Origin of the sequence: Leptolyngbya sp. FACHB-671 (assembly GCF_014695745.1) — a bacterium.
Classification (GTDB): domain Bacteria; phylum Cyanobacteriota; class Cyanobacteriia; order Elainellales; family Elainellaceae; genus JAAUTN01.
Genome location: NZ_JACJOV010000157.1, coordinates 115,344 through 203,415, shown reverse-complemented (window position 1 = coordinate 203,415; position 88,072 = coordinate 115,344). Strand labels below are relative to the sequence as shown.

Sequence of the window (88,072 nt, the reverse complement as noted above, 5' to 3'; positions counted from 1 at the left end):
AGATGGCGATCATCTGGTGAGCAAAACAGCCATGACTCGGGTTGAAGGAGAAAATAGTCGATTACGGCACCATCTGGCGCGGCTGCACCGCAAAACCTTCTGCTATTCCAAGTCCATTGAGATGCTTCAGGCATCGATTCGCTTGTTAATTTACTACTTGAAGCATCGACAAGTGCCTACTTTGAAATGATCATTCACCCATTGTGCAACGCCCTCACCACCGCCCTATTCAACCGCTGCAAAGCCAAAATTTTTAGTTGGTAATATTGCCTCTGAGATTTCTCATTCAGCGCTTCATCGGGAAACAATTCACAGCGGTAGACTTTACAAATGTTTTGGACACGGGCATAGTAATTCACAGCGTAGCCTTCATTTCCAAAGACTTTGGTTTGATAAAACGCTAACCACTCCGGTGCCCAGTGTTGCTTCAAAAACTTCTCGACGCTCTCGACAAGAATGCGATACCAGTGCTTTCACAGGCGATCTTCATATCCTGCACGTTATTGAGGATTGCAACCAGCACCTCACCCCGTCGTGTTGTCATGTTTTGCTGTGAATCAAATTCTTGAATCAACGTCTGACTTATGGGCAGGTTGGCAGGGCAACCTACAGCTAGAGTTTGCCCTGCGTGAGGGTACTACTCAACTCAGTCGTGCCTTTGCTCAAGCCCCGCTCAAAGTGCAGCGACCGTTCTACCCAGAAGGTTCTGAGGTTTGCCATAGCGTAATTTTGCATACGGCTGGCGGCATTGTGGGAAGCGATCGCCTCTCTCTCAATGTTTCCCTGCATCCCCAAGCCCATGCACTAATCACAACTGCATCCGCTGCCAAGGTGTATCGGAGTAAGGGTGTGGAAGCAAAACAATCGACTCACCTCAAAGTTTCTGCTGGAGCCTGTCTGGAATGGTTGCCACAGGAGACGATTGTGTTTGATGGCGCAAACTATCGTCAGAATTTGCGAGTTGACTTAGCCGAAGATTCGCTATGGCTGGGTTGGGAAATTACTCGACTGGGACGCAGTGCCAGAGGTGAAAAGTTTGCTAGTGGCGAATGGCGAGCGCACACCGAAGTTTGGCAAAATGACCAACTCCTGTGGGTAGACCCTCAATGGCTACAGGGAGGCTCCGAAATGCTGACTAGCCTGCACGGATTAAACAATTATCCGGTGGTTGCTAGCTTTGCTTTGGTAGGGCGATCGCTCCCCAATGAAGTGATAGAAAAAGCTCGACAGCTTTGGGCGGAACGGAAAGTAGGGAAGGGCGATCGCCCAGGTGAGGCTGGCGTGACTCGTTTGATGTCAGGGATGCTCTGCCGTTATCGCGGTTGCTCAAGCCTGGAAGCTCGACGCTGGTTTACCGAAGTGTGGCATCTGATGCGGCTCGCTTGCTTGAATCGCCCCAGTTGCAACTCAAGGGTTTGGCCATCATGAACTTTGGTCATTGAGGAAACCTTCTTGAACTAAAAACTCTTGGGCAACCTCAGCAGGTTCACGCCCATTTCCATCTACCTCATTGTTTAACCGACGCATGGTTTCATCCGTAAGTTTGGGAGCCAGAGCATTGAGGGCATCCTGAATTTCTGGATTTGCGTCTAGCGCTGCCTGCCGCACCACAGGAGCAACCTGATAGGGCGGGAATAAGCCTTTATCATCTTCCAGGACAACCAGATTGTAAGCGCTGATTTGTCCATCGGTTCCAAATGCCTCGACTACATCGGCCTCGCCTCTGACGAGTGCTTCATATCTCAGCCCTGCGTCCACTGGAATCAATTGCTTAAAGTCAAATTCTCCATACACCCGTTTCAGCCCAGGTAGACCGTCTTCCCGCTCTTGAAACTCAGGCGTTGTCACAATCGTAAGCTGCTCAGCTTGACCTACCAGATCAGAAATCGTGCGAATGCCATACTGCTCGGCTTTCTCCTGAGTCATGGCAAGAGCTTGGGTGTTGTTCATGGGAGCTGGGTCTAGCCAGACTAAATCAAACTGTTCCTTGTATTCCGATGAAACGGTGTCAAAGACCTGCTGGCGATCGCTAATCACAGGCAACTTCAAAACAGTCAGCAGCGCAGTACCCGTATATTCAGGGTAAAGGTCAATCTCGTCGTTGATGATCGCGGACTGGGCGACGGGCGTACCACCCAAATTGAATTTTCGTTCTACTTGAAGACCGCTGTCTTCTAGCACCAACGCATACATTTCACCCAGAATGAATTCCTCTGTAAAATCTTTAGACCCCACTCGCACAGGAGCAGCGCTATTGTCCCCAGTTCCACCAGAATTACAAGCTACTGCGATCGCCGTCGTCAGGACAACGATGAGAAGAAATGTCAACAAACGACGGACTATTTTCATAGAATGGCCCTCATGCACCAATTACTCATAAATTACTACAAGACTAAAGCATGTTTTAGAGCAGGTTGAAAGGGTTGGGCTGTTACGTATACTTCGCGAACTGAAAATCAACTTCTAAAATAGACCGTAGAGCAATCTCAGGAATGGGTGATCAATTAGGAACGAGTCATGATGAAAGTAATAGGTTCTCAGATTTATCAATATGTCAAATTGGTTGTAGTGTGTTGGATGGCGATTGCTACCGTCATTGTGCTAACAACTGTAAGTGCAGAGGCCGCTTCAACGCCTGAAGTGATGTCTGAAGCTATGCCCGAAATTGTGGTCTATCGCGATCCATCCTGTAGCTGCTGTGGAGGATGGATGGAACATTTGGAGGCTCAAGGTTTTCAGGCTACCAATATGCCTACGCCCGAAGTTGATGCTCTCAAACAGCAATACGGAATTCCAGATGACTTAACCTCTTGCCATACTGCAATCATTGGTGGATATGTGGTCGAAGGACACGTCCCGGCTGAAGACATTAAACGACTGCTAGCGGAACGTCCTAATGTTGTAGGGATTGCTGTTCCAGGAATGCCAGTCGGAACACCAGGTATGGAATCTGGAGATGAGCGAGAATCTTTCAGCGTGTTTTCGTTTGACGAGCAAGGAAACACAGAAGTTTTTAATCATTACTCATTTTAAGCATCGGACTTTTTGACAAAAAAGGTGAGGGTAAAACCCTCACCTTTTTTGTCACAATTTAAATCGCTGACTTCATACGTTGCTTAGAAACTGTCTTACACAGCACTCTGCACGTTTACCTTAAAGGCAAAGTCATTGAAGTCCTGATCGCCTCCGCCCAACTTATCCTCAAAGACAAGGGTATTGTCGTTGAGCAGTTTGACGTGATCCTTCTTGTCAGGGTTAGCTACTCCAAAGGCAAAGAAAGCATTGAGCGGTCCACTGTTTTCTAAGTTGCTGGGGTTCTGGCTGAGGAACTCATCTGCCGTGCCGTTGGAGATAATGTATGGTGCCAAGAGCGCACCTGTCTCCAAGGAAGTTGCAAGTTCTCCTGTAGCTCGGTCGAGTTCTACATCCGTTAACCGTTGTTTGAGTGCTGCCTCTGCGTAACCTGATTCTCCTGGGCGGATCAACTGGTCAGTGTCTGAATCAAGCACTGCCCCTGATTCATCTGCCACAACGTATAGCCCAACTGAGTTGCTGTAGGCTGCGTTGCTAGTAACCTCATCAAATGTTGCTGCAACTTCAGAGTTCAATTCACCGTCGCCATTGAAATCAATGTTACGCAAATCAATTAGTTTGGTTTGCGTAAATAGACTGGGCTCAGGCCCAACAGGGGATGGAGTTTCAGGCGATGGGGTTTCAGGCAATGGCTGGCTGGGCGACGGAGTCGTCGGCGGAGTCGTCGGCGACGGAGTCGTCGGCAGCGGAGTTTCTGGCAATGGGTCTTCGGTGACTGTAATTTTGACCGTTCCAGAAACACTTTCGCCATTCCGACTTAACCGATAGGTAAAACTATCTTCGCCTATGGCATCGGCTTCAGGGGTGTACCGGATAAAGTCATCTGTTAGGTTGTTGAGCGTACCGTTGTTGTCAAGTGTGACATTCCCCTTAGTGGGGCGATCGCCAATGGAAAGGGTAAAGTCACCTGCTACCTGGTCGTTGGCAAGCACATCAATTTTGACTTCGGTGTTCGCCTTCGTTGTAATGGTATCTGCTTCAGCAACAAGAGGGTCAGGCGTGCTCGTATCGGGAGGGGTAGGAGAACCACTGTCCGGTGGTGTAGTGTCTGGTGGTGTAGGAGAACCACTGTCTGGTGGTGTAGGAGTTTCACCGCCATTATTAGGAGGCGTAGGAGTGCCACTGTCTGGTGGTGTGGGAGGCTCACTAGGAAGGGAAGGCTCCTCTCTGGGCGGAATTGTCGTTTGAGTTTTTACCTCATAGGCTCCAACGTCTGGTCTGCTGTCCCGTGTAACTCCTCTCTGATCAGTTGTAGTTGCACCGTTGGTCGTGCCTGAATTGATAGCTGGGCTATCCTGCAAAAGCTGACGCACATAGTCATTGCCGACCTTTAACAAGTCACCCAGATTCACATCATCTACATAACGACTGTTTTGCGTGACTTTGGGTCCTCTGCCATCCACAATGGTTTCAACAATGTTGCCACCGCCATCGCGCAGGGTGAAATTGGAGTGCCCTTGTTTAGTCGATTGTGCAACGTTCCCTGCCAAGAGGGTGTTAGTCAAGGTGACATCATCACTGTTGCTACCGCCCGTCCAGATTGCGCCTGCATCCCTTCCAGCAAAGTTGTCAGCAATCGTAGAGTTAACGATTTTGATAGGTTTACCGTCCCTGGTATTCAGGAACATGGCACCGCCCGCATCTTCCAGGGCTTTGTTACCAGAAATGGTGGAGTTGGTAATGGTGACACCAGAGGTATTGTTGTTCACCCACAATCCACCACCTTGGACTGGAGAGGTGTTATTTGCGATAGTCGTGTCGACGATCGTGAGTTTACTGCCAGCGAACTCAATGCCACCGCCGCGTCCGAGGTTATTTGAACCACCTCTAGTGACGGAGTTGCCCAAAATGCTGCTGTCTTTGACAATTACTTCGTCTCCGGTGTAAGTCCACAGGTACAGCGCTCCTCCCCCTGCTGTGGCTTTGTTGCCCTCAAATTGGCTGGACTCAATCAGGATCTTGCCACCCACAGTATCTCGTTCGTCGCCATTGGCACCATCGGTGAAGAGGGCTCCTCCTTCGCGAGTACTGGTGTTGTTCTTGAAAACTGAGTTCTTGATGGTAACAGGTCCGAGCAGATTGTAAACAGCTCCACCGTTCACCCCTCTGTTGTTGGTGAAGGTGCTGTTTTCAATCACGAGTTTGCCTGTGCCTGCCGCTCCGCCTGCACCGTAGGTGGCGATCGCCCCAGCACTAAAGCCATCGTTTGAGAGGGTGCCGTCGTTACTATCAAAAGTGCTGCCTCGCACTGTCAATCCGCCGCCGTAACCGACGCGAATTGCACCACCACGACTCGCCTTGTTGTTGGTAAATTTACTGTTTTCTACAGTCAATGTGCTGTAGTCACGCACCTGAATTGCGCCACCTTCACCCGCACTTCCTACACCTATGGTTTTTCCACTGGTGAAATTCAAATTCTTGATATTGACATTTAGAAATTTCTCGACAACGAGGATACGGGTGGAGTTATTACCACTAACGGTTAAGTTAGGCGCTTCTGAACCATCAATGGAGATTCCCTTGTTAACTGTAAGCTGTCCGCCGGTTAGCGTAATTTTTTGGTTAGCAAGGTTGGATGAAAACTTGACAGTGTCTCCCGACTGGGCATTGGCAATTGCTTCTCTCAGTGAACCAGTTCCGCTGTCTGCGGTGGTTGTAACCGTGATAATAGCCATGAATTATCCTTTGAGTGAACGTCAGTCGGCAGAGCACCCAAGCTATCTTCTTAGACATTTCGTACAACAATAAAGTTCCCTTAAAGGCAGCAATTCTCACACTTCAGGTAGAAGAAAATTAGATAAAGGCGAACTAGAAGCCTTTCCGTTGTTCAAGCCTCGGATTCATTAATCTCCGGATTTCATTAATTTGAGCGATGCGAGCTACTTTACAATCATCACTTACAAAAACGCAATTTCCTGTATCTTTACCAGAAATTCTAATCAGTCGTTAAAGAAAAACCGTTGTCCTTTGAGTGACTTTTGAAAAGTACAGAACTCATGCAGACATAATGCAAAACTGATATCGATTTAACCAGGCTTCGCGACACATCAACTTCTGTAAGGGCTCATTGCGATGAGTCCTTACCCGCATCTGCAACCTCTAAGAATCAAGTTGGTATGACACAAACTCCACGTTATCTCGGGCATAAGCCGTGGATGACGTGAACGAATGCGTAAGTCCTTCAAGAGTAAATATTTATCGTTTTGCAGTCGTTTCTTTAGGCTGAGCGGGCTACTTCCGCTGCGTCATCATCGTCGGTTTTTGTGAAGTTCACTACGAATGACTTATCAACCTGCGTCCCTTTAGCGTCAGTGCGGCGCAAGGTAATTGCATGATCAACATCGGATTCAATTTGAACTAGGGCAGAGTCGTAAATTCTCAACTCATTTCCTTTCAATAGAAAATATCCTTCAGCGTTATCAAGCAGCGCGTAAGTGTAGGAATTGTTAGTTTCAGGGTCTTCATTAGGCAAAGTGGCAATTAGAGTGCTGGGGGCTTCGGCTTGATTTGAACTTTGCTTTTGGGATTGAATAAACCCGGGCGGTGGGGGAGGGGGGGCGATCGCCTTATTTCGTCTACGCTCTGACGGCTGACCGCCTAGTGGATGCGGCAAGTCACTAAATAGCCCTCTAACTGGCTCAACGACCCCTCCATCTGCCCAAACCGGGGTTAGTTCCTGGTTGGATAGCCTGGGACTCTCATAAGCCAGCTTTTCCAACAAGGAAAAAATGGGAGGGTTGCTCATCCTGCTAGGAGGGTTTGAGTCTGTTTGAAGGTTTTCAGTCTCTTGTGAAGGGCTGTCTCCCTCCCTTGAAAAGTAAAGAGGGGAGTCATGCTGGCTCACCAAACTCTGCTTTTCTTGCTTAGAAGAATTAGAAATCGCGGCACCAAATCCATCGGAATCATCTGAACTCTGCCCATAGTCTAAAGCAGAGGCAAACTCACCCATTGTGGTTTGTGGTCCAAACGTGGGAAGCTGAATGTCTTGCGGTTCAGTATCGTCAGTGCCCCATGTAAGACCCAATTTACTGATGATGTTGTCTTTGAAGATAAATAGCATTCCTCCAATGTAAAAAATTGCCCAAGCACCTATCCAGAAGTAGAAGGGGATACCGCTGGGTGAGGTATCAAAGACAAATTCGGGAGATTGTTGGGATTCGCGATCGGCAGATGACTGCTCTAAGTCAGCGTCTTCTACTTGATCCGTATCTTCTGTGGGTGGAATCTGACCTTCTTCGGAAGTGGAGGCATTGGCTGCCGTTTCTCCTGCTGTGCTTGCAGTCTCCATACGCTCTGATTCTGCCGTTTGAGCTGCTCGATCGGGGGATGGAGATTCTGTTATCGTTGCAGGGGCTGAGCCTGATGCGTCGCCTGAACCCAGTCTCGCCGTTAGTCGGTTAGGCTGCGTTGAAGGAGTGGTAGAGGCTGCTGAAACCTGCAACCTACCCCAAGTGACCGGGCCGGCTATGCCATCGACCGTTAACCCTTCTGCTTGTTGAAATTCGGTGACAGCAGCCAAGGTTAGTTGACCGTAGATGCCATCTATGGCACCCGTGTAGTGTCCGAGCTGCTGCAATCTTTCCTGGAGCCGACTTACGGCTTCACCCCGACTACTCAACCTCAATGAACCAGGCAACTCAACGGAAGTCGAGTTAGCTGAAGAGGACTGGTTAGACTGAGGAGAATTCGTTGCGGTCGATGGTTTTGTAAAGGTCTCAGGCAGGATGAAGGGTTCAGGAGGCGCGATCGCTCCCTCAGTCACAACAGTTTGAGCGGTAGTTTGAACTGCGGCTACAGGCTGAGAAGCAGTAGTTATAAAAGCCGGAATCACCTCTGGGGCACTAACAGAATGAGTGCAATCGATCGCACTCTCTAACCGCCCGGATCGCTGCGGCTGAACAGAAGCCTCAACCGTAGAGCAGTCCAACATAGCCGGATGGGCAAAACTGTCAGGGCTGTCAGCGCAAGTAACACAAGTCAGCAGCAGCAAAATTGATGGGTCAGACATAGGAGGGGGTGCCGTTCGGCTATTGCACGGTTAGCTGAAACGATGTGGCTTCAACAGCGTTAAGTGAACGGTAGTCCCCTGAAGCGAGCTAGCAGTTCGCTAGCTCTGTCCTGTCAACTATAGCAAGTTAGTAGCAATCGCATTTCTTTTTAAGATGCCTTGCCCAACAGCAGTCAGTATAGCCCAACACATCCCTTTTGTCGTATAACAGAATTTCCTTACCCCTCATTCCTCGTCTCCCAAATCGGCAATTTTGGTCGCCAACGGTACTCGTTCAGGTTAACTTTACCTTCAGAGCTAAACAGGATACCTTCTTGCTCCAAGAGCGATCGCTGCAAATAGTCTGTTCCGTAGCGTAGAGGTGACTCTGACACCTCACCTTTTGCATTAATCACTCGATGCCAGGGAACATCTGATAGCTGCATATCTACTCGATAGAGTGCATAGCCAACTAACCGTGCCTGTCCAGGTAGATCTGCCAAATCTGCTATTTGCCCATACGTAGCTACCCGCCCTTTGGGAATGAGACGGACTACTTGATAAATCACGTCATAGCTCGTTTTTGTCTTAGCCATTCAAACACTGGTTCCCAAACAAGGGTAGAAATGCTCTGAATTCAAGAATATGTCTGAAAAGGAGCAAATGCCTCTATCAGGGTATAACGTCCAGCAAATATCCCCTGGAATCCAATCAGAATTATTGCTCAAATGCCTCCCCTCAAACCCTTCTAGACGACAGATTGGACTCTTCAAAGCTCCTCCAAATCTAGGCAGATATTAACCAATATCAAACGACCAGTAGCCCAAATATATTGAGCTCGACTTTAACGGCTAGCTATAAGATTAACAACCGCTGCATTTAGCAGCATTACAAGCTTTCAGAATGTTTGGAGTGATCTCGTTTGGGGTGAGATTTAGTGCTGCTTTTGACGAAAAGTGTATGTTCTTGGGAAAAAACTCAAAAATACCGATATAAAAGACTAAAAAGCGATCGCTTTAAGAGTACTTGTGCCATACAATTGCAAATAAGAGGATTTCAACCTTCACACATGCGCTTCTGTAGAAAACAGGTGTCGAATGGGTTGAGACCATCCATTCTTTACCTAGCGTTGATGTTCAACATTTGAATAAAAGGAATTCCCTACTGTGCAAGACTCTCAACCTTCCAGCAAAGCATCTGACCCGATTCTTTCCAAATTGATTGAGGCCGATTCTGAACTCACGCAGCAAGAAGCTGAACTACTCGCCCGGCTAGAAACAATTCAGGAAAAAAGGAAGGGACTGAAAACAGTCATCGGCATGTTTTCGCTGGGGGGGGCATCGACTTCTGATTTGTTGCAACAGCTAGGTGAGACTCTGCCTAACAGCAAAACTAATGGTACTGCTTCCAAAATCTCAGGTGAAGCGCCAACCAATGGAACAGCGGCGATCGCAGAAAGCAAAACAGAGATTCCACCTGCTGAAAACACCTCTCAAACACCTAAAAAATCTAGGGGTAAGACACCTCGAAAAACTACCTCTGCTCCCAAAGAGCCTGCTCCCAAAAGAAAGGGTGAAAGAGTTAGCAAGGTGACGAAACCAGCCCGTAGGTCATTAGGCTGGCAGCAGTATATTCGAGATGAGTTTGGGAAGAGTTCCCTCGCCGAAGCAATTCCTCAAGTGCTAGGACGTAAGCCGGGCGGGGTACTTGAAACTGGTGAAATCATTGATGCTATCTTTGTCGTTGATATTCCTAAGGAAGCCCGGAGTACAGTTCGTGAGCGGGTTTCAAACATCCTTTCTGCTGGCTTAAAGGTCAACAAATGGTATCGCGGCAAGACAGGTTGCTATAGCCTCTCAAAATCAGCCGCCGAAGCTAGTCTTACCTCATAGTTGAGAGTATTCAGATTTTTGTGTAAGTGCGGGCAGAATGCCCGCACTTACACAAAAATCAAATCAGTCCCCATAGTTCAGCTAAGCGGATGGACAAAATAAAAATTGGGGTAGCGCTCTGAAGGGCGCTACCCCAATTTTTATCAGAGATATTCAATGAATGTTGAATACCCAACCTGCTAGGCTGTCTAGTGACAACTTAAACTTGCAAGGGGTTTGGTGATGTTAGTCGCACAAGAAATTTGCTGGATCTAGAACTCAAGCCACTTCCAAAGCATCCATTTCTGGAGTTTGAGGTGAAGCAGTAGTATTACCGATGACAAACAACGGCTCTAACTGAGAAACGCTATAGTTAAGTAAGGTAAAAAGATACTTCAGTTGAGCCTAAACAAATGGTGTTATTTGGATTTGGTAAAAAGCTAACTTTGCCAACGCCCGATGAGGCGTTGCCCGGAAGAGCAGAAGCTATTTCCGTGCCCTCACAGCACTATGTTAACGGCAATCCTTTAAAGCCTCCCTTTCCACACGGAATGGAAATGGCGATATTTGGTATGGGATGTTTTTGGGGAGCAGAGCGCAAATTTTGGCAGCAAAAAGGGGTGTTTACCACTGCCGTGGGTTACGCCGCTGGCATTACACGCAACCCCACTTATCACGAAGTTTGCACCGGCAAAACAGGGCATAACGAGGTCGTATTTGTCGTGTTTGACCCCAATGTAGTCAGCTTTGAAACCCTGTTAAAGATCTTTTGGGAGAGCCACAACCCCACCCAGGGAATGCGTCAGGGCAACGACACTGGAACTCAATATCGCTCTGGCATCTATGTCTATTCAGAGGCGCAAAAGCAGCTCGCGGAAGCTTCTCGTGATGCCTACCAGCAAGCGTTGAACGCAGCAAATTATGGCGAGATTACGACTGAGATTCTAGATGCACCTGAGTTTTATTATGCGGAAGACTACCATCAGCAGTATCTTGCTAAGAATCCTAACGGGTATTGTGGGTTAGGTGGCACTTCGGTTGCCTGCCCGATTGGGGTAGTCAGTGCCAGCTAAGCTTTAACCTCTAGTATTTCAGAAGAGTTGTAATGATTCTGGAGCATAAAACTGCTCCAGATTTTTTTATGGCTTTGTGGAAGAAACCTACCACACGATGGGGAATTGATGCGCTATCAGCAGTGGTGGAAGGCGATCGCAGCAACCGTTCAATCTGATAGTGGCCGTTCAGATCATTTGCCGATTGTCGCCAGATTCCAGTTGCGTTAAATCAATTTGTACTGACTTAGGGATTTAAGATCTGCGGCTTCTGAAGAAGCCGCAGATCTGAGCGTTCATCTCGTTAAGTCTCCCCAATGATCCCTGTCGCAAACCTCAAATTTACGCTAGCTTCGGTTACAGGGATGTCATTGTATCGAAGTCACCTGAGAGGTAAGCCGCATGGACACCAACCCACAGCAAACGGTTCAACCCATTCCCCCAGATCACGAGACGAACAGCGAAACGCCAGAAATTGGGGGCGGCTTATCGGTAATTCAATATTGGGCGGAACATACGCTTTCACCAGAAGGGGCAAAACTATGGCAAACCCTGTTGCACAAAAGCGCCTGTCTGTCGTGTTCTTGGGGCACGGGCGGGCAGAAAGGTGGTTTCACCAATGAGACGGGCGAAAAGCTCCAGCGCTGCATGAAAAGTGTAGAAGCCATTTCGGCTGAAATTCAGCCTGGAATTTCCAGTCACTTTTTTGAGCAGTACTCAATTGAGCAGCTTCAGCAGTTGACTTCTCTGGAAGCAGATCGATTGGGGCGGCTCAGCTTTCCGGTGATTTTAAGGGCGGGTAAATCGCACTATGAGCGGATCACCTGGGAGGGGGTTTATCAGATTGCAGAGGCAGGGTTTCGCCAACCGCCAGAACGAGTCGCTTCCTATAGTTCTGGGCGGTCTTCTAATGAGGCGGCTTATCTACTGCAATTGTTGATGCGATCGCTCGGCTCCAACAATTTGGCGGACTGTTCTGACCTGTGCCACGCGCCTTCCACCTTTGGGTTAAAGCAGATGTTTGGCACCAGCACTTCAATGGTCAGCCTGGAGAATTTGAAGCAGGCAGATTGTGTGGTGCTAGTGGGTTCCAACTGCTCATACAATCACCCCCGGTTGATGAACGAGTTGATTAAACTGCGCGATCGCGGTGGCAAAATAATCGTGATCAATCCCGTCATGGAGATTGGTTTAGTTAAATTTGGCTCTCCTGCTTTTCCGCTGAAATCATTAATTACAGGTTCCGAGATCTCTTCTCTGTATCTACAACCGATTCCCGGTAGTGATGTAGCGCTATTTGTCGGCATTCAGAAAGCGCTGATTGAAAAAGGGTTGATTCATCAGGACTTCCTTCAAGCACACACTGAAGGCTGGCAAGCAGTTGTTGAACAGGCACAAACTACATCCTGGGAAGCTATCACTCAAACCTGTGGAGTATCTCAAGCTGAAATTGAAGCCACTGCTACCCTGATTGGTACCTCCAAGCAAGTCGTGTTTGCCTGGGCAATGGGTATCACTCAACACCAAAATGGCGTAGACAACGTTTATAGCGTTTCTAATACTGCTTTGCTGACGGGCAATGTGGGCAAAGTTGGAGCAGGTTTAATGCCTGTTAGAGGGCACTCCAACGTTCAAGGCTTTGGCTCAATGGGAGTGACGATAAGGCTCAAGAAGGAAATTCAGCAGGCGTTAGAGAAGTTGTTGGGGCGATCGCTCAGTCGAGTTCAAGGATATGACACTCGCGCCCTGATCGAGGCAGCAGACGTAGGCAATGTAGATACACTGATTTGTCTGGGCGGCAACCTCTACGCTGCAAACCCTGATTTGACCCAAGCAAAACGGGCGCTGAGTCAGGTTGACACGATCATTTATCTTGCCACAAAACCAAACCTAGGACATTTTCACGGATTGGCAAAGCAAAACACAATCATTCTGCCGGTGCTGAACCGCTTTGAGAATCCTCACAAAACAACAGTTGAGTCAGGCAACAACTTTGTACGGCTCAACGATGAAGGTAAAACTCACCTCAAAGATGCCGACCTGATTGCCGAAGTAGAATTTTTGACGGAACTGGCACATCGACTTCAGGGTGACTTTCCGGTAGATTGGCGCAAACTCCAGGACACAAAATATGTGCGGCAACTGATTGCCCAAACCATTCCAGGGTTTGAAAAGATGGCAACTATTGATGAGACACAGGAGGAATTTACCATTAGCGGACGGATTTTCACAGAACCGAAGTTCTCCACGCCATCTGGAAAAGCTTCGATGTTTGTGACTCCTTTGCCTGAGTTGGCTCTGCCAAAGTCTACAGATTTTGGAGTGTCAGAGTCTACTCCTGCGATCGTTGTGGCGTTGATGACAGGACGCAGCTACTCTCAACACAACACAGTGGTTTACAAGATTGCCGACAAATATCGAGGAATGCCTCACCGTAACTGCATTCTAATGAATCGGCATGATGCAGAAAGTATCGGTTTAGAGGAACATCAGCATGTCACCGTGCAAGCAGATGCCGGAAAACTAACCGATGTGGAAGTAATCTACGGCGCAGTGCGACAGGGTGCAGCGCTGATGTTTTACCCAGAAGTGAACGTGATTTTCAAGGCACAAATTGAAGAGCGATCGGGCACTCCAGCCTTTAAGCGAGTGCCCGCTGTCGTCTATGCACAGGCTACTACGGGCGACTCTCAACCAGCATGACGGGAATTGAACTGGTTTCTACAACAGCTTGGGAAACGGAGCCTACGAGGACTTTTTCCCAGGGTTGATGTCCTCGTTTGCCCATGATGATTTCTGTCGCCTTGTAGTCCTGAGCAACTTGAATGATCTGCTCTGGAACAGAACCCGTTGTCGTCACAAACCGATAGCGAATATCTGCAAGCAACTGCTGGGTTTGTGCCTGCAATTGCTTTACATTTTGCGGTTGTGAAACGTTAATGACGTGCAAAACAAGCACCTCTGCATCACTGTGCCGAGCCAATTCTGCGGCTTTGGATAGAACTTTGCTTGTCAGGGAAGAGGTATCGATCGCCACTAACAATCGAGGGCGCTGAACAAGGCTCACCTTAGCCGGATCAACTTCTCCCCGCTCCAACAGCTTTGGCGCAAAGGTAGGAATTGCCCAGGCTCCGAGTGGGGCGGTTATCAGGATGGAGAGAGCGGCGATCGCCAAAATTACCTCTCCTCCTTCAATTCCCTGTGCCAGCGGAATTGCACCAATTGCTGCTTGCACAGTTGCCTTAGCGGAGTTTCCAGGAAGTAGAAACAGACGTTCCTGCCAGTTCCAGTTGCTTCCGAGCGTTGAAAGATACCAGCCAATGCTACGCCCAACAAGAGTACCGATCGCCAAAATCAACAAACCGGGCAGCAAAACATTTCCTAAAACCTGTAGCTGAATGCTGGCTCCCATGAGGACGAATAAGAAGATTTCGGCGATCGCCCACAATCCATCAAATCCACCTCGGAGCCGTCTAGCTAACGGGGCATCCAGTTCAATCAAAAAGAATCCCAGTGACATCGTCGCGAGATAGCCCGAAAAATAAGGAAATGCCGTAGCTGCAATCACCAAAAATAGAGCAAGCCCAGCCGCAAGCAAAACGTCTTGAACTGCCGTCTGAGTCCAGTTTTGCTGAGTTAGCAGGGAAACTAACAGTCGTGCCGCAAGGTATCCCGCCAGAACTCCTAAAGCGATTTGCAGAATGACTTGAAAGGGTAACAGTTGCAGTGCCGTCAGGGTAAATCCGCCTGGTAGCGTGATGGTTTCAGTTGCTCCCTGTCCCAAAAAATTGAGCAGCAGGCTAAAAATCAGCAGCAGCAGCACATCAGATAGAGCGCTTCCGGTCAAAATTGCATCAGGAATGCCTTTAGTGACACCCCAGCCTGCGCTCTTGAGTCGCAACATTCCTGGCACAATTACAGCGGGAGATTCTGCTCCAATTACGCAGCCCAACAGTAAACCGGTAGGAAAGTCAAAGTTAAATAAGAAGATAGCCGTGAAGGCGATCGCCACCGCCTCAAATGTTGCCGGTAGAAAACCCAACCGCAGGGCAACGGTGCTTTGTTGCACCAGTTTTTCTCGATCTAAGCCCAATCCTGCTTTCATTAAAATCACCATGACGGCGATCGTTCTCAGGCTGTCCGCTGATGCCAAAACATCTAGGCTGAGCACATCGCCAACTTGCGGTCCCAGCACAACACCCACCAAAATCATGCCAACCAGGGGCGGGCCGCCTAAACGCCGGACAATCTGTCCGACAAAAAAACCCATCAACAAAATCCAAAGAATGCTGCTTAACATCTCGCTCCTTTCAAGCTGCTGGGTGAAGAGTAAGCCGCTAACGGAGGAGAAATTTCGAGTCAAGCTTTTTGACACTTTCCTACCCTTCCGTCGCAACTCGGAAAAGTAGGAGTCATCAGCCCCCTGTGAAAGAGGCGGTTAAGGCGAACTCCATCGCCTAAGGTTAAAAACCTGGCTATAACAATACCATCATGAGGCAATTCTTGCTTCGTTCCCAAGTTCTACTTAAGGATGCTTGTAGTGAGGCTCGGACTTGGAGTTGCAGGAGGCAGATCTCTGGATTAGCACAACCAGGTAGAGCCTAGTAATGAGAAGATTAATAACCCCGTGGAATTTGTTATGGACTCAGGACTTTCTGTAGCAAAAGCTACAGAAAAGATTTAAAGTTATAGGGGTGGAGGTTGCGTTTATTTATTCAGACACGCATTGAACGGAAATGGCTAATGTATTTCGGGTTGAGGATTCGGAGATATTAGCTAGGCATCGAGCAAACATTAATGCTTCCCTAGCTCACCGTTTGGCAGTAGCCAGAGCTACTCAAAATCAGCAATTAGTGGCTTCGCTGGAGCGAGAGCAGCGACAGTTTGGAGTTGAGCGAGGTCGTGTAAACGGAGCTCCGTCTCTAATTCAGTGGTTGAGCCAGAAGTGGAATGAGTTGATGGAGGCGATCGCCAAAAGCTCCCAGCTTTCAGTCGAGCGAATTAGTGCAGACGGAGCCATCTTTTGGTATGCCTACGATCCAGAGACGGGCAAAGCGCTCTATGCCGAGTCGGAGTCAGAAGTGCTGGACTGGATTGAGCAGAACAATTTGGGACGCTAAAGAATAACGCTCTCAACAAAGCATGTAGCGCCACAAGGGAATGGGCGATCGCGTCTCAGATCGCCCATCTTATATTTCTAGTCTGGAGTTTTACTGGTTTAAACAAACTCCGCGACACATCAATTTCTGTAAGGGCGCACTGCGGTGCGCCCTTACCCACATCTGCAATGTCTTCAAATCAAATTGATATCAGGTATGCCAGCAGTTCCGATAAGCTGATACACTTGCTCAACCACTTGCTGCTAGGGCGATCGCAAAGTCCTATCTTAAACTTCTTCGGTCATCCACTGAACCAGCTGAAGTACAACTCCGTTTGGATCTGTAACCTGAAAGAACCGTTCGCCCCAAGGTTCAGTTTCGATTGGCGTTGTAATCGTTACACCTTCAGCTTTTAGCCGAGCATATTCACGATCAATATCGTTCACTACAAAAGCAACGAGCAACCCATCTGCATGATGTCCACGCATATGAGTTGGCTTAAAACTCTCTAATCCAGTTCGGAGGAAGATCAGGTTAAACCCAACGTCTGGACGGGAAAGCGACACAAACCCGTCAGCAGACATATCTTCGTTAAAACCGAAGTGCTGTTTAACAAAGGCAGCAGACGCTTTAACATCATCAACATTGAGTGAAATCGCTGAAGCCGTAATCTGCATACATTCTCCTCAAAGCGCTAGTCTGATGAATTAGGACTATCATTGTGGCGCATCAGCGATGGAAAAGGATTGTAAAAAACTGACCTCAAGTCGGCAACAGGATGTGGCAAGGATGAAAGCTTCGCTGCGTTAAATACTCAGTGGGTGTGCAATGAGCAAATGCCCGAAAATCGTGAATAAAATGTGCCTGATCAAAGTAGCCGCAGGTAAATGCAATCTCCATCCAATCAACTTGCTTTTTACCTTTTAGCAGGTGGAGAACTTGCTGCAAGCGCTGCACCCGACAATACCGTTTAGGAGTTAATCCGACCTGATCGCGAAAGAGTTGGTTGAAGTGGCGATCGCTAAACCCGATTTGCTGCGTTACAGTTCTGACGGGGGAAATGGGCGATCGCTTGAACTCCCGTAAAGCAAAATCCACAGCAGGGCACCGTTCAGGTGACTGCACCATTGTTAGGAGAAACTGTTCCAGAACCAGGAAACGAGTTGATAACGTAGGTGTCTCCAATAGTTTTTCTCGCAATTCTGTGGCACGCCCCTGCCACAGTTCCTCTAGCGAGATAATTTGATTGTGCAACTCCCCAGCCGGAAGCTTAAAGAATGCAGCATTGCCACCAGGCTTAAAGTGTACTCCCATCGCCGCAACTCGCCAATCGTTGTTGATAATGAAGCCTTTAGAGTGAGCACCACAAATCCGTGTACCGCTTGTGCTGCCACACTCCGCTCGACGGTGGGAGTCAAAAAGCGGAATCTTGTCTTCATGCAGATTGATCACCAGTTCCATTGAGCCAATCGGCAGGAGGCGCGATTGTGTTTCTGATGGGCTTTCTCCTGCCCGAAACCACAGAAACTCGACAAACTGTGAGAGAAGAGGTTCCTTTAGAGTTGCGCCACAGGACAATTTGGGCTGATAGGTCTGGTAAATCATACCTGCACTCAATTTACGCCTTCTAAAGGTTTCTAAATATCCTTGGGGTTACCCCTGTGGATTTGCGAAAAAGAGTAGTGAGATGGCTTTGGTTCTTGAAACCACACAGAAGAGCAACGTCGGCGATCGCCAGTTCTTTCTGCTGAAGCAACTGTTTTGCTCGTTCAATTCGCTGCTGCAACACAAACTGGTAGGGTGAGACACCCATTGATTGCTTAAACAATCGACAAAAATAATACTGGCTCATTCCAGTCAATTCAGCCAAATCTACCAGCTTAATGTCCTGATCGAGGTAAGTTTGAACATACTCCAAAACCTGACTCAATTTGCGTTGTGGCAATCCATCTTCATAGGCAGTGAGAGTTGATTGCACCGTTGAATACCGTTTGAGCAAGTGGACAGCAAGAGCTGTCCCCATCGCTTCACCATATAACCGCCCTGATGGGCAACCTGTTTCAAGCTCTGTTTTTAGAGCAAAGAGAATTTCTCGAATTAAAGGATCTTTTTGCCCTCGGTGCATCATCAGTTCTACCCGATCGGCATTCACCGACTCCTGAATAGTCTGAGCAACAAATTCTGGCTCCAAGGTCAAAGAGAGCACTTCCATTTCATCTTCCCAACGGATAGCGTGAAGATGCTGAAAGGGCGTGATACAAACATTTCCCGGCAACAACTGTTGACAATTAAATTTGCCATTGGCTTTTAATTCAACCTTTCTAGGTGTTTTCAGTTGCAGCGTGAGATGATGCCTGACTGCACAAACATCTGAAATATCCAGGGGCGGGAACTTAAGGTGCTCCAGCAAAATTCCATCCCACGCAGCCGTTCCACTCGACAGCAGGACAAATTCAGCAGGATGCTCAGCATCAGGTTTAACTTTAGCTTGACCACCAATTTCTCTCTGATGCAGAGACATAGTACTTTTTCTCCAAGCTAGAACACGCAGATTGTTATGGAGCAGATTAGACCAGCGATTATGGCAGCTAAAGGATTTTGAGAGAATTCAGCAAGAATTTGAAAAGAACGCAAAATTCTGGAAGAAGTGTACCGCCAAATCCATCACGATGGAAGCGACCCAAAACGGAATACAGCCGTTATGCCAAAAATTGTTCGATTGTTTGCCGTATTGCAGAAAGGGTTAAAGGCGCAGGGTTAGTGTCTTTTCACTCGACCCAATTGTAGGAGCACATCAGCCCATGAAATCCAATCAACAAAACAGCAAAACTATCACCGCCGTTTCCTAAGGTGCGCCCCCTCCTTTAACCCATTGACCTGGAGAATTCTATGATCAAGTTTGTATACTGCATTCGTAAACGGGCTGGCTTGAGTGATGAAGAATTTCATACCTTCTGGCGAGATGTCCACGGTCCGTTTATTCGCAGTCTCGCTCAAACCTTGCAAGCAAAGAAGTACATTCAAAGCCACACGCTCAATACTCCCATTAATGCAGAGATCGCCAAGTCTCGCGGTCTGAATACGGCTATCTACGACGGCGTTACTGAGATTTGGTGGGAGAGTATGGACGATTTTTTAGCAGCAGTAAGTACTCCTGAGGGTCAAGCAGCAGCACAACAGTACATCACAGATCCGACCGTGGGTGAGGTGAATTTTGTTGACTTCTCCCAATCTTGCGCGTTTCTCACCGAAGAACATACTGTCTTTGACTTCTCCTAAAAATGTACCTCTGTGTGAAGCTCCAGACTTAGAAGCGATGCAGGCGATCGCCGCTTAGTTCCCAACGGCAAGCAGGTGTCTTAACATGTGAGATCCTGCCATTGAAACCACACCCCGGTTTAGCAGCGCTGTTTGCTAAACCGTAATTCCATCATTTGGAAACTCCACAGTGAACTTCTGATTGCACCAGACGATGCAATTGTTGGATACGATCAATCAGGGCCGCTTGCTAAACCAAACCAGCCTTCACCGATTGTTCGTCGTCTGTAGCAGTCCCTGTTCAGGAAGACCCATGCAAATTACCCACTATCTTCACGCAGCTATTCTAGTTTCTGACTTGGAGAAAGCCGAACACTTCTATGGCAACGTGTTGGGACTACCCAAGGTCGATCGCCAGCTTAAATATCCTGGAGCCTGGTATCAGGTAAGTAATACGCAAATTCACCTGATCGTCGATTCAACCTTTTCTAACGGTCTCCACAATGCCGAGAAATGGGGGCGCAACCACCACGTTGCCCTTGCAGTCGATGACCTACAGGCTGCTAAGGAGCATCTCAAAGCTTGTGGACTGGATGTACAAACGAGCGCATCGGGTCGGGCTGCATTATTTACTCACGATCCAGATGGCAATGTGATTGAGCTTACTGAGGCGAAATAGGTGTGGGCTTTTAAGGGCGATCGAAGGCACTGAGGGTAAACCCGGAACTACTAGCTCAGTGATTTCTTTCTATACATCAAGAAATCGGGGGATATCCTGCTTTGTAAGATACCCCCCGATTTTTAACTATTGAATTGGTTGAAGATCTAAAAGCAGAATTTTAAGAGCGAGATATTACTCCACCAAGGCGCGGGTGTTAAACAGAGCGTAAGTTGTCCCAACCATCATTACTGTCAGCACTGCAATTGAAATCATGAGAGGCACCCGAAGTTATCTAAGCTCATAGTTCACACGATTAGCTCTCAGGCTCTCAGATTCCTTGCTTAATTCCCTACGCTATATTGCTGAACCAGAGTAATTCTGAGGGTTCTATCTGTCTAACTTTCCATCCTAAGACGTGGAGAGTCCTGCAATTATTTCGTTACAATTATTCATAAGTAAACAATTGTTTTTTAATTTAGCGGTATCCCATGGCTGCACCTTTAGCTGCCCCTTTCACGAAACTGGCCTATCAGACGTTTCAGCAAGGCAAAAGTTACTTTGGGCTGGCTCACAAGACTCTTAGTAGTCAGCTGTTGAGCTTAATCGCTCCACCTCGCGATCGCCAACCTAGCCCGCTTTCGGCTGACCTGCTACTCAAAATCCAACGGCGACTCAACCAGTTACTCGAAACAGACTGGCAAGATGCGGAGCAAGGCATCTATCCTGAAAGTTTGCTGTTTGACAACCCCTGGGAAGATTTCTTCCGTTACTATCCTGCCCTCTGCCTGGATATGCCTCAGATTTGGGAGCGGGCCAACCAAAAACGTCATCAAGACTTTTCGACTCAAGTTAAAACCGAGGGTTATCCCAGCTATTACCTGCAAAACTTCCATCACCAGACAGATGGTTACTTGAGCGACATGTCTGCAAATTTGTATGACTTGCAGGTTGAGATCTTGTTCAACGGCTCTGCCGATGCAATGCGACGGCGGATTTTGGCTCCGCTCAAGCGGGGATTGGAGCAGTTTACCCAAACTCCACCTCACCAAATTCGGGTGTTAGATGTAGCTTGCGGGACTGGGCGTACATTGCGGCTGATTCGCGGCATGTTGCCCGATGCGTCTTTGTTTGGCACCGATCTGTCACCTGCCTATTTGCGTAAAGCCAATCAGCTTTTGTCCCAGAATCCTGGAGAGCTACCTCAATTGCTTCAGGCAAACGCTGAAGAGCTGCCTTACCTGAACAATTATTTCCACGCAGTAACCTCTGTTTTCCTGTTCCATGAGTTGCCGCCTGTAGTTCGTCAACGGGTAATTGAGCAGGCTTTTCGAGTCGTGCAACCTGGTGGTGTGTTTGTCATTTGTGACTCGATTCAGGTCAGTGATTCACCTGATTTAATGTCACTCATGGAAGGATTTCCGGACATGTTCCATGAACCTTACTATCGTCATTACACCACTGATGACATGGTTGGACGGTTGGAGCAGGTAGGATTTGTAGGCATTACCAGTGAAGTTCACTTCATGAGTAAATACTGGATTGCTCATAAGCCAGCTTCCTAAGGGCTGTGTCTTTCCCTAAGTTGTCCCTATGCAACTTCGACGAAGATAAGCCCACATGAGGAGCGTGAGCCGAGTTCATGCTTCTCATGTAGACCATTGGAAAAAACGTCCCAAGCGTTTTTCACTACAGTTAGAGCAGGAATGAGGCATTCTTCCTAAGGGAAAACGTAAAAAAATCCGCAGAGCTAAGGCTGATAGAGCTGACAAAGGCTAGAGTTGGGATGGGTGCAGTCGATGCAAGGTTGCATTGACCTGAGCCTTTTTTAGTTTTTCAGCTTAGCTATTGGTACAAGGGAAACGCTGATTATGACAACTTACAGACCTCCCGAATCTGACACCGACCAGAGTCTTGTTAGCGAAGATCTGGTGACAGCTAATCATCTAGAGGTAATTGAGACCGTTATCTCTAGCTTGCAAGAAGACCAGAGTGCAATGGTGAGTCAGAGTGAACAGGGTCATCTGTGGAAGTTTCAGTATGGAACCGTTGAAGTATTTGTGCAGTTGACTGGGTTAACGGACGAAGATACTTTTACGGTTTGGGCGACGGTGTTAAAACTGCCTGCAAAAAATGAAGCGCAGTTGATGCAAAAGCTATTGAAGATGAATTGGTCGGATACCTTTGAGGCTCGTTTTAGCATTTTCGGTGACCAGGTGGTGGTGAATTCTACCCGGACGGTGGCTGAATTGTCGCCCGGCGAGGTGTCTCGGAATATTACGGTGGTAGCGACTGTTGCTAACGATAATGATGAGGCGCTTGTAGCTGAGTTTGGCGGTTAATGGCGATCGCCCCCCATTGGCGGTTGATCCCGCCACTTGAGGCACCCGGAAAAATTCAGATGGCGATCGATCGATGGCTGCTGAGACAGCATCAGCTAGGGCTGCATCCACCCACGCTGAGGTTTTATACCTGGCTACCTGCGGCGATTTCGCTGGGCTATCATCAGCAGCGCTATCCTGATCACTGGGAACAGTTGCATTGGCGGGACAAACCAATCGACCTGGTGCGTCGTCCTACGGGTGGGCGAGCAGTTTTGCACCAGGGCGATTTGACCTATGCAGTGATTGTTTCGGGCATTGCGGGTAGCCGAATTCAGGTTTACCAGGAAATTTGCCAATTTTTAATTCAGGGCTGGCGATCGCTTGGTGTAGAACTTCATTTTGGCAAAGCTGGACGTGGCTACATTCACAACCCCAACTGCTTTGGCACCGCTACCGGAGCCGACTTGGTTCTACCCGATGGGAAAAAGCTAATTGGTAGCGCTCAGCTTCACCGCAACGGAGCTACCCTTCAGCATGGCTCGATTCGCCTAAACCCTGATCCAGGTTTGTTTAAGCAAGTTTTTGAAGTTGAGGAGGCGATCGCTTCTCTCCCTTACTCAAAAGAAGCCATTATCGAAGCATTGACGGATTCAGCTCAGCAGTGCTTCAACATTCACCTCACTCCACAGCCCCTCTCACAGAAGGAATGGCAGGAGATCTCAGCTGAACTGTAAGCTTGCTTATTTCCCCAAGCTTGGCAACCAGCAAGCAACTAGCCCCCAACTCCTAACCCCTTCACTCAACTGCAGCTTTGGCGATCGCCTGAAGCTGCAACCCTGGTGGGTAAGCTCCTTCTTCCTTGATCCGGCGAATGATTGCCTCAGAAATTGGCACGTTGAGTCTGTCAGCAACCGCTCGAACGACATCTCCCCGGTCGATCACGCCAGCAACGGAGTCTGCGGGAGAAAGCACCGTAATTTGACGAAGAGATTGAGTTTCCAAGGTATCAATCACTTGTGTCAAAGGAGTTGTCTCCTGCACCGTTGGAATTGCAGTTAAGGGATGCACGACGCTGTGTAAGGGTTGAGTTTCCCATTGGACACGCTCAACTGAACGCAAATCCCCAATGGAAACCATGCCCCGATAGCGGCCATCTGAGGCGGCATAGTAGACGATTAGGTCTGATTCTTCGTGCAAATATTTGTCTGCAAACTGGCGAATCGTCATGGCTGCGTCCGCTACGCGAAACTCACGGGTCATGGCAGTTACTGCGGTGAGGCTAACCAACGCTTCCTGCAAATCAACCACGCGACCGTAAGCACGAGCATTGCGAACTCCAAACCAACCCAACAGCGCTAGCCACAGCAAATCAAGTCGTCTGTAGCTTAGGTAAGCCGTAATGCCGAAAATGACCGCTGCCCAACCCAACGCTTGCCCGGTTCTGGCAGACCAGCGAACGCCTTTGTGGCGGCTTCCGGTCAGCTTCCAAACGGCTGCTTTGAGAACTTGCCCCCCATCTAGAGGCAAGCCTGGAATCATGTTAAACAGCGCTAGAACCAGGTTAATACCTGCCAAATCAGACAAAACGGCAGCAAACGGATCACTCAGTGGAGCAAGTTGACTGATCAGTGTCAACAGTAAGAAGATTGCAAAACTAACAGATGGTCCAGCGATCGCCACCTGAAAAGCCTGCCCCGGTGTCTTTGACTCCTGATCGATAGAGGCAATTCCACCAAACAGAAACAGGGTAATGGAGTTGACGATAATGCCTTGCGATCGCGCTACCAAACTATGTCCCAATTCATGCAGCAGCACCGACCCAAACAGCAATAATGCCATGATTAATCCGACAATCCAGGTTGCTGTTGGGCTAAGTTCGCCTCCTTGCAGCGACGAACCGTAAAAGAACGTCACCAGCGCCAGGATGAAGAACCATGACGAGTCAATTAGCAGCGGGATGCCAAATACAGAGCCAATTTGCCAACCTGTTCTCATGCCACCTTCCTGACTCTGCCTACGGTGCCCATAGCGACGCACAATTTAAGGCACCAGGTTCAGGTAGACAGTACTAAACCTTCGCCTGGGTCGCACCTTTCCTCAATCTTACTGAAAACAGGTCTGACGCAGCCGAGAGCAAAAATTGGCGATCGCTCCAAATAAACAAGTAGGGGCAGTTCGCGAACTGCCCCTACAGGGATTTGTGGTTTATCCAAGTGGAAATTGCTGTAAGTCGCAAACGCTAGAGCAAACCTGCGTTGCTTAATCCTAAAATGGCTCCAGCTCCCAAAATATGACCAAAGCTGGCAGTTGCTAACAGTTCAGGAATGCCAAAGCCAGTAAACATAGCAGGCACTTCAACTGGAAGTGAAGGTCCAACGCCACGCTTTTGAATCGCGTAGTAGCCAATGGCGATCGCCAGCAGATTGCAAACAATCATGACAACAGCCGTGCTAGTCGACCAGGGCGAGGTAGAAGCAACAGTCGTGAGTAAAGTAGAGTAAATCAAAACAAATCTCCTGTATTGCGTGTGTCGAACAAATTTTTAGAAGCAAAAGCTTTCGTCAGAAAAGCAATAGGATTATAAAAATCTGCTGGACTACAATTTACGCTTTGTTTTAAGAGTTAACAGTCGGCGCTTAATTTGACACAAAAGTACGTAATTTTAAGAATATGAGGATCAAAATCTGCGGCATCACCAAGCCAGACCAGGGAAAAGCGATTGCCCAAATGGGGGCAACCGCACTTGGCTTTATGTGTGTGCCCCAATCTCCCCGCTACATTTCGCCTGAGCAAATTCGGCTGATAGTCGATCATCTGCCCGTCCACCCCCTGACTGGAGCATTAATTGATCGGGTTGGAGTGTTTGCGAATGCGACGTTGGTAGAAATTTGTCAGGTGGTGGCGATCGCCAATCTCAATGCGGTTCAGCTTCACGGCAGCGAGTCACCTGAGTTTTGCCAGCAGCTTCGAGCCGCCTTACCAGAAATTGAAATTCTTAAAGCTCTCCGAGTTCGCAGTTCAGAGACTCTGGCTGAAGCAAACGCTTACACGGACAGTATTGATGCGCTATTGCTCGACGCATACCACCCCAAACTGCTCGGTGGTACCGGAAAAACCTTAGATTGGTCGAGCTTGCAAAACTTCCGCCCAAATTGCTCTTGGCTTTTGGCAGGCGGACTTACCCCCAGCAATGTGCGAGAGGCTCTCAACCAGGTTTTTCCTGACGGTATTGACCTTTCTAGCGGGGTGGAGCATCTGCCGGGTGACAAAGACTTAGCCAAAGTTGCCCAATTGTTCGAGCAACTCAAACTGCACCATGTTGCTAAACTCCAATCCCTAGCCTCCAGCCCCTAGTTTCTCAGGCTCCAACACCATCTCATCTACCTCCGATTCCTCCAGCTCCTTCGCCTCCTCCAAGCGCTGCCAAACCGTTTGAAGCAGAGAATCTAGTCCAATCCGGGCGACGGCTGAAATTTTGAATACAGTTGTTTGGCTCAGTTCTTCGAGTTCAGTGGCGATCGCTTCCAAATCCTGCATTCCTGGCGTAACCGCGTCAATTTTGTTGAGTGCCAAAATTTGTGGGCGATCGGCTAAGCCCCGTCCGTATGCTTGAAGCTCTGCCTGGATTGTTTGATAAGCGCCGATCGGATCTTCGGACGTTGCGTCAATCAGGTGCAGCAAAACACGAGTTCGCTCAATGTGTCGGAGGAAATCGTGCCCCAAACCAGTACCTAGATGTGCGCCCTCAATCAACCCCGGAATATCTGCAAAGACAGTACCATCTCCGGTCGGCTTCCGAACCACACCCAAATTTGGCACCAGCGTTGTGAAAGGATAGTCGGCAATTTTAGGACGGGCTGCTGACAAGGCAGAAATCAGCGTCGATTTTCCGGCATTGGGCAGTCCAATGATCCCGACTTCTGCCAGCAATTTTAGCTCTAGGCGAATCAACCGAGTTTCTCCTGGCAATCCTGGCAGCGCATGTTCTGGCGCTCGGTTACGATTGCTAAGAAAGTGCTTATTCCCCAGTCCACCTTTACCGCCTTTAGCAACATAAAGCGTTTGCCCAGGAGTAGTCAGATCCCCCAAAATTTCGTCTGTTTCTACGTCATACACAACCGTGCCGCAAGGCACTTCAATCAGGCGATCGCTCCCTGCCCCGCCTGTCATATTCTTAGGTCCGCCCCGTTCTCCATCCTCTGCCTTAAACCGATGGGCGTATCTGAAGTCCAACAGCGTTTGCAAATGCTCAACCGCCTGGAGAATCACTGAACCGCCATTGCCGCCATTCCCACCAGCAGGGCCACCAGCAGGCACATACTTCTCTCGACGGAAAGCGACTATTCCATCGCCGCCATCGCCCGCCTGAACCTCAATCTCCGCCTGATCAATAAATTGCATAACAATAACGTCTAACCAAAATGTCTAGCCAATCGCCCTTTCCTCAATCATAGGCAATCCCAACCACTCCCCAACCCCAATCCGTAACCTCTCAGTCCCAACTCCTCATTCCTCCAACCCCTACTTTGCAATTTCTGCTTCTTCCCAGGGAAAACTATTCACGGTTGGAGAAACCTGATGAATCGTCTGGGCGATCGCTCTCCAAAAGGGGCGATCGCCTACGCCCTACAATAAGCTCATGCGTCGAAAACTGCCTCGCTGGTTAACTTACCTCCTGAGTGCCGGATTGGCGCTCCTGGTCGTCACCCGTCCTGCAATTCCTCAAGCCATCTCCGCACCTTCCAGTGAAATTCGGGGCGTGTGGCTAACCAACGTTGCCAGCGGCGTGCTGTTTTTACCCCAAGGCGTGAGTCGAGCCGTCAATCAGCTTGCCCAGCTTAACTTCAACACGCTCTACCCAGTCGTCTGGAATCGCGGCTACACCACCTATCCCAGTTCCGTCACTCAGGCTGCCACTGGTGAAACTCAGCTTCCCCTGCTGCACTCAACGCGAATTGGACGCAGTTTACTGGCAACGTTTATCCAGCAGGGGCACCAGCGAAACCTGCGCGTTATTCCCTGGTTTGAATATGGGTTCATGGCTCCCAGGCGCTCATCTCTGGTAAAACGTCATCCTGAGTGGCTGACCCAATATAGGGATGGGAGCCAGGTCTTGAAAGCAGGCACCGCAGAATTGGGTTTACCCGACACCCCTGAGACGCTCTGGCAGTCTCGTCGTTCTAGACTACGCCAACTGGTGCGGCAACAGTCCAGCCATCAGTTAGTTTGGCTTAACCCACTCCATCCCCAGGTTCAGGAATTTTTGCTGGACCTGATTTTGGAAGTGGTGACCCGCTATGACGTAGACGGAATTCAGCTAGACGACCACTTTAGCTTGCCGGTTGAGCTAGGGTACGACCCCTTCACAGCCCAGCTTTACCGTCAGGAACACCAGGGCAACTCTCCTCCTGACGATCCTTTAGACGAAGAGTGGATGCGCTGGCGGGCTAACAAGCTAGGTGACTTTATGCGACGAATCTTTTTGGCAGTCAAAATTGCTAAGCCAAACTGCTTGATTTCACTCTCACCTAACTCACCCGGATTTGCCTATCGACACTATCTACAGGATTGGCAAACCTGGGTCAGACAGGGCTGGCTGGGAGAAGTGATCGTACAAACCTACCGAAATGACCTTGATCGCTTCGTTGCAGAACTAGAGCAGCCTGCAATGCGAGAAATGCATCAACTTGTGCCAATGGGAATTGGCATCTTAACAGGCACCTGGAATAATCCGATCGCGATCGCCCAAATTCAGCAGCAGGTTGAGGCGGTACGCGATCTGGGATTTGACGGCATTTCTTTCTTCTACTGGGAAAGCCTCTGGGGTTACATCACACCAGAACCACCTAGAGAGCGGCGAAAGGGATTCCAGTCTCTCTTTCTGCCAACCGCTTAGGTTGAGAGCTACAAATCTTAAACTTCGCCTCTGAGCCAGCTTTTGTCAGTCATCGCACCTTTAAGGTTTTGCAAAACATCGAAAAACCATCCCATCAACCTATTGGCAGAAGAAACAATTAGCGCTAAGAATAGCATTCATGTAGCAATTTCCGGCGGGCTGTGGCTCACACTCACAATTTACCTATCAGAAGTTGCTTCGTTCTCTTTCGACTTGAAACCGCTGATTGAACTGGCAATATCTACCAAATTTTTTCAGGCGATCGCTTTTAGGGTGTGGTTACCCCTACATCGAAGGAATTCACGTAGACAAGAAGTGGGTGGAAACTGGTACAAGTAATGCTGCGATCGCCGCAGCATTCGCTAAAATCTATATCCAAACATTCGACCCACTTTTAACAAGCGTAGAACTGTAAGTAGTGAGCGCTTATTTGCAAAGAATCCTGAATCTCTGTCCTCTATTCTTGTTTTATCGCAGACTATACTCTTCACCACCTGATTGAAATATTTCTCTAATGACTGCTGCTCCAATTCCACGACAGCCATCTCAACCTTCTGAACGCTCTGGCGGCACTGCTTCGCCAGACATTACGCCTGTTTTTGCGTTGAAAGAACTGGTGGCTCGCTTGCATCGGGAGCAAAACAAGATTCAGGATTTGCTCAGTTCTTTAGGATTTGCGCTACGTAGCTTCAACAATCTCAATCAGTTTTTAGAACTCACACCCCTGATTGCTAGCCGTGTCACCGATGCTGATGGGGGCGCTCTGGTGCTGTTCAAGCCCAATGGTCAAATGCGCTTGGAGCGGTTGCACTGTCAAGATACAAACCAGTGCCAGGATATTCGTAAGGCGTTAGAGGCAGCTACTCGTCAAATGACCGCTTCTGCACCTACGTCTGGAAAAACAGTTGCTCCGGCTCAAAGTCTAACGACTGCTTTAGATCATCAAGTCAGTCAATCTCTTGGCGCAAACGTGCAGCTTTTTGGTACGGCAATTCTAGTCAAGAACGCCGAACGAGGCAGGCTGTATGTATTCAGTCGAGATTCAGAATATAGCTGGACGGAGACGCGCCAGAAGCTAGTCCGGCTGGTGGCTGACCAGACTGCCGTGGCGATCGAGAACGATGAACTGACTGTAGAACTACGGAAGAAAGAACGCCTGGATCGCGAGTTAGAAATTGGCGCAGAGATTCAGCTTCAGCTTCTGCCTCGGAGTTGTCCTAACATTGAGGGAATCGAGCTAGCAGCACGATGCCAAACGGCCAGTCGGGTCGGTGGTGACTACTACGACTTCATCCCAACGAACTACGACCAGATCCGTCCTCGCAAGACCGGGCGCAACGAAGCAGGACGATGGAGCCTGACAATTGGCGATGTCATGGGTAAGGGAGTTCCCGCAGGGTTGATCATGACTATGCTGCGGGGAATGTTGCGGGCTGAAGTGCTAAATGGTCACTCTCCTGCCCAGATTCTTCAGCACTTAAACCACGTGATGTATAGCGATTTAGAAAATTCAAATCGCTTCGTCACTCTGTTTTACTCGGAATATGATGTCACGACCCGAACTCTGTTTTACAGCAACGCGGCCCACAATCCGCCTTTGCTCTGGCAAGCAGCGACAGGCTCTATTAAGCAGTTAGACACGTTGGGAATGCTGATTGGGCTGGATATGGATACGCAATATCACGATGCTCAGGTGCAGCTTCATCCAGGGGACACCATTATTTACTACACGGATGGATTTACGGATGCAGCCAATCAGGGCGGCGATCGCTTTGATGAGGAGAATCTAACCCGTGTGTTTGACTGGGCTTGCCAAAATCACTATACGCCCCAGCAAATTCAAGATCATTTATTTGAGCAAGTGCAGCAGTTCGTGGGGGCAGACCACCGAACTGATGATGACATGACGCTGATCGTGATGCAGATTAAGCCCGATGGGGCGATCGCCAACTAGCCAAAGCAGTATCTTGAAGCTATATTTCTCCAGATTAAGCAGATTTAATTGAACTTGAGGCTTTACAACGGCTAAAAATCTGCGACGCTTATTGATGAGCAACTTTTGCTGCATCAATACAAGTTCTGTGTGAGGTTAGAGGGAGAATGTTACTAGTTCATTTAGCGCAGGATGCAACGACCTGGTTGGCTAGCGTGAGCGATTGGAGTGAGGTCTGGCAGGGCTACTGGCAGTCTCCAATTGACTGGAGCTTATTGGCTCAGCAGTTTGAAACGGACGTGTTTGCTGATTTTCGCAGTGCTTTCAACAACTTTATTGAATCTGGACAGGCTTGGGCGCTGGTCATTGGGCTAGTTCTGGGCTATCTTATCCGCAGTCTTACCTCTTACGGCTAAACAAAGCCTAAATGCCTATATTTAGAGCTAAATTCGGGAATAGGGTTTGATTGCTCACTGTCATCAAAAGTAGGACAGCTATTAACGGTAGGACAGCTAACTTGAGTAACGAATCTCAGCCACAGACCTGGAGTCAACGGTTTGAATCGGTGCTGCATCCGGCGATCGCCCGGTTTAATGCCAGCATCGAGTTTGATATTGCGCTGATCGAGTACGACATCACAGGCTCACAGGCTCATGCCACGATGCTGTCCCAGACTGGAATCATTTCCTCAGAAGAGGGAAGCCAGTTAGTTGCGGGTCTGGAGCAAATTCGGCAGGAATATCGCCAAGGGTTCTTTCACCCAGGCATTGACGCAGAAGATATTCACTTTGCCGTGGAGCGCAGGCTAACCGACATCCTGGGCGAGGTTGGCAAAAAGCTGCATACGGGGCGATCGCGCAATGACCAGGTTGGCACTGACACGCGACTTTATCTGCGCGACCAGATTCACCTCATTTGTCAACGGTTACGCCAGTTTCAGGGTGTGTTGCTAAACCTGGCAGAGCAACACATTGAAACCTTGATTCCTGGCTATACTCATCTCCAACGGGCCCAGCCTCTAAGTTTGGCACATCACTTGCTCGCCTATGTAGAGATGGCCGAGCGAGATTGTGAACGCTTGGGTGACGTATATAAGCGCACCAACATCTCGCCTCTGGGTAGCGGAGCGCTGGCAGGCACAACCTTTCCCATCGACCGCCATTACACTGCCGAACTGTTGGGCTTCGAGCGCGTCTATGCCAATAGTTTGGATGGGGTTAGCGATCGCGATTTTGCCGTCGAATTTCTCTGTGCCACCAGCCTGATCATGGTTCACCTCTCGCGCCTGTCAGAAGAGGTAATCTTATGGGCATCAGAAGAGTTTGGCTTTGTCACCCTCAAAGATAGCTGCTCTACTGGCTCTAGCATCATGCCCCAAAAGAAAAACCCTGACGTGCCAGAATTGGTGCGAGGGAAGACAGGGCGAGTATTTGGACACCTTCAGGCAATGCTGGTGTTGATGAAAGGACTGCCGCTGGCTTACAACAAAGACTTGCAAGAAGACAAGGAAGCCTTGTTTGACGGCGTTAAGACCGTACAGACTTGTCTGGAAGCTATGACAATTTTGTTTCAGGAAGGGCTAGAGTTTCGGGTGCCTCGCCTGGCAGCAGCAGTTGCGGAAGACTTTTCTAATGCAACAGACGTGGCAGACTATCTGGCAACTAAAGGTGTACCTTTCCGAGAGGCCTATAATCTAGTTGGCAAGGTGGTCAAAACCAGTCTTGCTGCTGGAAAGCTGCTCAAAGACCTGACGATCGAGGAATGGCAGACGCTTCATCCGGCATTTGAGTCTGATATTTATGAAGCGATCGCCCCTCGTCAAGTTGTCGCTGCCCGCAACAGTTACGGCGGCACCGGCTTTGATCAGGTAAGGCAGGCAATTGCAGCAGCGCGATCGCGCTTAAGTGTCGAGTAACCAGATGCTCAGCCTATTGACAAGTCAGCGCTGTTGGTTCACCAACCAACAGCACTGAGTCTTATTGCTATCTCCAACTCTGGTTCTACCTAATTCCACGTAGAACGAAAGTTGGTGGCAGAGAAAATTTAAGCGATCGCCTCTATTTGCTTTTTCTTGATCTAAATTAAATTGAATTTACAACTTAGCTAAAGGGGGTTGCTTACAGTTCCCAGAGATTAACCCACCGCTCAACGTGTTCCTCGATACCAAAATTCTCTCAGTAAGTATCTTGCTTACGAAAGATTGTATAAGTAATCGTTAGGGTTAAAATCTGGTTAAGATTGGGTTAATAAAATACCCTCCCTTTAGTCGTGCATGAAGTTACATCCTTCAAGGTATGTCTCAGGCATTCTAGAAATGCGGTTTTAAGGCATACCCCTATAATGAAAAACCAATCGAAAAGCCTGAAAACTTTAATTTATGGGAGCAAATTGCAGCAATGGACGAACTTTCCAACTTTCTCTACCCCCACAGTCGCTACCACGGTGAAGTCAAGCCAGAAAACCTGGTCTTTAATGCCAACCTACAGGAATTTGCTCAGCGTGTAAGCCTCATTTCTAACCTTGAAACTGGCGGAAAACTCACCCCTATCGAGTCTTTTCAACAGATCGAGTTGCTCTGGAAAAAGCTTAAAGACTCCAAGAAACAGCTTGGTATCGGCAGGCAGAGAGACGAGCACGGCTAGGATGCTGAGGATGTCTTTACGCCGCAGGAGACATCCTCTTACAACCTTGTGATTTGTAATCCAATAAATAAAAATTTGAGCGTGAGAATTATGGTTCTCACGCTCAAATTTTTATGGTTTTTATCGCAATGCCTATGAGACGCTATCAGCCGGGATTAGACTGAGAGCTATTGTCTCGGCGCTTAATCGGTTTGGCGAGTGGTTCCCGACGTTGAGGGGGGGCTCCGACTGGCTTGTCTCCGCGTGAGGGACGCTGCCCTTCACGGCTACCTTCCCACCGCTTTTTGCCGTAGCCACCGGCCATCGGTCGTCCACCTTTCCGCCCCCCACCGCCTTTACTGTCCTGGCGTTTTTTGGGCGGGACTAAACCGATCATAGTGCCGTCTTGCACAACCAGCAGGTTCTCTTGCCGCTGTACCTGTAAATCCCAGAAATAGCCTACTGCTTTACCGGTTAGAACGCCCTCCAAGTTTAGCTTAAAGGCTCTGCCCTGACTGTCTCCGCGGCGGGGAGACTGCTGAATTTTGACGATTAGCCGCTGATCTTCCTGAGACTGAAACAGCACCTCACCACGAATGGAGAAGTAGCCATCTTCATGCCCCGGAGAATCGATCGCTGATGCATCCGCTTCAACTTGAGCGCTACCCGACAGAGCAGCTTCCTCAGTATTCGCAGGTTGCTCAGAACCTTCAACTTCAGAGCCTTCCACTTTATTCAATTTTTCAGGTTCCCAAACGCCCACAATCTGCACGTGTAGATTGGTATTTTTTTCTCGCGTCCGAGGATACACTACCCACAGATGAGGCTGCTCTAGGTCAACATGTTTTTTGACCAGGCTCATCACACGCCCTAACAGAACGGCATCAATTGCAGTCCCGTCCTCTGTATGCAAGAAGCCTCGGGTAAACTGCTCGTCCGAAGGTTCGTATCTTCCCCGCACCAGTCCGATCGCCCGATATTGCATCGGTTCGCTAGCAGGCGGAATCGGCTGCTGTCGCATGGATGCGATCTGGCTATCAACGTCTTCCGCATCAGCGCCCTCAGAACTGATCTCAGATGCCTCGATCGGCAAGAGGTCTGGGGTTGGTGCTGACGCTGGTTTGGACACGGTTGAATCAGCCGCCGCAACTGAAGGTGCTGGCGCTGGCGCTGGCTTTGGAGGCATTAGCGGGGGAATTGCCTTGGGTTTTTCCTCTGATTCCAGATTTTCCTCTGACATTGCTTCTGAAGCATCTAAAACAGTAGGGGGAGCGCTTTCAAGGGTTGCGTTGGGCTGCTGATCCATATTATTCGTACTGGTTTCTGCTGAATTTGCAGGTTCAGGTGAAGGACTAGAAGAAGCCTGATTTTCAGGCTGCTCAGGGGAGGAAGCCGATTGAGATGAATTAGGGAACTGGTTCTGAGAAGGACTCACTAAAACCTCCTTGCGGTGGAAACCTGCCCGTCCACCATTAACCACTAAAGCAAGATACCAGTGCAGATTAAACACTAGGTTAGCATCCACACTAAACCTACCTTGCTAAAGAAATGAGGCTAGTGTTCGGTGACACCCAATTTGTTTATACGGGCACGATCGCCATCGTCAGGGATTTTTATCGAGCAAGGCAGATGTAGTTAATCATGGCAGAATGACAGTAGAGTTTGGGAAAGTTGTGTGTTTGATAAACGCAATCGCTGGATCATCAATCTAATCATGGGTTTTGCAGTACTCTGCTTTGTCGGGCTAGCGATTTTGCCGCTCGTTGGGCTACTGCGAACCACCCCCACCACAGCTAATGCCCCAGCTAATGCCCCAACATCAGACTTGGAGGCGCAGGCACGGGGTTATGAACTGGTATTAGAGGATGAACCCGATAACCAAACCGCACTTCGCAATCTATTGAGGGTTCGGCGGGAGTTAGGTGATGTTGAGGGAACGATCGCCCCGCTGGAGAAACTTGCAGAGCTCAACCCAACTCAACCCGAATATACGATTTTGCTGGCACAGGCAAAGCAGCAGGTTGGCGATCGCGAAGGAGCCGCCCAAGCCTATCGCAGCATTTTGACAACCCAACCCGGAAATATCTATGCCCTCCAGGGGCTTGCCGCTCTATTGATTGAGCAAGAGCGCCCGGAGGCCGCAATTGGTTTGTTGCAGGACACCCTGCGGAACGCAAATCAGGCGAATCAAATTCAAGCCGGTAGTGTTGACTTAACTTCGGTGCGGCTGTTGTTGGGGCAGGTCTACGCAGAGAGCGATCGCTACAATGAGGCGATCGCGGTCTACGAACAGGCAATTCAAAGCGATCGTCAGGACTTTCGCCCAGTATTAGCAAAAGCGTTGGTGCTGCAAGCTCAAGGCAAAGATACTGAAGCACAACCCCTGTTTACCACCGCTGCCTCTCTAGCTCCCGCCCAATACAAAGACCAGATTAACCAACTTGCGGCTGGAGGAGTAGAAGAACTTCCTCCACCCCTGACTGAAGATTCTCCGAGTCAGTCTTCGCCCGCTCCCGCTCCCGCCCCCTCGCCCGAAGAGACTCCAGCCTCCACACCTGAGTAATCTGCAATGGCTGTCTAGACTTAGGTTACAGCCAGATCTCTTCACTCATGCTTCATACGTAAGAGAGCTAAAACGGGTGAGACGTAAAGAGTAAGTAAATATACATTTTTGTCCCTAGCAATAGTGCGTATAGATTGGCTACCTTAAAACTCGACATCCGTGTGGAGTTACGTAATGCCGAGCTAAATTTTCTTTTTTTATACGAAACCCACAGTGATTTCACTGGCAACCCAGTGATTTTGAAAAGGGCAGAAAATTCTTCACTTTACGTCATACTCTGCTCAACAAAATTCGCTGTAAGTTCGCTGTGGGTCTTCTATTAACGGTTTCAGGGGCATCGTCTCCCGTGTCACTTTTGCTGACTTAAAAGTTGGCATTTCAGCATTTTTCCACCTGAGTTAAGCAAGTTATCTCGTCTTCTCCTACAGTGCCTCAGTTGTAAAAGCACTAACCAGGAGCTAGGCGGAATATTGCTATGCAAAAGCTTACAGGTGAATTTAGTCTCCAAGAATTTGTATAACTTGCAAAGGTAGGTTCCCAGTACATGGCATCCGATATTCGCTCTTCCATTGAAAAAGCAACTGCAAGCAGCTACAGCAATACAGAGCGCGCTAGCAGCCTCAGTTCCTCAACCACGACCAATCTGCGTCGCTCCAGTGCTGCTAGAGCTAACACAGGTCCTCTAGCACGTGTTTCGGTGACTAATATTGAGAGAGCAACTGGCGCAACCAAAACGTTTTCTGTAACCTACGCTGACAGTAACGGTATTAACCTTAGAAGTATTGGATCTAGGAACATTCTCGTTACCGCTGGAAATAAATTCAGACAATTTGCTCGACTGGTGAGTCCAGCAAAATTTGTTGCAGGAAGCAAGAATACACGGGCGATCGCAACCTACAGCATTACTGCGCGGGACAGAGCTTGGAGTGCAAATGAGAATGGTCGATACTCAATTTCTCTACAGGGACGACAGGTCAAAGATACACTTGGAGCTTTTGCCGCCCCACGCAAGCTAAAGGACTTCCTGGTTGATGTTCCAACTGTATCTTTTGTTAGTGGAGCCATCACTGGCCCTGGAGAGTACACCCTACGCGTCAACTATAGAGATAGAAACAATATCAGCTTGCCTAGAATCGATTCAGCTGATCTTGCTGTCTCTGGCGGCCCAACTCCACTCAACGTGCAGTTTGTCAGCGCTGAACAGGGGCGCACTGGCACCCTGGCGACCTACCGCATTAGCGCTCCAGACAGTCGCTTTGATCCAGATGACTATGGCACCTACAGCATCAGCCTACGCGCCAACCAGGTCAGCGACATCGCCCGTAATTTTGTCCAACCAGGATTAATACGCTCATTTACAGTGAATGAAGCGGCGCTACCGCCGATTGGACTTTTAGGTAGTGAGAGAACAATCGAAAGCGGCGCACAAAATCACTTGTTCACCGTAACGTATCAGGACAATGGTTCTGTTGATGCCACAACCCTTGGAACGGACGATGTCCGGGTAACTGGACCCAACGGCTACAACCAACTTGCAGAATACGTTGGATCTCAAACTGGTGCTAATGGACTCACAGCCACCTACCGCATTTCTGCTCCAGGTGGAAGCAGTTGGGGAGCAGATGAGACGGGCGCTTACCAAGTGTCACTGGTCGCAAATCAGATCGCGGATAATAATGGAAACACCAATGTGGCGGCTACCTTGGGGAGTATTCAGGTTAACCCTCAAAGCTTGAGGTTTGAAGCAGAAACCTTCACTTCAGACGGGTCCTACTTTGTTGAAAGAAGTGTTACCACTGCCTCGGGTGGAAGAGTGCTTCGAGTGAGACAGCAAAGCACTCCAGGTCAAGCTTCTCGACTATTCACAGGTCCATCTGGTACATACAACATTGTGGTTGGCTACTTTGATGAGAATGATGGAGTAGCTAAGCTTTCAGTCAAGATTAACAATACCTTGATCGACAGCTGGAATTTTGACCAGAACTTGGGTAGCACTACTGCGACTTCTCAGACGTTTGTAGAACGACAAATCGCCAACGGTATTAGTGTTTCCCGCAACTCGACAATTAACCTTGAAGGAATTTTTGCGGGCGGAGAGGCCGCGCGGGTCGATTACATTGAATTTATTCGGGTTTAATTGGTCCAGGTAGTATGGTGCTGGTTGCTTGAGTCAGGCATAATACCGTTTCTCTGAGAAGTGGTAACAGATGGAAAAGGTCTCCTCACACTGGAAGTGCCCTTCCGTCTGTTGCTCTGTCTCGAAGTTGGTTTAAGCCAGAACGTAAAGGAGGATAGAGCTAAGCTCTATCCTCCTTTACGTTCTGTTTAGATGTAAAATTGGTGGGTCAATCATGGGTACGAAAATTGCTTCTATACCTATGATTTAGCCTTAACTCGCAAAGCTAAATATTTAACCGCTGGTAAATGGTGTCTAGATGTTTTAGATGCTGTTGAGGGTCGAAGCAAGCTTCGATTTCTTCAGCTGATAGGTGGGCGGTGACGGTCGGGTTTTGTGTAATCAACTCATGAAAATCGCCGCTTGGGGTGTTCCAAGCAGTATGGGCACAAGATTGAACGACCGCATAAGCTTCTTCTCGGCTCAGTCCTTTATCGACCAGAGCAAGCAAAACCTTTTGACTGAAAACTACACCGCCGTACCGGTTCATGTTGCGCTGCATATTTTCCGGGTAGACCAGCAGATTTTTCACCAGATCGGTGATTTCTACCAACATGTAGTGGGTCAAAATGCAGGCATCTGGCAAGATGACTCGCTCAACAGAGCTATGGGAAATGTCTCGCTCGTGCCACAGGGCTATATTCTCGATTGCAGCAACCGCGTGTCCTCGAACAATTCTCGCCATTCCAGTTAGGCGCTCAGAGCGAATGGGGTTACGCTTGTGAGGCATGGCTGAGGAGCCTTTTTGTCCTTTGGCAAAAAATTCTTCCACCTCCAGGACATCGGTACGTTGTAAGTTGCGGATTTCGACTGAAAATCGCTCTATCGAAGCGGTTACTAACGCCAGCGTTTGCACAAAGTCGGCATGGCGATCGCGCGAAACGACCTGGGTTGAAGCGGTGTCAGGTTCTAGCCCTAAATTTTGACAGGCGATCGCTTCCACCTGCGGGTCAATATTGGCATAGGTACCCACCGCTCCCGAAATTTTGCCCACTGCAATTTGGCCGTGCAGACGACAGAGGCGGTCGCGATGGCGTAGCACCTCTGCCAGCCAACCAGCCAGCTTAAACCCAAAGGTAATTGGCTCAGCGTGAATGCCGTGCGATCGCCCAATCATCACCGTATCCCGATGCTGCTGCGCCTGATAGCGAATCGCCTGAATCAATGCCTCCAGTTGACCCAGCAACACATCCAGGCTAGCGACTAATTGCAGCGCCAACGCGGTGTCCAGCACATCAGAACTGGTCAGCCCCAGGTGAATGTAGCGCCCAACGTCTCCGACATACTCATTCACGTTGGTCAGAAACGCGATCATGTCATGGCGAACTTCGGCTTCAATTTCTAACACCCGTTGGGGGTCAAAATCCGCCTTCGCCTTGATCGTTTCTACTGCCTCAGCCGGAATGTAGCCCAATTCTGCTTGGGCCTCACAGACCGCAATCTCGACCTGTAGCCAGGTTTTCAATTTATACGTTTCAGTCCACAAGTTGCCCATCTCAGGCAGGGTATAACGCTCAATCAAGGCTCGTGTCGCAGAATACAACCGTCCTATTGTACAACTCTAAGGATTGAATAGAAATTTGCGGGCACCCGCAAGTTTTTGTCCAGTCTGGTGAAGCTGAAAAGTTGTTTGAGCCTTAATCTGTATCCAAAGACGTAAAAAAATAGGAACCAAATTTCGGTTTTCCTTCGTCACCAATAAAAAATAGACAGTTTGCTCCTTAAAAGACTAGTAAACGAGTTGAGTTAAGTTGAGGCATTCAGAAGCTAAAAGCGTGATTTGTTGACCGCCATCAGATACGAAATTGTGATAGGTGTGAGTGGAGTGTGAGTATTTTTAGAATGGCTTAAAGCCTGTCCTGCTAGGCATTTCAGGACACTGCTTTGGTTGTTTGATGTAGGTCTCACCCAAGTTAGTGAGTCCAATCGTTAAACTGCCACAGCTAAAGAAATTTGGTGCGGAAACCTCTCAAAGCTCTCTGTATAGCCTCGATAGGAAGCTCAATTTGGACGTTGAGAGTTTGATTATGCCGCCCTCACACACCCCCCAGTCCAACTTAATCAGTCGGTTGCATTGCCCTACGGTTTCGATTGGTTTAATCCAGCCTGAACCCGCTCAACCCCTGCAACTTGGCCGTGTTGAACTCGACTTTGAAGATTTATCAGCCTTTGAGCAAGTCCGAGACCAGTATTCAGGATTAGGGATCAAGTTTGCTGGAGCGATCGCCCTTCAGCCTTCTAACCCCGCCTTTCGGCATCGTTCTGGCTCAGTCGTACTCATGCCTATGACCAACGGGCTGAGTTTTGATATTTATCTCTATCGCGCAACCCAAACCGTTGGCGCTTTTGTTACAGGTACCAAACAAGTTAGGCTCACTGCATTTGACGCTGATGGTAAAGTGATTGCCCAAAGCGATACCGGCGTACGTCAATATGTACAGGAACAGCGACAAACCGTTGATCCCCTGCCTCAGCACAAGCTGGAATTAACTGCTGTAGGAATTGCCAGAGTCAAATTTGCCTCGGATACCCCTTTTACACTAGATGATTTCTTTTGCGGTTAGCGATCGCCACCCTTAAATCAGGTTCTAATAAATCTGCTCTAATGAATCTATAGCCCTTTGCCAGAATATCCATGATCTACTCCTGTGAATTAGCTGCGGGTCAGAGCCTTTACCTGGATGACCAGGGAATGCAAGTTGTCCTGACGCTAACTAGCAGCAGTCCGGGGCAGCAGCAACAATCTAGCAGCAGTTTTCAGGGCAGCTTGACGGCTCCGCCTCAAGTGTTTCGGACAGCTCAAGGCATTGTGGTCAAGTTGGTTATGAGCGATGGCGATCGCCTGATTCACCTCCAAGGGAGCCACGTTAGCCCGCTCAGCCATAGCCCTGATCTGAGTAACGCCGAACAAATCCAGGTACAGCAAACTGCTAGTCAGCCATCTGCACCAGCAATGAAGCCGATGCCGCCAATGGAATCCATGCAACCAATGCAACCCATGAACTTGAATATGGGTGATATGCAGATGAGCATGAATCCAATGCAAATGCGGATGAGAGACATGGAGCTGAAAATGGGTTCAGCTGCTGCATCCGCGTCTGCTCCAGAAGCCGCTTCTCAGACTGCTCAAACTCAGCGCTTTTGCAGCCAATGCGGAGCCATAGTTGATAGAAGCGATCGCTTTTGTTCTAGCTGTGGATATCAACTTTCCGTCAAGGTTTGATGCTAAAAAATTAAATTTTAGATTTCTCCCCTGTTTCCCCCCAAAAGTACGGGTCACAGTATCAGATATCAGTGTCACAATGGATCAAAAGTAAACCTGACATTTACGGTCTCCATGGTTTTTAACCCTGACAACGCCAATTTTTTCAGTGGCAGTGCCGAAGAGAGCCAAGCGAATCAACTTCTGAAGTATCTCCAGCATCAGTCGCCTGAAGTTTTGGCAAGAGTTGCAAAGTCCGTCAGCCCTGAGATTAAGCAGATTATTTCTCAGAACGTCCAGGGACTAGTAGGAGTTTTGCCATCAGAAACATTCAACGTCCAAATTACTACTGACCGCGAAAACTTAGCCGGACTACTAGCATCTGCAATGATGACAGGCTATTTCCTGCGCCGCATGGAGCAGCGTATGGAGCTAGAAGACAGCATCAGCAGCTCGCTCTCGCTACATCGTGAATCTGGCAATGGGGAATCTTCCTCTGATTCTCTGTTCTAAGCGAAGCTAGCGAGATTGAAGCATATCTAAGATTTTGTTCTGAGAGCCTACCGGAGTCACGCACGCGGCTCTACGATAGCTTTTGTTCGCTTATGCGATGTGCAGTCTCCGTTGAAGATTCAACAACAAGGAAAGCGGGGAAATTTACTCTTCTCCCCGCTTTTTTGTTCTAGCCTGTACAGCTACAGCGATCCGTGAATCTCAGCGTTCTACCCGTCCTAGCCAAGCTGGTCAGCCGGAAACGCACTTGGACGCACTTGAATGGTTTGAACTTGACCATTCCGATTGATTTCTAGCTCCAGAACTTCTCCAACGCTGCTAGTCTCAACCTGGTCTTGAACATCTACAGCCGTTTCTACAGACGTATCGTTCACCTTCAAAATCACGTCTCCTTGCTGTAAACCTGCCTGGGCGGCTGGAGTATCCTGCATCACCTCGATGATGAGTACCCCCTTTTCAAGATTGGCATCTAAAGCAAGCCCTTCTTCCTGGCTGATCCGTTCTTTCAGCTCTGGGGTCAAGTCCACCATTTGAATGCCCAGGTAGGGATGCTGAACTTCACCATTGGCGAAGAGCTGGTCTGCAATTCGTTGGGCTGTCTCGATCGGGATGGCGAACCCTAACCCTTGAGCATTGGCGCGAATGGCAGTGTTAACCCCAATTACTTCACCCTGGTCATTGAGCAAGGGACCACCAGAGTTACCAGGATTAATTGCTGCATCGGTCTGGATAAACCTGACTCGCTTGTCAACGCCAACCTGAGAGCTAGACCGCTCTGTAGCGCTGATGATGCCAGCAGTGACGGTATTGTCTAAGCCGAGAGGGTTGCCGATGGCGATCGCCCACTGCCCCGGCACCAGGTTCTGAGAGCTGCCAATTCTCACTGTCGGCAGCTCGGTTGCTTCAATTTTAATCACTGCTACATCGGTCACCGGGTCAACCCCAACGACTTCCCCGTCAAAAGTGCGTCCATCCTTCAGCGTGACTGTAACGGTGTCTGCCCCCTCTACAACGTGAGCGTTGGTCATCAACCGTCCGTCTGGGGTCAAAATGAAGCCTGATCCAGTGCCTTGCTCAGTCCGTTCTTGCGGCATGGATGGGGCTTCGTCTCCAAAAAAGCGGCGCAAGAGAGGATTTTGGAACGCATCGGGAACGCGGCTAGCGATCGTGCGAGAAGAATCGATTCGTACGACAGCAGGTCCAACTTGCTCAACCGCATCAGCAATAAAGTTAGGGTTATTCCGCTCAACAATGCGAACAGTCGGCTGGAGGCTTTCTTGAGGCGGAGATTCTAGCGCTGCCGGAACTGCTTCTGGGCGATCGGAGCGATTTTCTGAATTGAGATAGTAGCCGCCCGCCCAGCCTGCACTTCCTCCGACAATCAGAAAAGCTGCGTAAATGCCCAATTGCTTTAGTGAGAAGCCCATACTCTTAGTTCCCGCTGTTGATTCCCGCGATGGCAGTATTTTGCTGACTCCAATCTAACCAAATTGAAACTCGCAATTCACACTACATAACCCCATAACCAAAAAGTTTTGTCAAAATTTTATGAGGAACTTCTGTCTGCTAAATGCAGTGAAGTGATTTAGACCTCTCAACCCGCACTCGTAAGAGATGCATTTTGAGCGAGGCAAATGCTTTGTCGTTTTCATTTGGGTTTCGAGTATGAATTTGTCGCGCTGCCTCACTTTTCCCGCACTGCTCTGGCTTTTGACTCTGGTCGGGGCAGGACAGGCTACCTCATCTCTCGCCGCATCAAACCCTTATCAGCTCGAAGTAGGCGAACCCGCCGCCTCGTTCAGGCAATCCTTTGCCGTGGGCAAGCTTGATCGCTCAACGCTTGGCATTCCTTATCCTACCTCTGCCATTCAGAATTCTCTAGAACTTGAAGAGATTTATCAGACCCATCAGAATGCTGCTCGGTTAACTCACTCGTCAAGCAAACAAGCTGAGCCGCAAACTGCTTCTCCAACTAGCTCTGAGGCTGAAGGCGATACGCTCTGTCCTGAACCAGCTTTGTCTCGTGTGACCCGCCATCGCATCGCTGCGGGCGAAACTTTGACCAGCTTGTCGCAGCGCTATAACTTGATTCCAGCAACGCTAATGGGAATGAATCCTGTGCTGCGGGATGGGAATGCTCCTGTGGGGTCTGAGATTTTGGTTCCACCGTATAACGGTATCCGAGTGGAAGTGCCAGCAGGAAGCACCTGGCAAGATTTGGCAGAACTGTACGGCACGCGAGCCGATGTTTTGTTTGAGGTGAATGGCTGTCAGGAGGCTCCCCGTGTTGTCTTTGTGCCCGGTGTCAACTGGTCGCCCAACCAAACTGCAACGGGTACGCCCGCACGAGTGGATGGCGTGTTAAGGGAATATCCTTTGCCTGCAACTGCCTTTATTTCAACAGGTTATGGCTGGCAGCTCAACTCTGATAACGGCAATGTTGCCTTTCATGGTGGAGTAGACTTGACTGCTGACCGAGGAACACCCGTGCTAGCAGCAGGTGAAGGCACCGTTGCCTTTGCGTCAAACCAAGGTAATTACGGCAATCTAGTTGTGATTAACCATAGTCAGGGTTTACAAACTCGCTACGCCCAACTCGACAGTATCGACGTGGAAGTGGGTCAAACCGTTAGAGCAGGCGATCGCATTGGCACGGTTGGCAACACAGGAGTCGCGACCAACCCTCACCTGCATTTTGAAATTCGCTCCAATTCTGACTTAGGCTGGGTTGCTCAAGATCCCGGAGCTTATTTTCAAGATATGAGACTCGCAGAGCAATAAAATTGCCTTACGCACATTCGAGCTTGTCTAAATGCAGTTTCACAACCCGTTCCAGGCTTGTTGAGCAAGCAGACGTAACCAGAATGGAAGGATAAACCGCACTGCCCCAAATTGGATGCTCAATCGTTCGGCAACCCCCTCGATTTAGCACGGAGTAGCCCAACGTTGAGCGAATCACTGCCACATCATCCAACCGGAGCTGCCCTGAAACTGAAAACATGGGCAGCCCTGTTCGCGGATCAAACAAATCTGCAAAATACCCATCCTGCTGAAGCTGAGTGACGATTTTGTCGCCGAGTTCAGTAACCTTTTGCCGCAGTTGAAATTTATGAATTTCGGTTTCAACCGTTCGATCCACCAACGCCAGCTCACAAGGTTGAATAACAATTAATACTGACGAAACTGGGGCAGACCAACTTGGTAAAAGCTGGTCTAAATGAGTTTTAATAAATTTGCTGGGTGGATGAATTGAATACTGCAACGAGTGACAGGTTAAGTTGGAATTTCTCATTCTATAGCGATTCTGAATCTCAGTGAATTCGAGGTTTATTTCTAGGTCAATCCTCAGTCAGCCACAAAAAGCGCACCCTGGAAGAGTGCGCTTTTCATTAAGTTACTTTTCTGAATCCTAAATTAGGGTCAGCTTTTTGGCTCGAACTTTAAAGCCGCTGAGTTCATACAGTAACGCTGTCCTGTAGGTTGAGGTCCATCATCAAAGACGTGACCCAGGTGGGCATCACACTGAGCACAAAGAACTTCAGTTCGACGCATGAACAAAGCGCGATCGTCTTCGTAGCCGATATTGTCTTCCTTCGAAGGTGCCCAAAAACTTGGCCAACCCGTGCCAGAGTCATATTTTGCGTCTGAACTAAACAATTCAGCGTCACAGCAAACACAGCGATAAATTCCTGGCTTTTTGTTGTCGTGATATTCCCCTGTGAAGGCTCTTTCCGTCCCTTTTTTGCGGGTTACTTTAAACTGCTCAGGGGTTAACTGCTGCTGCCATTCCTGGTCAGTTTTTTGCACCTTATTCACCATGAATTATGCTCCTATGTCGCTTAAAAGTTGCTATGCAGTTCACTACTAGGAGGAAAGTCTTCAAGTCTACATTCCTCACTACCTGAAATGCATTCTGCCTGAGCGAAGCCGTTGATCTGATTCTAAATCAACACTCTGGACTACAGCAGGTGGGGATTTCTCGCTGAAATTGGTGTAGTACTAATAATATTCCTCCAAAGAGGGGCTACAGATGGAGGGGCGAAGCATCTGTCAGGCAGACTCTAAAGTGAGTCGGGAATTGCTGCCCAAATGCTTCGCCCTCAAGGAAACTCTAGTTCTTCTAGTTTCTATTACTGCGCGTTCAGTGCAGTTGTTAGCTGCTGACGGATTTGGGGGGGCAGCAACACTCGGTTAACGGCATGAACCACGCCATTGCTAGCCTGAATATCTGCCCGAATCACACTACCGTCATTCACTACGATGCGCTCAGGGGTGATGCGGACAGCAATGCCGCCATTGAGGGTGGAGATGGCCCCCGTCTGAAGCTGGCTGGAAGTGAATTCGCCAGGAACGACGTGATAAGCCAAAACTTGTCTCAGCAGGTTGCGGTTTTCGGGACGCAGCAGGAACTCAAGAGCACCATCGGGCAATGCTGCAAAGGCAGTGTCAGTGGGCGCAAAGATAGTAACGGGGCCACCAGCATTTTGCAGTAGAGGCGCTACATCTGCTGCTGCTACAGCTTGTGCCAGAGTGTTAAAGGAGTTACCGCTAGGAGCTTGTTGGGTAGAAACCTGTTGCAGCAACTCGGTAAGGCTAGCGTTGCTAGAAGTTGGAGGCGTAGCAGCATCGGGGGCAGGGGCTGGCTGGGCAGCAGGGGGTTCTGTTGCAGGTGTAGTTGCGTCGGGGCTAGGAGCTGTAGTTGGCGGTGTTGTACTCGGTTCCGTTGTGCCAGGGACTGCTCCAGGGGTGATCGTACCCGGTGCAGCGGGAGCAGGTGCGGGTTGGGTTTGGGCGAGCAGAGGAGCGCTGGCTGCGGCTGCGACTCCGGCAGCACCTAGCAGAATGGCGATCGCCCTCATGCTTCGGGAATAAAAAGTAACTTGCATTAGCTTAAAACTTTGTTACAACAACGCCTTTAGGCTAAAACAAACTGCCTTTTATGCGATCGCACAAAAGGCGTAGCCGGAAAAAATAACTACAGACAGGTGACAAACCTAACTATCGGTCAAGTTTGGTAGTCCCTCATCAAGAGCCAGAATTTATAACGCTTCTCCAAACAGATAGAAGAACATCCCACGGCGCGGGGTGTCCTTCTATCTGTAGCCCTAATTTTTGAAATTGGTATTACTACTCTAGCGATCGCAGCAAATCTCGAATTTTAGTGCGCTGCTGTTGATTGAGGGATTCTGGAAAAGATAGTTCTATTGCAATTCGTAAAGGCGGGGTGTCATAGTCTGAGCTAATTTCTGAGTCAGCACCAGGAGGTTGAAATGCGACAACGGGTACCAAATTCAGAATTTCAACAGATTGCACTTGGGCTAACAGACTTTGGGGTGCAAAATCGTTAGTGTCGCTGCTGATCAGCAATCCAATCATCGGTTTGGTTTGCTCCATCGTTTCCAGATGTAGCAGGTCTCCTTCTAGCTCCAGCCGAATGTCTCGCGTACCCATTTCGGTGACTTTGGCAGTGTAGGATGTGCCTTCCCAGTCCTCCCAGAAAAGCTGAGCGTCAGCCCGGACTTGCTTGCGTACCTTCATCCCAACTTCGGGGCGAAACTCACGGTATACCCGCTGTATGCTGGTGGCAATGAATTTGAGCGACTGAATTGGGTTGTCTGCCTCATTTCGCTTCTGGGAATACCATTCTTTTACGTCTGAGTAGATGACGACTGAGAGGTCATCCAGTTGAGTTTGGCTGACGTTGACAAAGTCGAGGGCGAGTAGAGTTTGCAGTTTGTCAGTGGCGATCGCTCGAATAATATGGGCATCTAGCAGCACCCGCGCCCCATAATCCCCAATCAGCTCGATCCGAATTTCATCAGGGACGTTGGGCCAAACATCTAACAGCACTTGCGCTCCAGTTTCACTTACGTTTACCGTTTCGCCGACCCAACTTTGGTTATCGCCGTGAATCACGACGGCTAATCGGCGGGGTAGACGGTGAGCGCGGCGCAGTTGGGGTTGCTCAAAGGCAACCAGGCAGGCTGCCATCACCAGCAGCAGGTTAAATACACACCAGAGCGTGTTGATCAGCACAGCTTGCGTATCTTGCGGACTCAGCACCAGCCAAAACGGAACGGCGACCAGCGACGCAGCGGTAATTGCGCCTAGAATCACCAGGTAACGCACAGAATCCAGGTCAAAGCTGCGCTCCTCAACAGTTAGCCCTTTGTCGGTCACGTTGAATTTGCCCAGCTTGGGGTTGATTAGCGCCAGCAGGGTAACGATGCCTGCCTGAAAAGACATGGCAAACTCGTAAATCTCGTTCCAGAAGGAAAAGCGAACGTGTTTGTAGGGAATGTGGTTTGCCTGCATCGACAAAACGATGTGGGGCAAAGCATAGAACAGCGTTTCTAGTCCTAAGCCTTTAACAGAGTTGATGCCGAAGAGGAGGAACAGGTTGGGGGCGATCGCGTACATCAAACGCGGAAAGCCAAAAAAGAAGTGTGATGTAGCGCTGAAATAGCACACCCGCTGCGCTAGCCGCAGATTTAACTTGCGGTTGACCATTGGATTCTCGATTCGCAAAATCTGCGCCATTCCCCGCGCCCAGCGCACCTGCTGACCGACGTAGGAGGAGAATTTTTCAGGTGCGAGTCCTGCCACCATGATCTTGTCGTAATAGACCGTTTCATAGCCCTGGGAGTGCAGCCGCAGGGAAGTGTGGCAGTCTTCGGTAACGGTTTCGGTAGCGATGCCGCCGATGCCGAGCACGTATTCCCGCCGAATCACGGCTGCTGAACCGCAAAAGAAAGCCGCATTCCAAAAATCGTTACCTTTTTGCAGCACTTTATAGAACAGTTCGTTGCCGACGGGCACACGTCCCTCGGTCATCAGGTTGCGCTCAAACGGGTCAGGATTGTAGAACCAGTGTGGCGTTTGCACCATCGCTACTTTAGGGTCAACGATGAAGAAGCCGACGGTTTCTTGCAAAAAGCTGCGAACCGGAATGTGGTCACAGTCCAAAATCAGCACCAGATCCCCATCGGTTCTCGGCAAGGCGGTGTTGATGTTTCCAGCTTTGGCGTGGTCGTTGTTATCGCGTGTCAGCAGGGTGCAGCCCAGTTCATCGCACATTTGGCGAAGCTGTTCGCGGCGATCGCGATACTTTTCTGCCCGACCGTCATCCAGAATGTAAACGTGCTTTTTGTCGTAAGGATAATCAGTTGCCAGTGCGCCTAAAGCCGTTTTGCGGACAATCTCGACTTCTTCGTTGTAAGTAGGGATGTATATATCAACCTTGAGCCAATCATCGTGGGGTAAGGTCGATAGATCGATGGGCTGGCGCTCACGAATCTTCAAAGTCTGAAAATAGGCCAGCATGAGGGTGGCGATCGCATACATCTCTGCCGCATACAGCAACAGACAAAATATGCCATTCACTACACCATCAAAGTTGAGCGTATAGCTGGTGCGGTAATAGAAATACCGCATCGTCGTCACCACGCTCAGCACAATTAGAAATAGGTGCAGATACTCGCTGCTGTGAGTGTCACTGCGCTGGTCTTCCATTCGCAGTACCGATCGCCCCACAAAAATTAGCAGCACTGCAATTAAGCCCTGCTGCCAAATGCTGGGGCGCACCGTTATCAGCGGCAGACACATCATCAACAGTGACCCTAGCAGGATCACCAACTGCCGTCGGTTTAGCCACTTCAGCACGTGGTCAAACGTGTGCGGCAGGCGATCGACCAGCAGCGTTGCCAGCCATTCTGAGTTAGAAGGCACTCCTTCGCGAATCCACCGTCGCTGCGTTCGAGTCTTAGAAGGACTAACCATTTATTCCTGCCCCGTGAGCCGCTTTAAGTAGAGTTGAATCACCCCATACAGCACCAGTGACGCTGCCACGATGCCGGGAGCCAATACAAACCAGTTGCCGCGCAGCACCGCTGCAATTCGGCTAGAAAGGTTAGCCGATGCAAGCTGCCGTTGAGAAGACTGCTGCAAAAATTCCAGCGAGTAAGCGTTGGGGTCGTAGGGTGAAGGGTCAGGTTCGTTTGCCGCAATCAGCACTGTGTCACCCTGTAGCTGAAAGAACAGATTGTCCTGGCTGATCAGGTCGCGCACCTGCTGCAAGCCTTCATCAGTTTGGGCACTCAGCGCCAGCATGACCCGCTCTTGATTCCAGGGTGAAATGATTTGCTTGACCAATCCTTCCTGGTCGGGCAGGGTTTGAATCTGCTTTTGCCCCCAGTGACGGGAAAATAGATCTCGCAGGGCAAAGCCATCTCCTTGCTCAAACGCTTCGGGCAATGGAAACTGTGCTTCGGTGCCGATCGCAATAATGTGGCGGCTGTCTCGCTGCTCAACTGGCAACTTGCTAGCGCGGTAGACATCCAACTTCACCGATTCGGCACGGCTGAGTCTACCTAGACGCTCACTCACCTCTAGCAGCAGCAGTAGGTCAGACTGAGCTGGGTTTTCGGGCATGGCGATCGCCGTACTCGACAAATCCTGCGGCGCTGCAAACGGGTAACCTGCCCGCAACAGTTCCAGGTCAGGCAGCCGCACCACCTGTTCGCGATTCAGCTTAAATTCGGTGTCGGAGTGAATCGTACTCCAAAGCTGCTGGTCAGTCACACGGCTACAGGAACGGCGTTCTCGCGGATCGAGCCGAAAATTCACTTGGATTCGCGAATTTGGCTTAATTCGGTCTTCGGGTAGCGTTACTTTCAGCGTTTCGCGATCGCCACCACTCACTGAAGTGAGGCGTTTTCCAGTGATCACAACGTTGTCAAGTTCCACTTCCACCAGGGAGGTCAGCGGATTGATCTGCGGCCCGTAGCTATAGCGCAGCGTCATCGTGTTGCCCGGCGAAAACTGGTCATCGGGCAGTGCCCGAAAGTCCAATTCCAGGCTGGGGGAATGGGAACCCCGCACCGTTACATCACCATACGCTTGCTCGTCAAAGGTACGCAGGTCGCTCAGCTTAAAGGAATTTTCTAGTGGCAAATAGCCTTGCCATGCACGCGGATCAGGTGTTTCGACCTGATCGATTTGATCAACGATCACAAGATTACCCGTGCCGATCTGCCGATCTCCTGGCTGCACCAGGAATTGAACTGCCTTGGCGACTCCTTCAGCCCCGTTGCCCGTCGCAACCAGCACGGGAGCTGCCCCATCAGGAGTCGTGGTCAGCATCAGTAAACCAACATCGCCCGGAAAAGGCTGCTGTTCTGCATCTAAAAATCGACCACTGCCCAAAGACAGCGGCAAATCCAGAGATGACAGATCAGGCTGAATGGCAGGAGTTCCAATCACGATTAGCCGTTCACGTCCTGCCACTTGATCGATCGCTTCAACAATCCGCGTGTCTAGCGGACGAAATTCTGCTAGCCGCCCCAGAGAGGTGTGCAGGCGACTGGTGGCGGTCAACCAGGTTTCATCAATCTCGTTGGGCTGAAGGTAGGCGACCTGATTGGGTTCCAGGCTGAGGTCGTCAAATACCGGATAGGGATAGCGGTGAAAGTCGAGGGCGATCGCCTTCGGCTGGAAGTTAAACACCAGCTTGGAATCGGGCAGAATCTCCGTCCACAGCGACGGATCAAATGGGTCTTGGGTACAAGTTGGTGAATTGTTTTGCAGCGCTGCCAGCACCACCTCGTTGTAATCCTTAATGGCTCCTGGCGGCACATCAAACACGACATTGCCAATCTCGCCCTGAGGTTTGTTCAGCGGCACGCTGCCAATGCTCGTACCGTTGACCAGCACCGTCAGATTTGAGCGAGTGGCATAGAGCGCTGCCGAGTGCCGAAACCGCAGCGAAATCTGCACGGATTTGGGTTCCCAGTTACGCGGACGGGTAAACCTCAGCCGCCGCTCATCGTAAATGCCCTCCATCCGTAACCGATTTCCCACAATGGGGCTGCGGTTAAACTCCAGTACATATTGTCCAGCCGCTTCAGGGGCAACGGTAGGCGGAGCAGCGGGAGGATCAGGCAGGGCAAATTCAGAGCGGGACAGATCCGGCTGGGGCGCTCCTGACTCCTCTGTAGGAATTGGAGCCTCAGTCTGAGCGGGTGCCGGGAGAATAGCCCACCCCAAAAGCAAGCCGCAACTGAGCAGCAGCATTCCAGCAAAAGCCCAGAGGGGGCGATCGCGTCGATGGGAAGAGGAGCGCGATCGCCGTCGAGAAGATTGACGGTTAGGGGTTGGTGAATGTAGGTCGTGTTTCATGAACTAGATGCTTGCATCAACTGTGCAGAAGGAGAGACAGGAGGTAGTAACCCAAACCAGGCAAGATTTTGCGTGTAATAGGCGGAACTGTTGTCCCAAAAGCCTTGCCGATATTGCGGCACTAACTTTTGCTGGTAGATTTGCTCAGCGATTTGCGGTTCCGTTAAAGCAAACGCTGGGTAAAGCGTGGCGTACTGGGCTGTCGCTTCGTAGTCGGCGATCGCCCTTCCCTGCATGTCAAATCGGGCAGGAATCTGCTGTCCGTCCTGCCAAAACCGTTCTAAGTACGCCAAATGTTGGCGCAGAAATTGCTCTGCCTGCGGTTCTTGAAACCAGGCTGCATCTAGCGCCACTCGCCACCACACCCGATAAGCATCAAAGCCGTACTGACTTTGCAGGTTAGAATCGCCGACTGGGGAGAGTTCTGCCGTTTGCGGATTGAGCGAAATCCAGTCACTCGGCAACCCAACCGCCGAAACATCAGACGACGCTTCTAAAAGCTGGTAGCTGCTGTCTACCAGGCTCATCCAGTCATGTTCTGGGTCAACCTGAGCGAACAGGCGAAAGGCATAAGGCGCAAAGTAAGAAGGGTTGAGAATTAGCGTATCTGGCTGACTCCAAAATGCCTCAGCGGGTCCGGGCAGCAAAACCCGACCGTTAGCCAACTCGGCAGTTGAATAGTTCCAAATGTCGGTTAGTTTGACTTTTGCTAACTCCAAATATTCTGGGCAACTCCAGCGACGAGCCGCAAAAATCAGGGCGGTAGCGGCATCAATATCAGCATCGCTGGCAAAGTTGGCATCGATCGTCGTCCATTGCCCACTAGAATTGCGACCCCATTTCCAGGCCCAAAGCTGATCGAGGCGATCGCCCTCCCCCTTGCGAATCAAATTTTGCTCTGCCCAGTTCAGCGTTTTCACAAAGGTGCCAGGGTCATTGATTAGCACCGCTCGCAGCATCGCGTAGGCTTGTCCCTCAGAGGTGGAGCGATCGCCATCTTCTCGGTCAATCACTCGCCCATCTTCCTGAATGAATCGCTGGCGATAAGCAATCCAGCTTTCCTGCAACAGCGGCAAATTTTCAGCCCGAAACGGTAACGATAGTGTATTTGGCGTACTTGCCTGAATGTCAGAAGGCTGTTGCCCTACTACATCCTGCAAACACACGGGTACTTCTGCCTGAGACGGCTTCCAGCAGCCTGCTGTCAGACTCAAGAGCAGCGCCATTAGACCGAGGAGCGATCGCCGCGCAGCTTTAGTGCGCCACCGTCCTGTTAGCCCCAACAACACTTGAGAGACAGTTGACAAAATTCGCAGCGCAGCTAGAAATGGGGTTTGGAAGGAAAAATACAGCAACATTCTGCAAAACCTGTCAAGTTCAAGAGAGGCTGGAGGCTAGGGGTTGGAGGCTAGGGGTTAAGAATTTTCATCCTTTATCCCTCGTCCTTTCTAATACCGCTCCCACGCAGGCTGAAATCCTCGTCGTCGCATCAGATCTAACTGAATCTGCTCGATTCGGTCGTCCAGGTCAGCGTCGGGATTGCCTGCTACCAGACGCTCTTGCTGCAAGCGTCGAAGCTGTTGAAGTGCTGCCATTGGACGATCTTGGGCAACGCTGAGTTCCGCCAAGATGCGGCGCGTTTCCCAATCATTTGGCTTAAGAGTCAGCACTCTTGCATAGAGCATGGTTGCCTCCGTGTAGCGCTGCTGTTGAAACCGAATTCCACCTAAAGCAGCTAGAGCATCGGTGTTTTCGGGTTGGCGATTTAGCACTTCACGGTAGGCTTGACTAGCCACATCTAAATTGCCTAAAACCTGAGCCAGTTCGCCCTGGAGGAAATAGCCGTTGATGTCATCGGGATTGCGCGACAGAACCCGATCAACTTGTGCTTGAGCCCGTTCGGGATCGCGCAGTGCCAAGACCTGCACCAACCGACGATTCACGCCAATGTCATCGGGGTTAACGGTTAGCAGCGCCTCATAAAGCCGTTCTCGCTGTGGACTGGGCGGCAAAGCTCCTACTAGGCTAAACAGCTCTGGCGGCGTATCGGTAGCGGGACGGGCTGCTAGCCAACGCTCTAGAACGGCTTCGGCTTCCGATTGGGAAATCTGCTCAATCTGGTAAGCCAGACTGGCTCGACCGAGTTGGGTTTGCAGGTCATTGGGATTTCTGGCTAGAAGCTGGTCGTAGAATGCTAGGGCTTCCTCTGGACGATTTTGCACCAACCGAATGCCCGCCAACCCGCGCAGGGAAGCAGTGAGAATTTGGTCTTCAGGATTGCGGGCAATCAGTGCCTCATAGCGGCTGGCACTGGCTTCCAGGTTTCCTTCGCGCCGCTCGATGTCTGCTAACAGCAATTCTGCTGCCAGATCTTGAGAACCAACGGAAGTCGCACCATAAGCAGTTAGGGCTTCCCTTGCCGCTGCATAGTTGCCTTGCTGAATCAAAATTTGAGCAACTCGGAAGTTTAAGAAGGGAACGTCCACATTGGACTGAAGCAAGTTCTGGTAAATCGGCAAGAGTTCTGGGTCGGGCGGGTCGAGGCGAATTAGAGACTGGGCGATCGCCCGTCTCTCAATCTCCCCATCACTCGCCTGTAAAACAGACTGAAGCTCTTGCTGAAGCTGAGCGCTAGAAATTTCTCCAAGCTGCCGCTCCAAGACCGATCGCTTCACCCGCAGGCCCAGGTTATTGGGCTGTTGAGTGGCAAGCTGTTGATAGAGCCGCAGTGCCTCTGCCTGAGAGGTGGGTGACTCGCTCAAGACATCTGCCACCTCAGTTACCAGCCCCGGAGATGGATTGCTCGTTTGCTGAAGCACTCGACGGTAAAGGGCGATCGCCTCTTCATACAGCTGAGCATTGCCCGACTCTCTACCAATCGTGCTGAGTGCCCGTGCTAGCGGCAAGGTTGCGCCTTCGGCGTCGCGTAACGGTTCCAGGGTTGCCAGAGCCGCTTCTGGGTTTTGGTTGGCTTGATGGGCGATCGCCAGTGCTGCCCGAATCTGAATTGCCGTTGCGTCCAGGCGATCAAACTGTCGTAGCCGGGATTCTAATACCCGTACTGCCTCAGCCGGATTTCCCGTTTCCTGAAGCGTCGACGCATAGGCTGTAATAGCCGTATTCGGAATCGTTTCCCCGGTTGCCTGATAGCGTTGAAATAGCGCCAACCCCTGGCTGTAGTTGCCGCTGTAGGTGTAGATTTGAGCCGCGCCCAAAATCGTCTCGGCTGAGGGATTGTTTGCTAGCGCAATTTGGTAGTCTGCTAGCGATTCGCTGTAACGTCCCTGGTAGCCCAACAGCAGCGCCCGCTGCGCTCTGGCGTTTTGGTTATTCGGGTCAAGGTTGAGTAGGGTGGTCAGCGCTTCGATGCCGCCTGTCTGCCACTCTGAACGATAGCCGCCCAGCAGTCCCACAGCTTCTAGGGCGCGGCGGTTTGTTGGGTCTTGAGTTAAAACCTGACGGTAGGTATTCCAAGCATTTTCATCCTGTCCGGCTCGCTGATAAGCGATCGCCAATCCCAGTCTTGCGTCCAGTGAATCAGGATAGCGCTGCAAAGCTTGTCGAAAGGCGGCGATCGCATCATCGACCCAGCCTTGCTCTAGCAGCGTATAGCCCCGACTCACTGCCGCAGGCACCGTCTGCGCTTGCACTGCCAAAATTCCTAAACCAATCGGAGACAACAACATTCCCGCCGATGTCCCCAGTAGCATCAACCCTAGTAGCGTGTGTTGCAGCACCTGACTACCCCGTATGAGAAATTCCATGCGTCGCCTCATTAAAACTGCCTCCCTAGTCCTGTTACATCCAGGTCAGCTCGAACCCGGAATCCGAACACAGTCTCTGAGAATTCATTTCGCTGTTGAATCGTTGCCCCCGCTCGCAGGTTGGGCGAAAGTCGGAAGTCGTAAAATAATTCCAGGACATCAGGCGACTCGTCGTCGCGATCGCGCCGAAGTTCATCGTTTGACAAACCCCGACCGTAGGCTAGTCCGAGCCGATCGTCTGGCATGAACAAGTCCAGCAGATTTATCCCAAAGCTGTAAGTGTTGGCGCTTTCGTCTACATCCTGGTTGGTGTAGTGTCCATAGCGGGCAAACAGCCCCAGGTTGATATCGGGAATGAAATATTCGGCGTTGAGTCCAAAGGCTTCTTCGCGATCGCCCTCCTGCACGCCAAATGCGTCACCGCGATCGATGCCAAAAATCTCTTCAAAGCCGTCGCCGCTGCCCGGATCTTCTGCCGAAATGTAGGTGCCGCGCAAAATCAGATTGCCAGCCCGAAAACCCACTTCTCCAGCAAACGCATCCAGGGCAAATTCGCTCAGGTCACGATTGGAGGAAAAAACAGTAGCTCTCACGTCCACGTTATCGGTTGGGTTCCAGGTTGCCATTGCTCCAATCCGCGAAGACAACCCTGCCGCACTCAATGCCGGATTCGTTTGAAAGACTGGATTGAAGAAGTGAGTCACCACATCTTTGGCAAAACTGTTGCGGTCAAAGTAGGAGGTTAAATCCATTAACCCTGCTGTAAACCGCAGCCCCGACGTTCCAGGTGGCAAAAACGTAGCGTATAGCTCGTTCAGTTCCAGCCCAAATCCGTCCGCGTTGCCAAATGCTTCACCGCCCGCCAGGTCTACCGTTGCGCCAAACAGCAAATTAGGACTGGAGGGATATAGCACCGTCGCTCGCGCCCGCGCCGAAGACTCATCGCCTTGCAGCACATATGCCCCCTGAAGCTGAATGTAGGGCGCACCCAGGACTAGCGCACTTCCAGACGTAGCGGCTTCATCCTCCGACTCAGCCTGTCCAATAAGAATCGGATCAGGGGTTGATTCCTCAGCCACTTCAGATGAGGTTTGAACCAACTGCAACTCTGGTAGCGAAGCCAAATCAACCTCGCTCAACTCATAGCAGTCCGCAGTGTCGCAATCCCACATCAGCGGTTGCCAGCCTGGTTCAGCTTCTGCCCCCGTCCAGGCGATCGTTTCCACTCCTGAATTCAGCGCAATCACAATCGGATCACGCACAGTTACACCAGGGGCGATCGCCTCAGATCCTAATAATTCCTCAGGTGTAAACTGATACTCTTCAACTTGAGCCAGCTCCGGCTCATCCAGAGCTATATTCGTATTCGGCTCACTCTCAGAGTTAAAAAATTCTGCCTCTAGCGAAGCCAAAATTCTCGTCAGCTCACCCGTTTCATTAGAAGATGAAGAAACTGAAACTGTTTCACTATCTGATGTAAAGAATTCCGTCTGTAACGCGGTCAAAACTTGTGACCAATCATTCGCCGTGCTATCTATTACGGAGGGGATACGCAAAGAAGTTGCTGCCGTCTCAGATATCTCCTCGGCACTGGCTTCTCCAAACTCTATAGCTTCAGCAGGGTCTGGTTCCGTGTGTTCTGGTTCAGAATAATCTGATTCAGTTTCAGTTCTTTCAACGTTGCTCGTCTTCGCACCCGTCTCCGCATCATCCGTCTCCGCATCAATGAACTCAATGCTGAAGTGACGAATAGTTTCAGTGTGCAGCCTGCTCAGTTCAAGGGAAGTCGGGGATGCATCTACCGCTCCTGACTCCGCTTCTAACTGTGACTGAGCCAACGAAAGGCTTTGAGAACTTTCCCCCGCTTCATCTTCTGCCCCGATGATTTGCTGCCCTTCGTCCAAAGGATCTACCAGGGGTGTCGATGATACTGACTCAGCATGTAATGCTTCAGCCGACAGTACTTCAGCAGAGGATGCTTCAACCGATTCCGTTACGGCTTCGATTACCTGCAAGCTGCTTTGGGGCTTTTCGGACGGTTGGGTAGACGTAGCAGCAGTCACGCGAATAGAGGCTTCCTGCCAAGCGATCGCCTCTGAGTCGATTTCGGCAACAGGTTCCAGTTCACGAGAAGGAACTGCGGAGCGATCGCCAACCGATATATCAGCCTGCGCTGCGGCAGCCAGACTCGATTCCAGCAGCAACACGAAACTGCTGGCTAGAACAGCACTGCTCCAAAGCAAAGAATTGCGCCAGTCGGTTCGCCGTGGGGTGACTTGAGTTGAACTGGCATCAGTAGCGTTTACATTCATATTTCCTACCAGGGGGCACACGGCAACCCTAAAAATAGACATGCCGAATTAAATGGCAGGCAAAATCAAGCGCCTGTCGTGAGTGAATTAATGGCGATCGCTACAACAGAACCGACGCATCAAGCTGCAAAACCAGGAAGCCAAAAGACACTGAGAACAAAGCTGAACCTGCTAGGAACAAGCCATCCTCTTAAAAAGCTCTGCCTTGTGATGCCAACTGAAAAATTTCGCCTCCTGCCCGTTTCCCATAACGCTCCTGGATGTGGAGAAATTTCAGGTAAAAAAAGAATAAAGAGGACGAAGCAATCGTCTTGATGCGTGTAGTCGCTTCTAAAAGCTTCTTTCAGCCAAAATTTTGAAGGAGATGCACATCATTCACCTGTCGAATTACCGAACGAATAGAAATAGTCAGGTAAGATGCATAGTCGCCGCAAGGCTTTTATCTAATCACTTTTATAGCCCATGTTTTTGAAAAAAGAATAAAGGAAATTCCGAACTTATATAAAGATGACGCGAACTTCTTCAGCAAGAATATTATTCTTTCAATCAGGATTTTCTTTGTAGAAGATTAATTTAAGTTTGAGCTATGGCTAATCATTTTGAGGCTAAAAATCATAACTTCTTTGAAAAAGATCCTGTTTTCACTCTCATCAACTGAATAATGGATTTTACTCCTGTCCAAAAGCGTTTTGTGAATTTCTTTAGACTGATAAAGACTTGCCAGATAGTGCTTTGTAGCTTGTTAATTTTAGGCTAATGACGATCGCTAACATTGAGTCAAAATCCTAATCCAACGCTCATTCAAATATTTCTTGTGCTTGCTGTGGTAGTTCTAAATCATTTTCAAGATTAGCAATTCCTAAGAAAATACTCTTTTTAAGGCAGGTTTTTCACAATTCATTCGAGTTCCTACATTGCCCTGCAATTGATTAACTAGAGCTGTGTTAAAAATTAGAATTAATATGAAAATAAGAATATTGAGTGAAGCAGCCTGTTTTTTAATTTACTTCAAGAATTTATTAAAAAATAAGCCTATCTAGCACTAGGACTTACTAAGTAGAAACTTGAAAGACTGCGTAAGTTCCCTTTAAGCGTTTTTATTGAATTCTTGCTTCTTATGGTTGCTCAATCCTTCTGCTCTTTGACCCAACGGCTGATTCATCAGCTCAGACCCAATGCCCGACTTAAACGGGTTGCTCAAAGTTGGCTGACTCTGGCGCTGGTGCTAATGCTAGCCACAAGTTGCACTCAAATCAAGCTGCCCGTTCAGCGAGGGGATGTCAGCCTTGATATTCGCACGGTGACAGCCCAACCCAATGGGGTCTATACGATCGCCGGAAACACTGACTTGCCCAAAGATACTGAGATCACGGTTGCGGCTGTGCGGTTGCTTGCTCCAAAGGGGGCGATCGCTGCCGACCCTAACCCGGTTTATTCGCTGTTAGCCTACGAGTCCGTCAAAACGGGAAGTGACACCTGGCAAGCTGAGTTAAGCCTTTGGGAAGTCGCCCCCGACGGTCGCTATCAGGAAACCTGGCAGCTAGAGCAGTCGCGCCTAGACATGACCTTTGAGCCAGACGGAAAAGTAATCTTTTTGGCAACGCTGGCTCCACTGGAAACGCTAACCCAGCTAGAACAACGCCTAGCCCAACGCAACTTGGAATTTGCCAGCAATATTGTCCGCACTACTGCAGAAGGGGAGCAGTATATCCAGGCAGTTAGGGTAGAGGCGATCGCCCTTCCCACGGGCGCAACTACCCCACCCCCCACTCGTCCCGAAGACCTCAACGGTGGCTGGGGCAACCGCTACGTCCTAGTTCCCGAACCACCCACCGAAGTCGAGTACGAATTTCCCGAAGAACGCAAAACAGATGCACCGCCTCGGATTGGGGAATTCCTTCAGTAGACTTTCTGCGTAATGGAGTGATGGGCAGCGGAGACACGCATCACTCCACCACCTCCACGCCCTCATCCTGCTGCAAAATTGTCCCCGTCAAATCTGCTTCGCTCAGGCTAGCATCCGTTAAATCTGTGTCCGTTAAGTTGGCTCTGGTCAGATTTGCGCCCCAAAGGTTCGCTTTAACTAGATTTGCGCCCGTCAGATCAGCCTCTTCCAGATTTGCTCCCCAGAGATCGGCTTCAGCTAGATTGGCACCGCTCAGGTTTGCGCCACTCAAATCCACCCCACCCAGCTTAAAACCACTCAAGTTAACACCGCGTAAATCTGCGCCTGCTTTAAGGACACACATTCCTGCAGCAGCAGGGTCAAATTCTTCAGGAAATTGGGTCGTGTCATCACACAGTGCGCCCTGCAAGTTTGCCTTCTGGCATTCTGTCCGCAGGTCTGCCCCTAACAAAATCGCTTTTCGCAGGTCGGCTCTAGTCAGATCAGCTTGCTGCAAATTTGCGTTACTGAGGTTTGCCTCAGCTAGGGTCGCCTCGCTCAAGTCGGCTGCTGTCAGATTTGTGCCAACTAATTTAGCGCCACTTAAATCACCGCCAAACAGATTTGCCTGACTCAAGTTAGCTTCCGTCAAGTTTGCCTGACTGAGATCTACGCCACTCAAGTCTCTGCCGCTCAAATCGGCGGTGGCTAAGGCAGCTTGGGGTGCAAGCAAATAAGCCCCAGCATCAGCAGGGTCAAACTCTGGCGGAAACTGAGTTACTTCATCGTAAAGTGCGCCGTTGAGCGTCACGTCGTAGAGGATAGCACAGCTTAATTTTGCTTCCCTTAAATCTGCCTGACTCAAATCTGCGCCATTCAGATTTGCTTCGTCTAGAACCGCCTCTCGCAAGCTGGCTCTTTTAAAGCTGGTATTGTTTAGGTTTGCTTCACTCAAGTTTGCATTCCAAAAGTCGCTTCCCTGCAGGTTAGCGTTGCTTAAGCTAATGCAGCTCAAGGTCACGCTGTTAAATTCTCGTTGTCCTGCTGCATATCGCTGTAAAAGTTCGCCAGCCTTCATGGTGCGATCGCCCGCCTTATTTCAATTTCAATTAACATCAGTTTGCTATGAGTCAGTGCAGCCTATGCCGTTACTTCATCGACAATGGCTTCAGCTTGCCAAATCCAGACTGCGTAGCCATTGTGAGTCTGCGTCACAATCGGCTTGTCGCCTCTATGCTCTAATTTTGCTGCAATTTCTAAAGCGCTCTCCTGAGCCATGCCAGATCTAAAAAGACTGAAGTACTTTCCCTGAACGAGTACAGCAAACAATCGTCTTTTCAGATGAGGAACTCTAATGCGGCAGGTTTGGTACTGGTTGTAAGAGTCCGACTCTGAAGCCGCAGTCAACCCTGAACCCCAATCAGCGTCCTGCAAAGCTTCGCTATAGAAAGGCGAGTAGCCTGATTGAAGCGCATTTACAACTTCTTCCTCAGCAGGGGAATGCCCTCCATTACCCCCATTAAAAGAAGCAATATCAGTTGGGTGAGATTCCATCTGAATTGCTGGTAATGCCTCTTCTGGAATAACCTCAACCCGATTAAGGTCAACCGGGTCAGGTTCCTGTTGGGTTTTAGCAAGAGGATCATGGCCATTTTGACCTGGCTTATCTTGACCGATATCCTGCTGAATGGCCTGTGCCCACAGCGACGCAGGCAGATCGGCAGTCGGATCAGCAGAAGAGGCGACCGCCTGCGTTACCTCAAGAGACTCAGTCGGCTGTTTAGACCGCACTAGTGGGAAAGCATCAAGGTTTTTTCCCAGGCTCTCCGCAGCAACGTACTGATCGAACGTTGAAGTTAACGACTCTGACTCTTCATCCAGATCGGCGTCAAAGCGATCTGCTGCATCGTGCGGCTCAGACAAGTCAGAATCGTCTTCTGGGTCGAGTAACTGGGAACCATCGGCTTGACCCGATTTTTCTTGTAGGCTTAACTTTAAGCTAGAAAGCTGGTTTTTGGTTTGAGTCAATTCTTGGGCAGAATGTCTCGCCCGCAGCAACTCAACCGTACCAATGCCCGCTCCAACGCTAAATAGAATGGCAATGCCCACATAGCGAATCGCCACATCTTTATTTTCAGCATCAAACATTGGCTCGATGCGCCCACCACTGAGCAGCGGGGGAATATCAATGGTGATAGGTTCTTTAAGTAGAACGAATGGTAGAGTTAGCGTGGAAAAGACTGCACTGGAAACCAGTACAGCAGGTAAAATAACCGTTCGTAGGGGAAAGCTGCTCATCTGCGACCGCTCCAAAGTATCGACTTGAGCCAGCCCAAAGGCTGAAGAGCGGTAGATAACCCTTAAACTTCAATCCATCTCGCAAGATAAAAGTTTGACCACATTATAGACTAATCAGTCAAGTAGATTGCGGCTAGCAATTGGCAGCAATAGCTTCCAATTCAAGGTTGAGAGGGTTCAACAGCATTGGTCTGCTGCCACCAGCGATTCAATGGATAGTAAACAACCGGTGCCCACAGGCTGCTAAGAATCGCCGAACTTAGGGCAATTCGCTGATGGTAGAACCATATCTCTGCCAGTGCGCGATGGGCACTATGGGTCGATGCACCAATTCCCTGAAAACTAAATTGAATGGCAGTAATGGTTTCAGCCAAAACCGCCATACCAAACACAATCAGCGCAACTGAAATAAAGTCTTCCTGAATGTAGCGCTGCTTTTGTATACGAGCGGTCAACATTCCCACTACCGCAAGGCTAATCGCGTGACTGGGATGAGGTGATGTCATGCCGTCTTGAATCAGCCCCAATACGAGTCCAGCGATCGCCCCCTGCCAAACTGTCCGCTGAATGCTCCAGGAAACTACCCAGATCAGCAGCCAATTTGGTCCAACACCCAGCAGTTCCATACCAGGAAACCGCGTCGGCAGAATGAACAGGCAAAGCAGAACCGAGAAAGCAGTCACAAACCAATTCATCACTTGGGAAGTGTAAATGCCAGACTGAGCGAAGCTAGAGAGTATCGACTTAATCACTTTCTCAATATGTAGAACCTTGACACTAAGGACTACCGGGAACTTCAGTTCGACTGTTAGGGTACACCACGACCCACTCCAGAGCATGAATTGGAGCAGACAGCTCAATCACAGCTTCAGGAGCGGGACTTTTGCTCAGGTTGACCGACTCTACCCGACCAATTGGGAACCCAGGCGGAAAAAGCTGACTAAACGAAGAAGTTGACACCACATCGCCCGGTTGGACATCTGGCACTTTATCAAAAAACTCCATCACAGCCCGATTTGCCGCCTGTCCACGCATATATCCCATATGACGCGAACGGCTGATTGTCACACCCACCTGGCTCGTCGGATCGCTAACCAACAAGACACGGCTCGTGCTGGGCGTAATATGCGTAATCCGCCCAACCAAGCCACCAGGGCCAGCCACAATGCCGCCTACTTCAATGCCATCTCGGCTGCCACGACCCAGCGTGACTTGCTGCCACCAGTGATCGGCACTGCGCCCAATCACAGGAGCGGTAATGCCTCCAGTTGGACGGCTTTGAACGTAACCCAGCATTTCCTGAAGCTGTTGGTTCTGACTCTCTAACTCAGCGAGGCGCTGCTGCAATTCCTGCATTTCAGCACTTTCTATACGGTCTGCCGAAGCTGGCATTGATTCAAAAGGACGAGAAACCTGTTGATAGATTTCAAAAACGGCTGCCCCCTGAGTTTGCCGCAATACCCAAGCGCTACCGAGAGCCAGACAGACTAGCCCCATTCTTAATCCGTGTCGATCCCACCAGCGACGCAGCGTATACATTCAGTCCAATCGTCTCTAAACTAGCGATGTCAATCTTTCCAGAGAACAAACTCCGACCTGACCAAGATTTCTAATACGAGAATCATCAGGTCACTCAGCGATGCAGCACCCGTCTTGCAAGCGAAACGCGATAGTTTAATGACTCGCTGAACCGGGGTGACGATTTTGAATGCTTTTCTACATATTGCGAGAGCGACCGCTAAAGACCCGCTCAAGCTGTTTGAAGTTTTCTAGCACCCTACCTGTTCCTAGTACAACGCAACTGAGAGGATCTGCAGCCACATGGACAACGATCCCAGTCTCGTGACTAATTAGAGTATCCAATCCTTTGAGCAGTGCCCCACCACCAGCTAGCATGATGCCTCGATCGATGATGTCAGCTGCGAGTTCTGGCGGCGTGCGCTCCAAGGTGCGTTTAACGGCCTCAATGATGACGGAGAGGGGTTCTGACATTGCCTCTCGGATTTCAGGACTCTTGACCATAACGGTACGAGGTAACCCTGAAAGTAGGTGCAAACCACGAACATCCATCAAAGATTCGTCATCATCATCGGTGGGATAAGCTGAACCAATAGAGATTTTGATCTCCTCGGAGGTTCTTTCCCCGATGACCAGGTTATGCACTTTCTTCATGTACTGAGAGATTGCTTCACTCAGCTCATCTCCAGCGACCCGAACTGATTCACTCAATACAGTTCCCTGTAAACTCAGAACTGCCACCTCGGTCGTGCCACCGCCGATGTCAATGATCATGTTTCCGGTCGGTTCAGCCACCGGCAGTCCCGCGCCGATCGCCGCTGCCACAGGTTCATCAATTAGATAAACATCGCGTGCGCCTGCTTGCGAAGCTGCCTCCATAACTGCTCGACGCTCTACCCCTGTGACTCCGCTTGGAATACCGATCACAATCCGGGGTGAAACCAACGTCCGCCCCTCATGCACCCGACGAATGAAGTGCTTGAGCATGAGTTCAGCGGTATCAAAATCTGCAATTACTCCGTCACGTAGCGGACGCAGGGCAACTACGTTTCCGGGAGTCCGACCGAGCATCTTCTTGGCGTCCTCCCCAACGGCTAGAGGCACTTTGTTCTCTTGATCCATTGCAACGACAGAAGGCTCTTGCAGTACAATGCCTTTGCCAGATACATAAACTAGCGTGTTAGCGGTACCGAGATCGATACCCATATCCCGCGAGAAGCGACTGAAGAACCCCACTAGCTTTCTAAGCCCCCAAAGTCAAAATCTTGATCACTGCCAAATTCCTACCGCTATCAAAGTGCGGTCGAAGTGGATTCTATTATGTTTTGTAGTTAGAGTCTAGTCAGATGTGCGACTGAATGTTTTAGTCTAACCTCAAGACTTGCTTCAGTCATCTGTATCCTCAAATTCTGTTCCTTGACAAAGAGTCCTTCTCTGAATAAATCAGAAGAGCAGACCCATTAAGTAAGTTGTCCTCATTCCTGGAATAAGCATCAGGATGAAATTAAGATTTCTGCTAACAGCTTTCCTGCCAGGTCATTCAAGCAGCGATCGCAGAGGCAAGGGAAATGTAGTGCGGTAGCTATAAAAGTTCGGTAGAATGTTTTCAGGTAGAACTTTTGTACTATATGGGCGATCGCCCATCAGCAGTGTAAACTCCTGCTAGTCCAGCAACATCATCGATACAAGTTTTATCGCATTCAACACAGAAAAAGTCAGAGGGCGCTATGGGTTTGAATATAGTGACGCTAGTGGGTCGGGTAGGCGGAGATCCTGACGTTAAATATTTTGAGTCGGGCAGCGTTGTTTGCAATTTAACCCTGGCCGTCAATCGCCGCACTCGCAACAGTGAACAACCTGACTGGTTTAGCCTGGAAATTTGGGGCAAAACAGCAGAGATTGCTGCCAACTATGTGCGTAAAGGTAGCTTGATTGGAGTGACTGGGGCACTTAAATTTGACTCTTGGAAAGACCGCAGCACAGGGGCTGATCGCTCAAAACCAGTTATTCGAGTCGAACGACTAGACTTACTTGGGTCCAAGCGAGACAACGAAGCTTCTATGTCAGACGGATACGGCGACGAAGAATTTTAGGCGTTGCTGAATGCGGGTATGATTCACGGATCTCAATTCCCTCTGTAGGGTCATGGCAATGCCATGACCCTACAAAACTTCATATATCAGAGATCAGGGATGCTCCTGCGACGCGGGAGCATCCCTGATCCTTATAGTGGGAAGAGAATAGTAGGAAAAGAGTAAGCTCCCAGAACCCAAGGCTAAATTCTGTCGGAACAGATTGGTGTTGGTCAATCAGCTCATTCCCAAACTGTCGGGCACTAGCCCCTTAATCTGTGCTCTGATGTACGACTTCTGTACAGATGAGTACGTTATGCTACCTACAACGAATTGGTCAATGCTTGCTTTAATGTTTTAAGGGTGATCCTATCTAGAAGAGCAAACCTTGGTTAAAGGTGCGTTAGCGTTCATATCAGCCTTAGCCGCTTTAGCATCCATGCCTTTATGTCTTTAGATACTCCGCCTCAGCAGGGCGATCGCTCCCCCAAGGCAGAGTTACAGCAGCTTCAGCTAGAACAGCAAAAGATGCTGCTGAGCGTCATTACCAAAATTCGAGCATCGCTGGATTTAAGTACGATTTTGCAAACAGCGGTTGCAGAGGTTTGGCGTTTTTTGGCTCTCGATCGAGCCAGCGTGCTGCAAATTCCTCGTTCCAATCCAACTAAGGATTGGAACGCAGGGCAGTTTGTAGCTGAAGAGGTCGCTGCTGGGTTTAGCTCAGTGTTAGTAGTAGATGCTTCAGTCCGCTCTTTGAGCCAATTTCTGTGGGCACAACACCATCCAAAACAGATTCCGCAAGGACAAATTCTAGCCATTGCTGATGTCAATGCGGCTAACCTCACAACAGCCGATTTGCAAACATTTAGCCACTTTCAAGTCAAGGCCAGTCTAAGCGTACCCCTTATGCAGGGCGATCGCCTGTGGGGGATCTTGTGTCTGCATCAGTGCATTACTTCCCGCCAGTGGCAAGCGGATGAAATTGAAGCGATTGAGCAAATTGTGGCTCATCTTATCACAGCAATTCAGCAAGCGGAGCTATTGCGACATCAGCGCAATCTCAACAGCAAATACCTCGATACTGAAGCCGGAATGCATACGCTGTTCACAGCGACTATTACCCGTTTGCAGGCAGAAGTTCGCGATCGCCAACAGGCAGAAGCAGCCCTCCGCCAAAGCGAAGCGACCTATCGGGCCCTGCTCAATGCAATTCCTGATTTGATGATTAGAATGACCCGAAAGGGTATTTATTTAGACTTCATTCCAGCCAAAAATTTCGTCACCTTTAAGACACAGATGGAATGGCGAAACAAAAGCATTTTTGAGACGCTGCCTCCAGACCTGGCTCAGCTTCGAATGGCTAATGTAGAGAGAGCTTTGCAAACTTGCGAAACACAAATTTATGAGCATCAAATTTGTATTAATGGCAGAATTCAAGTTGAAGAAGTTCGGATTGTAGTCAGTGGTGAAGATGAAGTTTTAGTGATCGTGCGCGACATTAGCGATCGCAAACAAGCAGAGAATAAGCTCAAAGAATCGCAAGAATTTTTACAGCTAGTCATTAACAATATCCCTCAATGGATTTACTGGAAAGATCGCAACTCTGTTTATATGGGCTGCAATCGCAACCTTGCCCATGCCGTTGGGCTTGAAAAGCCTGATGATATTGTTGGAAAAACAGATTACGATTTTCCGATTCCTCAAGAACAAGCTGATCACTTTAGAGAATCTGATGCTTATCTAATTGAAACAGGAATAGCTGCTCTGCATGTAATTGAAACTATGTTCTTGGCAGATGGTAGCCAAATTTGGATTGATTCCAGCAAAATTCCGCTGTACGATGCTGCGGGCAATGTTGTGGGCATTCTTGGTTCTTACGACGACATCACAGAGCGCCAGCAGGCAGAAGCAGCCCTGCGCCAGTCAGAGACTCAATTGAGACAGCAGGCGCTCGATTTAGAAAAGACTTTACAGGAACTCAAGCAAACACAGACCCAGCTAATTCAGAGCGAAAAAATGTCTTCGCTGGGTCAACTTGTCGCTGGAGTTGCTCACGAAATCAACAATCCTGTTAGCTTTATCTACGGCAACCTCGCTCATGCCAAAGAGTACACCCATAACTTGCTGGCGTTATTAAATCTATATCAGAAGCACTACCCCAATCCAGATTCAGAAATTCAAACTAAAGCAACAGCGATCGACTTAGATTTTTTAATCGAAGATTTGCCCAAGCTCCTAACTTCTATGAAAGTAGGTGCAGATCGAATTGAGAAAATCATCGCTTCTCTTCGCACCTTCTCTCATACTGACCAGCTAGAAACTAAGACAGTCGACATTCATGAAGGAATTGATAGCACCTTGATGATTCTACAAAATCGACTTAAAGCTCAACACAACCGACAGGCAATTCAAGTACTCAGAGATTACGGCAACCTGCCGTTAGTAGAATGTTACGCCGGACAGATGAATCAGGTTTTTATGAACATTCTGAGCAATTCAATTGATGCTCTAGAAGAGTGTTTAGCTCAGCTTGAAGCTGAATCAAATAGTTTTGCTCGAAATCAAAGAATTAAATCCTTCAAGCCTTTGATTCAGATTTCGACTCAAATGCTCAATGAAGACTGGATTCATATTCGACTTGCCGATAATGGACTGGGCATGGCAGAAGCCGTTCAAAATCGATTATTTGATCCATTCTTTACAACAAAACCCGTCGGTAAAGGGACTGGAATGGGACTTTCGATCAGCTATCAAATCGTCACAGACAGACATGGAGGAACACTAAAGTGCAACTCCTTCCCTGGGCGAGGAGCAGAGTTTGTCATCGAGATTCCGATTCAACAGCAAAGGAAATAGATTAACCTGTTAAGAATTCACTTAAAAAACATTTTTGAAGGGTCAGGTACGGTAGAGCCGATTGGCATTGCCGTTAAGAATGGCGATCGCCCCCTCTTCTGCTTCTTTTGCAGTTAAGTCTCCGTCTTGAATGGTTTGCTCTAGCACCTCACCCAACACCGTTCGCCCCCATTTTGCTCCCAGATAATACAGTTCTGGAATCAGGTGAGCATCAGAGGAATACATCACTTTGCTCATAGGACTCAGCTCAATCAACATTTGCACCGTCTGCCGCATTCCGGCAGTACTCAAAAACGGCACAGCCAAGCCAAAGTCAACATAAACGTGTGGATAGACCGCCGCCAGATAGCCTGCTTCGCGCATAAAGGGGTAGGCGGCGTGAAGCAAAACGATTGGAGCCTGACGAAAACCTAGATCTTCTAACAGCGGTCGCAAGTGCAGCGGATTGGCTAGCCGTAAGTCCAGGTCAGGATCACCAAAACCTGTATGAAACTGCACAGGAAGCTGATATTGGTTGGCGATCGTTAATCCCTGACAGAGCAAAAAGTCAATCAACGGCTTGTTCGTCAACCGGATAGGCTGAGCCGGAAAGGCTTCTTTAATTGCATAGAACTGATCTTCTGCCAGATCGTAAGGAATGGGCTGAATGTCCAAACCTGTCCGATAAGCTGCAATGCTTTTGAAGCCCACAACTCCTTGGGGTGGCGGGTCAAGCTCACTGCGAAACCACTCCAAAAATATGTCGAAGCGGCTAACCTGGCTAATCAACTGCTCCGCCAAATATTCCAACCGCAGCAGCCGATGCACCGGAACAAACTGCTGATGCCACTCCGCAGGCAAAATTGTGTCTGGCAAAAATCCGTTGTCCAGCAAAATTGATTCTAAATTAGCAGCCTCAAAGCATAGCTTCGTTAGTGGTTCTAACCCTAGCTCTGTGCGACGTGCCAAAATCGCCGCTTCATCCGGTTCACAGTTGAGCAGAGCGGCAATGTCTCTGAGGCTGCGTCGATAGCAGAGAGTGTGTTGGGCGTGCTGGGTAAGGATCTGGGCATCATAGCCTTCGGTAAAAGCTGCTGCGTAGGGCATTTGGGCAAAAGCTTCTGAACGCACCAGATTGTGGGCGTGCTGATCAATAGCTGGGATGCTTCCTAAATCCATCAGTAGCGCTCTAGCAATAGTTTGACTTCTTCTTCAAGCGTGAATTGCTTCATAGCTTCCCACTCAGCAGTGCGAACTGCGAGAAATGCCTGTGCCAACGCAGGTTCTAGTGCCTGAAGCAAAACTTCGTCTTGCTGGAGATGGGCGAGCGCCTCTCCTAAATTTTCGGGCAGTCGATCAATCCCTCGCTGCTGGCGCTCTGCTGCTGGCAGCGTTCCTGGATCGACCGAAATGGGTTCTCCGGGATCAAGCCCGCGTCGGATGCCGTCCAATCCAGCGGCGATCGCTGCCCCCAATGCCAGATAAGGATTAGCAGACGCATCTACCGTCTTTAGCTCAAAGTGGGTCGGACTGGGAGGCACAGGATTGCTGGGCACTCGCACCGCTGCTTCTCGATTGTCTACGCCCCAGCAGCGAAAAGCCCCACTCCAAAAGTGGGGCTGAAGCCGACGATAGGAATTGGGGCTAGGGGTCATTAATGCCATCAGTGCAGGCAGATGATGCAAAATTCCGGCAACAAAAGCCTTAGCGATGGCGGAAAGTTCGCCCATTTCATTCATGTCGGGTAAAAGGTTTTGCCCGTCTCGCCAGAGGCTCAAGTGCAGATGACAGCCACTTCCAGCCTGATCCACAAAAATTTTAGGCAAAAAAGAAGCTCGCAACCCATGCCGCAATGCTACACCGCGCACCGTTTCACGAAAGGCGATCTGCCAGTCGGCTGCCTGAAGCGCATGGGTATAACGAATAGAGATTTCGTGCTGTCCTGGTCCCGACTCCGGATAGTAGCGCTCTACGGGGATCTTTTGGGCGATCAGGGCATCAGCGATCGCATCAATCACGGTCTGATTCAAATCCATCCCTAGCGTTGACGCAAATACCGTATGGTCTACGGGAATGGGTTTAGCATCTCGCTCAGCATTTAAACCAGCGGACTGGAGCAAATAAAACTCATTCTCAAATGCCGCTATGATTTCTAGCCCTTCCACCGCCGCTGCCGCAATCATTCGCCGCAAAAATCCGCGCGGGCAAAGCACCCAGGGCACTCCCTTTGTGACCAAATCACCCATCACACGAGCGTGTCCAGGCGCATAGGGCAAAGGGTTGAACGTAGACCAATCAGGCGCTAGCCATGCTTCTCCCACGGGACCTAAGCCGCTGCCAGGAGCAACAGCATCGTACATCACGGGGATCGCCTGCTGTGCCATCGAAATCCCAATGCCGTGTTTTTGATGTTCTGCCAGAAATCTTGTGTGAAATGCCTTTCCCCGAATCACGTTGGCATTATCGCACCAGAGTAGTCGCACAAAGCGGACGTTCTGTAAGTCTAAATCTGGCAGTTGGTTTTCCATCGGCAGCCTAATCGCGATCGCGTCTATGCTTATCTCGTCCCCGGCGTTTTTCTTCGCGTTCTCTCGGTTCATCCGCTTCTTCAGTCCGATCAGCTTCAGTCTGCTCAATTTCAGTCTGATTGCTACTCTGTTCAGCTGCAGGTGAAACTGAAGACGGAGGCTGTACTGAAGATGGAGGTTGCACTGAGGACGTTTGTGGTGCAGGTGTAGCTGGACTAACTACAGGAGCAGGAGACAAAACTCGTTGAACAATTAGCGGAATTGCAGTTGCACCTGCCAGCGAAATTGCACCAACGACCCCTCGTACAATTAGCCCTTTTAATTTTTGGCTGTCCTTAGGTTGGGAAGAACTTGAGTTTTCTACCATAAAAGCTTACCTGCTCTTCAGTGAATGTGGCGATCGCAAAAACTAGATCTTCGACGGATAACTCCCAAAGTTGTTGCTGAATCTGCTTCACCCATTACCAACGCTTTATAAAACTGCTACCCAAATAAAAAGAAGGGGAAGTTTACCTTCCCCTTCTTGCCTAACTTCGCTAATTACCGAAACTAGTTGCCGCCGGACTGCACAGCTTTGTTGGTAATGTTAGTCTGCTGGGGAACCCGTCGCCAGCAGCCATCGTCGCCTTGCACGTAGTCTTGCTTTACGGTATTCCAAGCAACTCGTTGAGCCGCGTTTTGATCCATTCCGTTTGACTCGGCGCTGTTAAAAGCTGCCACAAAAATTTGTGCTGAGCCTTCTAATAGCTTGTCTTTTACGTCAGCTGGCAATTCATCTACTTGTTGATAAGGCATTTTTAATGCTCCTACTTTAATCTTTTGCCTCATCTTAAGAGGCTAATATCATCTGCTCCTCTTTCGGCTGGTAGAGAATGAAATCTCCCTACAGTAGCTATTTTGCGTTCATTCAGGCATCTCAGGCTTCAGCCAATGAGCAAATTCAGTGGCAAAGCGATCGCTCAATATCGCCTCCCTAATTCGTTGAGTGAATCGAATTAGTTCAGTAATGTTGTGAATCGACAGCAAAGTGTATGCCAAGAGCTCCTGCGATCGCAGCAAATGACTCACATAAGCACGGGTAAATTGCTTGCAGGTGTAGCAGGGGCAGGTTTCATCAAGTGGGCTAAAATCCTCTCGGAAACGATTGTTTCTCAGGTTCCAGCGATCGCCCCCCACCAGGGCGTTGCCATGCCGCGCCAAGCGAGTTGGGATCACGCAGTCAAATAAGTCAATACCAGCAGCGATAGCCTGTGCCATTTCCCGATAGGTGCCAACTCCCATCAGATAGCGGGGTTTCTCCTCTGGCAGTAAAGGAGCCGTTGCCTGCACAATTTTCTTGATTAACTCTGGCGGCTCACCCACACTGACACCGCCAATCGCGTACCCCGGCAAGTTCAACTTTGCCAGGTCACGAGCCGCCTGCTGCCGCAAGTCAGGATAAACGCCCCCTTGAACAATTCCAAACAGCGCCTGATCTTGACGTTGATGAGCTGTGATACAGCGTTCCAACCAGCGGTAGGTACGGTCGGTTGCAGCAACAATCGCTTCCCGACTGGCAGGATAGGGGGGACATTCATCAAATGCCATGATCACATCTGCCCCCAGTGCATTTTGAATCTGGATTGAGCGCTCCGGAGTCAGGTGAATGATTTGCCCATCACGGGGCGATCGAAACGTCACCCCTTCCTCAGAAAGCGATCGCATTTCGCTCAGGCTAAATACCTGAAAGCCGCCCGAATCAGTCAAAATCGGACCACTCCAGCCCATAAACTGGTGCAATCCACCCGCCTGCTGCACGATAGCTTCACCGGGCTGAAGATGCAGATGATACGTGTTAGACAAAATCATCTGCGCTCCAGTTGCCTGCAGTTGGGCTGGAGTCAAAGTTTTAACATTAGCTAGCGTTCCTACCGGCATAAAGCGTGGAGTTTCTACCAAACCGTGAGGGGTTGAAAAAACTCCGGCCCTTGCTTGCGTATGCCGACAGCGACCCTGACACTGAAAAGAAAATCCCACGCTTAATTCATCAGAAGAAACTATAGCAATACTAAATGATTGCGGTTGTTGAGCGCAGGTTTAGCCGCATCCAACAACCGCAATCATTATCAAGAACCACTCAGGATTTTTGTATCTTAGAGAGAGAAATTTTCTTCATCATCAATTCGCACATCCCAATTGGCGGAAAGTACTTCGGCAACAACTGCTTCTAGGGCTGCAGCATTGAGACTCCGGGTACTCTGTTCTTGAAGCGGATTGGAGAGTGGAATCAGCCGCAAAACGCTGCCGTCTTGCATTAAGTCAAAGCAGGGTTGCTCGTCAGGGACACGCTTAAGCTCTAAATAATCAAAGCTCTGAACGTTGAGGTAGAGCGTATGGTTGGCTACAAGTGTTGACCGTTGAGGATCAGCAAACACTTCTAACACATACCCTTCGTCTTCCGCTAGCAGCTTGCCGTCTTGACTGTAGCTGTAATGAACCCGACTCAAGTCAGCCAGCAGCCTCTGCATATCTTGCTTGTTGACGACGATGCCATTGTCAACAATGCAGGGGGCTGGCAATTTGGTGTTTCCAGAAAGTTGATCGTGACTCATAGAATGAAAAAGCCCTTGGTCTAGGAAGACCTCAGGTTTGCTAACAACTAAATGATGCAACTATTGAGGAGTTATCCCATTGAGGGGTTGTCTCCAGCACTGTCTAGATCAGAAGTAACAGCAGAATTCGCCTGGGCGAATCGCAGTTTGAACCATGAATCTGAAAAACAGCTAACTTATCATGCTGGGCTGGATACACTACTTCAGGACAAAGCGTTTCAGGAAAAAGCGTTTAACGAAGGATAAGTTGGCTCTATTGCCCTAGCTTTGGTCGTTAGTAGTGAGAATGACGAACAGAAGGAAGACTGACAAGCAACGAAACCAGGAGAGAAAAAGTAGTGCATGAGACAGTGTTATTCCAGGATTCTAGCCTACTTCTTAATGAAATTTACGGAACTTATCTTTGTGGCACTCGTCTAATTGGATTTTTGAGATTTTCCTGTCGTCAGTGACTAGATTATGGCTCCCGCCCTGTACTAAAACATTCGGCCATTAGGCTGAATCCAACACATTAGCAAATAATTGTGGGAGATGCACAGTCTTGGAGATAGATAGTTTTGTCCGATAAACAGCCTTCAACGCAGTTGAACAGGCAAAGTTGGCGATCGCTCTCCAGCAAAGCAGTAGGATCTTTATCTAGCTTGGTTGCTGCGATCGCCTTTTACACCTGCATCCCCATTCCGATAACCGGAAAATTAGAATTTCAAAACGTCGCCCGACTTGCACCTCTGGTTGGGCTAATCATTGGCGGAATATTAGGACTTCTTCATCAAGGCTTGCATCTGCTGGGAGTGCCCGACCTGACCCGTAATGCCGTCATCGTCATTGCCTGGGTCGCGGTCACAGGAGGGCTCCACCTGGATGGAGCAATGGATACGGCTGACGGGTTAGCTGTGTTAGATCGGCAGCGCCGACTTGAGGTGATGGCAGATAGTGCGACGGGTGCATTTGGCGCAATGGCGGCGATCGCCATTCTCTTGCTGAAAGTCACCGCTCTGAGCGATCTCACCGCCTGGCATGAGCTAGCTTTGCCCTTAGCAGCAGGTTGGGGGCGATGGGGGCAGCAAGTGGCGATCGCCCGTTACCCTTATCTAAAGCCAACGGGCAAAGGAGCCTTTCACAAAGCTGCGATTCGCTCACTCAAAGATGTGATGCCCGGGTTTTGCTTGCTGTTGGGATTGAGTTGCATCCCTGTCTTTTGGGATTCTGCTCTGTGGGCTGTGACACTTGGCTCAGTGGCAGCAGGAAGTGCGATCGCTCTGCTCACCGCAGCCTGGTTCAACTGTCAATTAGGAGGACACACAGGCGATACCTATGGAGCAGTCGTAGAGTGGACAGAAGCCCTGTGGCTAGTCGTGTTCACAACCCTACAAAGCTGATCCAGGAAAGGAATTTGAACGGATCTAGATCTAGATATAGTTAAGGTGGATAACGGGTTAAGTCCATAGCCTGAAATCCTAAGTTTTTTTCCCGGTCTTCCACTCTATAGATTCATGACTTCTGACTGCGATCGCTCAGCACCTAATTCATTGACAGCCTGCTCCCAGTCTCTCGGCTTGCCCCAAATCCAACGACATGTCTTTATATGTGCCGATCAAACTGTGCCTAAGTGCTGCGATAAGGCGGTCAGTCTAGTTGCTTGGAATTATCTCAAGCAGCGGTTGAAAGAATTAAAACTAGATGTGCCAACTAGCGATCGCCCAACCTGTATCTTTCGCACCAAAGCCAATTGTCTGCGCGTGTGTCAGCAAGGGCCAATTATGGTTGTCTACCCAGATGGAGTTTGGTATCACAGCGCCAACCCAGATGTGATTGAGCAGATTATTCAAGAGCATTTGATCGGCGATCGCATTGTGTCAGAGTACGCATTTCTAGTCCATCCTTTGCCTGAATCAGCCCAAGTTTCTGGCTCTGAACCGAGTAAGTGATAAAACTTAGAAAATTGCTGTTTTAAGTAGCACCTTCCCATAGGCTTAAAAAGCAAAAAATTATCTTATAAGGTAACTTATTTCCATATCCGGTAATTTATTTCTTTATATGGAAATAAATTGCCGGATATAGAAACCTGGAAATTAAAAAAATAAGAAAAATTGGGTGATGGGCTGTTGCAACCCGACAAAATGAAGGGCAGCATATTGAGGGAAGGGTCGAAATAAACCGAGCTCTTCTCAAGCAAGCTCAAAAGTCCTGTGAGAACACCAAATACTCTGTCTGTAAGTGTTACTCTTGACCTATGCGTGGCGAGTAGTAAAGCATGAAGGAAACCAGTGCCGGAGATCACAAACAGCTTTTGCTGATTGATGATGATCCGAATCTAATTTTGTTAGTCAAAGACTACCTGGAGTTTCGTGGGTATGAAGTGATTACGGCTGAGAATGGTCGTGAAGCACTAGAAGTGCTAGAGAATGCTACTCCGGACATGATCATCTGTGATGTGATGATGCCTGAGATGGACGGATATTCGCTGGTCGAGCATGTGCGAAAGGACGCACGGACAAGCTGGATTCCAGTGCTGTTTTTGTCAGCTAAGGGACAAAGCCAAGATCGGGTCAAGGGTCTAAACACCGGAGCCGATGTCTATATGGTGAAGCCGTTTGAGCCAGAAGAACTGGTGGCTCAGGTTGAGTCTTCTCTAAAGCAGGCTTCACGGCTGATTCAGCACCAAAACAAGGGAACAGATAGTGGACCTAAAATCCAAGTTCCATTTGATGTGGAGTTGACTCCAACCGAGCTAAGAGTGGTGCAATTTGTGGCGCGCGGTATGGCAAATCGTGAAATTGCTGAAGAGCTAAATGTCAGTCAGCGAACGATTGAGAGCCACGTCAGCAATATGCTAGGCAAAACCGGGTTACACAACCGAACGGAGCTGGCTCGTTGGGCGATCGAAAACAGCATGGCTTGAGCCAGGGCATAGCCCTAAAGTGAACTGATCAAAAAGACCGAGCAAGCAGCAGGACAATAAACCTGTTATTTTGTCAGATCGGCTTGAATTTGATCGAAAACTCCACCCTCATCAAAGAATTTTTGCTGAACGGTATTCCACCCTCCCATATCTGCGATTGTAAACAGATTGGTGACGGGAGGAAACTGGTCAGCAAATTCTGTATTGACGGCTTCATCTACAGGGCGAAAGCCAAACCGCGCAAATTCTCGCTGCGCCGCTGGGGTAAAGAGAAACTGAACAAATGCTTCAGCGACTTCACGGGTACCGTGCTGGTCGACGTTGGCATCAATGACGGCGACCGGATTATCAATTGAAATGTTAGTTTCAGGAACTAGATAAAGGATATCCTGACCGTTTAGTTTTGCCAGAATGATTTCGTTTTCGTAATTAATCAGCACATCTCCCTGCCTTTGCTGAAAGAAGGCATCGGTTGCTTCGCGGGCATCTCTAGGCAGGATGGGAATATTTTCAAAAACCTGAGTGGTGTAATTGAGGGCAGTTTGTTGGTCGCCGCCCGCTTGTGTGATCGACCCCCACAATGCCAGGAAATTCCATCTAGCGCCTCCTGAGGTGCGTGGGTTGGCGGTGATAACGTTGACATCAACCTGGGCCAAATCCGCCCAGGTTGATATTGATTTGGGGTTACCGCTGCGGGTGACTAAGGCAGCTACAGACTGATGAGCGATCGCCCCATTCGGCACTCGATCTTGCCATCCCGGTTGGATCAACCCTGCTGCTTCAATTTTCTCGACATCCAGTTCCAAGGACAGGTCTACAATATCTGCTGGTAGACCTTCGATTACCGCCCGAGCCTGAGTCCCTGAGCCGCCGTAGCTCTGGTTAAACACTACCTTTTGCTGGTGCTTCTGTTCCCAATCTGCGGCAAACAAGGGCATGATTTCTCGATAAGCAGCCTCCGTAACCGCGTTGGATACCAGCGTGAGTTCGACAACGTTGCCATTGTCAACGACGGAACAGGCACTAAATCCAGTTGAAACGAAAGCTAAAAGTAGGCTCAGGACAAAGCCGGTCGAGAGGAAAGAGAGGAATCTTTGAGGCGATCGCCCCTTTAGCCTTGCAGCAAGTCGTCGTAGAGATGAGAAAAGCACAGTTAACCGACTGGAATAGTGTGTTTGCAGCTACAAGGTTGAATGGTACACCAAAAATTCCAACACTGGTGAAGGCATCCTCTTCAGACATCCTCTTCAGGCATTATCCAGGGAATGGAACATTGAATTTGGGTGAGAGGGGCAGCGATCGCAGCATCTTCTGAAACGGGTGCTGGTCGTGTAAACACTTCTAGTCGACCGTTCATCTTCTCGATTAAGGACTGGTTGACTAGCAAAGATAGCCCAAAGGAAGGTTTAATAGGCTTCTGTGAATTAGAGGCAGGGAGCTTTGTTGAGGTTGAGGACACTACTTCAGGCTCAGGACTGGATTGCGATGAATTAAGCAGCTCGCTCCATAGGTGGTCTGGTCGCTGATCTTGAATCTGAATGTTAACCTGTTGAAGCTCTAAAGCAACTTGAGTGGTCAGGCGAATGCTGCCTTCCATCACTTGAGAAACGGCTGGATCGACCAGATTAACCAGAACTTGCCTGAGCCAGCGGGGATCAGCCAGGACGTAGGTTTCTGGATCGGGAGGGTCAATTTCTAGCCGCAGTCCGCGATCTTGAATTTGCAGGTGGGTGAGCGCATGAACTTCTTCGAGCACGTCTGCCAACCGCAGCGGCTGAATTTGCATTTCGTAGGTGCCGTGCTGCACTTTAGCAATGCTGATTAATTCATCCAACAGTGCCAACATCTTCGAGGCAGACGCTTGCGCTTGAGCGATCGTTTCTCGCTCCTCCTCTGGGCTGTCACACAGATCGGACAGGATCAGCTGATGCAGGCTAATGATGTTGTTGAGGGGCGATCGCAACTCATGGGAAGTGCGTGCCAAAAACCCTGCCTTAAACTGCCCCATCTCAACTGCCATGTGGTACGCCAGCTGAGTTTGCTGAAGTTGAGCAAGTAGTTCTTGCTCCGGCAGATTCTTTTGCTGAAAATTATCCTCCGGCAAATTTATCCCTCATGTTTCATGCTTCATCTTTCCTAGGCTACCCCGTTGCCAATACCTTCTGCCACGCCAATTTTGCGGCTCCTACGATCCCTGCTTTGTTGCCCAACTGAGCTGACAATAGCTGTAGACCCGTGCGGGAACTGGGCAAAACTCGACGCTCAACTTCCGCTAGCGTCGCAGGAAAGAAGTATTCAGCACTCGCGCTGATACCGCCACCGATGATTACCGCTTCGGGCGTGAGGACATAGATCAGGCTCGCTAGACCTGCTCCCAAATGGCAACCATAATCTTGCCAGAAGGCGATCGCTTCAGCATCTCCGGCTTTGGCTCTGCGACCTAGCTCATCAGGCTCTAGCCCCGTGCGGCGACGAATGGCTTGAATCGAAGCGTACTGTTCTAGAGAGCCACGATTGCCGCTATTGCATTCTGGCCCGTCCATGTTGAGCGTCACCAGTCCTAGCTCTCCAGCGGTGCCATGATGTCCAGTAAACAGTTTGCCATCTAGAATCACGGCTCCGCCAACACCCGTTCCTAGCGTCAGCAAAATCAGATTGCGAAAATAGCGACCTGATCCCAGCCAAAATTCTCCTAATCCAGCGCAGTTGGCATCGTTGGCAAGGGTAGTCTGAATGCTGAGTTTCGACTCTAGCCAGTCTGCTAATGGAATATCGTGCCAACCCTCCAGGTTAATGGCGACTCTGGCAATTCGCCCTTCCGCATCGGTCGGGCCAGGAGTGCCAACGCCGATCGCCCCACTTTGCCCCAGCGGATCAATTTGGGCGATCGCCTCTACCATTGCTGCCAGTACTAGTTCTGGATAGGCGGGCTGTGGAGTCGGCACAGTCAAAGTTTGAAGGCAAGTGCCGTCCGCCCCAAAGCGTCCCAGTTTAATCGCTGAACCACCTAAATCAACCCCAATAACGTGTTGACAGGAATGCTGGCAATCGGCGGCGTTCGGATTCCCCATATTTTGAGCTACTCAGTGCAGTGGATTGGTTAACTTGCGGCTTACCTGACTGCCAATTATACGGGGAGGCTAGGGGTTGTTAATACTTCGTTGAAAACGGAAATTAGGAATTTTGTGGAGACTTTGAGTTCTTAATTCTTTTGGCTCCAATTTTCTCGCCGTAGTAATGGATTAACCCATTCATTCAGTCCTTCGCCAATGAGGGAAAGTCCTACCACTAGAAGGGTCAATGCCAAACCGGGGAATAGGGCTGTCCACCAGATTCCGGTGGGTAGAGCATCCAATGCCTGACGCAGGTCAGAACCCCAGTCGGGAGTGGGTTCAGGTAGTCCCAAACCGAGGAAGCCAAGGCTGCCTAGCGTGAGAACGGCATCAGCGGCGTTCATGGTGAACAGAACTGGGACGCTCTGGATCACATTGAAAAACAGGTAGCGGGATAAAACCGTCCAGGTTGAAGCTCCCATTGCCTGGGCTGCTTCAATGAAAACTTCGGTTTTAACGCTGACCGTGTGGTTGCGGACGACCCGGTAATACAGCGGAATATAGGCAATGCTAATGGCGATCGCCGCATTCAATACACCTCGCCCCACGATAAATGCGAGCGTCACTGAAAGTAAGAGTCCGGGCAAAGTGTAGATGGTATCCATAAGAAACACCAAGACCCGATCAAGCCTGCCGCCCAGATAGCCACTCAACATTCCCAGCGGAACCCCGATCGCCAGACTCAACGCCGTTGCCAATACGACAACCAGCATTGCCGATTGCGCCCCAAATAGCACCCGTGAGAAAACGTCGTACCCTTGACGACTGGTGCCAAACCAATATTCAGATGAGGGGGGCTGGTGTAACGGATTCGTCAAAGTCTCGGTTGGGTTTCGCAACCAGCCCCAAGATTCTATGGTTGGAGCAAAGAGCGCGACCAACAAAAACAGCAGGGTAATAACGATGCCCACCCACATCATCTGGACGGAGAGACTGGGGTTTTGGGAGCCCTGGAGGAAGCGGGGAAAGCGGAGCCTGGTAGGGGTCATTGGGAAGTAGGGAAGGGGCTAGGGAGAGATTAGGGTTGCTTGTGAGTGGTGCGTCGCCACTGTAGAACTGCTCCAAGGAACATGAGGGCGATCGCCATTGTTGCACCAGTTTTAGCGTTCGGGTTACTGAGTAAGCTTTGAAGAGAGTTTTGTTCTGGATTAGAGATTGACCAGAGCTTGATTGTACCGTCTTCACTGGCTGTTACTATGTACTGCCCGTCCGGTGAAAAATCAATATATTCCACGCCTTGGGTATGTTCAGTGATTTGCTGTTGAAGGCTGAAGTCAGAGACGCGGTAGAGTCTGAAGCCAAAGTTTTCGTTGGGGTCTTGACGTTCCGAGCCGCCGCCACCCGTAGCGAGATATTTCCCGTCGGGCGAGAAGGCAACGGCTTCTACCAAAGAGGTGCCATGCTCTAGCTCGGCGATCTGTTCGCCTGTGTCAAAGCGAAAGACTTTAGCGACATCTTCATTACCATTAGCAGTGGCGATTAACTCTCCATCAGGCGAAAGGCGAACAGACTTAACCGAGCCGCCATTGTTTGCCGCCCGGACAGTTCTGACTAGGCGACCGTCCGAGGTGCGAGAAATTTTAACGGTGCGATCGGCTGAACCTGACAGGACATACTCACTATCTTGGGTGAAGTCGATGGAGTTGATGTCCCGACGGTGCGAGATGCGATCGCCATATCGCAAGGACCAGTCGCCTGGGTCATACATCTTCACCTGACTGTTGTTGCCGTGACTGGGGGCAGCAAAAAACTGTCCATTTGGAGAAAAAGCAATTCCGTCTGCGCCATCTCCTTCTAGAGTGGTGAGAAGGCTACCATCCCTGGCTCGATAAATTTTAATGCCGTCAGTATTGCCTGAAACCGCGATTTGCTCACCATCGAGTGAAAAGAAAACTGCTTCAACTTCGCCCTGTTTGTCATCGAGCGAACCGTCCCAGTAAACTCCTTCCCAAATTAGGGAGCCATCCGCAACCCGCCACAGCCGAAATTTGCCGTCTCCCCCACCTGAGACAATAAACTGACTATCTGGAGAAAATTCTGCGGTTTCTGAAGTCCCAGCTTCACCATGCGGATCGGCAGCAGCAGTCCATACTAGCGTCGGTGAGGGAGTTTCTGCTTCTGCACTGGCGATCGCTTGATCTTTGACGGTTAATGCTGAAGCAGCAAGAACGCCTAGACCAATCCAAGGAAGCAGCCAGCCCAAATTTTTTCTAAACTGCATAGATGTTTTATCTTTTTGGAAGCTTATTCGTAGAGACGTAATTCCATCGCGTCTTTACCGGGGCATCTATGGCCGAAACAATTTTTGGTTTCTGTCATCGTGCCTGTCTAAGTCAGCCCCAAGATAACTCATCCAAAAAGTACTGGCATCTCAACGATTTGCCCTAGGATCAAGGCTGTCGCGCAAACCATCCCCCAGCAGGTTAAATGCCAGAACAATCAGAGTAATTGCTAAACCCGGAAACACAATTGTCCAGGGCGAGGAAAGGGAATAACCGCCTCGAAACGAGTCTGACAGCATCGTGCCTAGCTCTGGTGTCGGTGGTTTTGCACCTAAACCCAGAAATCCTAAACCAGCCGCCTCCAGGGTTGCCGTACCCAATGCCAGAGTCGCCTGCACGATAAGAGGAGCAAGACTGGCTGGCAAGATGTGGCTAATGATGATGCGATCGGAAGTTGCACCAAAAGCTCTGACGGTTTGGATAAAGTCTTGTTCGCGTAGAGATAGCACCATGCTGCGGGTCAGGCGAATGAAGATCGGAATTTGGACTACGCCAACCGCAATCATGACGCTGGGAAGGCTAGGGCCGGTGACGGTGACGACGGCGATCGCCAGCAAAGTGGGCGGAAAAGCCAGCAAAATGTCTGTAGCCCAACCGATCACCGTTTCCAGCCAGCCTCGAAAGTAGCCTGCGACCATTCCTAAAAAAGTGCCAATCAGCAGACCTGACCCCACCGAAATCAAGCTAATCGTTAGCGAGATGCGAATGCCGTACCAAATTGCGGTTAACATATCCCGCCCTAATCCATCTGTACCCAGCCAAAATTCCAAATCGGGTGGGCTGAGGCGAGAGGCATAGTTTCGTGCTGTCGCAGCATCATAAGGACGAATCAGCGGAGCCAGCACTGCCAGCAACAGCAACGCCACTGTGAGAAATAGCCCAATTCTGCCAGAACTAGATTTAAGGAACTGGCGATAAACGCGCTGTAAAGGTTTCGATGCAGCCTGTGTGGAGACTTCAGGGGAAAGGGTTTCCATGAGTAGAGGGGCTAGGGACTGGGAACTAGGGGTTGGAGGCTAGGGGTTGGGGGTTGGAGGCTAGGGTTATTATTTGTATTGGATTCTGGGGTCAAAGAAGGCGTAGGAGAGATCGACCAGGAGGTTGATCAGGACAAAGGTGATGGAAACGAAAACTACACCTCCTTGAACAACCGGATAGTCTCTGGCGAGAATGCCGCCGTAAATCCATTCGCCGATGCCGGGCCAGGAGAAAATGGTTTCGGTGAGGACGGCGCTGCTGAGCAGGGTGCCAAATTGCAGCCCAATGATAGTGATTACGGGTAAAAGGGCGTTCTTGAGCGCATGTTTGAGAATGACCCAGCGTTCTAAGAGGCCCTTTGCTCTGGCGGTGCGGATATAGTCTTGGGACAGGACTTCTAGCATGGCGCTGCGAGTGAGGCGAGCGACGATCGCCAAAGGAATGGTGCCAAGGGCGATCGCAGGCAAAATCAGGTGAGCCAAAATATCTCTCAGCGCCGTAAAGTTGAACCGCAATAGCGCGTCCAGCACATAGAAGCCCGTGATCGGCTGAAAGCCAAACCCTTCACTGATGCCAATTCGTCCGCTGGGCGGCAGCCAGCCTAGATTCACCGCAAATAGGTAAATCAACAGCAAGCCTAACCAGTAGACAGGCATGGAAACGCCGACCAGCGAAACCGTCATTGCTAGGTTATCTACCCAACTGTTTTTACGAACTGCGGCAATAATTCCTGCTGGCACTCCAACCAAGATTGAGAACAGCACAGCGGAGGCAGTTAATTCAAAACTGGCTGCCCAACGTCGTCCAATTTCAGCGGCGATCGGAATTCCGGTGACGATGCTGTTACCAAAATCAAGCCGCAGCACGCTTCCTAAAAAAGTGAAGTATTGAATGGGCAATGGTTCGTTTAACCCCATCTGCTCTCGAAAGGCAGCAATCTGGTCAGGCGTTGCCCTTTCTCCCATTAAAAACACGGCCGGATCACCGGGAATTGCATGGAGCAGGGTAAATACGAGCAGGGTAATTCCCAGAAATACGGGCACTAGCCCAAGCAGTCGTCCAACGATGTATCGCAGCATGATTAGCTATTTGCTAGCAAAACTCCAAGCGTGAAACTCATTGCAAAAAGCGAAAGATAGGGAGCAGCAAATTTTGGTGTTGCTGAATGCGAGTATGATCCACGGGCATTGATCCCACCTGTAGGGGCGTTTCGCGAAACGCCCCTACGCAATTCATAGCCCAAATCAGCAATGCCCAAATTTTTAAGGGCGCAGCATTCGGCAGCTCTGCTCTGCAATAGAGCTTTTGCCTGAATGCCACGCCCCTACACTGCTTCATCACTCCTCCGTCCTGAAGGCGCTGTTCCCTAAAAGGTTTATTCCTTGCTAACCGTGTTGAAGGGTTCAGATCCTAAGGGGCTAGGGTTCCAACCCTGGATGTTGGTGCGCTGTGCTAGGAGGGGCTGTGAGTGAACGATGGGAATTCGCACAACTTCGTCGTAGAGAATTTTGTCTACTTCAGCGTATGCCTGTTCCCTTGCACCCTGGTCGTCTTCGGCACGAGCCTGATTGAGTAGCTCAATTACGCGATCGCTTTTCCATTCACCGATATCAGTGGTGCCACCTGGTCCAAAGTGATAGTAGTAGAAGTTATCAGGGTCACCATAGTCGCCTGTCCAACCCAACATGAAGGATTGAAATCCGGGTAGCTTTTTGCTGTCTTCGATGTAGACAGCCCAGTCTTTGGTTTGTAACGAGACGTTAATGCCGATCGCACTCAGGTCAGCCGCAAATGCTTCAGCGATCGGTTTGGGCGTAGGAAAGTAAGGACGAGAAACAGGCATGTAGTACATTTCCAGGTCAAAGCCGTCGGCGTAGCCCGCTTCACTCAACAGTTGCTTTGCCTGTTCTGGGTCATAGGGATAAACTTCCAGGTCGTTAGCGTTGAAGTTTTCCATGGAAGGAGGCAAGAAGTGCGGATCAGATACGCCTAGCTCACCCCAGAAAGCACTAACAATTTCTGGACGGTTGATTGCTAAGGCGATCGCCTTCCTCACTCGCACATCTGCCAGCGGCTCAAAGCCAGTATTTAGTCCTAAATAGCCAACATTGAAGGATTCGCGGAAAACTGCTTCTAGATTATCGTCACCTTCAATTTCCTGAAGCTGGTCTGGCGCTAGCTCTACCGTAAAGTCAATGCTTCCGGCTCTTAGCTCAGCTAATCGAGCTGAGGGGTCAGTGATAAAGCGGACGACAAGCTGCTCTTCAGCGGGTGCTCCATCCCAATAGTCAGGGTTGGCTGAGAGAATGACGCGATCGCCCGATCGCCATTCGTCCAAAACGTAAGGACCAGTTCCAACTGCGGTCGATCCAGGAGTTCCATAATCTGGTCCAGCTTCCTCGATCGCGGTCGGGCTAGCAATGCCAAAATAACCAGAACCGATCGCCACTGGGAAAGCAGCAAACGGCTGATTCAAAACAAACTCGATGGTGTAGTCATCCACTACATTTAGGGACACCAGTGAAGAGGCTTCGTCTCCTTTAAAGCCGCCAAATAAACCGGGCCAGATTTCGTATCCTCTGCCCGCATCGCGATATCCGGTTGGACTAGCCGGGTCCCACCAACGCTCAACATTAACTCTGACTGCCTCCGCATTAAAAGGAGTGCCATCATGAAACGTTACCCCTTCCCGTAGCGTAAACGTCCAGGTCAAACCATCCTCTGAAGCCGACCACTCTGTAGCTAAACCTGGGACAGGAGAAGTGGTTCCTGGTTCAAAGTGAACCAGGCGATCGTAAATCTGTTCGTGTACATAAATTGAATTGTTGTCCGTGATATTGCCAGGTTCGAGGTTGGCAGGTTGTCCTCCCAGCCCAAACACAAGTGCCTGCTGTTCTGAAGATGCGGCAGGGCTGCTTGCTTCTGGAGAATCAGTCGCGTCTGGAGAGCCACCACAGTTTGAAAGAACTATGGTTAGAGCAAACACCATGCTTAGCAGCACGGGTTGCCACCGCCTCCATCGTTTCCATCGTCTGATCATGCTGTCCTCGCTTAGTTGAAAGTTTTTTATTAAAGATTCCGTTTTTTTGGCGGATCTAGCTGGAAATTCAATTTACACCGGACAATGCTAGAGGGATGAACTGGCAACAAACTGTATCAGTTGTGATAAATGAAGCAACTGTTCTAGCTCTAGTATTGATAGCGGCTATTGTGAAGATACTTACCACTCGCGATCGCCTTCCAAGTTTATGAACTTTCCTGTTCTGGATGTCCGCAATCTGTCTATCAGTTTCCCTACCGATGCAGGCATTGTGAGAGCGGTGCAAGATGCATCTTTTACTCTGGCAGCGGGTGAAACTCTGGGAATTGTGGGTGAGTCTGGCTCAGGTAAATCAGTCACTTCCCTGGCAACGATCGGGCTGTTGCCCAAATCTGTTCAGGTTAATGGAGAAATTTGGTTTCACGATCCTCGCTCCGTATCAGCAGAGCCTGTAAATTTGCTGGGTTTGCTAGCAGGCGATCGCCGCACCTACCGAGGTGGGCAAATCTCAATGGTGTTTCAGGAGCCGATGACTTCCCTGAATCCAGTTTTTACCTGCGGCGATCAGGTGGTGGAAGCAATTCTGCTTCATGCGGAAGTTTCCCAGGAGGAAGCCCAAAAGCGGGCGCTCGATCTGTTTCGAGAAGTCAAGCTGCCCAACCCAGAAGCGATGATGAACCGATACCCGCATCAGCTTTCAGGCGGGCAACAGCAACGAGTCATGATCGCAATGGCGCTGAGCGGCAATCCGGCAGTGCTGATTGCAGATGAGCCAACCACAGCACTAGATGTAACGATTCAAGCCACAATTCTAGAGTTGCTGAGGGAAATTCGCGATCGCCGGGGCATGTCGATCCTATTCATCACCCATGACATGGGCGTAGTCGCCGAAATTGCCGATCGCGTCATGGTGATGTATCGCGGTCGAGTTGTAGAAACTGCAAATGTTTATGAGCTGTTTGCTCAGCCTCAGCACCCTTACACCAAAGGGCTACTCAGTTGCCGTCCTCGCCCCGATCAGCAGCTAAAACGGTTGCCTACGGTCGCAGACTTCATGCAGGTACAAACCAACCCGGCAGGACAACTCGAAATTCTCGCTAAAACGCTTGACTCCAATCAAACGGAAACACTTTGGTCGGAAGTGCCCACAACCGAGCGTGACAACCGATATCACAGTCTACTTCAACAAAAACCGCTGCTCTCGGTTCGCAACCTGACCAAAAGTTTTCCGATTAGAACGGGGCTGTTTGGTCGTAAAACCATGCTCAATGCAGTCGATGATGTCAGTTTTGACGTGTACCCCGGAGAAACGTTGGGTCTGGTCGGTGAATCGGGCTGCGGCAAGTCGACGCTGAGTCGAGTGCTGCTCCGGCTAATTGAACCAACTTCAGGAGAAGTCATCTTTGACGGACAATCCGTGTTTAACCTAAATGCTGCTCAGATGAGGCGGCTGCGACGGGAAATGCAGATCGTGTTTCAGAATCCGTTTGGCTCAATGGATGCGCGTCAGAGTATTGGTGCTGCTCTAATTGAGCCAATGGTGATTCACAACATCGGCAACTCGCGAGACGATCGCTGGCAGCGGGCGATCGCCCTCTTGGAGCGAGTTGGACTAGACGGCAGCGCTATGCACCGGATGCCTCACGAATTCTCTGGTGGGCAACAGCAACGAATCTGCATTGCCCGCACCCTGGTTTGCCAGCCACGCTTCATTATCTGCGACGAGTCGGTTTCTGCCCTGGATGTATCTGTGCAGGCGCAGGTACTCAACTTGTTGAAAGATTTGCAGCAAGATTTTGGCTTGACCTATATTTTCATTTCCCATGATTTAAGCGTGGTGAAATTCGTCAGCGATCGCATTATGGTGATGAACCAGGGCAAAATCGAGGAAATTGGAGCCGCTGACGCAATCTACAACACACCTCAGCAGGACTACACACGCCAACTGATCCAGGCAATTCCCGATACTCGGCTAGAAGATCTTCAGGCAAGACAGACACAGCGATCGGCGAAAGTAAACAGCTTTCGTTCCTAAGCTGGAACATTGATCATCTCACGAGTCAGAATTAACAAACTTCTCAGGACTGACTCTGGCTGTGTTGCATTAACGATGACCAGAGGCGAGCAATATCGATCGCTCTTAAGACCCAAGGCTAGCTCTGCATTAGCAAGTGTCCACGCATCTGGACAATCTGCATGAGTCAGACCAACAATCATGGGCACCTTGCTCCGCCGACTCAAGTTACTCAGAATACGACGAGTCGAGCGAAAATCTCGGGGACGCTGAGCATCCACCAAAACCACACAGGCATGGGCTCGACGCAGTAAAATGTCCCACATAAAATCCAGATGAGGACTTTCGGGAATACCGTACAAGTGCAGCATTTGATAATCGCCAAAGGTCAGCCGACCAAAATCGAGCGTTGACATACTTTGCTTCTGCAAATCAATATTCGTGGGTTGTCGCTCTAGACTAGCAACATCGATTTCGCTAACCGCACGAATAAAGCTTGTTTTTCCGACTCCCGTGGT

78 protein-coding genes and 1 riboswitch (1 of these 79 running past the window's edge) are annotated in these 88,072 nt (G+C 49.7%); of the genes, 34 read left to right on the top strand and 44 right to left on the bottom strand.

The features are described 5' to 3' along the window. Window positions 1-190 (top strand): IS1 family transposase (locus H6F93_RS29055; protein WP_190678820.1); only part of this gene is annotated, 190 nt, incomplete at its 5' end. Window positions 191-194: 4 nt separating this feature from the next. Here the strand turns inward: H6F93_RS29055 and H6F93_RS29050 are convergent. Next, window positions 195-458 carry a DUF8743 domain-containing protein gene (locus tag H6F93_RS29050; protein WP_524538036.1) on the bottom strand — a complete coding sequence of 88 codons (264 nt, stop codon included), beginning with the start codon at window positions 456-458 and terminating at the stop codon, window positions 195-197. Window positions 459-552: 94 nt separating this feature from the next. Between H6F93_RS29050 and H6F93_RS29045 the strand changes: the two genes are divergently transcribed. Continuing rightward, entirely contained in the window at window positions 553-1,428 is an 876-nt protein-coding gene (locus tag H6F93_RS29045; protein ID WP_190642575.1) for an urease accessory protein UreD, read from the top strand. On the opposite strand, the gene H6F93_RS29040 is transcribed toward H6F93_RS29045, so the two are convergent. After that, window positions 1,423-2,349: a glycine betaine ABC transporter substrate-binding protein gene (locus H6F93_RS29040; RefSeq protein ID WP_190642574.1), complete on the bottom strand. Its 927-nt coding sequence runs from the start codon at window positions 2,347-2,349 to the stop codon at window positions 1,423-1,425. The genes H6F93_RS29045 and H6F93_RS29040 overlap by 6 nt on opposite strands. Before the next feature lie 168 nt (window positions 2,350-2,517). Between H6F93_RS29040 and H6F93_RS29035 the strand changes: the two genes are divergently transcribed. After that, window positions 2,518-3,033, top strand: a complete 516-nt coding sequence (locus tag H6F93_RS29035; RefSeq protein WP_242043669.1) for a DUF411 domain-containing protein — start codon at window positions 2,518-2,520, stop codon at window positions 3,031-3,033. A 95-nt stretch (window positions 3,034-3,128) separates the two neighbouring features. Here the strand turns inward: H6F93_RS29035 and H6F93_RS29030 are convergent, their stop codons facing one another. The 3 genes from H6F93_RS29030 to H6F93_RS29020 form a co-directional block, all read right to left on the bottom strand. Beyond that, window positions 3,129-5,768 carry a DUF4114 domain-containing protein gene (locus tag H6F93_RS29030; protein WP_190688693.1) on the bottom strand — a complete coding sequence of 880 codons (2,640 nt, stop codon included), beginning with the start codon at window positions 5,766-5,768 and terminating at the stop codon, window positions 3,129-3,131. 542 nt (window positions 5,769-6,310) lie between these two features. Then, entirely contained in the window at window positions 6,311-8,101 is a 1,791-nt protein-coding gene (locus tag H6F93_RS29025) for a peptidoglycan-binding domain-containing protein (protein WP_190688690.1), read from the bottom strand. A gap of 218 nt (window positions 8,102-8,319) precedes the next feature. After that, entirely contained in the window at window positions 8,320-8,676 is a 357-nt protein-coding gene (locus H6F93_RS29020) for an MGMT family protein (RefSeq protein ID WP_190688687.1), read from the bottom strand. A 570-nt stretch (window positions 8,677-9,246) separates the two neighbouring features. Between H6F93_RS29020 and H6F93_RS29015 the strand changes: the two genes are divergently transcribed. The 4 genes from H6F93_RS29015 to H6F93_RS29005 all read left to right on the top strand — a co-directional run bounded on the left by H6F93_RS29015 (window position 9,247) and on the right by H6F93_RS29005 (window position 13,706). Continuing rightward, the gene (locus tag H6F93_RS29015; RefSeq protein WP_190688684.1) at window positions 9,247-9,972 is read left to right on the top strand and encodes a hypothetical protein; all 726 of its coding nucleotides are present in this window, start codon (window positions 9,247-9,249) and stop codon (window positions 9,970-9,972) included. 392 nt (window positions 9,973-10,364) lie between these two features. Continuing rightward, window positions 10,365-11,024, top strand: a complete 660-nt coding sequence (gene msrA / locus H6F93_RS29010; protein ID WP_190688681.1) for a peptide-methionine (S)-S-oxide reductase MsrA — start codon at window positions 10,365-10,367, stop codon at window positions 11,022-11,024. A 32-nt stretch (window positions 11,025-11,056) separates the two neighbouring features. Continuing rightward, window positions 11,057-11,182, top strand: coding sequence for a hypothetical protein (locus H6F93_RS34855; RefSeq protein ID WP_277882887.1), 126 nt, complete (start codon window positions 11,057-11,059; stop codon window positions 11,180-11,182). A 223-nt stretch (window positions 11,183-11,405) separates the two neighbouring features. After that, window positions 11,406-13,706, top strand: a complete 2,301-nt coding sequence (locus tag H6F93_RS29005) for an FdhF/YdeP family oxidoreductase (protein WP_190688678.1) — start codon at window positions 11,406-11,408, stop codon at window positions 13,704-13,706. Here the strand turns inward: H6F93_RS29005 and H6F93_RS29000 are convergent. Further along, window positions 13,681-15,366 (bottom strand): cation:proton antiporter, encoded by a 1,686-nt coding sequence (locus tag H6F93_RS29000; protein ID WP_524538035.1) that lies wholly within the window; start codon window positions 15,364-15,366, stop codon window positions 13,681-13,683. The two genes, H6F93_RS29005 and H6F93_RS29000, sit on opposite strands and share 26 nt — an antisense overlap. Before the next feature lie 36 nt (window positions 15,367-15,402). Next, window positions 15,403-15,470, bottom strand: a riboswitch (Fluoride riboswitch). Between the two features lie 269 nt (window positions 15,471-15,739). On the opposite strand from H6F93_RS29000, the gene H6F93_RS28995 reads away from it, so the two are divergent. Beyond that, window positions 15,740-16,123: a hypothetical protein gene (locus tag H6F93_RS28995; protein WP_190688674.1), complete on the top strand. Its 384-nt coding sequence runs from the start codon at window positions 15,740-15,742 to the stop codon at window positions 16,121-16,123. A 266-nt stretch (window positions 16,124-16,389) separates the two neighbouring features. On the opposite strand, the gene H6F93_RS28990 is transcribed toward H6F93_RS28995, so the two are convergent. From H6F93_RS28990 to H6F93_RS28980, 3 genes are all read right to left on the bottom strand, one after another. Further along, the gene (locus H6F93_RS28990; protein ID WP_190688670.1) at window positions 16,390-16,779 is read right to left on the bottom strand and encodes a VOC family protein; all 390 of its coding nucleotides are present in this window, start codon (window positions 16,777-16,779) and stop codon (window positions 16,390-16,392) included. 85 nt (window positions 16,780-16,864) lie between these two features. Further along, complete coding sequence (locus H6F93_RS28985) at window positions 16,865-17,707, bottom strand: AraC family transcriptional regulator (RefSeq protein ID WP_190688667.1); 843 nt, start codon at window positions 17,705-17,707, stop codon at window positions 16,865-16,867. Between the two features lie 22 nt (window positions 17,708-17,729). Next, on the bottom strand, window positions 17,730-18,623 hold the full coding sequence (locus tag H6F93_RS28980) for a helix-turn-helix transcriptional regulator (protein ID WP_190688664.1): 894 nt from the start codon (window positions 18,621-18,623) through the stop codon (window positions 17,730-17,732). A gap of 368 nt (window positions 18,624-18,991) precedes the next feature. On the opposite strand from H6F93_RS28980, the gene H6F93_RS28975 reads away from it, so the two are divergent. From H6F93_RS28975 to H6F93_RS28955, 5 genes are all read left to right on the top strand, one after another. After that, window positions 18,992-19,381 carry an EthD domain-containing protein gene (locus H6F93_RS28975; protein ID WP_190688661.1) on the top strand — a complete coding sequence of 130 codons (390 nt, stop codon included), beginning with the start codon at window positions 18,992-18,994 and terminating at the stop codon, window positions 19,379-19,381. A gap of 292 nt (window positions 19,382-19,673) precedes the next feature. Next, complete coding sequence (locus H6F93_RS28970; RefSeq protein ID WP_190643378.1) at window positions 19,674-20,039, top strand: VOC family protein; 366 nt, start codon at window positions 19,674-19,676, stop codon at window positions 20,037-20,039. A 470-nt stretch (window positions 20,040-20,509) separates the two neighbouring features. Next, window positions 20,510-21,583 carry a class I SAM-dependent methyltransferase gene (locus H6F93_RS28965; RefSeq protein ID WP_190688658.1) on the top strand — a complete coding sequence of 358 codons (1,074 nt, stop codon included), beginning with the start codon at window positions 20,510-20,512 and terminating at the stop codon, window positions 21,581-21,583. A gap of 306 nt (window positions 21,584-21,889) precedes the next feature. Continuing rightward, window positions 21,890-22,360, top strand: coding sequence for a YbjN domain-containing protein (locus tag H6F93_RS28960; RefSeq protein WP_190643376.1), 471 nt, complete (start codon window positions 21,890-21,892; stop codon window positions 22,358-22,360). Then, a complete protein-coding gene (locus tag H6F93_RS28955; RefSeq protein WP_190688655.1) occupies window positions 22,360-23,076 on the top strand; it encodes a lipoate--protein ligase family protein in 717 nt (238 codons plus the stop codon). Before H6F93_RS28960 ends, H6F93_RS28955 begins: the two co-directional genes overlap by 1 nt. Window positions 23,077-23,137: 61 nt before the next feature. On the opposite strand, the gene H6F93_RS28950 is transcribed toward H6F93_RS28955, so the two are convergent. Continuing rightward, a complete protein-coding gene (locus tag H6F93_RS28950) occupies window positions 23,138-24,337 on the bottom strand; it encodes a site-2 protease family protein (RefSeq protein ID WP_190688652.1) in 1,200 nt (399 codons plus the stop codon). Window positions 24,338-24,581: 244 nt separating this feature from the next. Then, on the bottom strand, window positions 24,582-24,848 hold the full coding sequence (psaK, locus tag H6F93_RS28945; protein ID WP_190688648.1) for a photosystem I reaction center subunit PsaK: 267 nt from the start codon (window positions 24,846-24,848) through the stop codon (window positions 24,582-24,584). 164 nt (window positions 24,849-25,012) lie between these two features. On the opposite strand from psaK, the gene H6F93_RS28940 reads away from it, so the two are divergent. Continuing rightward, window positions 25,013-25,696, top strand: a complete 684-nt coding sequence (locus H6F93_RS28940) for a phosphoribosylanthranilate isomerase (protein ID WP_190688645.1) — start codon at window positions 25,013-25,015, stop codon at window positions 25,694-25,696. On the opposite strand, the gene obgE is transcribed toward H6F93_RS28940, so the two are convergent. After that, window positions 25,679-26,743: a GTPase ObgE gene (gene obgE / locus H6F93_RS28935; protein WP_190688642.1), complete on the bottom strand. Its 1,065-nt coding sequence runs from the start codon at window positions 26,741-26,743 to the stop codon at window positions 25,679-25,681. The two genes, H6F93_RS28940 and obgE, sit on opposite strands and share 18 nt — an antisense overlap. Window positions 26,744-26,981: 238 nt before the next feature. On the opposite strand from obgE, the gene H6F93_RS28930 reads away from it, so the two are divergent. The 6 genes from H6F93_RS28930 to H6F93_RS28905 all read left to right on the top strand — a co-directional run bounded on the left by H6F93_RS28930 (window position 26,982) and on the right by H6F93_RS28905 (window position 32,813). Then, window positions 26,982-28,238, top strand: a complete 1,257-nt coding sequence (locus tag H6F93_RS28930; RefSeq protein ID WP_190688639.1) for a glycoside hydrolase family 10-like protein — start codon at window positions 26,982-26,984, stop codon at window positions 28,236-28,238. Between the two features lie 226 nt (window positions 28,239-28,464). Beyond that, the gene (locus H6F93_RS28925; RefSeq protein WP_190643369.1) at window positions 28,465-28,653 is read left to right on the top strand and encodes a hypothetical protein; all 189 of its coding nucleotides are present in this window, start codon (window positions 28,465-28,467) and stop codon (window positions 28,651-28,653) included. A 99-nt stretch (window positions 28,654-28,752) separates the two neighbouring features. Then, the gene (locus H6F93_RS28920) at window positions 28,753-30,192 is read left to right on the top strand and encodes a GAF domain-containing SpoIIE family protein phosphatase (protein WP_190688636.1); all 1,440 of its coding nucleotides are present in this window, start codon (window positions 28,753-28,755) and stop codon (window positions 30,190-30,192) included. Between the two features lie 146 nt (window positions 30,193-30,338). Continuing rightward, on the top strand, window positions 30,339-30,587 hold the full coding sequence (locus H6F93_RS28915) for a hypothetical protein (protein WP_199314183.1): 249 nt from the start codon (window positions 30,339-30,341) through the stop codon (window positions 30,585-30,587). 101 nt (window positions 30,588-30,688) lie between these two features. Then, window positions 30,689-32,086 carry an argininosuccinate lyase gene (gene argH, locus H6F93_RS28910; RefSeq protein WP_190688633.1) on the top strand — a complete coding sequence of 466 codons (1,398 nt, stop codon included), beginning with the start codon at window positions 30,689-30,691 and terminating at the stop codon, window positions 32,084-32,086. A gap of 481 nt (window positions 32,087-32,567) precedes the next feature. After that, window positions 32,568-32,813, top strand: coding sequence for a DUF7219 family protein (locus H6F93_RS28905; RefSeq protein ID WP_190643366.1), 246 nt, complete (start codon window positions 32,568-32,570; stop codon window positions 32,811-32,813). A gap of 145 nt (window positions 32,814-32,958) precedes the next feature. Here the strand turns inward: H6F93_RS28905 and patR are convergent, their stop codons facing one another. Further along, a complete protein-coding gene (gene patR / locus H6F93_RS28900; RefSeq protein ID WP_199314166.1) occupies window positions 32,959-34,317 on the bottom strand; it encodes a heterocyst master regulator PatR in 1,359 nt (452 codons plus the stop codon). 150 nt (window positions 34,318-34,467) lie between these two features. Between patR and H6F93_RS28895 the strand changes: the two genes are divergently transcribed. Both H6F93_RS28895 and H6F93_RS28890 read left to right on the top strand, forming a co-directional pair. After that, window positions 34,468-35,355: a tetratricopeptide repeat protein gene (locus H6F93_RS28895; protein WP_190688631.1), complete on the top strand. Its 888-nt coding sequence runs from the start codon at window positions 34,468-34,470 to the stop codon at window positions 35,353-35,355. Window positions 35,356-35,899: 544 nt separating this feature from the next. After that, on the top strand, window positions 35,900-37,492 hold the full coding sequence (locus tag H6F93_RS28890; protein ID WP_190688629.1) for a carbohydrate-binding protein: 1,593 nt from the start codon (window positions 35,900-35,902) through the stop codon (window positions 37,490-37,492). A 265-nt stretch (window positions 37,493-37,757) separates the two neighbouring features. On the opposite strand, the gene purB is transcribed toward H6F93_RS28890, so the two are convergent. Beyond that, window positions 37,758-39,074 carry an adenylosuccinate lyase gene (gene purB, locus H6F93_RS28885; RefSeq protein WP_524538034.1) on the bottom strand — a complete coding sequence of 439 codons (1,317 nt, stop codon included), beginning with the start codon at window positions 39,072-39,074 and terminating at the stop codon, window positions 37,758-37,760. 484 nt (window positions 39,075-39,558) lie between these two features. Between purB and H6F93_RS28880 the strand changes: the two genes are divergently transcribed. The 3 genes from H6F93_RS28880 (at window position 39,559) to H6F93_RS28870 (ending at window position 41,246) form a co-directional block, all read left to right on the top strand. After that, window positions 39,559-40,095 carry a hypothetical protein gene (locus tag H6F93_RS28880; protein WP_190688625.1) on the top strand — a complete coding sequence of 179 codons (537 nt, stop codon included), beginning with the start codon at window positions 39,559-39,561 and terminating at the stop codon, window positions 40,093-40,095. 71 nt (window positions 40,096-40,166) lie between these two features. Beyond that, entirely contained in the window at window positions 40,167-40,754 is a 588-nt protein-coding gene (locus tag H6F93_RS28875) for a zinc ribbon domain-containing protein (RefSeq protein WP_190688622.1), read from the top strand. Window positions 40,755-40,868: 114 nt separating this feature from the next. Beyond that, a complete protein-coding gene (locus tag H6F93_RS28870) occupies window positions 40,869-41,246 on the top strand; it encodes a DUF760 domain-containing protein (RefSeq protein WP_190643361.1) in 378 nt (125 codons plus the stop codon). Window positions 41,247-41,464: 218 nt separating this feature from the next. Here H6F93_RS28870 and H6F93_RS28865 read toward each other — a convergent pair whose 3' ends face one another. Beyond that, window positions 41,465-42,673, bottom strand: coding sequence for an HhoA/HhoB/HtrA family serine endopeptidase (locus H6F93_RS28865; RefSeq protein WP_190688618.1), 1,209 nt, complete (start codon window positions 42,671-42,673; stop codon window positions 41,465-41,467). Window positions 42,674-42,911: 238 nt separating this feature from the next. On the opposite strand from H6F93_RS28865, the gene H6F93_RS28860 reads away from it, so the two are divergent. After that, window positions 42,912-44,027, top strand: a complete 1,116-nt coding sequence (locus H6F93_RS28860; protein ID WP_190688615.1) for a LysM peptidoglycan-binding domain-containing M23 family metallopeptidase — start codon at window positions 42,912-42,914, stop codon at window positions 44,025-44,027. A gap of 7 nt (window positions 44,028-44,034) precedes the next feature. Here H6F93_RS28860 and H6F93_RS28855 read toward each other — a convergent pair whose 3' ends face one another. From H6F93_RS28855 to H6F93_RS28820, 8 genes are all read right to left on the bottom strand, one after another. Then, window positions 44,035-44,538 (bottom strand): methylmalonic aciduria and homocystinuria type D protein, encoded by a 504-nt coding sequence (locus tag H6F93_RS28855; RefSeq protein WP_190688612.1) that lies wholly within the window; start codon window positions 44,536-44,538, stop codon window positions 44,035-44,037. Window positions 44,539-44,666: 128 nt separating this feature from the next. Next, entirely contained in the window at window positions 44,667-45,065 is a 399-nt protein-coding gene (gene msrB / locus H6F93_RS28850; RefSeq protein ID WP_190643357.1) for a peptide-methionine (R)-S-oxide reductase MsrB, read from the bottom strand. Between the two features lie 311 nt (window positions 45,066-45,376). After that, complete coding sequence (locus H6F93_RS28845; RefSeq protein WP_190688608.1) at window positions 45,377-46,132, bottom strand: fasciclin domain-containing protein; 756 nt, start codon at window positions 46,130-46,132, stop codon at window positions 45,377-45,379. Window positions 46,133-46,373: 241 nt separating this feature from the next. Beyond that, complete coding sequence (gene bcsA / locus H6F93_RS28840; RefSeq protein WP_190643355.1) at window positions 46,374-49,025, bottom strand: UDP-forming cellulose synthase catalytic subunit; 2,652 nt, start codon at window positions 49,023-49,025, stop codon at window positions 46,374-46,376. Further along, window positions 49,026-51,422, bottom strand: a complete 2,397-nt coding sequence (locus H6F93_RS28835; RefSeq protein WP_242043668.1) for a cellulose biosynthesis cyclic di-GMP-binding regulatory protein BcsB — start codon at window positions 51,420-51,422, stop codon at window positions 49,026-49,028. Then, complete coding sequence (locus H6F93_RS28830; protein WP_242043667.1) at window positions 51,419-52,780, bottom strand: family 8 glycosyl hydrolase; 1,362 nt, start codon at window positions 52,778-52,780, stop codon at window positions 51,419-51,421. Before H6F93_RS28830 ends, H6F93_RS28835 begins: the two co-directional genes overlap by 4 nt. Window positions 52,781-52,870: 90 nt before the next feature. After that, entirely contained in the window at window positions 52,871-55,186 is a 2,316-nt protein-coding gene (locus tag H6F93_RS28825) for a tetratricopeptide repeat protein (RefSeq protein ID WP_190688605.1), read from the bottom strand. Window positions 55,187-55,197: 11 nt separating this feature from the next. Next, entirely contained in the window at window positions 55,198-57,540 is a 2,343-nt protein-coding gene (locus H6F93_RS28820; RefSeq protein ID WP_190688602.1) for a carbohydrate porin, read from the bottom strand. A 1,075-nt stretch (window positions 57,541-58,615) separates the two neighbouring features. On the opposite strand from H6F93_RS28820, the gene H6F93_RS28815 reads away from it, so the two are divergent. After that, window positions 58,616-59,404, top strand: coding sequence for a hypothetical protein (locus H6F93_RS28815; RefSeq protein ID WP_190688599.1), 789 nt, complete (start codon window positions 58,616-58,618; stop codon window positions 59,402-59,404). Window positions 59,405-59,444: 40 nt separating this feature from the next. Here H6F93_RS28815 and H6F93_RS28810 read toward each other — a convergent pair whose 3' ends face one another. From H6F93_RS28810 to H6F93_RS28790, 5 genes are all read right to left on the bottom strand, one after another. Further along, window positions 59,445-60,461: a pentapeptide repeat-containing protein gene (locus tag H6F93_RS28810; RefSeq protein WP_190688596.1), complete on the bottom strand. Its 1,017-nt coding sequence runs from the start codon at window positions 60,459-60,461 to the stop codon at window positions 59,445-59,447. Between the two features lie 62 nt (window positions 60,462-60,523). Then, window positions 60,524-61,681, bottom strand: coding sequence for a hypothetical protein (locus H6F93_RS28805; RefSeq protein WP_190688593.1), 1,158 nt, complete (start codon window positions 61,679-61,681; stop codon window positions 60,524-60,526). A 161-nt stretch (window positions 61,682-61,842) separates the two neighbouring features. Then, window positions 61,843-62,376: a rod shape-determining protein MreD gene (mreD, locus tag H6F93_RS28800; RefSeq protein WP_199314180.1), complete on the bottom strand. Its 534-nt coding sequence runs from the start codon at window positions 62,374-62,376 to the stop codon at window positions 61,843-61,845. Window positions 62,377-62,458: 82 nt separating this feature from the next. Continuing rightward, window positions 62,459-63,220 (bottom strand): rod shape-determining protein MreC, encoded by a 762-nt coding sequence (gene mreC, locus H6F93_RS28795; RefSeq protein WP_190688587.1) that lies wholly within the window; start codon window positions 63,218-63,220, stop codon window positions 62,459-62,461. A gap of 177 nt (window positions 63,221-63,397) precedes the next feature. Further along, the gene (locus H6F93_RS28790) at window positions 63,398-64,435 is read right to left on the bottom strand and encodes a rod shape-determining protein MreB (RefSeq protein WP_190643347.1); all 1,038 of its coding nucleotides are present in this window, start codon (window positions 64,433-64,435) and stop codon (window positions 63,398-63,400) included. A 491-nt stretch (window positions 64,436-64,926) separates the two neighbouring features. Here H6F93_RS28790 and H6F93_RS28785 point away from each other — a divergent pair, with 491 nt between their 5' ends. Then, window positions 64,927-65,292 (top strand): single-stranded DNA-binding protein, encoded by a 366-nt coding sequence (locus H6F93_RS28785; protein ID WP_190643346.1) that lies wholly within the window; start codon window positions 64,927-64,929, stop codon window positions 65,290-65,292. A gap of 426 nt (window positions 65,293-65,718) precedes the next feature. Then, window positions 65,719-68,127, top strand: coding sequence for a PAS domain S-box protein (locus tag H6F93_RS28780; RefSeq protein ID WP_190688584.1), 2,409 nt, complete (start codon window positions 65,719-65,721; stop codon window positions 68,125-68,127). Between the two features lie 42 nt (window positions 68,128-68,169). Here H6F93_RS28780 and H6F93_RS28775 read toward each other — a convergent pair whose 3' ends face one another. From H6F93_RS28775 to H6F93_RS28750, 6 genes are all read right to left on the bottom strand, one after another. Further along, the gene (locus tag H6F93_RS28775) at window positions 68,170-69,285 is read right to left on the bottom strand and encodes an amidohydrolase family protein (protein WP_190688581.1); all 1,116 of its coding nucleotides are present in this window, start codon (window positions 69,283-69,285) and stop codon (window positions 68,170-68,172) included. Continuing rightward, window positions 69,285-70,634 (bottom strand): glutamine synthetase family protein, encoded by a 1,350-nt coding sequence (locus H6F93_RS28770; protein WP_190688578.1) that lies wholly within the window; start codon window positions 70,632-70,634, stop codon window positions 69,285-69,287. Before H6F93_RS28770 ends, H6F93_RS28775 begins: the two co-directional genes overlap by 1 nt. A 7-nt stretch (window positions 70,635-70,641) precedes the next feature. Beyond that, entirely contained in the window at window positions 70,642-71,001 is a 360-nt protein-coding gene (locus H6F93_RS28765) for a hypothetical protein (protein WP_190688574.1), read from the bottom strand. Window positions 71,002-71,183: 182 nt separating this feature from the next. Continuing rightward, window positions 71,184-71,429, bottom strand: coding sequence for a ChaB family protein (locus tag H6F93_RS28760; RefSeq protein WP_190643341.1), 246 nt, complete (start codon window positions 71,427-71,429; stop codon window positions 71,184-71,186). Window positions 71,430-71,537: 108 nt separating this feature from the next. Then, window positions 71,538-72,650, bottom strand: coding sequence for a tRNA guanosine(34) transglycosylase Tgt (gene tgt / locus H6F93_RS28755; protein WP_347277373.1), 1,113 nt, complete (start codon window positions 72,648-72,650; stop codon window positions 71,538-71,540). 116 nt (window positions 72,651-72,766) lie between these two features. Beyond that, window positions 72,767-73,225, bottom strand: a complete 459-nt coding sequence (locus tag H6F93_RS28750; RefSeq protein ID WP_190643339.1) for a hypothetical protein — start codon at window positions 73,223-73,225, stop codon at window positions 72,767-72,769. 51 nt (window positions 73,226-73,276) lie between these two features. Here H6F93_RS28750 and H6F93_RS28745 point away from each other — a divergent pair, with 51 nt between their 5' ends. The 4 genes from H6F93_RS28745 to H6F93_RS28730 all read left to right on the top strand — a co-directional run bounded on the left by H6F93_RS28745 (window position 73,277) and on the right by H6F93_RS28730 (window position 76,127). Further along, a complete protein-coding gene (locus tag H6F93_RS28745) occupies window positions 73,277-73,471 on the top strand; it encodes a hypothetical protein (RefSeq protein ID WP_190643338.1) in 195 nt (64 codons plus the stop codon). Window positions 73,472-73,782: 311 nt separating this feature from the next. After that, a complete protein-coding gene (gene cobS / locus H6F93_RS28740; protein ID WP_242043666.1) occupies window positions 73,783-74,604 on the top strand; it encodes an adenosylcobinamide-GDP ribazoletransferase in 822 nt (273 codons plus the stop codon). 114 nt (window positions 74,605-74,718) lie between these two features. Then, the gene (locus H6F93_RS28735; RefSeq protein ID WP_190643337.1) at window positions 74,719-75,153 is read left to right on the top strand and encodes a (2Fe-2S) ferredoxin domain-containing protein; all 435 of its coding nucleotides are present in this window, start codon (window positions 74,719-74,721) and stop codon (window positions 75,151-75,153) included. A gap of 326 nt (window positions 75,154-75,479) precedes the next feature. Further along, window positions 75,480-76,127 (top strand): response regulator transcription factor, encoded by a 648-nt coding sequence (locus H6F93_RS28730; protein WP_190643336.1) that lies wholly within the window; start codon window positions 75,480-75,482, stop codon window positions 76,125-76,127. Window positions 76,128-76,192: 65 nt separating this feature from the next. Here the strand turns inward: H6F93_RS28730 and H6F93_RS28725 are convergent, their stop codons facing one another. The 9 genes from H6F93_RS28725 to H6F93_RS28685 form a co-directional block, all read right to left on the bottom strand. Then, entirely contained in the window at window positions 76,193-77,278 is a 1,086-nt protein-coding gene (locus tag H6F93_RS28725; protein WP_190688569.1) for a sulfate ABC transporter substrate-binding protein, read from the bottom strand. An 83-nt stretch (window positions 77,279-77,361) separates the two neighbouring features. Beyond that, window positions 77,362-78,231 carry a sensor histidine kinase gene (locus H6F93_RS28720; protein ID WP_190688566.1) on the bottom strand — a complete coding sequence of 290 codons (870 nt, stop codon included), beginning with the start codon at window positions 78,229-78,231 and terminating at the stop codon, window positions 77,362-77,364. A 37-nt stretch (window positions 78,232-78,268) separates the two neighbouring features. Next, complete coding sequence (locus H6F93_RS28715) at window positions 78,269-79,198, bottom strand: ROK family protein (protein WP_190688563.1); 930 nt, start codon at window positions 79,196-79,198, stop codon at window positions 78,269-78,271. Window positions 79,199-79,329: 131 nt separating this feature from the next. After that, window positions 79,330-80,229, bottom strand: coding sequence for an ABC transporter permease (locus H6F93_RS28710; protein ID WP_190688561.1), 900 nt, complete (start codon window positions 80,227-80,229; stop codon window positions 79,330-79,332). 29 nt (window positions 80,230-80,258) lie between these two features. Next, on the bottom strand, window positions 80,259-81,461 hold the full coding sequence (locus H6F93_RS28705; RefSeq protein WP_190688558.1) for a WD40 repeat domain-containing protein: 1,203 nt from the start codon (window positions 81,459-81,461) through the stop codon (window positions 80,259-80,261). A 150-nt stretch (window positions 81,462-81,611) separates the two neighbouring features. Beyond that, window positions 81,612-82,499 (bottom strand): ABC transporter permease, encoded by an 888-nt coding sequence (locus H6F93_RS28700; RefSeq protein ID WP_190643331.1) that lies wholly within the window; start codon window positions 82,497-82,499, stop codon window positions 81,612-81,614. A gap of 69 nt (window positions 82,500-82,568) precedes the next feature. Further along, window positions 82,569-83,579 (bottom strand): ABC transporter permease, encoded by a 1,011-nt coding sequence (locus H6F93_RS28695; protein WP_190688556.1) that lies wholly within the window; start codon window positions 83,577-83,579, stop codon window positions 82,569-82,571. A 37-nt stretch (window positions 83,580-83,616) separates the two neighbouring features. Continuing rightward, the gene (locus H6F93_RS28690; RefSeq protein WP_190688554.1) at window positions 83,617-83,838 is read right to left on the bottom strand and encodes a hypothetical protein; all 222 of its coding nucleotides are present in this window, start codon (window positions 83,836-83,838) and stop codon (window positions 83,617-83,619) included. 37 nt (window positions 83,839-83,875) lie between these two features. Further along, on the bottom strand, window positions 83,876-85,540 hold the full coding sequence (locus H6F93_RS28685) for an ABC transporter substrate-binding protein (RefSeq protein ID WP_190688552.1): 1,665 nt from the start codon (window positions 85,538-85,540) through the stop codon (window positions 83,876-83,878). 208 nt (window positions 85,541-85,748) lie between these two features. On the opposite strand from H6F93_RS28685, the gene H6F93_RS28680 reads away from it, so the two are divergent. Beyond that, window positions 85,749-87,575 (top strand): ABC transporter ATP-binding protein, encoded by a 1,827-nt coding sequence (locus tag H6F93_RS28680; RefSeq protein ID WP_190688550.1) that lies wholly within the window; start codon window positions 85,749-85,751, stop codon window positions 87,573-87,575. Here H6F93_RS28680 and H6F93_RS28675 read toward each other — a convergent pair. Then, window positions 87,572-88,072, bottom strand: partial view of a GTP-binding protein gene (locus H6F93_RS28675; protein WP_190688549.1) — the 3' portion only. 30 nt of this gene lie beyond the right edge of the window; the window shows 501 of its 531 coding nt (coding positions 31-531); its start codon lies off the right edge, out of view; the stop codon is at window positions 87,572-87,574. The two genes, H6F93_RS28680 and H6F93_RS28675, sit on opposite strands and share 4 nt — an antisense overlap.

Excerpts from the sequence above, each read along its gene's own strand:
- H6F93_RS28970 (WP_190643378.1), top strand. The coding sequence starts at position 19,674 with ATGCAAATTACCCACTATCTTCACGCAGCTATTCTAGTTTCTGACTTG.
- H6F93_RS28985 (WP_190688667.1), bottom strand. The coding sequence starts at position 17,707 with ATGATTTACCAGACCTATCAGCCCAAATTGTCCTGTGGCGCAACTCTA.
- H6F93_RS29005 (WP_190688678.1), top strand. The coding sequence starts at position 11,406 with ATGGACACCAACCCACAGCAAACGGTTCAACCCATTCCCCCAGATCAC.
- H6F93_RS28845 (WP_190688608.1), bottom strand. The coding sequence starts at position 46,132 with ATGCAAGTTACTTTTTATTCCCGAAGCATGAGGGCGATCGCCATTCTG.
- H6F93_RS29025 (WP_190688690.1), bottom strand. The coding sequence starts at position 8,101 with ATGTCTGACCCATCAATTTTGCTGCTGCTGACTTGTGTTACTTGCGCT.
- H6F93_RS28805 (WP_190688593.1), bottom strand. The coding sequence starts at position 61,681 with ATGAGCAGCTTTCCCCTACGAACGGTTATTTTACCTGCTGTACTGGTT.
- H6F93_RS28750 (WP_190643339.1), bottom strand. The coding sequence starts at position 73,225 with ATGAGTCACGATCAACTTTCTGGAAACACCAAATTGCCAGCCCCCTGC.
- H6F93_RS28880 (WP_190688625.1), top strand. The coding sequence starts at position 39,559 with ATGCCGCCCTCACACACCCCCCAGTCCAACTTAATCAGTCGGTTGCAT.
- msrB (WP_190643357.1), bottom strand. The coding sequence starts at position 45,065 with ATGGTGAATAAGGTGCAAAAAACTGACCAGGAATGGCAGCAGCAGTTA.
- H6F93_RS28930 (WP_190688639.1), top strand. The coding sequence starts at position 26,982 with ATGCGTCGAAAACTGCCTCGCTGGTTAACTTACCTCCTGAGTGCCGGA.
- H6F93_RS28875 (WP_190688622.1), top strand. The coding sequence starts at position 40,167 with ATGATCTACTCCTGTGAATTAGCTGCGGGTCAGAGCCTTTACCTGGAT.
- H6F93_RS28990 (WP_190688670.1), bottom strand. The coding sequence starts at position 16,779 with ATGCAGATTACGGCTTCAGCGATTTCACTCAATGTTGATGATGTTAAA.
- H6F93_RS28915 (WP_199314183.1), top strand. The coding sequence starts at position 30,339 with ATGTTACTAGTTCATTTAGCGCAGGATGCAACGACCTGGTTGGCTAGC.
- H6F93_RS28955 (WP_190688655.1), top strand. The coding sequence starts at position 22,360 with ATGGCGATCGCCCCCCATTGGCGGTTGATCCCGCCACTTGAGGCACCC.
- H6F93_RS29030 (WP_190688693.1), bottom strand. The coding sequence starts at position 5,768 with ATGGCTATTATCACGGTTACAACCACCGCAGACAGCGGAACTGGTTCA.
- obgE (WP_190688642.1), bottom strand. The coding sequence starts at position 26,743 with ATGCAATTTATTGATCAGGCGGAGATTGAGGTTCAGGCGGGCGATGGC.
- H6F93_RS28735 (WP_190643337.1), top strand. The coding sequence starts at position 74,719 with ATGACTTCTGACTGCGATCGCTCAGCACCTAATTCATTGACAGCCTGC.
- H6F93_RS28830 (WP_242043667.1), bottom strand. The coding sequence starts at position 52,780 with ATGTTGCTGTATTTTTCCTTCCAAACCCCATTTCTAGCTGCGCTGCGA.
- H6F93_RS28785 (WP_190643346.1), top strand. The coding sequence starts at position 64,927 with ATGGGTTTGAATATAGTGACGCTAGTGGGTCGGGTAGGCGGAGATCCT.
- H6F93_RS28940 (WP_190688645.1), top strand. The coding sequence starts at position 25,013 with ATGAGGATCAAAATCTGCGGCATCACCAAGCCAGACCAGGGAAAAGCG.
- H6F93_RS28855 (WP_190688612.1), bottom strand. The coding sequence starts at position 44,538 with ATGAGAAATTCCAACTTAACCTGTCACTCGTTGCAGTATTCAATTCAT.
- H6F93_RS28745 (WP_190643338.1), top strand. The coding sequence starts at position 73,277 with ATGATGCAACTATTGAGGAGTTATCCCATTGAGGGGTTGTCTCCAGCA.
- H6F93_RS28710 (WP_190688561.1), bottom strand. The coding sequence starts at position 80,229 with ATGACCCCTACCAGGCTCCGCTTTCCCCGCTTCCTCCAGGGCTCCCAA.
- H6F93_RS28890 (WP_190688629.1), top strand. The coding sequence starts at position 35,900 with ATGGCATCCGATATTCGCTCTTCCATTGAAAAAGCAACTGCAAGCAGC.
- H6F93_RS28775 (WP_190688581.1), bottom strand. The coding sequence starts at position 69,285 with ATGGATTTAGGAAGCATCCCAGCTATTGATCAGCACGCCCACAATCTG.
- H6F93_RS28950 (WP_190688652.1), bottom strand. The coding sequence starts at position 24,337 with ATGAGAACAGGTTGGCAAATTGGCTCTGTATTTGGCATCCCGCTGCTA.
- H6F93_RS28765 (WP_190688574.1), bottom strand. The coding sequence starts at position 71,001 with ATGGTAGAAAACTCAAGTTCTTCCCAACCTAAGGACAGCCAAAAATTA.
- H6F93_RS28680 (WP_190688550.1), top strand. The coding sequence starts at position 85,749 with ATGAACTTTCCTGTTCTGGATGTCCGCAATCTGTCTATCAGTTTCCCT.
- H6F93_RS28965 (WP_190688658.1), top strand. The coding sequence starts at position 20,510 with ATGGCTGCACCTTTAGCTGCCCCTTTCACGAAACTGGCCTATCAGACG.
- H6F93_RS28995 (WP_190688674.1), top strand. The coding sequence starts at position 15,740 with ATGGCTAATGTATTTCGGGTTGAGGATTCGGAGATATTAGCTAGGCAT.
- H6F93_RS28760 (WP_190643341.1), bottom strand. The coding sequence starts at position 71,429 with ATGCCTTATCAACAAGTAGATGAATTGCCAGCTGACGTAAAAGACAAG.
- H6F93_RS29035 (WP_242043669.1), top strand. The coding sequence starts at position 2,518 with ATGATGAAAGTAATAGGTTCTCAGATTTATCAATATGTCAAATTGGTT.
- H6F93_RS28920 (WP_190688636.1), top strand. The coding sequence starts at position 28,753 with ATGACTGCTGCTCCAATTCCACGACAGCCATCTCAACCTTCTGAACGC.
- H6F93_RS28825 (WP_190688605.1), bottom strand. The coding sequence starts at position 55,186 with ATGGAATTTCTCATACGGGGTAGTCAGGTGCTGCAACACACGCTACTA.
- H6F93_RS28810 (WP_190688596.1), bottom strand. The coding sequence starts at position 60,461 with ATGAAGGCTGGCGAACTTTTACAGCGATATGCAGCAGGACAACGAGAA.
- H6F93_RS28770 (WP_190688578.1), bottom strand. The coding sequence starts at position 70,634 with ATGGAAAACCAACTGCCAGATTTAGACTTACAGAACGTCCGCTTTGTG.
- H6F93_RS28980 (WP_190688664.1), bottom strand. The coding sequence starts at position 18,623 with ATGTCTCTGCATCAGAGAGAAATTGGTGGTCAAGCTAAAGTTAAACCT.
- H6F93_RS28820 (WP_190688602.1), bottom strand. The coding sequence starts at position 57,540 with ATGTCTATTTTTAGGGTTGCCGTGTGCCCCCTGGTAGGAAATATGAAT.
- H6F93_RS28780 (WP_190688584.1), top strand. The coding sequence starts at position 65,719 with ATGTCTTTAGATACTCCGCCTCAGCAGGGCGATCGCTCCCCCAAGGCA.
- H6F93_RS28835 (WP_242043668.1), bottom strand. The coding sequence starts at position 51,422 with ATGAAACACGACCTACATTCACCAACCCCTAACCGTCAATCTTCTCGA.
- H6F93_RS28690 (WP_190688554.1), bottom strand. The coding sequence starts at position 83,838 with ATGAAGCAGTGTAGGGGCGTGGCATTCAGGCAAAAGCTCTATTGCAGA.
- mreD (WP_199314180.1), bottom strand. The coding sequence starts at position 62,376 with ATGAATTGGTTTGTGACTGCTTTCTCGGTTCTGCTTTGCCTGTTCATT.
- H6F93_RS28715 (WP_190688563.1), bottom strand. The coding sequence starts at position 79,198 with ATGGGGAATCCGAACGCCGCCGATTGCCAGCATTCCTGTCAACACGTT.
- H6F93_RS28870 (WP_190643361.1), top strand. The coding sequence starts at position 40,869 with ATGGTTTTTAACCCTGACAACGCCAATTTTTTCAGTGGCAGTGCCGAA.
- H6F93_RS34855 (WP_277882887.1), top strand. The coding sequence starts at position 11,057 with ATGATTCTGGAGCATAAAACTGCTCCAGATTTTTTTATGGCTTTGTGG.
- H6F93_RS28860 (WP_190688615.1), top strand. The coding sequence starts at position 42,912 with ATGAATTTGTCGCGCTGCCTCACTTTTCCCGCACTGCTCTGGCTTTTG.
- H6F93_RS28700 (WP_190643331.1), bottom strand. The coding sequence starts at position 82,499 with ATGGAAACCCTTTCCCCTGAAGTCTCCACACAGGCTGCATCGAAACCT.
- H6F93_RS29040 (WP_190642574.1), bottom strand. The coding sequence starts at position 2,349 with ATGAAAATAGTCCGTCGTTTGTTGACATTTCTTCTCATCGTTGTCCTG.
- H6F93_RS28695 (WP_190688556.1), bottom strand. The coding sequence starts at position 83,579 with ATGCTGCGATACATCGTTGGACGACTGCTTGGGCTAGTGCCCGTATTT.
- msrA (WP_190688681.1), top strand. The coding sequence starts at position 10,365 with ATGGTGTTATTTGGATTTGGTAAAAAGCTAACTTTGCCAACGCCCGAT.
- H6F93_RS28730 (WP_190643336.1), top strand. The coding sequence starts at position 75,480 with ATGAAGGAAACCAGTGCCGGAGATCACAAACAGCTTTTGCTGATTGAT.
- H6F93_RS28685 (WP_190688552.1), bottom strand. The coding sequence starts at position 85,540 with ATGATCAGACGATGGAAACGATGGAGGCGGTGGCAACCCGTGCTGCTA.
- H6F93_RS28815 (WP_190688599.1), top strand. The coding sequence starts at position 58,616 with ATGGTTGCTCAATCCTTCTGCTCTTTGACCCAACGGCTGATTCATCAG.
- bcsA (WP_190643355.1), bottom strand. The coding sequence starts at position 49,025 with ATGGTTAGTCCTTCTAAGACTCGAACGCAGCGACGGTGGATTCGCGAA.
- H6F93_RS28865 (WP_190688618.1), bottom strand. The coding sequence starts at position 42,673 with ATGGGCTTCTCACTAAAGCAATTGGGCATTTACGCAGCTTTTCTGATT.
- H6F93_RS29020 (WP_190688687.1), bottom strand. The coding sequence starts at position 8,676 with ATGGCTAAGACAAAAACGAGCTATGACGTGATTTATCAAGTAGTCCGT.
- mreC (WP_190688587.1), bottom strand. The coding sequence starts at position 63,220 with ATGTATACGCTGCGTCGCTGGTGGGATCGACACGGATTAAGAATGGGG.
- H6F93_RS28975 (WP_190688661.1), top strand. The coding sequence starts at position 18,992 with ATGATCAAGTTTGTATACTGCATTCGTAAACGGGCTGGCTTGAGTGAT.
- H6F93_RS28905 (WP_190643366.1), top strand. The coding sequence starts at position 32,568 with ATGGACGAACTTTCCAACTTTCTCTACCCCCACAGTCGCTACCACGGT.
- H6F93_RS28960 (WP_190643376.1), top strand. The coding sequence starts at position 21,890 with ATGACAACTTACAGACCTCCCGAATCTGACACCGACCAGAGTCTTGTT.
- H6F93_RS28705 (WP_190688558.1), bottom strand. The coding sequence starts at position 81,461 with ATGCAGTTTAGAAAAAATTTGGGCTGGCTGCTTCCTTGGATTGGTCTA.